Annotated in this window: 81 protein-coding genes, 3 pseudogenes and 2 riboswitches (2 of these 86 running past the window's edge); of the genes and pseudogenes, 40 read left to right on the top strand and 44 right to left on the bottom strand. The window is 64.0% G+C overall.

Going from position 1 to position 115343, the window contains the following annotated elements:
* On the bottom strand, positions 1 to 342 hold the 5' end (the start) of the coding sequence (locus ABD05_RS32525) for an HpcH/HpaI aldolase/citrate lyase family protein (protein WP_047904255.1). 561 nt of this gene lie to the left of the window's left edge; the window shows 342 of its 903 coding nt (coding positions 1–342); the start codon lies at positions 340 to 342; the stop codon falls past the left edge of the window.
* A gap of 232 nt (positions 343 to 574) precedes the next feature.
* On the opposite strand from ABD05_RS32525, the gene ABD05_RS32530 reads away from it, so the two are divergent.
* The 5 genes from ABD05_RS32530 (at position 575) to ABD05_RS38135 (ending at position 6092) form a co-directional block, all read left to right on the top strand.
* Positions 575 to 1339, top strand: coding sequence for an IclR family transcriptional regulator (locus ABD05_RS32530; RefSeq protein ID WP_047904256.1), 765 nt, complete (start codon positions 575 to 577; stop codon positions 1337 to 1339).
* 71 nt (positions 1340 to 1410) lie between these two features.
* Complete coding sequence (locus ABD05_RS32535) at positions 1411 to 2691, top strand: CaiB/BaiF CoA transferase family protein (protein ID WP_047904257.1); 1281 nt, start codon at positions 1411 to 1413, stop codon at positions 2689 to 2691.
* 86 nt (positions 2692 to 2777) lie between these two features.
* Positions 2778 to 3797, top strand: a complete 1020-nt coding sequence (locus ABD05_RS32540; protein WP_047904258.1) for a cyclase family protein — start codon at positions 2778 to 2780, stop codon at positions 3795 to 3797.
* Positions 3798 to 3869: 72 nt separating this feature from the next.
* On the top strand, positions 3870 to 5357 hold the full coding sequence (locus ABD05_RS32545) for an MFS transporter (RefSeq protein ID WP_063847313.1): 1488 nt from the start codon (positions 3870 to 3872) through the stop codon (positions 5355 to 5357).
* 402 nt (positions 5358 to 5759) lie between these two features.
* The gene (locus ABD05_RS38135; protein WP_141685144.1) at positions 5760 to 6092 is read left to right on the top strand and encodes a hypothetical protein; all 333 of its coding nucleotides are present in this window, start codon (positions 5760 to 5762) and stop codon (positions 6090 to 6092) included.
* Between the two features lie 160 nt (positions 6093 to 6252).
* Here ABD05_RS38135 and ABD05_RS32550 read toward each other — a convergent pair whose 3' ends face one another.
* From ABD05_RS32550 to ABD05_RS38455, 5 genes and pseudogenes are all read right to left on the bottom strand, one after another.
* Positions 6253 to 7122, bottom strand: coding sequence for a 4Fe-4S dicluster domain-containing protein (locus ABD05_RS32550; RefSeq protein WP_047904259.1), 870 nt, complete (start codon positions 7120 to 7122; stop codon positions 6253 to 6255).
* A gap of 10 nt (positions 7123 to 7132) precedes the next feature.
* Positions 7133 to 9916, bottom strand: a pseudogene (locus ABD05_RS32555) (molybdopterin-dependent oxidoreductase); the annotation flags it as partial.
* A complete protein-coding gene (gene hflC / locus ABD05_RS32560; protein WP_047904683.1) occupies positions 9868 to 10830 on the bottom strand; it encodes a protease modulator HflC in 963 nt (320 codons plus the stop codon). The pseudogene ABD05_RS32555 and the gene hflC, both read right to left, overlap by 49 nt.
* Before the next feature lie 93 nt (positions 10831 to 10923).
* Entirely contained in the window at positions 10924 to 12837 is a 1914-nt protein-coding gene (gene hflK, locus ABD05_RS32565) for a protease modulator HflK (RefSeq protein ID WP_047904260.1), read from the bottom strand.
* Between the two features lie 761 nt (positions 12838 to 13598).
* A complete protein-coding gene (locus ABD05_RS38455; protein ID WP_158361725.1) occupies positions 13599 to 13754 on the bottom strand; it encodes a hypothetical protein in 156 nt (51 codons plus the stop codon).
* A gap of 50 nt (positions 13755 to 13804) precedes the next feature.
* Between ABD05_RS38455 and ABD05_RS38140 the strand changes: the two genes are divergently transcribed.
* From ABD05_RS38140 to ABD05_RS32610, 10 genes are all read left to right on the top strand, one after another.
* The gene (locus ABD05_RS38140) at positions 13805 to 16702 is read left to right on the top strand and encodes a beta strand repeat-containing protein (RefSeq protein ID WP_148669195.1); all 2898 of its coding nucleotides are present in this window, start codon (positions 13805 to 13807) and stop codon (positions 16700 to 16702) included.
* Between the two features lie 50 nt (positions 16703 to 16752).
* Entirely contained in the window at positions 16753 to 17781 is a 1029-nt protein-coding gene (gene istA / locus ABD05_RS32570) for an IS21 family transposase (RefSeq protein ID WP_047898709.1), read from the top strand.
* Positions 17778 to 18551, top strand: coding sequence for an IS21-like element ISBcen13 family helper ATPase IstB (gene istB, locus ABD05_RS32575; protein ID WP_047898708.1), 774 nt, complete (start codon positions 17778 to 17780; stop codon positions 18549 to 18551). The genes istA and istB overlap by 4 nt, the downstream gene beginning before the upstream one ends.
* Before the next feature lie 85 nt (positions 18552 to 18636).
* Positions 18637 to 24246, top strand: coding sequence for a glycoside hydrolase family 113 (locus tag ABD05_RS32580; protein WP_047904261.1), 5610 nt, complete (start codon positions 18637 to 18639; stop codon positions 24244 to 24246).
* Positions 24247 to 24349: 103 nt separating this feature from the next.
* Complete coding sequence (locus ABD05_RS32585; RefSeq protein ID WP_053060029.1) at positions 24350 to 26518, top strand: type I secretion system permease/ATPase; 2169 nt, start codon at positions 24350 to 24352, stop codon at positions 26516 to 26518.
* Between the two features lie 15 nt (positions 26519 to 26533).
* Complete coding sequence (locus tag ABD05_RS32590) at positions 26534 to 27955, top strand: HlyD family type I secretion periplasmic adaptor subunit (protein ID WP_047904262.1); 1422 nt, start codon at positions 26534 to 26536, stop codon at positions 27953 to 27955.
* Complete coding sequence (locus tag ABD05_RS32595; protein WP_238594197.1) at positions 27945 to 29420, top strand: TolC family protein; 1476 nt, start codon at positions 27945 to 27947, stop codon at positions 29418 to 29420. Before ABD05_RS32590 ends, ABD05_RS32595 begins: the two co-directional genes overlap by 11 nt.
* A 594-nt stretch (positions 29421 to 30014) precedes the next feature.
* Positions 30015 to 30221 carry a DUF2191 domain-containing protein gene (locus ABD05_RS32600; protein ID WP_047904686.1) on the top strand — a complete coding sequence of 69 codons (207 nt, stop codon included), beginning with the start codon at positions 30015 to 30017 and terminating at the stop codon, positions 30219 to 30221.
* A complete protein-coding gene (locus ABD05_RS32605; RefSeq protein WP_047904263.1) occupies positions 30218 to 30601 on the top strand; it encodes a type II toxin-antitoxin system VapC family toxin in 384 nt (127 codons plus the stop codon). Before ABD05_RS32600 ends, ABD05_RS32605 begins: the two co-directional genes overlap by 4 nt.
* 436 nt (positions 30602 to 31037) lie before the next feature.
* Positions 31038 to 31352, top strand: coding sequence for a hypothetical protein (locus ABD05_RS32610; protein ID WP_047904264.1), 315 nt, complete (start codon positions 31038 to 31040; stop codon positions 31350 to 31352).
* A 687-nt stretch (positions 31353 to 32039) separates the two neighbouring features.
* On the opposite strand, the gene ABD05_RS32620 is transcribed toward ABD05_RS32610, so the two are convergent.
* Complete coding sequence (locus ABD05_RS32620; protein WP_047904266.1) at positions 32040 to 32336, bottom strand: H-NS histone family protein; 297 nt, start codon at positions 32334 to 32336, stop codon at positions 32040 to 32042.
* Between the two features lie 320 nt (positions 32337 to 32656).
* Between ABD05_RS32620 and ABD05_RS32625 the strand changes: the two genes are divergently transcribed.
* The 3 genes from ABD05_RS32625 (at position 32657) to ABD05_RS32635 (ending at position 35868) form a co-directional block, all read left to right on the top strand.
* Positions 32657 to 33415 (top strand): hypothetical protein, encoded by a 759-nt coding sequence (locus ABD05_RS32625; RefSeq protein WP_047904267.1) that lies wholly within the window; start codon positions 32657 to 32659, stop codon positions 33413 to 33415.
* 61 nt (positions 33416 to 33476) lie between these two features.
* Positions 33477 to 35072: a DUF7822 domain-containing protein gene (locus ABD05_RS32630; RefSeq protein WP_148669196.1), complete on the top strand. Its 1596-nt coding sequence runs from the start codon at positions 33477 to 33479 to the stop codon at positions 35070 to 35072.
* Between the two features lie 268 nt (positions 35073 to 35340).
* The gene (locus ABD05_RS32635; protein ID WP_141685136.1) at positions 35341 to 35868 is read left to right on the top strand and encodes a hypothetical protein; all 528 of its coding nucleotides are present in this window, start codon (positions 35341 to 35343) and stop codon (positions 35866 to 35868) included.
* Positions 35869 to 35877: 9 nt separating this feature from the next.
* Here the strand turns inward: ABD05_RS32635 and ABD05_RS32640 are convergent, their stop codons facing one another.
* Positions 35878 to 37080 (bottom strand): WG repeat-containing protein, encoded by a 1203-nt coding sequence (locus ABD05_RS32640; protein WP_047904269.1) that lies wholly within the window; start codon positions 37078 to 37080, stop codon positions 35878 to 35880.
* A 637-nt stretch (positions 37081 to 37717) separates the two neighbouring features.
* Between ABD05_RS32640 and ABD05_RS32645 the strand changes: the two genes are divergently transcribed.
* Complete coding sequence (locus ABD05_RS32645) at positions 37718 to 39160, top strand: sensor histidine kinase (protein WP_047904270.1); 1443 nt, start codon at positions 37718 to 37720, stop codon at positions 39158 to 39160.
* Between the two features lie 13 nt (positions 39161 to 39173).
* Here the strand turns inward: ABD05_RS32645 and ABD05_RS32650 are convergent, their stop codons facing one another.
* Positions 39174 to 39647, bottom strand: coding sequence for an acyl-CoA thioesterase (locus ABD05_RS32650; RefSeq protein WP_047904271.1), 474 nt, complete (start codon positions 39645 to 39647; stop codon positions 39174 to 39176).
* A gap of 244 nt (positions 39648 to 39891) precedes the next feature.
* On the opposite strand from ABD05_RS32650, the gene ABD05_RS32655 reads away from it, so the two are divergent.
* A complete protein-coding gene (locus ABD05_RS32655) occupies positions 39892 to 40830 on the top strand; it encodes a response regulator (protein ID WP_047904272.1) in 939 nt (312 codons plus the stop codon).
* Between the two features lie 199 nt (positions 40831 to 41029).
* Here the strand turns inward: ABD05_RS32655 and ABD05_RS32660 are convergent, their stop codons facing one another.
* The 6 genes from ABD05_RS32660 to ABD05_RS38460 form a co-directional block, all read right to left on the bottom strand.
* The gene (locus ABD05_RS32660) at positions 41030 to 41629 is read right to left on the bottom strand and encodes a hypothetical protein (RefSeq protein ID WP_148669197.1); all 600 of its coding nucleotides are present in this window, start codon (positions 41627 to 41629) and stop codon (positions 41030 to 41032) included.
* A 104-nt stretch (positions 41630 to 41733) separates the two neighbouring features.
* The gene (locus tag ABD05_RS32665; RefSeq protein ID WP_148669198.1) at positions 41734 to 43161 is read right to left on the bottom strand and encodes a hypothetical protein; all 1428 of its coding nucleotides are present in this window, start codon (positions 43159 to 43161) and stop codon (positions 41734 to 41736) included.
* Between the two features lie 120 nt (positions 43162 to 43281).
* Entirely contained in the window at positions 43282 to 49587 is a 6306-nt protein-coding gene (locus ABD05_RS32670) for a LamG-like jellyroll fold domain-containing protein (protein ID WP_063847318.1), read from the bottom strand.
* A complete protein-coding gene (locus tag ABD05_RS32675; protein ID WP_047904274.1) occupies positions 49587 to 50654 on the bottom strand; it encodes an SAM-dependent methyltransferase in 1068 nt (355 codons plus the stop codon). Before ABD05_RS32675 ends, ABD05_RS32670 begins: the two co-directional genes overlap by 1 nt.
* Positions 50647 to 53910 (bottom strand): type 2 lanthipeptide synthetase LanM family protein, encoded by a 3264-nt coding sequence (locus ABD05_RS32680; RefSeq protein ID WP_158361727.1) that lies wholly within the window; start codon positions 53908 to 53910, stop codon positions 50647 to 50649. Before ABD05_RS32680 ends, ABD05_RS32675 begins: the two co-directional genes overlap by 8 nt.
* A 13-nt stretch (positions 53911 to 53923) precedes the next feature.
* On the bottom strand, positions 53924 to 54283 hold the full coding sequence (locus ABD05_RS38460) for a hypothetical protein (RefSeq protein WP_047904277.1): 360 nt from the start codon (positions 54281 to 54283) through the stop codon (positions 53924 to 53926).
* Positions 54284 to 55806: 1523 nt separating this feature from the next.
* Between ABD05_RS38460 and ABD05_RS32695 the strand changes: the two genes are divergently transcribed.
* Together ABD05_RS32695 and ABD05_RS32700 are read left to right on the top strand one after the other, a co-directional pair.
* Positions 55807 to 56139, top strand: a complete 333-nt coding sequence (locus ABD05_RS32695; RefSeq protein ID WP_047904278.1) for a hypothetical protein — start codon at positions 55807 to 55809, stop codon at positions 56137 to 56139.
* 47 nt (positions 56140 to 56186) lie between these two features.
* A complete protein-coding gene (locus ABD05_RS32700; RefSeq protein WP_047904279.1) occupies positions 56187 to 57194 on the top strand; it encodes a lipase family protein in 1008 nt (335 codons plus the stop codon).
* Positions 57195 to 57352: 158 nt separating this feature from the next.
* On the opposite strand, the gene ABD05_RS39370 is transcribed toward ABD05_RS32700, so the two are convergent.
* Both ABD05_RS39370 and ABD05_RS38150 read right to left on the bottom strand, forming a co-directional pair.
* Positions 57353 to 57484: a hypothetical protein gene (locus ABD05_RS39370; protein ID WP_261309960.1), complete on the bottom strand. Its 132-nt coding sequence runs from the start codon at positions 57482 to 57484 to the stop codon at positions 57353 to 57355.
* A 69-nt stretch (positions 57485 to 57553) separates the two neighbouring features.
* Positions 57554 to 57694: pseudogene (locus ABD05_RS38150) on the bottom strand (integrase core domain-containing protein); the annotation flags it as partial.
* Between the two features lie 422 nt (positions 57695 to 58116).
* Between ABD05_RS38150 and ABD05_RS32705 the strand changes: the two are divergent.
* From ABD05_RS32705 to ABD05_RS39155, 4 genes are all read left to right on the top strand, one after another.
* Positions 58117 to 59814 carry a M4 family metallopeptidase gene (locus ABD05_RS32705; RefSeq protein ID WP_047904280.1) on the top strand — a complete coding sequence of 566 codons (1698 nt, stop codon included), beginning with the start codon at positions 58117 to 58119 and terminating at the stop codon, positions 59812 to 59814.
* 770 nt (positions 59815 to 60584) lie between these two features.
* On the top strand, positions 60585 to 62075 hold the full coding sequence (gene ansP, locus ABD05_RS32710) for an L-asparagine permease (protein ID WP_047904281.1): 1491 nt from the start codon (positions 60585 to 60587) through the stop codon (positions 62073 to 62075).
* A gap of 254 nt (positions 62076 to 62329) precedes the next feature.
* The gene (locus tag ABD05_RS39150) at positions 62330 to 63130 is read left to right on the top strand and encodes a nitrate- and nitrite sensing domain-containing protein (RefSeq protein ID WP_238594198.1); all 801 of its coding nucleotides are present in this window, start codon (positions 62330 to 62332) and stop codon (positions 63128 to 63130) included.
* A 93-nt stretch (positions 63131 to 63223) separates the two neighbouring features.
* Positions 63224 to 63682, top strand: coding sequence for an ANTAR domain-containing response regulator (locus tag ABD05_RS39155; protein ID WP_238594199.1), 459 nt, complete (start codon positions 63224 to 63226; stop codon positions 63680 to 63682).
* Positions 63683 to 63835: 153 nt separating this feature from the next.
* Here the strand turns inward: ABD05_RS39155 and ABD05_RS32720 are convergent, their stop codons facing one another.
* From ABD05_RS32720 to ABD05_RS32745, 6 genes are all read right to left on the bottom strand, one after another.
* The gene (locus tag ABD05_RS32720) at positions 63836 to 64750 is read right to left on the bottom strand and encodes an ABC transporter ATP-binding protein (protein WP_047904690.1); all 915 of its coding nucleotides are present in this window, start codon (positions 64748 to 64750) and stop codon (positions 63836 to 63838) included.
* Positions 64751 to 64795: 45 nt separating this feature from the next.
* On the bottom strand, positions 64796 to 65770 hold the full coding sequence (locus ABD05_RS32725) for an ABC transporter permease (RefSeq protein WP_047904282.1): 975 nt from the start codon (positions 65768 to 65770) through the stop codon (positions 64796 to 64798).
* Between the two features lie 48 nt (positions 65771 to 65818).
* A complete protein-coding gene (gene atzF / locus ABD05_RS32730) occupies positions 65819 to 67771 on the bottom strand; it encodes an allophanate hydrolase (RefSeq protein ID WP_047904283.1) in 1953 nt (650 codons plus the stop codon).
* Positions 67768 to 71358, bottom strand: coding sequence for an urea carboxylase (gene uca / locus ABD05_RS32735; RefSeq protein ID WP_047904284.1), 3591 nt, complete (start codon positions 71356 to 71358; stop codon positions 67768 to 67770). Before uca ends, atzF begins: the two co-directional genes overlap by 4 nt.
* A 79-nt stretch (positions 71359 to 71437) precedes the next feature.
* A complete protein-coding gene (locus ABD05_RS32740; RefSeq protein ID WP_047904285.1) occupies positions 71438 to 72094 on the bottom strand; it encodes an urea amidolyase associated protein UAAP2 in 657 nt (218 codons plus the stop codon).
* A gap of 11 nt (positions 72095 to 72105) precedes the next feature.
* Positions 72106 to 72861, bottom strand: a complete 756-nt coding sequence (locus ABD05_RS32745; protein ID WP_047904286.1) for an urea amidolyase associated protein UAAP1 — start codon at positions 72859 to 72861, stop codon at positions 72106 to 72108.
* A gap of 59 nt (positions 72862 to 72920) precedes the next feature.
* Positions 72921 to 73056, bottom strand: a riboswitch (guanidine-I (ykkC/yxkD leader).
* 455 nt (positions 73057 to 73511) lie between these two features.
* Positions 73512 to 73634, top strand: a riboswitch (guanidine-I (ykkC/yxkD leader).
* Between the two features lie 136 nt (positions 73635 to 73770).
* Between ABD05_RS32745 and ABD05_RS32750 the strand changes: the two genes are divergently transcribed.
* Both ABD05_RS32750 and ABD05_RS32755 read left to right on the top strand, forming a co-directional pair.
* Positions 73771 to 74802: an ABC transporter substrate-binding protein gene (locus ABD05_RS32750; protein WP_047904287.1), complete on the top strand. Its 1032-nt coding sequence runs from the start codon at positions 73771 to 73773 to the stop codon at positions 74800 to 74802.
* Between the two features lie 463 nt (positions 74803 to 75265).
* The gene (locus ABD05_RS32755) at positions 75266 to 76357 is read left to right on the top strand and encodes a hypothetical protein (RefSeq protein ID WP_141685133.1); all 1092 of its coding nucleotides are present in this window, start codon (positions 75266 to 75268) and stop codon (positions 76355 to 76357) included.
* A gap of 401 nt (positions 76358 to 76758) precedes the next feature.
* Here ABD05_RS32755 and ABD05_RS39590 read toward each other — a convergent pair whose 3' ends face one another.
* Together ABD05_RS39590 and ABD05_RS39165 are read right to left on the bottom strand one after the other, a co-directional pair.
* Positions 76759 to 76896 (bottom strand): SDR family oxidoreductase, encoded by a 138-nt coding sequence (locus tag ABD05_RS39590; RefSeq protein WP_420796376.1) that lies wholly within the window; start codon positions 76894 to 76896, stop codon positions 76759 to 76761.
* Positions 76880 to 77092, bottom strand: a pseudogene (locus tag ABD05_RS39165) (SDR family NAD(P)-dependent oxidoreductase); the annotation flags it as partial. The pseudogene ABD05_RS39165 and the gene ABD05_RS39590, both read right to left, overlap by 17 nt.
* Positions 77093 to 77363: 271 nt before the next feature.
* On the opposite strand from ABD05_RS39165, the gene ABD05_RS32765 reads away from it, so the two are divergent.
* On the top strand, positions 77364 to 77897 hold the full coding sequence (locus ABD05_RS32765; RefSeq protein ID WP_047904290.1) for a P-loop NTPase family protein: 534 nt from the start codon (positions 77364 to 77366) through the stop codon (positions 77895 to 77897).
* Between the two features lie 132 nt (positions 77898 to 78029).
* Positions 78030 to 79400, top strand: coding sequence for an MFS transporter (locus tag ABD05_RS32770; RefSeq protein ID WP_047904291.1), 1371 nt, complete (start codon positions 78030 to 78032; stop codon positions 79398 to 79400).
* Positions 79401 to 79436: 36 nt separating this feature from the next.
* Here the strand turns inward: ABD05_RS32770 and ABD05_RS32775 are convergent, their stop codons facing one another.
* Positions 79437 to 82196 (bottom strand): UPF0182 family membrane protein, encoded by a 2760-nt coding sequence (locus tag ABD05_RS32775; RefSeq protein ID WP_047904292.1) that lies wholly within the window; start codon positions 82194 to 82196, stop codon positions 79437 to 79439.
* A gap of 320 nt (positions 82197 to 82516) precedes the next feature.
* Between ABD05_RS32775 and ABD05_RS32780 the strand changes: the two genes are divergently transcribed.
* Complete coding sequence (locus ABD05_RS32780; RefSeq protein WP_047904691.1) at positions 82517 to 82936, top strand: DUF1810 domain-containing protein; 420 nt, start codon at positions 82517 to 82519, stop codon at positions 82934 to 82936.
* Positions 82937 to 83165: 229 nt separating this feature from the next.
* Here ABD05_RS32780 and ABD05_RS32785 read toward each other — a convergent pair whose 3' ends face one another.
* Positions 83166 to 86759 (bottom strand): YadA family autotransporter adhesin, encoded by a 3594-nt coding sequence (locus ABD05_RS32785; RefSeq protein WP_047904293.1) that lies wholly within the window; start codon positions 86757 to 86759, stop codon positions 83166 to 83168.
* A gap of 1143 nt (positions 86760 to 87902) precedes the next feature.
* Here ABD05_RS32785 and ABD05_RS32790 point away from each other — a divergent pair.
* Entirely contained in the window at positions 87903 to 88709 is an 807-nt protein-coding gene (locus tag ABD05_RS32790) for a response regulator transcription factor (RefSeq protein WP_047904294.1), read from the top strand.
* A gap of 30 nt (positions 88710 to 88739) precedes the next feature.
* On the opposite strand, the gene ABD05_RS32795 is transcribed toward ABD05_RS32790, so the two are convergent.
* Both ABD05_RS32795 and ABD05_RS32800 read right to left on the bottom strand, forming a co-directional pair.
* Positions 88740 to 90932 (bottom strand): TonB-dependent siderophore receptor, encoded by a 2193-nt coding sequence (locus ABD05_RS32795; RefSeq protein WP_047904295.1) that lies wholly within the window; start codon positions 90930 to 90932, stop codon positions 88740 to 88742.
* Positions 90933 to 91385: 453 nt separating this feature from the next.
* Positions 91386 to 92411: an AraC family transcriptional regulator gene (locus ABD05_RS32800; RefSeq protein WP_047904296.1), complete on the bottom strand. Its 1026-nt coding sequence runs from the start codon at positions 92409 to 92411 to the stop codon at positions 91386 to 91388.
* A gap of 353 nt (positions 92412 to 92764) precedes the next feature.
* Between ABD05_RS32800 and ABD05_RS32810 the strand changes: the two genes are divergently transcribed.
* The 6 genes from ABD05_RS32810 (at position 92765) to ABD05_RS32835 (ending at position 99071) form a co-directional block, all read left to right on the top strand.
* Positions 92765 to 94012, top strand: a complete 1248-nt coding sequence (locus ABD05_RS32810) for a dienelactone hydrolase family protein (RefSeq protein WP_047904298.1) — start codon at positions 92765 to 92767, stop codon at positions 94010 to 94012.
* 44 nt (positions 94013 to 94056) lie between these two features.
* Positions 94057 to 94845, top strand: coding sequence for an SDR family oxidoreductase (locus ABD05_RS32815; protein ID WP_047904299.1), 789 nt, complete (start codon positions 94057 to 94059; stop codon positions 94843 to 94845).
* Between the two features lie 61 nt (positions 94846 to 94906).
* Entirely contained in the window at positions 94907 to 96145 is a 1239-nt protein-coding gene (locus ABD05_RS32820) for a styrene monooxygenase/indole monooxygenase family protein (RefSeq protein WP_047904300.1), read from the top strand.
* A 5-nt stretch (positions 96146 to 96150) separates the two neighbouring features.
* Positions 96151 to 96678 (top strand): flavin reductase family protein, encoded by a 528-nt coding sequence (locus ABD05_RS32825; protein ID WP_047904301.1) that lies wholly within the window; start codon positions 96151 to 96153, stop codon positions 96676 to 96678.
* Positions 96679 to 96714: 36 nt separating this feature from the next.
* Positions 96715 to 97671 carry a SphA family protein gene (locus ABD05_RS32830; protein ID WP_047904692.1) on the top strand — a complete coding sequence of 319 codons (957 nt, stop codon included), beginning with the start codon at positions 96715 to 96717 and terminating at the stop codon, positions 97669 to 97671.
* 137 nt (positions 97672 to 97808) lie between these two features.
* Entirely contained in the window at positions 97809 to 99071 is a 1263-nt protein-coding gene (locus ABD05_RS32835; protein WP_082146324.1) for a serine hydrolase domain-containing protein, read from the top strand.
* A 428-nt stretch (positions 99072 to 99499) separates the two neighbouring features.
* Here ABD05_RS32835 and ABD05_RS32840 read toward each other — a convergent pair whose 3' ends face one another.
* The 15 genes from ABD05_RS32840 to ABD05_RS32910 form a co-directional block, all read right to left on the bottom strand.
* Positions 99500 to 100480, bottom strand: a complete 981-nt coding sequence (locus tag ABD05_RS32840; RefSeq protein ID WP_047904302.1) for a type II secretion system F family protein — start codon at positions 100478 to 100480, stop codon at positions 99500 to 99502.
* A gap of 36 nt (positions 100481 to 100516) precedes the next feature.
* On the bottom strand, positions 100517 to 101494 hold the full coding sequence (locus tag ABD05_RS32845) for a type II secretion system F family protein (RefSeq protein WP_047904303.1): 978 nt from the start codon (positions 101492 to 101494) through the stop codon (positions 100517 to 100519).
* A 33-nt stretch (positions 101495 to 101527) separates the two neighbouring features.
* Positions 101528 to 102895 carry a TadA family conjugal transfer-associated ATPase gene (locus tag ABD05_RS32850; protein ID WP_047904304.1) on the bottom strand — a complete coding sequence of 456 codons (1368 nt, stop codon included), beginning with the start codon at positions 102893 to 102895 and terminating at the stop codon, positions 101528 to 101530.
* Between the two features lie 18 nt (positions 102896 to 102913).
* Positions 102914 to 104122: a CpaE/TadZ family protein gene (locus ABD05_RS32855; RefSeq protein WP_047904305.1), complete on the bottom strand. Its 1209-nt coding sequence runs from the start codon at positions 104120 to 104122 to the stop codon at positions 102914 to 102916.
* A gap of 22 nt (positions 104123 to 104144) precedes the next feature.
* A complete protein-coding gene (locus tag ABD05_RS32860; protein WP_047904306.1) occupies positions 104145 to 104588 on the bottom strand; it encodes a TadE/TadG family type IV pilus assembly protein in 444 nt (147 codons plus the stop codon).
* Positions 104585 to 105118 (bottom strand): TadE/TadG family type IV pilus assembly protein, encoded by a 534-nt coding sequence (locus tag ABD05_RS32865; protein WP_047904307.1) that lies wholly within the window; start codon positions 105116 to 105118, stop codon positions 104585 to 104587. Before ABD05_RS32865 ends, ABD05_RS32860 begins: the two co-directional genes overlap by 4 nt.
* Before the next feature lie 12 nt (positions 105119 to 105130).
* Positions 105131 to 106396 (bottom strand): pilus assembly protein TadG-related protein, encoded by a 1266-nt coding sequence (locus tag ABD05_RS32870; RefSeq protein ID WP_047904308.1) that lies wholly within the window; start codon positions 106394 to 106396, stop codon positions 105131 to 105133.
* A 25-nt stretch (positions 106397 to 106421) separates the two neighbouring features.
* Entirely contained in the window at positions 106422 to 106724 is a 303-nt protein-coding gene (locus ABD05_RS32875; protein ID WP_047904309.1) for a hypothetical protein, read from the bottom strand.
* A gap of 20 nt (positions 106725 to 106744) precedes the next feature.
* Complete coding sequence (locus ABD05_RS32880) at positions 106745 to 108685, bottom strand: type II and III secretion system protein family protein (RefSeq protein WP_047904310.1); 1941 nt, start codon at positions 108683 to 108685, stop codon at positions 106745 to 106747.
* 104 nt (positions 108686 to 108789) lie between these two features.
* Positions 108790 to 109629, bottom strand: a complete 840-nt coding sequence (gene cpaB / locus ABD05_RS32885) for a Flp pilus assembly protein CpaB (RefSeq protein ID WP_047904311.1) — start codon at positions 109627 to 109629, stop codon at positions 108790 to 108792.
* 35 nt (positions 109630 to 109664) lie between these two features.
* Positions 109665 to 111065 carry a P-loop NTPase family protein gene (locus ABD05_RS32890; RefSeq protein WP_047904312.1) on the bottom strand — a complete coding sequence of 467 codons (1401 nt, stop codon included), beginning with the start codon at positions 111063 to 111065 and terminating at the stop codon, positions 109665 to 109667.
* A gap of 32 nt (positions 111066 to 111097) precedes the next feature.
* A complete protein-coding gene (locus ABD05_RS32895; RefSeq protein WP_047904313.1) occupies positions 111098 to 111637 on the bottom strand; it encodes an A24 family peptidase in 540 nt (179 codons plus the stop codon).
* Positions 111638 to 111665: 28 nt separating this feature from the next.
* Complete coding sequence (locus tag ABD05_RS32900; RefSeq protein WP_047904314.1) at positions 111666 to 111875, bottom strand: Flp family type IVb pilin; 210 nt, start codon at positions 111873 to 111875, stop codon at positions 111666 to 111668.
* Between the two features lie 82 nt (positions 111876 to 111957).
* Positions 111958 to 112149, bottom strand: coding sequence for a Flp family type IVb pilin (locus ABD05_RS32905; protein ID WP_047904315.1), 192 nt, complete (start codon positions 112147 to 112149; stop codon positions 111958 to 111960).
* Between the two features lie 141 nt (positions 112150 to 112290).
* The gene (locus tag ABD05_RS32910) at positions 112291 to 112482 is read right to left on the bottom strand and encodes a Flp family type IVb pilin (protein ID WP_047904694.1); all 192 of its coding nucleotides are present in this window, start codon (positions 112480 to 112482) and stop codon (positions 112291 to 112293) included.
* Positions 112483 to 113533: 1051 nt separating this feature from the next.
* Here ABD05_RS32910 and ABD05_RS32915 point away from each other — a divergent pair.
* Together ABD05_RS32915 and ABD05_RS32920 are read left to right on the top strand one after the other, a co-directional pair.
* Positions 113534 to 114772 (top strand): glycosyltransferase family 87 protein, encoded by a 1239-nt coding sequence (locus ABD05_RS32915; RefSeq protein WP_047904316.1) that lies wholly within the window; start codon positions 113534 to 113536, stop codon positions 114770 to 114772.
* Positions 114769 to 115343, top strand: the beginning of a protein-coding gene (locus ABD05_RS32920; RefSeq protein WP_047904317.1) for a glycosyltransferase family 87 protein. It continues 805 nt past the right edge of the window; the window shows 575 of its 1380 coding nt (coding positions 1–575); the start codon lies at positions 114769 to 114771; the stop codon falls past the right edge of the window. The genes ABD05_RS32915 and ABD05_RS32920 overlap by 4 nt, the downstream gene beginning before the upstream one ends.

Raw genomic sequence — 115343 nt, forward strand, 5'->3', positions numbered from 1 at the left:
TGCAGCCAGCAGCTCATCGATCGCCTCGACGTGCGAGCCGCCGCGCACTTTCGGCAGCACGACGCCGTCCACGCGGGCACGAACGGCCGCGCGCAGGTCGGGCACCAGCAGGTCGAGCGGGCCGTTGGCGCGCACCAGCACGTCGCGGCCGGGCGTGCGCAGCGCCGGCACGGCGTCGGCCAGCCCGTCGCGGGCGGCGTCCTTGCACGCGGGCGGGACGCTGTCCTCGAGATCGAGGATCAGCGCGTCGGCGTCGCTCGCGGCGGCCGATGCGACGAAACGAGGGACGTGGGCGGGGACGTACAGCAGTGAGCGCCAGACGGGTTGAGGCGGAAAATCCATCGTCGATCTCTAAAAATGAAAGTCACTTTCATTTTTGTGATGGATGATGGCATTCGTCAAGATTATCGTTAACGCCTAGTTTCAAAGGAGATTGCGTGACGATGAGCGAACGAAACCGTGCGGATTCATGTTGATGTCATCGATGATCTGCGTATAATGAAAGTGACTTTCATTTTTATGGTGCCGGTCGCCGCAACGCGGCACGACTCTGCCGGCATCGCACGAGGTGGACATGAACAAGGTGGAGACAAGCAATCCGGCAGAGGGCGGCGTGGCCGCGGTCAACCGCGCGCTGACCGCGCTGCTGGCGTTCGGCAACGCGCCCGGCGGGCTGATGCTCGCGCAGGTCAGCGAGGAGACGGGGCTCAACATGAGCACGCTGTTGCGGATGTTCGAGTCGCTCGAGCAGTTCCGCTTCATCAAGCGCCTGCCGGACGGGCGCTACGTGCTGGGGCCCGCCGTGTTCCAGCTCGGGATGATGTATCGCGAGTCGTTCCAGCTGCGCGAGTACGTGATGCCGATCCTGTCGACGCTGTCGGCGGAAACCGGCGAGACGGCCGCGTTCTACGTGCGCGAAGGCGACCAGCGCGTGTGCCTGTTCCGCATCCAGGCGCAGCGCTCGGTGCGCACGCATCTGCGCGAGGGCGACCGCTTCCCGCTCGACGTCGGCGCGGCCGGTCGCGTGCTGCTCGCGTGCAGCGGCACGCGCGGTGGCGACTACGACAAGACGGCCGAGCAGGGTTATGCGGTATCGATCGCCGAGCGCGACCCGGAAAGCGCGGCGATCGCGTGCCCGGCGTTCGGCGTCGGCCGCGTGCTGAGCGGCGCGATCTCGCTCGGCGTGCCGCGCTATCGCTTCAACAAGAAGGTGCTGGCCGATTACCTGCCGCGCGTGCAGGCGGCCGCCGCCGAGCTGACGCATGCGCTGGGCGGCGATCTGCCCGCCGCGGGCGCGGCGTTCCGCGCGGCCGACCAGCTCGGCGCGCTGCTCGAGTAGCGCCCGCGCGCGGCTGAGCGCGCACTTCGAAGTCCGTATCGAACGACGCACACACCAACCAGGAGACAAGCATGTTCGTTCCCGACCCGCAGGCCGCTCACGCGGCCGGCGCGCGCCGTCGCGCGTCCACCGGCCCGATCCATCCGAAACCGTTCGATGCCGACGCGCAGGGGCCGCTCGCGGGCGTGCGCGTCGTCGACCTGTCGCGCCTGATGGCGGGCAACATGCTGAGCGTGCAGCTCGCCGATTTCGGCGCGGACGTCGTGAAGGTCGAGAGCGAGCGCGGCGATACGCTGCGCGCGGTCGGCGCGGGCGGGATCAGCACGAACTGGAAGGTGTACGGGCGCAACAAGCGCAGCGTGTGCGTCGACCTGCGCGCGCCCGAGGGGATCGACATCGTCCGCCGGCTGGTGCGCGACGCGGACGTGTTCGTCGAGAGCTTCAAGCCCGGCGTCGCCGAGAAGATGGGGCTCGGCCCGGACGACCTGCTCGCGATCCGGCCGGAACTGGTGATCGCGCGGATCTCCGGCTGGGGGCAGACGGGGCCGTACCGCCACAAGCCGGGCTTCGGCACGCTCGCGGAAGGGTACGCGGGGTTCGCGGCGATCAACGGCTTCCCCGATCGCGAGCCGGTGCTGCCGCCGATGTTCCTCGGCGACATGACGGCCGGGCTGTCCGGCGCGCTCGCCGTGCTGGTCGCGCTGCATGCGCGCGACGCGCACGGCGCGGCGGGGCAGGTGATCGACGTGTCGCTGTTCGAGCCACTGCTGTCGATCCTCGGGCCGGCCGCCGCGAACTACGTGATGACCGGCGAGATCAAGGCGCGCACCGGCAGCCGCTCGTCGAACACCGCGCCGCGCAACGCGTATCGCACCCGCGACGGCAAGTGGCTGTGCCTGTCGAGCTCGACGCAGGCGATGGCCGAGCGGCTGTTCCGCGCGATCGGCCGCGCGGAGCTGATCGACGATCCGCGCTACGCGACCAACGTGCAGCGCGTGCAGCACGCGGAGGCGCTCGATGCGATCGTCGGCGAATTCATCGCCGCACGCGATCTCGACGCCAATCTCGCGTTCTTCGAGGAAGCGGGCGTGACGGTCGGGCCGATCCAGGACATTGCGCAGATCGTTCAGGACCGCTACGTGATCGAGCGCGAGGCGCTCGTCGAGCTGCCGGACGACGACGTCGGCAGCCTGCCGATGCACAACATCACGCCGCGCCTGTCGGCCACGCCCGGCACGTTCCGCCGGCCGGCGCCCGCGCTCGGCGAGAACAATCGCGAGATCCTGCTGCCGCTGCTCGGCGAACCCGAATACGAGCGGCTCGCCGGGCTGGGCGTGATCCGCACGCGCTAGCCGCGCAACCTCGGGCGCGACACGGCCGCGAAGGACGGCCGTGCGCGCCTGCCGCCACACCCTGGATATGGCATGGAGGAGACACCATGAAGCCACGCTGGACCCATCGGCCGCCCGGCTCGAACTGGGGGGATTTCGGCCCGGACGATCAGAAAGGGCGCTTGAACTGGCTGACGGCCGACGCGGTGCTGCGCGGCGTCGCGGAGGTGCGCGAAGGCCGCGTGTTTTCGCTGAGCCTGCCACTCGACGTGCCGCGCGGCGGCGGGCTGAACGCGCGGCGCCGGCCGCCGGCGATCATGCCGGCGCTGCTCGGCGACAAGCCGTACTTCGGCTATCGCGCGGACGAACAGGTTGCCAACGCAACCGACGTGGTCTGCGACGATGCGTTCTGCATGCACTCGCAATTCTCGACGCAGTGGGATGCGCTGTCGCACGTCGGCTCGCTGTTCGATCCGGCGGGCGACGGCGAGCGAGCCCGCGTGTTCTACAACGGCTACCGGATGGACGAGCACATCCACGTACCCGAAGCGGGCGCGCCGCGCGGCGGCGCACGCGCGCTCGGCATCGAGGTGATGGCGCAAACCGGCGTGCAGGGGCGCGGCGTGCTGGTCGACCTGCGCCGCCACTTCGGCGACGAGCGGCGCAAGATCGGCTACGCGGAATGGATGGCGGTGCTGCGCGCGGACGACGTGGTCGTCGAGCGCGGCGATATCGTGTGCGTGCATACGGGTTTCGCCGATCGCCTGCTCGACGCCGACGCGCGTGGCGAGTCCGGCGCGCCGGACCTGTGCTGCGTGCTCGACGGCAACGACCCGCGCCTGCTCGAATGGATCGACGCATCGGGGCTCGCGGCGCTCGCGGCCGACAACCACGCGGTCGAGGAGCGCCCGCGCGATGCGTCGGCGCGCGAGCGACCCGGCGCGCTGATGCCGCTGCACGAGCTGTGCCTGTTCAAGCTCGGCATTCATCTCGGCGAGCTGTGGCACCTGACACCGCTTGCCGAATGGCTGCACGCACACCGGCGCAACCGCTTCCTGCTGACCGCGCCGCCGCTGCACCTGCGCGGGCTCGTCGGGTCGCCGGTCAATCCGGTCGCTACCGTCTGAACGCCGGCGCCGCGCCGGCGCCTTGTCCGCCGCTTCGCGCCGGCCGCGCGGGCGGATCATCGAGGAGTCGCCATGTCCCATTCCCATGCGGCGTCGATCGCTGCGCGCATCGACCGCCTGCCCGCGACGGCCAGCATCTGGACGCTCGTGCTGTTCCTGAGCGTCGGCGGGTTTTTCGAGGTCTACGACCTGTTCCAGATGACCTACCTGCCGCCGGGGCTGATCCGCGACGGCATCTTTCACGCGGGCTCGCACGGCGTGCTCGGCATGTCGGACCAGGGCGCGCTCGGCGCGGCGACGTTCGCCGGGCTGTTCGTCGGCGAGATGTTCATGTCGCGCCTCGCGGACCGCTTCGGGCGGCGCGCGCTGTTCACCGGCGCGCTGCTGCTCTATACAGCGGCGAGCCTTGCGATGTGCGTGCAGACGCATGCGCTCGGCATTCTCGTGTGCCGCTTCATCGCGGGCTGCGGCATCGGCGCGGAGCTGATCACGATCGGCGCGTTCCTGACCGAGCTGGTGCCGAAGGCGGTGCGCGGCCGCGCGTTCGCGTTGTGCTTCGCGGTCGGCTATCTCGCGATGCCCGTGCTCGCGCTGGTGTCGTGGTTATGGGTGCCGCGCGATCCGCTCGGGATGTCCGGGTGGCGCTGGGTCGTGCTGCTCGGCGGCAGCGGCGCGGTTGTCGTCTGGTGGCTGCAGTCGCGGTTGCCGGAGTCGCCGCGCTGGCTCGCCCGCACCGGCCGCGAGGCCGAGGCCGAAGCCGTGCTGCAGCGGCTCGAGCAGGCGGTCGAGCGGGAATCCGGCCGGCCGCTGCCCGCGATCCCGGCGCCTGCCGCAGTTGCCCCAGCCGCGCGGCGCGCGCCGTCGATGTGGGATGCGCGGCATCGCGGCCGCACGGCGATGCTGATCGTATTCAATGCATTCCTGAGCATCGGCTTCTTCGGTTTCAGCCAGTGGCTGCCGACGTTGCTCGCCGCGCAGGGCGCGACGGTCACGAAGAGCCTCTGGTATGCGTTCGTGATCGCGTTCGCGTATCCGGTGTCGCCGTTCGTCGCCGGCCTGCTCGCCGACCGGATCGAGCGCAAGTGGCTGATCGTCGCGTCGGCGTTCGGCGTCGCGCTGTTCGGCACCGCGTTCGCGATGTCGGCGCAGGCGCCGTTCGTGATCGCGTTCGGCCTGCTCGTCACGCTGTCCAATACGGTGCTCGCGAGCAACGGCACCGCGTATCAGTCGGAAGTGTTTCCGACCGAGATCCGCGGGCGTGCGCTCGGCTTCGTGCATTCGATCGGCCGCCTGACGGGAATCGCGAGCAGTTTCATCGTCGCGTTGCTGCTCGAACGCGCCGGGGTGTCCGCGGTGTTCGTGCTGATCGGCGGCAGCATGCTGATCGTGATGGTGTCGATCGGTGTGTTCGGGCCGTACACCAACAACCGGGCGCTGGACGAGATCACCGGCCGCAGCGAGGAAGGGGCCGAAAACACGGCGGCGGCGCGCGGGCTCGCCGCATTGCCGACTCGGCGTGTCGATGGACGGCGTAAAGGCGCAAGGGATGGGGCGGCGTAATGGCGCCAGCAGCAACAGGGTAAAAGGCGGATTCGAACGGCTTCAGGACTGCGGTCTCTTGCCGGGTTTCGCGACCGGATTTTCGCGCGAATCGGGCATGGGTTTTGGGGGGCGTTGGTTCTCGGCTGCGAACACCAGCCGGTAGGCACCGTGGTGTAGTCGATCGAGTGTTACGGCGGCGTGACAACGCTTCCCAGTTTAAGAACTCATCGAAAGCCAATGCCATTGATTTCTTTTAATTGGTGAAATTTTGAGAAGCAATTCGCAAGCAAAAAAATCTGTATCGGTCAACCTGGGTAACAATCTGTAAGGTGGGTGGCAGGTGATCGCCGTCGTCAGAATACTTAGTCAACCTGATTGAGTGATCAGGAATCTAAAGAGTCATCCGGCGAGAGGTGCCACATGTTTATTGGCAAGAAAGCATCGATGTTGGTGTTCGCGAGTGTCGTGACCGTTGCGTTGACTCAAGCGTCGGCTCAAGCTCAGGGCATTGTCGGGTCGGCACTCGGCGGGGCGGCGGATATCACTGGTGCGGCATTGGGAGGAGCAGCCAATGTCACCGGTGCAGCGCTTGGCGGTGCGGCAAACGTTACAGGAACCGCACTCGGTGGCGCTGCGAATGTGACCGGTGCCGCACTCGGTGCTCCCAGGTATGGCTACGATGACGACGAAGCCCCGCCTCCGCGACCGCAACGTCGTCACAAGCGCCGACACTATCAGACCGACAACTATTGACGGTGCAAGAGCGCGATCGAGGACAACTAAGCAGGCACCCGAGATTGCGGAGTCCGTGACGATGTGGGCCGTCCCGTTGCGGTCGGCGAAGTTCCGATGAAACGAGAAGGCTGTGCCGCGGAGAAGGGGGCGAGTACCGCAGCGTCCAGCCGTGCCCGGATCATGAATACTCGATCGCCACGGCGCTTGTCGACCGACTGAGCCTGATCTCGCCCAGGTAGGCGCTGTCGCCCAGTTCGCACTCGCGCCAAGCGTTGCCGAGGGCATGTCGGATTTTGACTCTGTAGGGGCCGCTGCCCTTGGCCAGGCCGTCGAACCGGAAATCGCCGAAGCCGTCCGAGACGGTTTCGGCTACCTGCTGATTGCCGACGTACAACGTGACGGCAGCATCCGTGACACACTCGACCACGTCTCCTGCCTGGGCACTGACACTCCCACCGATGAAGCATGTTTCCCAGCGCTCAAGTCCGCTGTACCACACGCGGGGCTTCGTGCTCAGGTTGGGTCGCAATACCTTGAGTCCCTCGCGTCGGGCCTTCTCGGCCATCGCCGTGTCATCGAGCTTGACCGTCTCGAAGACATCGGTGGGGCACGACTGCTGACAACGCGGGCGGGACCAACCCTGGTCGAGCAAATGAGCATCGAAGATCCAGATCTGGGGCAGTTGCAGCTCTTCGTTCCAGACGATCGCCTTGTAGGGGCACGCCTTCACGATGTCCTTTCGGCCTCGCGCCTTGTCCGGATCGATGATGACGATGCCGTCGGCGCGCTTGCGAATGGCGCTGCCGCCCACACGCATGCAGGGCGCGTCGTCGCAGTGGTTGCACATGACCGGCAGATAAGTGGTCTCGACCATATGCGAAGCGCCCTGTACACGACGCAGGATGCGGACGGGGCTCTCGGCGTTGGCCGCGGCGGGTGCAGCATAACCGGGGAAGTCGTTGCCGACGTGCTCGTCCCGCGCGGCGATCACGCAGTTCTGGCAGTTCTCGCAACGCCCGACTCTGATAATCAGGTTCCACTTGCTCATTTGAAATTCCTCAAGCTGCGCGACCGAGCATGAACGCCTCGGCACCGCGCCATTTCTCGACCTGCACCAGGCAGGAATTCGGGCTCATGCTGCTGGTGCCGGAGGTCTGTGGCCGGTCGGGGGTAAGCATGTTCATGCAACCGCCAATCTCGACTTGCTCGCCGTCGATTTCGATCAGCTGAAATTCAGCGCTCGCCTCGTAGGATTTCACCACTCCAGCGTTCACCAGGGGCGAGACATCGGCCGCGCAAATCACGGCGCCGCGGTCGTTGTGCACTTTGACGAGATCGCGATGGGTAATGCGTCGAATGGCGGCGTCAGCCGGATTGAGCCTCAGCAGCCAGAACCGGTGCCCCGCGATCAGGGCGCGATGATCGTCGATGCCGTTCACTGCGGAATTCTTGCCGTCACAATGGGTATGAAAGCTGTAGCGGCTGTGGGTGGCGATCAACTGCAGCGGGTAGCGCCGAGCCAGGTCCGAGCGCAGACCTTCCCAGGAGGGGATATATCGGTTGAGCGGTGGCCGCTCGGGATTGTCCGCAGTGTGCCGCTTCAGCAACTCGGGCACGAACTCCAGCTTGCCGCTCGGCGTCTGCAGGCCCCTGCCGAACTTTTCCGAGAACTGTGACGGCAGCGGATGAGGTTCCGGCAGGTCCTTCCTCCTGTCTTCCGCATACCAACGCATGTCCACGGGATGGCGAAGCTCCGGCTTTTCGGGCGGCACGACGAAATAGCCCTTGCGGCAGAATTCGCGCCACGAAATGTGATCGGGCAGGTCCGACGAGTCGAAGACGCGCTTGACCCAGTCAAGATCGCCACAGCCTTCGGTGAAAACGCCGCCCAGGCCCAACCGGGTCAGGATGGCGGTGAAAATGTCGTAGTCGGAGCGGGACTCGCCCAAGGGTTCGATGCACTTGTGCTGCAGCGTCAGCATGCGATGGTTGACCGTGCCATACCCATGGTGGGCGTAGCCGCCCGAATTCGCCCATTCTCCAATGTCCCAACGCTCCAGCGAAGTGCACGCAGGCAGGATGATGTCGGCGAACTGGGCTTCGCCTTCCATCCAGATTGACTGATTGACGACGAACTCGATGCTCGAGTGCCGGTAGGCCTCCGTCCAGCGTCCGGAATTCGTCACGGTACTGAACGCGGATCCGCCGTAGCGATAGATCATGCGGATCGGCGAATAGCCGGGCATCGGGTAGGTGAACGGCGCAAACTGGGCCTCCTGGGACATGCCGTCCCAGAGATAACCGGTGGCGTGACCGTTGAGAATCGCGTCGGGCATCTGCTGTCGCGGCACCATCTGCTTGACGGGATTCATGGTCAGGATATGCGGCATGCGCTGGTAGTTGTCCACCGCATTGGCGGTCCACGCCAGGTCGCCTGAAATACCGCCGTCCGCGTAGCCAGGGAAGTAGAACTGGAGATCGTGCGGGACGCCGATTTCGAGGCAGCCGAAATTCACCCCCGGCTTGCCCCAGCCCTGCATGGACATCATCATGATCATGCAGCGCGCCCATTGCGCCCCGGTCGCCCCGCGGCCCGCGCCACCGAATCCCGCGCCGGTCATCCCGACCGCGAGATGAACCTTTTTCTTTCCCCATAGGCGCGCAAGTGCGCGGGCGTCCTTGGCCGGCACGCCGGTCTCGCTCTCCTGCCACTCGGGCGTCTTGGGGGTACCGTCGGTTTCGCCCAGAAGGTAGGCTTTCCAATCGTCGAAACCGGTCGTGCGCGTCGCGACGTAATCCTTGTCGTACAGGCCCTCCACGGTCCAGACGTACATGATGGCGGTAGCCAGGGCGGCATCGGTTTGCGGCCGGATCGGGATCCAGCGGCCGCCCAGCAGCTGTGCGGTCGGATTGCAGTGCGGGTCGATGTGAACGAACTCGATGCCGAGCTCCTTGGCCCACAGGCGGCGTGGCGTTCCCTCGAATCCTGCGTAGGCCCCGTTGGTACTTTCGGGGTCGCAGGACCAGAAGACGATCATTTCGGCCTCCTTGAGACCATCCTCTAGGCCGCCATAGCCGGAGGGTACGCCGACGCGCATCGAGTTGCCGAAATGATGCATGGCGCCCCAGTACCAGCCTTCCCAGCTGTCCGGATTCGCGGCAACCCGGGTGAATCCGATCAGGTTGGCGAAGCGCGTCAGCGCGCTGAGGTAGTAGCCCACGTTGCCCCACTGGTGGTGGGACGACATCGGGAAAGTGATGGAACCGGGGCCGTGAACGCGCTTCTGCCGGTTGATCTCCTTGGCGACAATGTCCAGGGCCTCGTCCCAGCTGATACGCACATAGCCGGACTTGCCGCGGTTCTGGGGATTGCGCTCGCCGTCGGGGTCGAAGTCGACCCGTTTCATCGGGTGAAGGATGCGCTTGTCGGAGTAGACCAGCGACTTGAGCGTCAATGCGTGGGGCGCGACCAATCCACGCCGTGGCGGGCTGAAGCGGCGTCCACGTGCCTCGATCACCCAACTTGACGCATCGGTATCGTCCAGCTCGATGGGGGTCACGCGGACGATGCGTTCATCCTTGACGTAGACGAACAAGGGCCCGCCATTGGTACAGGTGGTGTAGCGTCGGGTGCCGTCGCGCATGGGCGTGCCCATCGGCAGGCCGACGGTGCGCATCATGCTCAGGGTTTGCATGAGCCAAACCAGCAGTTCGTCGTCGCCCTCGGTGACCACCTTGAAGTTCTTGGCGGCGTGGACGATTTCGCCCTGGTCCGGGCTGGGCGAAAGGAACTTCAGGGCCGTGGCGACATCCTTGAAGGCCATGCGCACGTCGGGCCGCGGACCACCGTGTTCAGCGTGTCGAGCGAGCGCAGCATCGTGTACAGGTGCGGGTTGCCCGCATAGCTCTTGCCGTAGATGTCGGCCGCATCCTTGCGCGATTGCGCCTCGATGCCGGCCGCCTTGACGTTCGCATCGGCCAGCGCGATGCGCGCGTCGCGCTCGGCGTCCGAGCGAATCTGCGCGGCTTCGCGATTGCCGTCCGCGGTGCGCTGCGCGGCCACGGTTTCGCGTTCCGCGCTCATCCGGTCGACGGTCGCGGCGAGCGTGACGGCCGGCAATGTGAGCCGTTCGAGCCCGACCTGGGCCACGCGCACGCCATAGGCCGCATAGAGCTGCGCGTCGATCTGCCGGCGCAGCGCGCCCTCGAATTCGCCGATCTTCACCTGGGCCGGATCGGTGTTCACGAGCGACGCGAGATCGTAGCCGGCGGACGTCGTCTGCAGCGCGGAACCGACGAGCGACCGGATCTGGCGCGCCGCTTCGTCCGGCTCGTTGCCGACCGCGCGCATGAACCGCCCGATGTCGCGCGCATCGGCCGGTACGCGCCACGCGACGTAGGCCTCGACGATGATGCGCAGTCCGTCGCGCGTGCCGACGTCCTGCAGGCCGCTCGATGTCGTGTGCAGGCGCAGGTCGACCGGCGTCACCGCATCGATCGGCGCAGGCAGGTGCCAGGCGAGCCCCGGTTCGAGCAGCACGCGCACGGGGCGCCCGAAACGCGTGATCACCGACGCCTCGCCGGCGCGCACCTGCACGAAGCTCGCGACCGCGAGCGCAACGAGCACGCACAGCAGCGCGACGGCGACGCGCAGGCGCAATGCGCCGGGCGGCTGCGGTGCGCCGTGATGCGCGTGGTGGTCGTGGCCATGGCTGTGGTGCGCATGATCATGCGCGTGTGAATGAAACAGACTCACGATGTCGCCCCGCATGCGGCGTCGCCCTCGCTCGGCGCGGCGGCGCCCGCTGCCGCCGTATTGCGCCGCCCGCGCGGAACGCGCCGCGTCATGTCAATGGATGCCGGCCAAATCGCCGGCGGGAGTGTTGCGCAGATCGACGGTTGCCCGCGTACCGTCGGCCAGCCGGTCGTCGATGATCGTCATGCGTGCGTTGCGCACCCCGCGTTGCAGCCGGTCGAGGTAATACTCGAACGGGAACGCGGGGCCGCCGAGCCGGTACGCGACCAGATCGGCGTCGAAATCGATCTGCTGCACGCGCGCCGACGACAGCGTGTCGCCCGCCTGCGCTTCGGCCTGCGCGATCCTGGCGAGCGCCTGCTGCCGTGCGTTGCCGAGCAGGCCGGCCGCGAAGCCGCGGGCCTGCGCGACACTACCCTGTGCGCGGATCTGCGCGGCCTGTACGTCGTGAAACGCGGCCGCCGCGCCGGTCGGCGGGTGCACGCTCTCGATCACGACCGCGATCACGTCGACCCCGCTCTGCAGCCGATCGAGCTGCTGCTGGATCGCGCGCTTCAACTGGTCGGCCATCGCGGCCTGATTGGTTTCGAGCAGCGATTCGAGCGTATGCGACGCAAGGTAGTGGACCAGTTCGCGATTGGCGCTCACGCGTACCGTGTTTTCCGGATCGATAGTGCGATAGAGCGCCGCGCGGGCGTCGGCGTCGGTCGGACCGAGACGGTAGTCGACCCGCACGTCGGCGTTGACGATCTGGAAGTTCTGGCGGTCGCCGTTCGCGCCGGCGATCACCTGGGTGGTTTCCCCGGGATGCGGGGCATCCCACAGACGGTTGAGGCCGTCGGGCGTCGGACCGTCGGCCGGCACCGCGCGCGCGTCGGCGCCGCCTTCGTTCGCGCTGCCCGCTATCGCGACCTGGTGCACGGCGCCGTTGTCGACGATGCGCGCACGCCCGAGCGGCCAAGGCAGCCCGACGTGTAGGCCCGGCTGCCAGACGGCGACCGGCGCGCCGAAACGTTCATAGACGGCGCGCTGTTCCGGGTTCAGCACGACGACGGCCGTGAGCAGCCACGCGGCGGCGACGGTCGCGCCGAGCGCAGCGGGCAGCAGCCGCACGAAGCTGCGCCAGCCCCAGCTCTGCCTCAGATCGATGCCGTAGCGATGCCGCAGCTCGGCGCCGAGCGACGCGAACGGCGACGGGCGCCGGCTCAGCAGGCCGGCAATCGCACTGGTCGGCACGACCGCACCGCGCGGCACCGCAAACCACGACAGCACGCCGCGAATGACCAGTTCGGCCGCCACGGCAGCATTGAGCAGCGCGACGGCATGCACGAGCCACTCGACCGTGCGATGCTGGAACGCGAACCATGCGGCGGCCAGCACGCCCGCCAGCGCGGTGACAAGAGCGACGCGCAGCATCCGCGTGAGCGACGCGGACACGGCCGAGCGGCCTGCGGCCATCGCGTGATGGCGTTCAGTGAAGAGTGTGAGAAAGGCGAGGGCGAGGCATGCGGCGCCGGCCGTGAGCGTGGGCTCCGGCGCAGCTATTGCGCGAACCAGGATGATGGGTGACGGCGGCTGCCATGCGAGCGCCGCAAGTGCGATGGAGATCACGGAAGCGCTAGTGACCGCCCATGGCCGCCAGTCGATCGCGGCGATGATTTCCGGCCACGAATTTTCGTCATGTTCAGATGCAGGCTCCGACTCCGGGGCCGCCTTGCGGCGAACAGCACCGCGCAACCAGCCGGCCAGTAGCGTGGCGATTGCCCTTTCGGGCGGATGGCGGCGTTCGCAGTCGGCTAGCCGTACGCCGATCGCCACAACGAGCACGTTGCACCATGCGCTGGCGAGCAACGTGCACCAGCGCAGGTCCGCCGGCAGGATATCTACGGCGCCCAGCGCGCCAAGCGCTGCGACCAGCAACGCGCTGGCCCCTGCGACCGGCGTGAGCGCGTCGCGGCCAGCCGGACCATCGGGAATGTCGTCGTTGCGTTCCGCCTGTTGCCCCATCGTGGTCCCTTACATACTCGTTACAGGATGCGCAGGCACCCGCGCGGATTTCCGCGAGCGGCAATGTAGCGCGGCGGATGATGAAACTCAAGGTGATCTACGCGAGCGGAGTATTACCACTCACCGAACGAAAATTCGTGATAGAGGCCGTTGAGCCAATTGCGGCACAGCTTTCCGGGGGGGGCATAGATTGCCGATCAATATCGAAGTTTACTGACCAATCTCATTATCGACATAAATCAAAAAGGCACAATGAAAATGAAAGGTCTGATCGCGAGCCCAAATCGAATTTTACTTTTTCCATACACAGTTCCTTCAGAAATATAATTCCCGGCCGCAAACGTTTGTCATTCTTTTCTAGATTGCCGTCCAACCCATTACTGTGCTTCAATCGCGAGCAAGACTAAAGAAGGGTAGGCCAGTGTACGATAACGCCGTACTCTAGGATTGCGCCGGGGCACGCCTCACTCAGCGCGTGGAGCGAAAGCGAGCATATGTCGTCGAGTACTTCTGCGTACTTCGAGATCATAATTCTTCTATTCCGAACGGAGCTAAAGGGGGCGGCCCACTGCTTCATTGAAGTGATCACAATTTTACTGATGGCGATATTTTATATTTGTCGCGTTTTGAAAAATAATGAAAAAATGGATCTGCCGAGTGGTCAGCATATTCTCGATGTTAATTTTGATCACTTTTCTTTGCGCGATTTCAAGAAGAATTGCGTTTCCAAATGATTCGCACGATCGACAAATCGGAGTTATTCAGTTGGCGTTGATACCGCTTGTCGTCTTTTCGGTGGCGTGGCTGGTAATCCGAATTTTTCGAAAAAGACCCGACCTCAACGACGCCAGATTGGTGCGGCAGATAATAGAGAGGCCATGGTTGCGCCTGATGGTTGCCTTTTGCGTATCGGCCATCCTTTGGGGCCTCCTGAATATTTTAGCAACATTAATTAGAGTAATGTGAGATGCCAGATCCAATCACTAGTTCAATTACCATTCTCGTCGCGGGTGACAATGCGCTGAGTGCTGAAAACGCGGGAAACAGTGGCGCAACACTCGTTTCGGCCTCCGGTCAGCTTGTTGCGGCTATTGGCTCGATTACGCCGGCTGGATCCATTGCAACTGCGCCGGGTGCCGCCGCTGTTACGTTGATGAAAATAACGCTCGATCTTCAGTCCGGGGCTGGAGCATCATACGGCGACATAGCATCGGTGATTGGCAACTTGCTATCACTCACCGGCGGCGTTATCGCATTTGTGCCGGGATTGCAGGCTCCTGGTATAGGCCTGACAATTTTGGGCAACGTCGCAAATGGCGTTGGGCTTTACTCTGATAGACAGCAGATAATCGGTGCCTTTCAGAATCTGTGGAACTCAATGCAGAGCGGGCAATCCGTTTCCACCGGCGCACCAGCTTTACAAGAAATTCAGGGCACACTAACTTCACAAAGTTGGTTCGAAAGCGGCGAGCGATCTGCTCTTGGTAACGCCACCGGACAAATTGCGTCGGACGGCACTATTTTAGTTCCACAAACGGATTCAAGTGGAAATATTGTCAATTATGTTCCCGAGCAGCCAATAGCCCCTCCGCAGGATCTAGGCGGAGGACTTACTCGGTATAGCTTTGCTGGCGGCACCACTGTGGACGTTCAGTCACCTACGGACCCGAGCGCCAACTCAGGCGTCATAGCAAACTGGACGATTCCCCAGTTGAACGGAATTGCGACGCAACTAAGTATCGATACGCAAATGGGCGGCAGCGTCCTAAGTGTGACCGATGCCAGTGGCAATGTCGTAGAAAAATTTAATGACGTTGTCACGCAAGTAAATGGAATCGTTTCCCATACCTATTCAACGATGACCTCAGGGGGGCAAACGAACGAGCAAACGCAGGTTACGTCAAATGGTGACTCGACCAATACGCAGTCAACCGTTTTCAACGGCGATGGTACGGTATCGTACACGGAAAATATCCTATATTCAAACGGCATCATTTCGCGCGATGAGATTGACGCAAATATAAATAGTTCATTGTCTGTTTTTGGCGACGGCGTTGTTCTCAATGGACTTGGCGGAAATGATGTTTCGATCCTCGGGAACGCGAATGTTCTAAACTTGAGTAATAGCTCCATCCGCTTCTCGTCTGGCGTTACCGGAGAGGTGGCAGGGACTGGGAATCAAGTCAGCTTAGGAAAAGCTAACGATATCTCGATTTCCGGTTCGAGTAACGCCATCTCGTCTACTGGTGATGCATCGGGAAGTACCATTACGCTCAACGGCACCGGCAACAGCGCCGATACCCTGAATCTCTTCGGAGCGACGGGGATAACTGTATTGCTTGGCGACTCAACGACTGCTGTGAATCTTGTTGCAACGAGCGCTACTGTTACCAGCCGGAGCGGTGGGGGTGTCGTAAACGGCTCGGGTGGGGATCGACTAAACATCTCTGGCGCCGATATAACTGTGAATGGGAATGGTGGGCAGTACGTCTTCTCCGGTACCGGAGATCTAGCCAACATTTCAAATGCAACTGTCGCATTCTCTGCCGATTCTCAGGCCACACTCGTCGGAACGCGAAACAGTTTTTCTCTTGGCCTCGACAGTTCGTTGACATTGGAGGTTACCGGAGCCACCAGCCCTACTACGGTTATTACGACAGATAGCCAAGGCAACGCGACTTTCACTTCCAGTGGCGGGTCGGTGCTGTTTGGTCCAGTGGGACAAGAAATCACACAGGCTTCGAATGGCGCGCTATCTGTTGCTGTTGGAGCAACTGGGATGGTACAAGTCTTTTTGCCCACCGGCGAATCTGCCGGTAGTCCGATCCAATTCTCCGGCATTGAATCGATGACGCTGAATACGGACGGCGGCTATTCAATGGTCGACCAGTCCGGAAATGCCTACACGCTTCAACCTGTGTCGGGATCGTCAAACTACGTGCTCGAAAATGCCACCACCGGCACGATGAACGTAACGCTAGACACAGGCTCCGTCACGGGAATTTCACTAGGGCAAGCCCTTTCTATTCAAACATCGAGCGGGGGCACGTTGGCCCTGCCAGCGGCAGGGGGAGCGGGATCGCTGGCCTTGTCTAATCTGGGAAATGTGTCGCTCGACGCGGGCTCCGCGATCGCGATCAGCGCAAACGCCATTGATGTCAGCGTACCGGGGAGCGGCACGACGAGCGAATACGCGTTCGCGTCGGACGGTACGGTTTCATCGATTTCTACATACGATGACTCGAGCGCCCAACATGTTCCGGCCGTTGTTACGTCATTTAACTCCGATGGCGTAGCGACTCAACAGTTGACCAACAACGCGAGCGGTGGTTCGCAAGTTGTACTTCTAAATGCGGCTGATCCATCAGCTGGCTTCATCTCGCAAACGCAATACTTCGCCGGTGCCAACGGGACTGGTTCCTTGATAAGCCAAGCAACAAATTTCACCAACGGCCTCTCCGAAATTGACGAGTACAATCCCGCGCCCGGTACGGTATTGACACGCACGCAGTATTCAGGTGTCGACGGTTCGGGTGAGGTCCTGAGCCAAACGACGAACTTCCTCGATGGCACATCAACCGTCACGACCTACGCGACGAGTAGCTCGGCCTCGTCCGGCCTCTCAAGTTCGGGAATTACATCACAGACAGTCACGTATTCAGGTTGGGATGGCTCTGGCGATGCCATTAATACGACCTACAACAGCACAACGAACTCAACTATAAGCGGCGCGAACATAGGCTCAGCTCTGGGTTCGAAAATCGGTCAACTGCTTGGCGGCAACAGTGCGATCGAAAGCATTGGTTTGTCCTCGGTACTGGGTTGTTGGGCGCAAAGTAATAATGAGCCACTTCGCGCGAAGTAAATCTAAGCCACCTTTCAGTACAGTCAGCCTTTTGCGCGCAAAGGCTGGCGATGCTCCAGAAGGAACAGTGGATGCAAATCCATGTGCTCAAAGCCCAAGGCGTATCGGAGCGCGAGATCGCGCGGCGCCTGGGCATTTCTCGCAACACGGTGGCGCGGTACCTGTCGGCTGAGGAAGTGCCGCGCTACAAGCCGCGTGAACCGCGGCCAACCAAGCTCGGAGCGTTCGAGGCGTACATCATCGAGCGCATGAGGGCCGCAGCACCGGAGACCATCGCAGCGCCGGCGCTGCTGCGCGAGTTGCGGGCGCGCGGCTACGAGGGCCAACTGCGAAGCCTGCAGGCTTTCATGAACACGCATAAGCCCATGCCGAAGCCCGATCCAGTCGTAAGGTTCGAGACCGAGCCCGGTCGGCAGATGCAGTGCGATTTCGTTGTCTTCCGACGAGGCACCGACCCGCTTTACGCCTTCACCGCCACGCTCGGCTTCAGTCGTTGGCGCTGGGCACGCTTCACCACCGATGAACGCGCCGAGACGCTGGTTGCCTGTCATCATGCGCTGTTCGAAGCCTTGGGTGGCATTCCTCGCGAGATCCTTTACGACAACGCCAAGACCATCGTTGTCGAGCGCGATGCTTATGGCGACGGCCAACATCGCTGGCACGCCGGCCTGCTCGATCTGGCCAAGCGGTACGGCTTCCTGCCCAGATTGTGCCAACCGTACCGCGCGCAGACCAAGGGCAAGGTCGAGCGATTCCACCGCTATCTGCGCGGCAATTTCTATGTGCCGCTGGCAAGCCAGCTTAAACAATCCGGCTTGATGCTCGATGCCGCGACTGCGAACGTCGAGGTGAGTAAATGGCTGCGCGACGTGGCCAACCAGCGCGTGCATCCGGTTACCGGGCAGGCACCCGCGATTCTGTTGGAGCAACGAGAACGGGCTTGCTTGCTCGATATGCCTGGCTACACATTGCCCCGATTGCCGGCTCGCGCCGTCGCTCGGCCGCGCGTTGATCCCGCGATGTCGATCCAGCACCCGTTGTCCGTCTACCAGCAATTACTGACCGAGGTGCGCGCATGAACTTGCAGCAGGAACGCATCGACGGGCACTGCCAAAGCCTGAAGCTCGAGGGACTCATGCACCGATACGTCGCTCTGGCCAGCGACGCGGCGGCCAAGCAATGGAGTTTCCTCGACTTCCTCGAGAACGCGCTCGCGCACGAACGAGAGACGAGGCAAGTTCGTTCGCGGCAAACACTGGTGCGCATGGCCGGGTTTCCCGCCATCAAGACACTGGATGACTACGACTACAGCTTCGCCGTCGGGGCCCCGCGCGAGGCAATCGACGAGCTTGCCACGCTACGCTTCATCGAGCGAGGCGAGAACGCCGTGTTGCTTGGTCCGTCGGGCGTGGGCAAGACGCACCTCGCGATCGCCATCGGATATGCAGCGACGCAGGCCGGCATCAAGACGAAGTTCATCACGGCGGCGGATCTGATGTTACAGCTCGAGGCTGCACGCCGACAGGAGCGATACGACGCCGTTCTTCGGCACAACATTCTCGGCCCGAGGCTGCTCATCGTCGATGAGATCGGCTATCTACCGCTCTCGGGCGATCAGGCCAGTCACTTCTTCCAGATCGTCGCCAAGCGCTACGAGCGTGGCTCGATGATCCTGACCAGCAACCTGCCGTTTGCGCAGTGGGACGAAACCTTCGGCGGCAACACCACCCTCACTGCAGCGATGCTCGACCGCATCCTCCACCATGCCCACATCATCCAGATCAAAGGAGACAGCTACAGACTGAAACAGCAACGCAAAGCCGGGCACGTCCCGACATCGAAGAAGTAACGACTGGCTCAGTTTTACTTTGCGCGATCAGGCGCGAAGTGGCTCAGATTTCAAATGCGTTTGACAGGGTACGCTCGGTAAAGACGTGGGCGCAATCGTCGACTCGTCAGGAGCCGGAGTTGGAGATCTGTCGCAGACGGTCAGCCAACTGGCCGACAGCGCATTGCCGAGTATCGCCACGGCCGGAGCGGGCGCGGTCGGCGCCTACCTGACGGGGGAGCTTGTTAAAGACCTCGGGGTTACGGGCTTGCCCGCACAAGTTATCGACACCGGCGCCGGCTTCGCCGTCGGCACGATCGCGAGCAATCTAACGAGCGAGGCATTGGGCGACACGAGCGTCGCTTGGGATTCCGGTCTTACTATCGCAAACTTTGCCGATGTGTTTGCCGGATTCGCAGGTGCCGAAATTGCCTCGCTGGTCGCATCCTGGGACACGCCGGAAGAGGAGGACCTCGCGGCGGTCGGTGCCACGGTTGGTGGCGCCTTAGGGTCCGTATTGGGGCCCGTCGGTACGTTCATCGGAGGCTTTCTCGGTGACATGTTTGGTGGATTAATCGGGGGACTTTTCGGGGGGCCACCCAATCCCTGGACTGGCGGGACAATCATCGTTGCCACAAACTCGATGAACCCGTTTGCGTATGTTCAGACGCTATCCCACGATAATGGACCAGATGCGTACCTCGCCAGCATAGGAAATGCAATTTCGACGGAACTGAATGGCATCGTGTCGACCGTCGGGGCCACCGTGGCGAACGCTCAGTCACTGAACCGTGCACTGTTCCTCAATGCGCAGGTACCGCAGCGCAACATTCGCGTCATCGAGAAAGGGCAGGCGACAAACTTCAATATTTCCGACGCATCCCACTATGTAGACTACGTCGTATTCGATCAGCTTTCCCAAATTGCGTTCAATGGCGGAGACGTGTTCGTTGAGCGTGCCATCAATGCAACGGTGCAGCAGTGGCAGGCGTTCGGATCGACGATCACGCTCAACACGTTGCTCGGGAATATTCAGGTTGCGAAAGACTATGAAAAATATCTACAAAACGAAGCAACGATTAACGGACTTATCGCAAAAAATCCTACTAGTGATTTTTCCGCTGGATGGATCATCGAACTGCAGCAGGCCGTCGCACTGAATCTCGCAAACGGAGTCACGCAGCCTGGATTTTCGTCGAAATACGGAACTCTCGACTATTATGGTGAAGTATTCAATTATGGGATGGATGCTGGCCGAATTGCAGCGACGATTGAATCCTTCAGAAATGGCGCAAATTCTACGCCGAATACTTCCGAAGCGGGATTGGCCCGTGACTTAGGTTTGCCTGTTCCCGGCAATTGGTACCCTAATCTTGGAACGGAAAACAAAATCAAGATCGACGGTTCCGGAATGTTGCTCGATCTACAAGAGAGCGGGCTGCCTCTGATAGTGAATGGTGATCAATTTCAGCTTAAAATTGCCGGAAATTCAAATAACGTGACCATGAATGGTCAAACAGAATTTCTATCCATTCAAGGTGATGGAAGCTCGATTATCGAGAACGGTGACTTTGATTCGGTCTCCATTTTTGGTAACGGAAATTCCGCAGTCGTCAATGGCAGGCAGGCTACAATTCTGTTGTCTGGCGGTGGTAACTCTCTGACCAATGCCAATGGCAGCGCCAATGTAGCCGACAACAGCAACGTTACTATTAATGGGTTGCAGGAGAGCGTCAGCGTCTGGAACCATTCAACGCTCCTCGTCAACGGTGGACAGATGAATGTATCGGTCAACGGCAGCGGTAGTTCTGTTACGTTGAACGGTGACAATGAGCAAGTGCAACTTATCGGAGATGGCGACTCCCTCATCAACAATGGGCAGGGTGATACCGTCACTGTTACGGGAACCAACGCGTCACTGACTCAAGGTGCAGGTTCTGTGAACGTCGCCGATTGGGTAACTCTCTCGGCGAACGGTGAGTATTTCGGTGTTCAAGCTGGCAACAACGATCGGCTGACCGTAGGCGGTCAGTACATTGGCGTCACACTTTCAGGCCAGGCCGACGTTGTGACGACAAATGGCATGTCGATGAAGATCTCAGGTGACACATTTGATAGTTCGTTGACCAGCAACGGCAACAACAATTCGATTGTCGTCTCAGGAAACGCAAATACAGTTACGGGAAATGGGGGCGGCGGATATGTCACAGCCTCCGGTGACGATAACAACCTGATCAGCAACGGCCAATCATTCACGCTCGAAGCCATCGGTAGCGGCAATTCCTTGACAGAGAACGGCGATCAGGGCTTTATGTCCGCAAACGGCAATGGCAACGTTGTTCATGCCAACGGGCAACAGATCACTGTTGCCATGGCCGGCGGCAACAGCAATGTGACTATCGGCAATGGTAAGGTCTCCTATGCAACCGGTGCAACGGGTGTGCTCAATGGCATCGCCGATGCGATCTCGTTGACGAGCGCGAGCGACCTGACCGTCAATGGCGGATCGATGCATGTGTCACTTAACGGAACGTTGGATAACGTCACCGCCAATGGTGACAGTAACATCATCAATATCCGGGGAGGAAACGACACGCTGACGGCTAATGGAAGCGGCGTGACAATCGGAGCTTCTGGTAACGCCGACGGCATGACGCTCAACGGTAACCGCGACAGCCTTTCGATTTCGGGCGACGGCAGCGCCTTCTGGATCAACGGCCAGCAAAACGTCGCCACGTTTGGCGGAACGAACAACACGGTGCACTCGAGTGGTTTATCGGCAACCGTGCTCGACAGCAGTAGCGCCGAATTCGATGGCGGCGGCAATAGCGTCACGCTGTCCAATAACGACACCGTAACGCTAAACGGGAGCGGATATGTCGTCAACGAAACGGACACGAACAGCGCTGCGACGATCAACGGCGACTATGAGAACGCGACAACTGGTGGCAACGGAAATTCGCTCGTTATCAACGGTAACAGCAGCAACGTCGTGCTGAGTGGCGAGTCGAACGCCGTGACGATTTCTGGTCTCGCCGCTAGCATCGCGGCAAGCGGTGTCGAGCAGACAATCACCGATAACCAAGGCAACATCGCGGTTGCTGCCGGAAGCCAAGTCAACCTCGTCGGCAACGGGAGCATCGCGACTTTGGGCAACGCAGATTCGCTTACGGTCGAGGGGTCAAACAACTGGGTCAATGCCACATCGGACGACAGCGTCACCATGACGGGCACGGGCAACGGCATCGGTGGCCTAGCGGTCGGCATCACGGCGATATTGGCTGGCGACGGGCAATTCGCCGCGCTCGACGGCGATACGATCCGGATCGAAGGAGGCATTCACGCGAACGTTTCGGGGAGCGGCAACGCGATCAGAGCGGACCAGGGTGCCGTCGTAACGGTCGATGGCACGTCGAACGCGCTGCAGATGACTGGCGGGACACTCGTATTGGCCGACCAAACAGCCGAGACTGGAAGCGATCCCGAAACTGGTTCGAGCCGCAGCGGATTTTCGGTAGATGGCTTCGACTATACGTCATATAAAGCGGGCGAATTCTCCTCGGCCGCCGGTCAGACGTCTATGCAGTCATTGGCCGATACAGGCGCCAATTCGGTTTCGCTCGTCGTCACGCAATACGTCAACAACATAACCGATACGGATATCGAGCCCGCTGCGGCCACTGAATCGGACGCGAGCCTTGAACAGGCGATAGCAAACGCAAAGGCAGCGGGGCTCAGTGTGACGTTAAAGCCGCATCTCGACGTTGCCGACGGGACGTGGCGCGCCTACCTGGCACCCTCTAACGTCGCCCATTTCTTCGCAAACTACCAGGCGATGATTGTCCACTATGCCGAGATCGCGCAGGCTACCGGCGCAGGGATGCTCGTCATTGGCACGGAAATGGAATCCTTGAGCGGGAGCGCATACGAGCCATACTGGGACGCATTGATTTCAGCAGTCCGGCAGGTGTACTCCGGCAAGTTGACGTATGCATCAGGATGGAACGAGACGGCCAACGTCAGCTTCTGGAGCAAGCTCGATGTCATCGGCGCTGATGCGTATATCCCAGTCACTAGCCACATCGACCCGACGCTGCAACAGCTTGAAACAGGATGGACGACGGTATCGAGCGATCCCGCTGCGGCATCGGCGATGGAGAATATGTCGCCGCTCGCCTTCTACCAAGGCATCTCCGCAGAATATGACAAATCCGTTCTTTTTACCGAAATTGGCTATCAAAGTGTCAACGACACGAACCAACTCGAGGGTGCATTCGGCACATCGAATTGGGTCGATTTTCAGCAGCAGAGCCGGGCGTTGCAGGCGTTCTTTTCAACATTCAGTCAAAACGGCGGTAACTGGTTCGAAGGCGCGTATCTGTGGAACTGGGATGCAAATCCAGCCGATGTCGGAGCAAACGACTTCACCGTGCAGGGCAAGCCGGCGTTGAACATCGTCGATTTCTGGTACGGTAAGCAAACGGGTTCGGCATTGGGTACGGCCACTCCGAATTCGCTCAATGGCGACTCGGACATGATCAGGGTGGGAAGTGGTGATGCGCTGAATGTGACCGGCAATGACAATCAGATCAGTCTCGGCTCAAACGCAGCCGTCGTCGTCAATGGACAAGGCAATACCGTTGCCGTGACAGGCGGCAACAACGTTATCGAAACCTCCGGGGCAACGATGATCAGCCTGAGTCGCGATGGTACGACTGTGATCACGAGCGGTGACGGCGACACCATTGTGGCGGGTGGGGCGCGTGATGGTCTGGCGATCAATTCGAATGGTTCGACAGTGACGCTTGCGGGGACAGCCGATGCACTGACGCTGTCCGGAAACGGCTCGACGATTAATGTTGTCGGCGCTGCCGATACGCTGTCCGTAGCGGGAACAGGCAACACAGTTAACGTTTCCGGCAATTCTGCCGTTATCCAGACCAATGGGGCAAACTCGATCGAATTGGTAGGTAACGGGAGCTCTGCGGCCGTCGAGGGCGGGAGCGACACTATTGATGTCAGCGGTGTCGGTGACAGCATTTCCGTCGCGAGTTCGGGCGCTACGATAGTCGTTGGCGATGTTGGAAGTACGATTGCACTGGACAGCGGGAACTATCAAATTGCAACGGGAAATGGCAACAATAGCATTACAGCCGGCGATGGATCGAACGTGATCAGCGTGGGGGCAGGGACCAACAGCATTTCGCTTGGAAACGGTAACAATGCGGTCACTCTTGGCGATGGCTCGGATACCGTCACCTTGGGCAGTGGGATAGACGCGATCACGCTCGGAAACGGCAACGACACGTTGACGCTTGGCGGTAACGATGCGTTGGCGGTCGATGTCGCTGCCGGTGATAGCACCAAGGCGGCGGCTGCGCTGATCTTGGACGGAAGTAGTGCCTCGTCACAATCGAACGAACTGATTTTCGGCAGAGCAGACAGCGACCAGGTGTGGTTCTCGCGTTCGAACAATGACTTGCTCGTCAGCGTCATTGGCACATCGTCCCAGATTGACATCGCTGGCTGGTTCGACGGGAATACGACGTCGATACAGTCGTTCGCTGCTGCCGATGGGAAGGTACTCACCGGCAACGACGTTGATGCGCTCGTCTCTGCAATGGCCTCCTTCGGTCCGCCCGCAGCGGGTTCGACCACGCTACCCGATAGCTATCAAAACCAGTTGCATCCAGTGATTGCAGCGAACTGGCACTGACGCGCGGTCGCAAAAATCGCTGACGATAATCCCTAGGTCTTTCACGGCCTGGGGATTTTTTGTTCGATATTGATGCCGAAGTCGTCCGCATTAAATTACTGCAATGAAAGACTCAACTATTGAATGTCCGGGCAGCGATGAATCTAACGCTGAAGGGAAAATTGACGCTCCCTCACAAGACTCAGGACTGACGGCGTTGGTGCGAATCGCACGTTTTCACGGTATTGCAGCAGACGCCGAACAACTACGCCATGCCGCAGCCTTACGGTCGAAGGCGTTCGATTCATCTGACCTGATTCTGGCCGCCAAATCGCTTGGATTGAAGGCTCGTCGGGTCAAGGTTACTCTAGAGCGTTTGTCACGCGTTCCATTTCCGGCACTTGTACTCGACCGGTCCGGGCGACACTTCATCTTAGCGGGATGTGACCGCGAGAGGGCGCTCGTGATGGAGGCCGAGTCTAACGCACCTGAGGTGACAGCACCGGAGGAAGTGCTTACGCGCTCAGGCGGCGATCTGGTGTTTTTTGCGTCACGCGCATCACTAGCAGGTGAGCTCTCTCGGTTCGATTTCTCGTGGTTTATCCCAGCAGTCGTCAAGTACCGGCGCCTGTTGCTGGAAGTGCTAGTAGTGTCCGCTGTATTGCAAATATTTGGCCTCGTCTCTCCATTGATGTTTCAGGTCGTGATGGACAAGGTACTAGTCAATCGCGCATTCAATACCTTGAACGTCGTATGTATTGCATTGGTCGTCAGTTCAGTGTTTGAAGTGCTTCTGACGGGTTTGCGAAACTACGTCTTCTCCCATACGGCTAGCCGAATTGATGTCGAGTTGGGGGCCCGTCTCTTCCGACATCTATTAGCACTCCCGTTGGCCTACTTCGGCGCACGTCGTGTTGGAGACATCGTCGCTCGCGTTCGGGAACTAGAAAATATCCGAAGCTTCTTGACAGGCCAGGCATTGACTGCGGTCATAGATTTATTTTTTTCGATCATCTTTCTGGCAGTCATGTGCATCTATAGCGTTTGGTTGACGCTGATCGTGGTGGTCTCGATGCCGATGTACGCTGCCATTTCGATGGCGCTTAATCCTGCATTGCGAGCAAGACTGAATGAGAAGTTTGCCCGTAGTGCAGACAACCAATCGTTTCTTGTCGAGGCAGTCTCCGGATCGGAGACAGTCAAGTCTATGGCGGTGGAGCCGCAATTCACTCGCCACTGGGATAACCAGCTCGCTGCTTACGTCGCCGCTGGCTTTCGTGTCAGCGCCCTCGGCAATATTGGACAACAACTAATTCAGTTGGTTGGAAAGCTTGTCACGGTGGTGACCCTTTACGTCGGTGCCAAATTGGTAATCGACGGGAAACTTTCGATCGGCCAGCTCATCGCGTTCAACATGATGTCACAGCGTGTCGCGGCCCCCGTGCTTCGCCTCGCGCAGCTATGGCAAGACTTCCAGCAAGTCGGAATTTCGATGGGGCGACTTGGGGACATCCTGAACAATCGCACGGAACTGCCCCAAAGTAGGCAGGCGTTGCCGACGCTGAAAGGGGAAGTAAGCTTTCAGAATGTTCGATTTCGCTATCGAGCAGACGGTCCGACAATACTCAACGATGTATCGCTGGACATTCGTGCCGGCGAAATCATAGGAATTGTCGGCCGTTCGGGATCTGGAAAAAGCACATTGACCAAACTTCTACAGCGCCTTTACATACCGGAACACGGGCGAGTACGGATTGACGGTATCGATTTGGCGTTGGCAGATCCTGCCTGGTTGCGGCGACAAATCGGGGTGGTGCTTCAGGAGAACCTCCTTTTCAATCGCTCGATACGTGCGAACATTGCCGTGACCGATCCCGGCATCCCGCTCGAAGCCGTAATCCATGCGGCAAAGCTCGCGGGTGCACACGAGTTCATTTCGGAGATGCCAGAAGGCTACGACACAGTTGTGGGGGAGCACGGTTCAAACCTGTCGGGTGGTCAGAGGCAGCGTATCGCAATCGCGCGGGCGCTCGTCACCAATCCGCGCATCTTGATTTTCGATGAGGCAACAAGTGCGCTCGATTTCGAGACCGAACGGATCATTCAGAACAACATGCGAGCGATGTGTCAGGGGCGCACCGTGATTGTCATTGCGCACCGACTTTCGTCGGTACGACACGCCGATCATATCGTTGCTATGGACAGAGGTCAGGTAGTGGAGCGTGGCAATCACGATCAACTTCTTGCTCGCGGCGGATACTACGCACACCTCGTTTCGCTACAAGACACCTAATCAGCAATCGATACAATGAATTCTCTGAGAACCCAGGCGCTGGGTGATCTGTTACGCCGTTATGGCGCAGTGTTTCGCGCGGCTTGGTCCGTTCGAAATCAACTCGATACGCAACCTCGCAACTTTCATGAGTTGGCGTTTCTTCCGGCGAACCTGGAGCTGGCTGAAACCCCTTCTCATCCCGCCGCAAAATGGACGATGCGAGTGATTGTCGCTTTGACAATTTCGGTCGTGCTCATAACGCTCTTTGGACAATTGGACATTGTCGCTGTCACGAAGGGAAAACTACTTCCAGGCAATCGTGTCAAGGTTATTCAACCTGCTATCACCGGCGTGGTCCGACGCATTCTTGTGAATGATGGGCAGCGTGTGGCGGCGGGTCAACTGCTGATGGAGTTGGACCCAACGCAGGCCGCTGCGGATTCAGATAAGGCGCGGTCGATGCGCATCGATGCTTCGCTTGCGGTGGCACGTGCGCGTTCGCTTCTGACGGCGCAAAGCACGAATCAAGCACCAGCAGTGGAAGTGGTCGACGGCGCATCACGGGAGCAACAGCAGGGAGCACAGCATTTCGCGGAAGGCCTGTACCGCGAGTATCGAGACAAGCTAAGTAGCGCCCAGGCGGAGCTACTTAAGCGTCAGGCTGAGCTCGAGACGACGCGTCAGGAAATAGGGAAGCTGGTTGCGACGGCGCCACTCACCCGCCAACAGGCTGATCAGTATCGAGCCCTTCTTGCCGATAAATATGTTGCACAGACCGACTATTTGGACAAGGAGCGCAATGCGCTTGAACAGGAGCATGAATTGATGGCGCAACAAAGTCGCGCCCGAGAACTCTCGGAGGGAATTCGAGAGCAAAGAGCCGATATCGCAACAACGATGTCTCAGTTCCGCAGTTCCCAACTGGATGCGCTTGATAAAGCTACTCAGCAATTGGAGCAGAGCCGCAATGATGAAACCAAGGCAGACACTCGTCAGAAGCTCATGAGCCTTGCTGCACCGGTGGCTGGCACCGTTCAGCAACTCCAAGTTCATACCCTCGGTGGCGTCGTAACGGCAGCGCAATCGTTGATGGAGATCGTCCCTGACGAGGCGGTCGAGGTCGAGGCGAATATCGAGAACAGGGATATCGGCTTCGTAAAGATAGGACAGAGCGCAACGGTCAAGATCGAAGCATTTCCATACACTCGCTACGGCTACTTGACTGGTACGGTGATCTCGGTCTCGAACGATGCTGTACAGGACAAGAAGCTCGGTCTGACCTTCGTTGCTCACATTCGCCTGCCGACAAATCGGATTCTGGCGAACGGTCAGTGGATACATTTAACGCCAGGTATGGAGGTCACCACGGAGATCAAGACGGGCAATCGGAGTGTTGCGCATTACTTCCTCGATCCGGTGATGCAGACTGTGCAGGAGAGCATGCGTGAGCGATAGAAATATTCGGGCGATCGCGGATGGCGTACTGCTCATCGCATCGTGTCTGTGTGTGCCGTCATCGAGCGGAGCGTGGGAGTTTGATCCGCTATTAGCCAATCGATCCGTGCCGCAAACGGCCGCTGCTTCCATGCACAGCAACGAGGTGTTGGGAATCTGTGTGTTCGGCGCTGTTTCTAACCCACTTCCTCTTCAGGAGGCTGTGGAGAGGGCTCTGTGCAACAACCCGAAAACCCGTGAAGCGTGGGCGAACGTTAAGATTGCAGCGGCAGGGATGGGTGCTGCGCGCGGATCTTATCTGCCAACGATTTCCGGAAACTGGCAAGGCGTGCGAGACGACAGCAGGACCGATATCATCGGACATCCCGAGTTCAGTTCCAACTACCGCAATAGTGTGCTGCGGACCGAGAGTGTTTCGTTGAACTGGGTGTTGTACGACTTTGGCGGAAGAGGGGCCGCACTGGCGAATGCGAATGCTCTGTTGGCAGCAGCCAAAGCTAGCCACGAAGCCACTCTGGAAACAGTGTTCGCCGGCGTCGCAAAAGACTACTACGCAACCCAGGCAGCACAGGGGGCGTACGTCGCGTCGCAGGAAATTGAGCAGACCGCTCATGACAGTTTCAATGCTGCGCGAGAGCGAGTGAATAGCGGCATTTCACCCATCAGCGATGAACTGCAAGCTCAGACGTCTTGGGCCGAGGCGGTGACCAATCGGACGAAAACACATGGAGACTGGCTGGGCGCCGTTGGTACCCTCGCATCAGATATGGATCTCGATCCTGACACTCCATTAATACTGCCTGACGTGCGGGAAGGCGTAAGGCCGGACTCCGATTTCACGGAGTCGGTCGACCAGCTTATCTTAGAGGCGAAAAGGACACACCCGAGCGTGCGCGCAGCGCAAGCACAGCTTGAGGCGGCAACGCAAAAGGTGAAGCAAACCCGCGCGGAGGGCATGCCAAACTTGAGTTTCGTTGCCAAGTACAGTTGGAACAATCAACCGACCACGCTAGAGGTCGGCGTACCCCAGTTTCCGGCGAACGGACGCGAGTGGTATTTGGGGTTCCAGGTCACGATCCCATTCTTCGAGGGTTTTACGCGAACATACCAAGTCCACGAAGCGGAGGCAAAGTCTGAATTGCAGCGTGACACGCTCAACGAAATTGAGCAGCAAGTCGGACTCGACGTATGGACCAGCTACCACGCATTGAAGACCGCGACCGACAACCTAAATGACACCGCGACGCTGTTGGACGTAGCGCGCCGGTCACATGAGGCAGCGCGACGACGATATCAGGTCGGTGTTGGAAGCATTCTGGAGCTGCTGAGTGCACAATCGTCGCTTGCTGCCGCGAAGCGCCAACGCATTCAGTCTTTAACCGACTGGCGTTCGGCAAGGCTCCAACTCGCAGCGAAACTCGGTAGACTGGGAATTTCCGATGTTGGAAGGGAGGCGGGGCCCTAGCAATACCAGCTTAGCCTTGGCCACCAAGCCTTCGACGGTCGATATCCATGTCTTTGCGGAGATATTGGGGACTCGTCGTACGGGGCATGGTGGCCGCACTATGGCATATCCCAATGCATTGATTAGGAGTGCGTGTTAAATTTGACATAATAACTATTATCAGCAAAATGGGGTCGGTGTAATAATTGACACTCCAGACCAGGGACGCATATCGGTTTCCGGCTGCGCCGAAATAATATGCCTCCGGTCGCAACGGCCTTCCGCGGCCGGAATTTGTGCAGCAGCCCATTGCACAATTACCACGGTGACACGGCAAGCTTGACGATACCCCGCATCCGCCTTGGTATGTGGAAAAGTTGCTCGAGCAAGGATGGTCGCGCAGCGTGTTGACCATAAGGATCGAGACGGCCGCCCATGCGCGCGCCAGCAACGTCGTGACGAATTTTCGCCAGCCGCAATCGCCTTCGTAGTCGGCTCTCGCCTACGAAACTGTCACGGCCCTAGTTCAGGCCGGCAGGTGATCCGTTTATCAACGACTGAGCCGCGACTGGATTGATGCTAAAATTGATGCGAAAAAGCATCAAAGGAGCCATCATGCGTACCACCGTCACCGTCGACGACACTCTCTATGCGCGCGCACTCGAACTCGCCGAACCGGGCATGCTGCCGGCCGACCTGTTCCGGGCGGCACTGGAAACGTTCGTTCGTGTCCAGGCCGGCCAACGCCTGGCCGCCCTGGGCGGTCGCGCGCCCGACATGGCAGATGTCCCTCGCCGCGCCCCTGAGGCAACCGCCCGATGAGTGTCTTGGTCGACACGTCAGTGTGGGTCGAGCATTTCCGGCGGCCACTACCGGCGCTTATCCAGCTTCTGCGCGTCGATAACGTCCTGACGCATCCACTGGTGATACTCGAGCTCACGTGTGGGACGCCGCCCGAACCGCGGGCTCGAACGCTGGGGGATCTCGCGTTATTGCGCCAAACGCGCCTCGCGACGCCAGGCGAAGTAGCGGACTGGATCGAGCGGGAACGGCTGTATGGGCGCGGATGCGGTGCGGTGGATTGCACGCTGCTGGCATCGGTGCTGTTGACCCCGAGCACCCGCCTCTGGACGCGCGATCGCCGGCTCGTGCAACTGGCGGAGCAATTCGGGGTTCACTACGTACCGCCTGACCTGCATTGACCGGAGCAGTTGCCGACTTCTTTGCGCGGTCTCTCGCCGTGCCGAGGCGCGATCCCACTTCGCTCCTCACGATTAGGCCGCCCGCTTCCGGGCGGGCTGTCCATCCGTGCGGCAAGTGCAAGAAGAACCAGATCAGACTGCCCGCCTGATAGGGCGACGCCGGCGGCCAGCAAATGGAGGCAGCGAATAACCGGCCAGAACCGACTGGCATAGTCGGCGCCACTGAATAATCACTCAATGTTGACTCTGCTGCGCTCGATCTCTGACGGATTTCGGATTTGCCGCATACGTAGTGCGGATCTCGACACCGCGGTTACTTCAGAAATCGCCCCTGTTAGCCCGCCTCGCAGCGACCGCGGCCATCGCACAACATGGCCGATTTTCGGTGGATCCTCGCGCAGCGTTAGAATAGCGCCCCTTCTCATGGGAGACGAAAATGTCCTGGTTCGTTTACGAAGTGCCCGAATACCACGAAGACGCTGCGCGCATCGAGCCCTTCAGCGATCTGCGTAGCCGTGTGTTGAAAATCAGTGGCCCGGCCATGGCCGATGAACTGGAAAGCGTTCGCGAGAACGCCGCGGCGACAGCGGACACGCCCGAGCGCCCCCTGCGTACTCCGGAAAACCCGCATGTCTTTCCGATTCCTTACGCCGACTCCATGATCCTGGTCGGGTTCATCTTCGATCTGAAACGCGAATTCCGGCAGCTGGTCGTGTCACCCGTGGAAATGCCCTGGCTGAAAGACGCGTAAAAGGTGGTCGGAACGGAAACCGAGGGAGAGTTGCTCCTGTTCTGGAGCCGGGTCCGAATATCCAGCGCACGCTTTCGGATACACATGCGTCGAGTTGGAACCGCGCGTCGGACTGAATCGAACTGAATTGACGTTTGGTCAGGCCCGGCACGCACTCACGAACGAAACAGGTACAGGCGTCGGGCACCGACTCGGGAGAAAGCGTCGGCGGTAACGCGAAGCCCGACAGTCGCAAGGTGTCTGTCATCCACGGTTCTCTACAACAACGACAACTGAGCCGGTATGCTTGTGCGAACTGCTTGATCGCTTTCCTTTACCGCCAGGCTCTGTCGGTCCGTGGACTGAGTATGCCCGTCGTTCTGTCGATACTTCCGCGCCCAATCGACGCCAAGCACATCGGATGAGAACACAACGCCAGGCGCAATCTGAACAAGCTGGCTCATCGGCAGATGCTCCTAAGCGGACTGAACGTCGAAGTGCGCGGCAGCATAGCGCGCACTGCAGTTCCACACTTCGACGCCGTCACGGGTGAACGTAGCCCATCCATCCTTTACGATCATCTCTGCGCACGGAAATACGTCGCCATGCCCGTTTGCCGCGGCAGCAAAGACTGTCCGCTCACGACACGTCGCCCAGTATTTCCCATCGGGTATCGATGTCGACATCGTGCTCAACCGTCTTTCGGGCTTATTGTTCGATCAAGAACCGATCGCGGTTCTTCGCGCCCGCAATCCATTGGGGAGCCTTGCCACGCCCGCTCCAGGTCGCGCCGGTCTTCGGGTCGCGATACTTCGGCGCGATCGGCGCCCGCGTGTTCGTCGCAACCGCACGGCGCCGCCCGAAAAGCTGCTCAGGTGTGATGCCGAATTCGGCAATCTGTTCACGCATCGTCGTGATGATGCTGTCCAGCTCGGCGAGCCGCGCTTCTTCTGCTTGCTGTGCCAGTGCGTCTGCCTGCGCTTTGAGTTCGCGATAGGTAGCCATGAGTGTGAAGGGATCTCCTCTTGGAAAATGGGTCAGTGGGTGAATAGCGTCCCGGTATAGCGAAAGGCTGTTGACTACGATGCATACACATTATATTCCCGCGAACTTCCAGCTAAATTGAAATGTCGCGGTGTTTGAGCTGGCAAGCTGCCGCTTCCGCGGATATGCGGGAGCCAACCATGCAGCCAGCCGGTTTGGTTTCACAGCGGCGATCCCCGCGATTCGCTTGCCGCCCGTCCCGAGATCGGACAGAATCGCGACGACCGAATCCGATCTGACGCCCTTTCGCGCGACGCGGCGGATCTCAATTGGGCGCGCAAATGCCTCCATTCATCGAAGCAATCTTTGGCTGGACCGCCGTCGTGCTTGGCGCACTCGGTCTGCTCTGCATGATGATCTGGCCGCTTACCCCGGACCGGTGGGTGTTCGACGCCGGTTATGCATGCGTTCCCGACGGCCGAAACCTGATCCTGTCGCCGCGCCGCCTGCGCTTCAGCCACTTCGTCTGGTGGTCGCTCGGCTTCGGCCTCGGCGCCCTGGGGCTGGCCTGCGTGATCTGCGTACCCGCGCTCGCTGGGCCGCTGACCGAAGACGAACCGCGTGCATGGTACGAATGGCTCGGTCTTGGTATCACGGGCGTATTCATCGTCTGCGTGGGCGTGTTGCTGATCTGGATCGGCCGCAAGCTGGTGCGCGCGCGCTGGTTTGCCGGCCCGTTGCACGAAACCCGCTTCTGCTGGCGCGACGGAGAACGCTGGATCGATATCAGCACGACCCGCCTGCTACGCAAACCGATACTGAATACGTACGCGTGCCGCGATCTGGAGCGTCTGCTGGTGGGCGGCCGGCGAAGCGTCGATGGCGCAGTCGTGGGCGGCTCGCTGACGCTGCTCCAGCGCGAACTCGTGCAACTCGTGCTTGTTTTTCGCGACCGCAAGCCGATCGACCTGATGGGCCGGGTCGACGATGGCGCTGGCGCGCGTCACATGGCGGACATGATCAGTACTTGGTGCGGCGTCGACGTACAATGGATCGGCGGCTTGCCGGACGTGACGCCTTTCAACTTCGACCGGATCTGACCTTGCCGGTCGTGGACGACCGAAGTTGCACACATATATAAACGAGAGAGATTCCGGGAAAATGCTTCGTTATGCTTGCCTGTTTGCTCATGACCACCCATCTACACCCAGCAGCGTCTGGGATATCGACAACGGCCAGATGGACGGCTGGGCCGAATGGTTCGAGCAGATTCCACAACTGTTCCTCTATCTGATCGGCGACGCAGCGAATCTGCCGCAAGTCGCACCGTGCGCGATGTTCGGCGATGTCGAGTCGCCCGCCTGCCTGATGGCGCCGATGGCCGAGGTGCGGGAACGCTGGCATGCGCTGGATCGGCACATGCGGCCGCGACTGCCGCAGTTGCCGGACGACGCCCGGGCGCAATGGGCGCACATGCATGCCACCATCGCCACGACGACGCGCGAATGGCTGATCCTCGACTGCAGCCCGTTTTGCGACGCGGCCATCGGCACGCCCGACATGGACGCATTCCTGCAGCAGGTGCGACAGCGCTGCGCCGAATGGGGCGCTGTAGCGGAACCGGGCGCCGGCGACCTGCCGCCCATCCTGTTGCCGTTGCTGAGCGACGCGACAGGGCAATGGGGATGGTGGAATCCGAACGTGATCGAACGCATCTACACGATCGAAGCGCAGCCTCACGAAGAATGGCCGGATGATCTGCGGGCGTGTTACGAGCCGGCAAGGGACTGGCAGCCCTGGGTCGAGGAGGTGCAGGCGTACTATGTGAGGCGACTCGATCGCGCCGCCGGCGAATCGGCTCCAGCCGACTCCGATCGAGTGCGCGCCGCGGCCGGGCTCGTCACGCCATATGGACGCTGGCTCGTGCACCCCGACGACGGAGCGGAATGGATCGACGTCGAGGCAGGCTATATCGTCATCAGGCAACACGGTGACTGGAATGCCGGGATTCCCGGCGGCCTCAAGGACCTGAATGGCCGGTGGATCGTACCGCCATCGGCCGGCTACGTCGATTTGTCTCCCCTCACCCGAACGCTGGCGCTGGGGCGACGTTCGCCGCGGTCCGAAGGAATGGACAGGACGGTCGAGTTGCTTCGTTGGCCCGGTGGCGAGCTGCTGTTCGACGACCTGACCGGCGGGATGCTCCACGATGATGGCAAGGTCCGCATCTTCCATGCCGACGATACGGTGTCCGCTCTCGATGCGGTAACCGGTGAGCCGCTATTCGACGCGCGTTACAAGAACGTGTTCGCGTTCCACCGGAAGCTCCGCCTCGCGGTGGTCGAGTGGTGTCCGCCCGAACAGCCGTCGCCGGGCCATCCGGGCGTCTTGCAGGGTGTGGTGCACGAAAGCGGCCGGCTGGTCATCCCCTGCAAATACGCACACGTCCATCACGCTTACAAGCAGCCACCGAAGCTCCTGCATGGGCGCCAATTGCTGGCGATTACGGCGGATGGGCGCCCCCACTTCTACTCGCCCGACGGTGTCCTGCTGGCGGCGCCGGAGTGCGACATGAAGCCGTGGATCTGGACGCCGATAGTGAAGAACAACCACGTCCTGGCGTTCGACCACGAAGGCATGGACGCGCGAGCGATCTGGGTCGCGTTGAGCGACTACAGTTTCACCGAGACCGGCGAAACCCGTACCGATTGCGTGAACATGCTCACGGAGGGCCTGAAAGACTGGCTGCCGAAGTAAAGGCGTTCGCGCGGTGCCGTTCGGTGTGCCATGCCGGCCGATCTGGGCGCGCGTTGGCGCAGGACAGGCCCGTCCATTTGTCGCCGTCGTGCCGTGGTACGAGGAGGCGCAAAAAAATTGCAACACGCAATGGACATCCAATACCACACGTTACTGAGCGCCATGGTCAGCCCGAAGGGCACGCGATCGATTTCAGCATTCCATCGCAACGTGATCCGCGATCCAAGTCGCGCAAATTATGAATCGGACGGATAGAACAAAGAACGACATGCACATCCGCTTTGCAAGCTTGTCGATCCTGGCAAGCGTCATCCTGACGTCCATGCCTGTCATGGGCCAAGGGGCAGCCTCCGGCAGCACGGTCGACAATGCAGGACGCTGGCACGAATCCGGGACCGTGCTTGAATACGGCGATCCCGACACGGACGGGAATGTGCTCTATGTCGTATGCGACGCCGGGCGGATCGGTGTCTCCGTCATGGTCGACGGCAGCGAATGGCAAGACGGTCAGCACGCGACGATCAGACTCTCGTCGAACGCCGGAAAGCTACTGGTCGGCACAACCGCGCAGCTATCCGACCTGGACATGTATGCGAACGGCGAGGTCCGCGATCTCGCAAGGTTCTACCGACTGTTCGACGGAACCGGGGATCTCCACATTGTCGCGCGCGATCGCGATATTGCGCTTCCGTTGCGCGGAGCAAAGGCGAAAATCGACCGCCTCAAGGCGGCCTGTTCGCCCCCGCCTGCGCACCGGCGCCGGCCACCCGCACAACCGGCGAACAGGCACGATTGATTCGTTGCGTCAGGTGCCGACCGGCTGGCCGTCTTCGTCGAACACGGTTACCGTTTCGGTACCCGCCTGCTTGACTTCATAGCGAAACACCTTGCTGTCCTCGTCGTGTTCGACCTCGTACGCCACGATATCGTCGTCAGGGAATGTGCCGAGCCGCACGAAGCGACGGGTAAAGATGTCCGGCACGTCCTTGCCGGGACGGGTCGCAACGATCCGGCCGATCGAGTCGTCGATCGATTCGTATTCGGCCGGCAGACGCCATTGCCCTGAAGCATCGAGCACGCCCCATCGCTCGTGTTCGCAGGCGGCCCAGCATCGGCTGCCGGAGTGCAGCAGCACGGTCAAGGCCGTATAACGGCACGGGATGACCTGTACGCCGTTGCGATCCACCACCCCGAACTTTCCGTCGTACAGCACCCGCGCATGTTCCCCGCGCCAGAACGCCCATACGCGCTCGTACTGCACCGGCGTAATCGCTTTCCCCTGGCTATCGATATGTCCGTATCGGTCGCCTTGCCGCACGATTGCAACTTCCATCCATGCATCGAAGCAGATCTCGTCGTAGCGCGGTGGCACCAGCGTCTCGCCCGTGATGGCCATCACGCCCATCTTCTCGTCTTGCTCGAACACTTCAACCTGCTCGTAGTAAATCGAGGTCAACGGTTCCCACCCGTAGTCGTAGTGGTCCTGGTTGATCAGCTCGCGAAAACTGGTGACGCCCTCTTCCGCCAGACCCTCGCACTGGTCGAGTATGGCGAGATCGTCGGCCTCGATCGCGTGCTCGATTCTCGCGTTGTCGCGCTCGATGCGTGCTAGCAACGCCTGGGCCAGTTCGACGTGCGGCTCCGCCGACAGGTTGAACACATCCCATCCGTTCAGATGAAAGTACCGGTGGATCGCGCGATTTTCGAGGAATGCGAATATCTTGCGCTTGGCTTCCCGGAACGCGTCGAGATCGTCGATCAGGCGGTCGGCATGACGCTCCAGGAACGCATACAACCTGGCCATCCGCGCTTTACCGCCTTCCGCTTCGGCATAAACTCCGTCGTCATTGCCGGTATCGTTGCAACGATTGCGTGCCAGGAATGGCGCTACCGCCAGCAGCGGACTCAACACCGTCGGGAAGTCGTAGTTCCACTCCACCATGTTCAGACACGGCGTGTCGGCCGGACCGATGTCCTGCAGATTGAACATGTACATGCGATGCGCCATCGAAGTTCCTTGTCATGAGTGACGCGTTGGAAAATCAGCGTCCGGATGCGTATGTTATGTCTGCCGGCGTTACGTTTTCTGGCGTTCAATCGACAGCAAATCAAGCGTCGCTGTCGGATTCCGCGCAACGGAAACGGGCCATCGAGCGATGCAGCGGGCGGAATGGGTTTCACAGTGCAATTTTGCCTCGTGCAACCACGCCAGAAGCAACTGAACTTCTACCTTTCCGGGATTCCCTTGATTTCGATGCACTTCACCGCGGTAACCTGATTAAGCGTGATGCGGGCTTCCGATCCGCGCCTACAATAATATCCAGTGAAATCGATTACTCTCTGTCGGATTATTATTCACGCCGCATTGGGTTGACCTGAGGCGGAATTTTGTAGCCAGTCGGGCAGTGAGTCTCGCGTCGATTGAGCGGCCAGGTTGTATTCTATGGCCAGTTCCTGATCATGATGGCATTCGACTATCCTATTCGGGACCCGTCGCGCGCGTGATCAACAATCGTGATGCGGGGAGACCCCGTATAAAAACCCGCCGCGCCCGCTCGCCTACCGCTGCGTGCTACTCTCGTCAATGGCACCGGCCAAGACAGTCCAGTGGTGCGCGACCAGTGAACATTGTGGATTCACGCATCATGTACTCGATCTTGCCCGCGTTTGTATCTGCGTTGTTTCTCGGGTTTGGCCTCTACGTGCTGGCCACCAAGGGTCTCACGCGCGTATCCGTCCCGTTCGTCCTGATGTGCGCGACGACCTTCGTCTGGCAGGGAACGTGGGCCTTCCTGTTCCAGACGACCGAGGCGGACGTTGCCAACTTGTTGGTCAAGGCAGGCTATCTGTTCATCCTCTTTCTGCCGACGACCTTCTATCATTTCGTGACGGAGATCGTGTCGCGTCGGGACGAGCGGCCGATCATGTTCGCCTCCTACGGACTCTGCGTCCTGCTGGCTGTGCTGCTGGTCACGAGCAATGTGGTCGTCGACGGATTCCGCCTGCATTTCTTTGGCCCGTATCCCAAGGCGGGCCCACTGCATCCGTTGCACGTCGTGCAGACGGTATTCCTGGTCGGCCGCAGCGGCTGGCTCCTGATCGACGCAAGACGACAGGAGCGAGCTCGAGACGTCCGGCAACTGCTCGCGCAATGTCTCGTCAGCCTGGGCCTCTATTCGCTCGCTGCCACCGACTATGCGGTGAACTACGGAGTCGAGTTCTATCCGGTCGGGGTGCTGTTTATCGCGATCAGTCTCGGGATTCTCGCGACGTCGATCGTCCGCTATGGCCTGATGGGCCCCTATCTCCTGGCCGCGACGGTCGCGCACGAAGTGGCTACGCCGCTGGCGGCGATCGGCCTGCACGCGGACGAGCTGCGCAACGTCCTGCCGGTGCTGCTGCGCGGGTATCGGCTGGCGGTGGAGCACCGCTTGTGCGCCGACGATTTGTATCCTGGACAGCTGGAGCGGCTGCCGACGCTCGCGTCGTCGATCAGGCGCCAGGTCGACACCACGAGTACCGTGGTCGAAATGTCCCTGGCGTCCTTTACGCTGGACCGACTGGATCGCCACGGTTTCGCGGCCTATCCGATACGGGCCTGTGTCGACGCCGCGGTGGATCGCTTTCCCTTCCGTCCGGGTGAGCGAGACCGCGTATCGGTCGACGCGATCGATCCGGACCTTCGGTTTTCCGGATCCGACTCGCTCGTGATCTTCGTCATTTTCAATCTGCTGAAAAATGCCCTGTACGCGATCCACGCAAACGGCCGTGGGCAGATCGAGATCGACGCCCATCGCAGCAACGGTTACTGCGTGGTGCGTTTCAGCGATACGGGCCCGGGCATCGCCCCCGATGTGCTCCCTCGAATCTTCGACGCCTTCTTCTCAACCAAATCGCACGGTCGCGGCGCCGGCATGGGCTTGAGCTTCTGTCGCCGCGTATGCGAAGCGCTCGGCGGCACCATCGCGTGTGAATCCGTCCTCGGCGTCCGGACCACGTTCACGATTCGGCTGCCGGAGCCCGGGGCGCCGGCGGACCAGGCATTGCGCGATCCGCCGGCGCCCACCCGACGCTATCGCATCGGGTAAGGCGGTCTCACATTCAGTTCGCGGCGGACGGCAGGATCAGTTCATACGCCTTGACCCGCTCGATGATGCCCGCCGGAAACCGGCGGATCCGCTTGTCGGAACCGGCAAACACGATCTGCTGATACCCCAGCGACACCTGTCGTCCGTCAACGTAGAAGCGAAACAGCAGATAGGCCGAACACTGCCGAACCTCGAACGTATTGAGATAGCAATCGACCCGCTGGAACGGAAACGTCTCGTGGACGTATTCCTGATGCGCGCGCTTCGTCACGAACGACCCGCCGGCCGCCAACAGGTTGTTGTGGATGCATTCGTGAAACCAGCGTTCACGGCACACGCCCTGCCATTCGAAATAGCGTGCGAAATAAGTGTTCATGAAGGCATTGGAATCCTTGAGGTAAATGTCGATCACGTGGTGGAAGGTTTTCTCGGACAGATGTGCCGTTTCGTGGGAAAGGACGTGAAGAATCGCGTCTCGCGTCAACATGGATAACTCCTTGAATCGCTACTGGCGGTAGCGGCGCATTCCTTCAACGAGAAGGAATGGCCCGATTCTCCCTGTGCAAATCCGCTGTGCGGCGCGGTCAAAATGTGCCGAATTCGCAAATGACGAGCAGTTGATATGCGTCCCACTTTCGCCGGATAATTGGCGCGGTCGTGCAACGCGACCGTCATTCGCGGTAACGCGTCTCCGGTACCGCACCTTCTTTTGCTGATTTATCGAGACTCGTATGCAACTCTTCGTTAGGCAGCCGGTGCTCTATCCCGTGTCCGTGGTGTTTGTCGACGACAATCCGGATTTCCTGCAGGCGCTGCGGGGCGCATTTCCGGACGAACACCTGAACCGCTTTTTTACGCAACCCCAGGAGGCGCTCGACTTCGTGTCGTCGCGTGACGCGGAGATGCCACCAACGGCCGCGGACTATTTCGGTGCGGAGAAAAAAGGCGGAAATGCGATCGGCCAGGATGTGCTCGCCGATCCCGCCCGATTCGAGGCAGTGGGCGCGGTGGTCGTCGACTATTCAATGCCGGAGGTCGACGGCATCCAGTTTCTGTCCTCCATCCGCAACGCGAACTGCATGAAAATCCTGCTCACCGGCATCGCCGATGAGCGCGTGGCGGTGGATGCGTTCAACGCGGGACTGATCGATTGCTATCTGAAGAAAACCGACGTCGAGATGGCGCGCAAGCTGGCAACCGTGCTGGACAACGCGAAACGCAAGCACTGCGCGGCCCGCGGGCACATCAGCCTGCATGAGGCGGGGGCGACCTACCGGGATCCGCGGATCGTCAAACTGATCGATGAGGTGGCCGCGCGGGAAGGCATCGTCGAATACTACTGGCGCCCCAATCAGGACGCGGTGCTGATGTTCGACGCCGCCGGCGCGCCAAGTGTATTTCTCGCCTGGAGCGAAGAGGACTGGTCGTTCCACTGCGACATCGTGGCCGACGCGGGCGGACCGGCCGAATTGTGCCGCGGCATGGAAGCGCGACGCATCATGCCGCTGTTCTGGCCATCTCAGGCCTATCGGCCGGGCCTCGCGGACGTTCACTGCGCGGCCCCGCTACCCGTTCCGGGATGGCACGGCACGTTTTACAGCTGGACCCGTCTGGATGATTCGGCCACCGAGCGCGAGCTGCCCTCCTTGGCAAAATGGCGTCACGCGTAAGAGATAACCTGGTCATCTCCAAACGGAACGTGTAAGCGAGGCGGTGCTGTCGTCGGCTCGTTGGCAACTCAAACTGGAACGATCCCTGTCAAGCTTGGCTCCAACGGTGGCTGGTTTTCATGCCTTGCGTCGGCAGGTCGCTCTAATCCGGCGCATCCGGTCCTGCCAGGCGCACCGTAAGCGACTCTACAGGGGAGATTTAATTCTTTTCATCCCCCCAGCGGGTCCGGCGCTCGTCGTGGGGATCCGTTCCAGGGCACGCCTCATGCGGCACCCGCGCTTTCTTCGCGACAACGCATCCGCACAGCCCGCATACGCTGCGGGACGCGTCGAACGCGGTGGCCAGTTTATAGATGAGCCGATCGTCGGGCCGCGTCAGATGCTCGCATCCGACGCATGCGTTCAGGCGCCGCTCATACGTGGCATCGTCGACGGGCGTAAAACCCGATACCGCCCAACGCAGCAGCGACTTCGATGCTTCCGCAACGAGTCGCGCCGACGACAAGCCGTCCATCCGGGCCGGTGCACCGTCCGATGCCGGTGCGTCCTCCGCCTGGAACCGGAAGCGCGAGTGACGCCGGTCGACCTGCGGTGCCGCCGCCAGAAGATGTTCGAGCATCGCAGGATGACCGCGCGCCGCCAGCAGGCGGCGCGCATAGTCCGGTTGCAGAACACAGGCGAGCGCCGCGCGCTCGGTGACAGGATGTTCCAGATGCAGGAACTCGCCCATCTGCTGACGAAACTGCTCGACGGACGTCGCCTTCGACATGTCGCCGAGTAAATTCCATTCCTCTCGCATCGTTCGCTCGCCTCCCCAATCCCCTCTACTACTATCGAGGACAACGCCGGGACGATGGCGCCGCCGGAAATCCCGGCGCGCGCCACATCGCCCGACGTCGCACGTCATGCGGCCAGATTGCAGTCAGCACATGCCGGTTTGGTCGGGCCTTGCATTGCGGCCTCCCAGGTATCGATACGGCACTGGTTGCTGGGGTACACCCGTCCTGCCTTGTCGAGACGCACCGCGCGCGAATCGAACCGCGCGCCGTCCGGCGCCAGTCGGCCCATGTATTCGTACAGAGTCTTGACCTGGTCGATGGCCTTCTGCGTCGATTCGAAATACTGCTCGCCGAACCAGAGCTTCCGCATGACCACGGCCGCGCCATAGAAGTCCGCCTCTCCCTCGCATGTCACGCCGCTTTCACTACCGTCCGGCTTGCCGTACAGATGCCCGACTTCATGCGCCAGCGCCAACGCCACGCCGTCGTAATCGAAGCCGTCGATACGCGACAGGCCGCCGGGCAGATAGACGTACTTCTTTCCGTCCGTCACCCAGGAGTGCGAATTGACCTCATCGCTGTACCAGTCGAAGAGGAACGTGACGTCGGGGTACAGCGGCCGATAGACGCGATCGAGCAGCCATTCGCACATTTCGAGCGCGTACGGATCGTTATAGGGGCGCTTGGGGGCGACAAGGCGCAAGAAGTCGGCTTGCCACCAGGGCAGGAAATCGGCCGCGTGACTCGGCACGTCCACACGAGACAGATGATGCGGCGTGAACACGCCGCCGTTGATGCCGACAGGCCCGTTCAGCGGCGCCACATGATCGCCATGTTCCTGCCGCCACGCCTCCGAGCCGACGACGGCCGCTTCGCGACGGATCTCGAACGGTACAGCCGCATCGCCGATCGGGTAGTTGACGAAGGTCTCGATGGCAAAATCGCCGCTCACGACGCCGTTCGTCAGGATCAGGTGCCCATTCAAGTCCTGGTCCGGCGGCGCCATCGTCGTCGCGATTTCCCAGAACGATCCGTTGTACTCGCCCCAGTCGAGCCTGTCGATCGCCACAGGATTGCCCTGGCTGTCGAGCAGACGATCGTCGGGCGTCAGATTGGCCGCCGCACACAACTGCTTGCTGCCGTACAGCAGGAACGGATGGCTCTGCGTGCAGATGAGATCGTGCTTGTTGCCGTCGCGCGTGGTGTACTGGATCCGGATCGTGTTCAACGTCTTTGACTTGGGCGCGAACGAAACCTGACTCACGAGATACTCCGTGAACCGGAGATCGCGCCCCGCCGCCCGGATCCAGGTCTTGCCCTGCTCCACCCGTTCGATGTTGACGGAATTACCGTCCGCCAGCGTCACCTGCGTTCCGTCGCCGATGCAACTGCAGATGCAGTAGCATGTTCCGTTTGGCCGCTGATACATGATCTCCTTGCCCGCGGATTTACCGAGGTCATGGCATGTGACGTCGATACTGCTCTTTTGACCACCACAGAAGTCGTTGCCGCAATACCCTACCGCCTGTGGCGAAGCTGAGGCCTGTGTCATCTTGATCTCCTGGTTTGCGCCGGTCATCGACTGCCACGAAAACGCGCATGGTCTCCGTGGTCGCTCGTCTTCCGCCGTGGCGGAAGACGGCAAGCACGCCTCGCCTGCGTCCACCGCTCGTCACGCGGAAGACGAAGGCAAGCCGTAATACGCCCGCATGTACTTCATGATGTCTTCCTTCACGCCGGCGCGGTGCTTCGCGAGAATGCGTCCCCATACCGGTTGCGTCTCCAGCGAGGCGATCAGCGCATCGGCCTCCTCGCTCACTTTCGCCATCGGATTCGGGTCCGCGCCTTCCGGCAGTTCCGCGATCAGCCAATAGTTGTTGGTGATGCTTTCCGCGTCGGGCCGCCGCGCGTCGACGGGAATCGATTCGCCGGCGTCCTTGATCTGCGGCGGCACACGGCTCACGTACGTGACCCGATGCAACACGCGCCAGACTTCGTTGACGTTCGACAACGCCTGGCGCAACGCGAGCGCGTCGGGATCGAACGAGCCTGCGTATTCCCCTTGCCGGTAGAGCCAGTCCTCATCCACGACGCTCTTGAATTCGTCGAAGTTCTTCTTGGTCGGGGCGAGGTAAAAGCTCATGAAGCGGTAGCCGCGCACCTTGCCGGGCGAAGGCAATTCCGAATAGTCCGGCATGCCGGTGTCCGGATCGTCCCGCATCAGGCCGATATAGCGTTCGCCGTTCACGTTGACCGACAGGCTGAACGCTTCGCTCTCGGCGAGCGATTTCGCGGCCTGCGTGATGATGTGTCCGCCGAACAGCGCGTCGAGCTCGAACGCCACCCCGACGCTGATCTTCATTTCCGTGTAGAAGCCGCCCTTGCCGTGAAAGCTGTAGGCGCCGCCGCTTTGCTCCTGGCGAACCGCCGTGAACTGCTCCTCTTCCGCATAAAACCCACCGTCAGCCGTCCACACGTAGGTATTGACCATGTTCCGGCGCGCCATCTTCTTTTTCCAGTCGTCCGTGCTGATCGCCTCGCGCTGCCGTTCTCCCATCAGGATATTGGCCAGGTCGTTCGACGTGTCGCCGATGTCGCCCGGCTGGAAATTGACGACGTTCTGCCGCCGCCCGATGCTGCCGGCATCGAAGTTGTCGAAATAGGTACGCAATTGCTGATGCTCGCGATCGATCAGTTGCTTGAGCGCATAGGCTTCGAGCGGCTTGAAGTAGCTACCGAACTGGCCTGGTTGCAGCGCCTTGTAGGACGCTTCGCGTTCGAAGCCGATCCAGCCGTCGAGCGTGCCGTTCTTCACGTAGGTCGGTCGCAGCCGGAACATGATGATGTTCATGTCTTCCGGAATGTCTGGATTGCGGCGCAGTTGATACGATACGAGCGCGCCCGTGCCGCGGATGCGCAACGCGTACATGTCGGCGGTCGCCGAGCGCACGAGCGCGTAGCCCATGTTGCTCGGAAACCAGATCTGCCCGTAACCGTTGTCGATCTTGTAGGCGTTGCCTTTCCAGCCGCCCCGCAATTCGACGTTCTTGCGCGCCGTGATCCGCGTCTCGTTGCTGACCAGCGCATCCGCGACCGTGCCGACGCTCTGCATGAAATTCGCCTGTACGCCGATATTCGAAATGAAGCCGAACAACAGCTTCGTGACGCCGATACCGGCCTGGATCCGCTCCTCGAAGTTCACGCCGAAACGCGTGTTCAGCTGCATGTCGAAGCCCGTATCGCGGTTCGCGGTGTATTGCAATGTCCGCGCCGCGACCTCGTCGACCGCGATGGAGCTGCTGCCCGTGTAGATGTTCGGCGTACCGGGATACACCTTGAGGTTCTCCGCCGGGACCGGTGGTGCGCCCTCGATATAGCCGATCAGCGTTGGCGCCATCTGCGCCTGACCGATGTACTGCACATCGAGATCGCCGACCTTGAAGTTGCCGAACAGCGCCAGCGCCCCATCCGCCGCGACATAGACGTACGCGCGCTGATAGACGGCTACCGAGCTGCCGTACGCGTCGGCTTCGAGCGCACCGTACTGGCGCGCGCCGGGCGCCCCCTTCCCGGACGCGTTGTAGGGCGTAACGAGGCCGCCCAGCGTATTTCGGATAGCCGGCAACTCGATGCCCACCGGCGCCAGTGCGCCCTGCCATTTCGGCGTGCCGTCGCCGATCCACACACCGTCGGCGCCCCAACCCGTGACGTCCGGCACCGTCGAGCCCGATCCTTCGCTGAGCGGCCAGTACGCGGCCAGGTCGGGTTCCCCCGCGACAAGTTGCGTGTACATGTTCTCGCGGATTTGCTGTGCAGTGCGCTGACGCCGCCACACGCGCAGCTCGATCAGCTCGCCCGTGAACTGCCGCGCAAAGGCCGACCGGTAAAACTGCGCGCCGATCGTCGCCTGCGCGTCGCCGTACCCGACCTTGTCGAGCGTATAGGCGTCCGACGTTTGCCGCGCGCCGTCGATGTAGATCGTCCAGCCGGCCCTGAACGTCGTGTGAATCCACATCTTGTCGACCGCTTCGTTGCTCAGCTCGAGGGTGGCGTCGTGTATCACCGCGTTGTTGTCGCTCTTCGCGTCGTAGGCAATGCGCCCGGAGCCGGAATCGAAGCGCCAGTTGCTGATCAGGCCTTGCGCGTTCGCTTCGAGGTTGCGGTCCGCAAAGAACTCGATCTGCCAGTTCATCCGCCCGGCCTTCCACAGCCGGATGTCGCCCACGGCACCTTGCAGATAGTCGCTGTAGTTGCCGGAGCCGAGCATCAGCGCCGCCTGCGTCGGCACGATCGGATCGGTCACGTGCTCGAACCCTTGCAATCTGCCGTCGATGAAAACCTTGTGCGCGAACTGGCCTTTGTCGACACGCACGAAATTGCCGCCCACCAGCTCGCCGTTGCTCGTGCCTGCCAGGTCCATCACGGTGGTGCCGAACAGGTCCGCAAACGGCCAGTAGCCGGCCAGGCCGCGATCGCTGGCGCTGGGCGGACGCGAGATCCGCTGCCGAATCTCGTCGGCGGTCAAGCCCCTGTTCCAGATCGAAACCTCGTTGATCATGCCCGTGAACGATTGCTGGGTCGCCATGCCGCCGATCGAATAGGCCGCGTCGATTCCCGTTGCGACGAGCGCGGGCTGTACGAACGTGCCTTCGGCATGCGGTGTCGCGGCGAGCTCGCCGATCGATTGACCGTCGATGTACAGCTCGATGCCGAGCGTCGCGGAGTAGCGGCCGGCAATGTGGATCCAGTCGTCCGACCGTAGCGTCGCACTCGCCGTGGTCGTCTGCTCCACGCCGCCGACGAACGCCGTGAACGTCGGCACGCCGTTGTCGAGATAGAGCAGGAACGGCACCGGTTGCTTCGGATCGACGCTCTGAATGAGGATCTGGAGGCCCGCCTTGTACGGCCCGACGCTCTTGATCCACATCATCGTCGTGACCGCGTCGGTCGGAGCGTTCGTCATTTGCGGCAGCTTCACGTAGCTGCCGTTGTTGAACATGATCGCCGTCTGCTTCTCGAATTCGACCGTGTAGACGCCCGCGACGTGATGCCATTTGCCGATGTCCAGCGCGCGTGTCGAGGTCACCGTGCGCGCGACCTGACGCGTCTGGGTGTCCTGATTGACGCGCAGACCGAGCTTGCCGTCCGCCTCGATATACAACGACCAGCCCTGCCCGATCGCGTCGTTCCAGCGCGAGGCGACCGTCTGGGTCTGCCCGAGACTGTCGAGCCGCACCCACGCTTCGATGGTGAGCGCATCGAGCGTGCTCAACGTGTCGGCATTGCCAGCGTCGAGAAAACGCGAGCCGCCGAGCTGCAACCCGTAGTCGCTCGCGTAGGACGCCGCCACATGGGTCCACTGCCCGGGCGCGATCGCGCTCTGGCTGATCGACGCAACGGCACCTTTCGCACTGATCACGCGCCCGGTCGGGTCGAGCGCCAGCATGTAACGCGTGCCGATCTCGGGGTCCGCGCTGCCGTCGGGCTTGTCGAATACGAGCACCGTGGCGTTTTCCCCGGAACTGAACGCCGCCGGCTTCACCCACGCTTCCAGCGCGGCATCGCCCGGCAGTATCAGCGTGCCTTCGTAGCTGGCGACCTGGTCCGCCGTGAACACCTGGATGAACTGGCCCGGGTCGGTCATATCGATATCGGCGAGCGGCGGATCGTACAGCCACCATCCATCGATGCCGGCGCGCCGGCTGGACGGCGATGCCTTGCCGTCGGTGGCCTGCATCAGCGCCGGCATGCCGTTGTCCGGCCAGACGTCGGTCATCACGCTGAAGAGGTTCGAGCCTGCCCCGGAGGCCGGCTGCGGCCCCTGCTGCGCGCCGGTCGCCTGTACCGCGACCTGTGTGTAGTCATACAACACGACCCCCTGCTGGGCGGCCGTGGGATCGTCGGTCTGCTGCATCGCTTCGCCGTTGATCACTTGCGCGAACGCGTCCAGCCCGCGCGGCACCTTCGGCCAAGTCTCGACGAGCCCTTGGTTGCTGCGCAGCTCGACGGTACACAAGCCGGCGTCCGATGCGTCGATCGTGATCGCGATCAGCCGCGGCGTCGTCGACACGGGGTTCACCCATGCACCGGGCGAGCGCGCGATGAACACCGCGTCGCCCGTCTGATCGTTGTCCGGTTTGTCCGGATCGGCCGCCAGCCACCGCACGCCGAACGACGCGCGCGCCGTCACCGTGCTGAAATGGGCCGCCATCAGGTTGCCGTTGCCGCGTTGCGCGTAATAGAGGTGCAGCATGGAATCGCCGCCGTCGACCAGTTGCGGCGTCGTGTCGGTCGACGCAAAGGCGAGCGTCATGCCGCTGACGGACAGGCCGTTGGCATCCCAGGCGATCGGCGTCATCGAGGCACCGACCGGCGCCGCGCTGCGGCTCCACACCGCGCCGTCCAGCACGCCGTCCGCGGCCGCGCCGGTCGCGGCCGAGTTGGCGACGGCCGTGAAGCGCGACGCGTCGCCCGGTTCGTCGAGGCGCCAGTAACCGGCCAGGTCGGCCCATCCGGGCGTTTGCGCAGTGAGCGACGTGCAAAGCGTCGCGAGAATCGCGTCGCGCCCGCGCGCGACGTTCCAGAGGCGCACTTCGTCGAGAATGCCGTCGACACCGGATGCGCCGCCGATGCGATATCCGCTTGCGGGCGGGTCCACCGGGATCGTGACGCCGTCGGCGGCGAGCGCGTATGGCTGACCGTTCACGAACAGCGTGGCGTTCGTGCCGTCGTACGTCGCTGCCAGATGCACCCAGTATTCGGCTTCGACGGCGGCATCGGCCTGCACGATCACGCTCGTCCGGCCCACGGCGAAAGTCGGCACGCCCTGCGCGAGCCACAGCGCGAACGGCAGCGCCTCGCCGGACGCACTTTGAATGATCAGGCTCGTGTCGGCCGCGACTTCGTGCGGATAAAGCCACGCTTCAAACGTCATCGCCTTTGCCGGGCCGCCGACGATGGACGCAATCGCCACCTCGGTGCCGTATCGTGGCGTAAAGCTCAGGCCGGTGCCGATCGCCGGTGCGGCGGTCAATGCGAGCGATGGATCCACTTGCGCGAGCTTGCCGTCCCTGCCGATGCCGAAATCGATCACCGCGACTTGCTTGTCGTCGCCGACGGCGAGCGCAAGCATCAGGCGCAACGCACGCTTTTGCAGCGACGGGCGGCCGTCTTCGCCGACGAGCCGCTCCTGCCGGTTGTACAGCACGCACGCCGGGCCGCTCGCCTGCTTCAGGGGCTGCCCCGACAACGACAGCGCAAAGCATGCGTCGGGCGGCACTTGACCGGACGACAGGTCGAGCGAATCCTGCAGATCGAACAAGCCGTTCGCCGCGCGCTGGATGGAAAAGCTGTTCAGCGTGTTCGCGCCGCCGTCGTAAGCGAAGATCTGCCAGCGGCTTTGCCCCGGCAGCTCGGTTGGCAGGATCGATACGGCAAACTGCCCGGCGGTCACGCCGGTGACGAACGTCAGCTCGGTGGTCGGCTCCAGGAAGCGGATGCCCTCCATGTCGGCGCTGCCGAAGGTATCGCGCCTGTCGAGCGGGATGTCGTATTTGCGGCTGCGCCGAAACCGCGTTTCCCACGCGTTGACGAGCCGGTCGAGCACTTCGTCGTAGATGAAGCGATCGACGTAAAGCGTCCCGTTCGTCGATTGCCGGAACACGTAGACGTAGGCGTCGTCGGAAATCACCTGGAACGATGCGTCGGCGGCCGGAATCGGCGCGTCCCTGAAATCGAGCACGATGACGCCGTGCCCGACCGGGCGCAGCTGACGCGGAAAGATCAGGCGCTCGAAGTCCTTCCAGACCGTATCGTCGTCGGGATTGCTCGACTGGGACGACAACAGCACGTAACCGATTTCGAACGGTTCGCCGTCCGTGCGTTGTCGTGCGCAGAATCCGAACACGCGCCCGAGATGCATGAGCGTCGTCGCATACTTGAAGCTCGCACGCGCGAGCAAGGTCTCGCGGCTGCGCATCACTGCGCTCCCGTGTTGTGCCGAACGGCAGCCAGTCGATCCGCTGCGGCATCGCCGGGGTCGGCCTCATCCGTGCCCGCCTTGCGTGCGAATGCGATCCTCGCCGTGCTCCGTGCCAGCGCCTGACGTCGCCACGCCTCCGCCAGCGTCAGCGACGACGACACGAGATCGTCATCGAGCCGCGCCTCGATCTGCTGCAGGTCGCCATTCGACGCGATCGGCGCAAGTTGCAGCGGCAAGCCGTCCGTGCCGGTTTCGAGAAACGCGATGGAGCGCGCCCACACGTGCATGCGCGACTGGAACGTCGCATCGCGCTCGCCGCGTTCCGACGCGGGGACGAACAGCGTGTGCAGCGGCGTCATCACGGGCACCGTTCGATGCAGGTCGGCCAGCTCGAACCAGAATTCGTGCGTCACGTCGCCCGGATGCATCGGAAACCTGACCAGCACCATCGCCTGATGCGCCCCGAACGACAACGACAACGTCTCGGCCAGCGCGTCGAAGCGGTCGGCACGGGATTGCGGCCAACCCACGTGCCACAACGTGTCGAAGTAACCGGGCTGGATGACGACGGTATCGAGCCCGGCGCTCAGCCTGATGCGCCGGGCCACGAGTTCCTGGGCGAGCACGGTCTGCAATCCGCTGGACGGATCGATGCCGAACGCGATGCAAAGATGTTCCAGGCTGGAGATGCCGGCGACGATCCGCGTGCGCAGTCCGGCGCCGTGGGCGGCCTCCAGCACGAAGCGCGTCACGAGGTCCGTCACCATCGCACTGCCCGGCTCGATCAGGACCACGGCGCCCGACTCGCGCGCCGCGCCCACCACCCGGGACGCCATCGCACGGTACATGTCGGGCCGATACTGGCCGACCTGATAGTGACCGGTATCGATGTCGACGACGTCCGCGTCGCCGGCGAGATCGGCCAGCCAGCGGGCTACGCCCTCATGACATCCGGCGTGAAACACGACCTTCGCGTGGCGAATCGCACGGCACGCCTCGACGCTCGGATGCATCGAGAAATCGAGCCCGCCGCCAACGATCGTCACTTCCGCTTCGCTATGCATCTGATGTCTCCTCTTCCCGATCCCGATGGGCGGACGCAATCGGGCGAGGCCCGATCCCCCACAGCAGTGCACATGGAAACTCGTTCGGATACGCGAGGCGCAGCAATTCGTAGCCGATGCCCGCGAGCCCCTGGAAAAACCCCAGGTTCTCGTTGTCGCTGCCGAACGGCCAGCTGAAGCCTTCCACCGTGCGATCCAGACGAGCGGCGGCGCGCCGGCGCGCCAACGCGACGAGCGCCGGCCTCCCGAGCGTGACGCCGGCTTCCAGCAGCAGATCGAGCCGTCCGAAATTGCCGCAGCACAGGCAGTCGAGCGCGCTCATCGGTTCCGCGACCGTGCGGGCGATCGCCCGCTCCACGTCTTCGAGCACGGCGCGTGCAGACGCGCCGTGCCGAACCATCCCGAGACGCGCCAGCCCGATCCCGGATGCGCCGTGGCACCATCGGCAGATCGCATGATCGGGCTGCGCTCGTTCGTCGGCCGCGAAGCGCAGGTCCGGCCAGTTGCCGGTTGCTTCGTCGAAGAGCGCGTGCTCGTATGCGACCCATTCCGCGGCGGCGCTCGAGCACTCGCGTCGCGCCGACGCGGCCGCGAGGCGCTCGAGCGCATAAGCGAACCCCGCCGCGCCATGAGACATGCCCGCGAGCGCACGCGCATGGCCGGCGGCGCCGCTCGCCTGAGCCGGCCGGCAGTGTGCGAGCAGATGCGCACCGCAGGCGATCGCGCGGTCCAGTCCGATCGGCCTGCCGGCCTCATGCAAGGCCAGCATGCCGAGCATGGCGCCCGCCGCCCCGCCGATGACGTCGTATGCGGTATCCGCGCCGATCCACGCGTCGCCGATGCATTGCGCGATCTCCTCGGCCCAGTCGAGCAGCACGTCGGATTCGGCGAGCTGCGCGCCCAGCACCAGAGGGTAGATGCAGGACGCCAGGCCTTCGGCTCCGCCGAGGATCCGGTCCCGGTCGGAAAAGCCGGCATGCCGTTCGCGGACGAAACGGTCGCGCAGCGTCGCAAATGCGTCGAGGCCGACCTGCCTGAAATCGTCGCGTCCGGTCGCCCGAGCAAGGGCCAGCAGGAAAACGGCGATGCCCGTCGTCCCGTCATAGAAGTTCTCGCCCAGCACCTGGATGCGCGGCTCGGCATCGATGGCGGTCGTGGGCAGGCCGATCCACGCCGCACCGCCGCCGCCGACGACGGCCAGCGACTGCAGATGCTCGCCGATCCGGGTAGCACGCTGCACCATCTCGTCCGGACGCCAGGCTCGATCGCCGTCCTGCGGCCACGCGTCGTCGGCGAACGCGGTCGCGACGCCGTCGCGCGAGAACGCGAAGCGCATGAGCCGCCGCTGCTGCTCGAGGTGCGCGTCGTCGAATGCATCGAGCCGTGCCGCCGCGTGCGCGATCGGCGACAGCACATCGCTTTCCGGGTAGGAGAATTCGACCTCCTCGCTGCCGGCCTCATGCAATGTCGTCCCGTCGCTTCTCATCCGGAACAGCGGCGTATCGAGGCGCAGCATGGCCGCCTGCTCGCAACGCACCCACGTCATGGTGTTCGCGTCGAGCGGATGATGGAATCGCATCAGGAACTCGAACTCGAGACTGGCGCTCAACCCGTCCGCCAGCCGAGTCGGCTGCGCCGCACGCCGGCTCAACATCTCGTAGAAGCGCGTGTCGCGGAGCACGACCCGCACGCTGGTGTCGCGAAAGACGGCGAGCGCGTCGCGGACCGTCTCGCGATGGGCCAGAACGAAGCGACCCATGGCCACGAGCCCCGCATCGATGTCGCCGAGATGGCCGGAAGGATCGACGACGGATTCCGCGAGCCTCGGCAGATGCCGCACGGCTGCGATCACGAGCGGCTTGCGGCCAAGCGTCATCGCATCGGTATTCGCATGCAGCCAGCCGGTCACCGTGACCTCCTCGGGTGCCGACCAGCTCAGCCCGCCGCCGATCCATCTCGTGCTGCGAAACGTATTCCAGTACGGGAGGTAGCCCGATTCGAACACCGATGCGCTCACGCGTCGCGCCGCGGCTGAGATGGCCGGATGCACGGATGGGTCGTCGCCATCGAGCCTGCCGGCGGGGCGCAGCAGCGTTTCGAGGTCCACCGGTATCGGATGGCTCCCGCATGCAATGACGTTCTCCTGATGGAAATCACAACTGCCAAGGATCTGGAACAGCGCGAGCAGCGCACCTGCACGCGCGTAGAACGCGCGTACTTCGTCGAGCGATGCACACGGCCGGGCGTCGACGAACGACGTCCAGCCGTAGCCGTCCCGGCACAGTACGTCCGGCGTCCGCAGCTCACCCGGCGCGCCGGCTGCCTGGATGCGTTGCAGGAATGTCGCCCAGGCACCATCGATGCCCAGGTCCCGAGGCTTGTAAACCAGCTGCTGCCCGCCGTCGAACCGCACGATCGCGACGCCGCGCCCGTCCCGGTGCCGATCCGACATGCCGAAATCCAGTCCGGCGACCGCACCGGGCGCGCGACCGGCGAAGAGCCGCGTGACAATCGCCTGCCGATCACGCTCGAGACGCTGCGCGAGTTCCGTCACATGCTGTTCCCACTGCAGGATGGAGATCGCGAAAAAGCGGGCAAGGACCGGCTTTCGGTCGAGCAAGCGGACGAAATGCCCGCTGCGCAGCCACGCCAGGAAATCGGCGTAAATCCGGTTCGACGCGTCCGCCGCAGGCTGGCCGTGCGATTGCCGGACAGACCGGAATGCGTCGAACCAGACGTAAAGGCTGTCGGCGAACAGGGCGGACAGGTGCGTCGTCAGCCCCGCGCTCACGTCGTCTCGAACCGGCGCGGCCCAGAGCGAGCCATCCAGGTGGCGGGCGATGCGATCCCATACGGCGCTGCCCAACGGACGAAAGAGATCGCCAAACGGGACATTGCCGTCGTCGCGGCCGCCCGTTGCCGCGTCGCCCGCACAAACGAGCGCAATCCACGCCGGCAAGCGAGCCGCCCAGTCAGGCAGCGCAGCGTGACCGGCCTGCCGCGCAGGGCCGAGGCGCAGCACCGCCTGGCGCTCGCTCAGCCCGAGCCGTTCGAGATAGGTGTCGAAGTGGTGCGCGTGATCCTTCGCGGCCAACCGTCGCCAGGACGCGAAAGCGGCAGCCTCCTTGTCGCCCCCGACGCCACCGGCGTCGGGGGTGCAGGTGAGTCGCTCGCCGAGCCACGCGCTGCGAGCGACCCAATCGCGCAACGTCGATTCCGCGAGTGGAGGAAGAAGCGTGACGGCTTGCGCGTCCATTGCGACCTCTCCGTCAGCCCCGACACCCGCCGCAGGTTTTCTGGCACCGTTCGGTGGCGGTCTTCGTCGTACAGCCGGATTGCGTTTTCGGGCAGCCGGTCTGGGTTTTCGGGCAGCCGGTCTGGGTCTTCGGGCAGCCGGTTTGCGTTTTCGGCGGCGCGTCGGAAGCAGCGGCGCCGATTGCTTGCAGGTCGTCGGTCTCCAGATCGTCGTCCGACGCCAGCGACGGGTCATTCACGGCCGGTGCGTTGTCCGTCGCTTCGACGAGCATGGCTTCAAGCATTTCCGGATCGATCGCATACATGCCCGCCTGGGCGCCGTTCGGCCGCTCACCGCGCAATGACGGATTGCTGCTTGACGAATGGTCATTCATATCAGGTCTCCTCGAAACAATATCCAACAGGCTGACGACGTTCACGCCCATATCGGCGATACGGACACTTATTTCCCTGAGGTTTCAATTTCTTGAACAATGAAATCGATCGATATCGTTAAGTTATTCTTTATTCCCGGAAACCCTTCATGAGAGGACGAGCCGATCCGTACTGCATGAAAATTGTTTCAATGCAATATTTTATGAAACGCTCCGGACACGCCCTTCAAATCGAAGGGCGTGCCCTCGCCCACGCATTCGCGTGCGACGACCGTGCGGATCGCTTGATGTGTGTCTGGTGATTCCCCGAAATGCGCATCCCCGGCTTCTGCCAAAATTGGCGCAGGCGAATTTTATTTCGCTTTCTGCCTCTCCACCGAGTGCTGGCCACGAATAACGTCTGTATTACCTTAGTACAAAAAATCGGGAACGGGCCTGTTAATTTTTACAATTTATCCGGCTCATTCAGTGGATTATTTTTTGCGTCCGGCGGAGCGCGCTCGGGCAGGACACCTCTCGCGGCCGCGATCGGCGTACCGGGCAGTCTGCGCGGCCGCGCACGCGTTCAGGGCAGCTTGATGCTCGCCAGCCCGCGCGTCGCGTAGCGCACGCAGATCAGCCGGTTCGACATCGTGCGCTCGCGGTCGCACACAGCGCCTGGGTTTCCTGCCGGAGCATTTCGACGCACGGCTCGGTATCGGTGAGGGTCGTTCGGTGGCGACGACGCTGGCATCCAGCGCTCGGCCGTACGGCATCAATTTACTTGGGGGGCGGATCGCAAGTCCTTGTCGCAGTGGGATCGGCTTGCCCCGGCAAACCGTGTCGAAATCGAGCCCCTCGTTTCTTCGGCCCACCTACGGGAGCCGGCTGTCAGACTTCGCGACCGAAACCGCCGCTTCGTGACGAGCCTCGTCATGCCCTGCTTCAACTTGCGTGAGACGCACTGACAACCCGGATTTCCGCGTACGTTCCCCCCCAAGCAACACGGAGCCATTCTCCCGGATGTGCGGCCCACCGGACGGGCTACCCGCAAGTTCCGCCGGCCGGGACCGGGCCCGCCGAACCGCACAAATCAAGGTATTGGAATGCGGATTTGCTCAATATTTGAACCGTGCCAGGTCGCATAAAAATCATATCCGCGCCTTTTCTCGGGTAATGCATTCTCTGAAACCGCAGAGCATCGATCGGACTCGTTTCCGATAAATGGGGAATTTGGGGTGAAAAGCACAAATTGCGACCTGCCTTCATGAATTTTTCTTCCTGAGAAAATAGCGCCGCGGATCGCTCGATTCCTGGCGATGGCGCGAGTGATCGAATTGGCGCCCCTGTCAAAGAATACAGGTGACGATTAACGCTCAATGGACTACTGTCAGGATCACCAACGAATGCCAGAAGGAAACAGGAAGGGAAATGCCGGTATGCGCGCTACCTGAACCGCACTGCCAGACGAGACGGTTCGCGCCGCGCGCTTCTCTCGGTTCTGTAGCGTTCGCAACGTTCCGAGCCAGGTCGTCAAGAATCAGATGGACGGTGTGTCATTCGTGATGCCGGTTCATAGATTTTTCGCCGGCGGCGTCGAAACCGAGACCCTATATCTGCCCCTTGCCTCCATACGGCAAGCGGACAAGGAAACTGAAATGGTCGTTCAATCGCCGCGCGACGCCGGACGGCTGCCACATGGAGTTCTACACGCCGAAGGGCGATCCGCTGGTGCCGACGCACGCGTCGCATCGGGCAGGCTTGTCGTGAGCCTCGGCCGGAACATGTATGCCCTCAACGACGAGTTGATCCACGGCGCAGACAGGAGGCAGGCGCCGTCGATCAGCCACTGGATGCCGCCGGCACCGCTGGCGTAATTGCAGCACGGGAGTCGAATGTTCAATCCATCTGGAGAAGATCAATCATGTCGAACACCGGTACCGAGCAAGCGCAGATCAATCTCACGTTAGCCTACGTCGTCAACAATTCAGCTACCGACTTTTTTACGGGAAAGGCAATTAAAGATCCGACCGTGGAGCAGGTCAGTCAGGCCATCAGCAATGGCCTGAACCTTTCCAAGATGACCAAGAACAACCAGTTCAGTATCGCTTGGGGCCCCGCCGTACTTCGGGACCCCGATTCGGATCAATATGCGGCCCACATCACCGTGGTGCTGCAATCGGTAGCCACAGGCGAATATTCGGTGGTGACCAGCGGCACCGATTTCGCTTCCCCGGTCGACCTTCTGGAGGACAATCTGTACAAAACCCTCGTGTCGTTCCGGAAGTACGTACCGTCGTGCTCGGACCTGGCGGGCATATCGGCCGGAACGGATATAGGACTGTCGTCCGTTATCCTGACCACTGACTCGAACGGCGCGACGCTCGTCGATTTTCTCAAGACGGTGCGACCCTCGAGCACGATCAACGTGATCGGGCACAGCCTGGGTGGGGCCCTGGCATCCGCCCTTGTCCTGTATCTGAAGAATGCGCGCGACTTGCAGGCGTCGAACCTGAAATTCACCTGCGAAACCTTTGCCGCACCGACGGCGGGCAATGATATCTTTGCCAGTTACTTTGACGAACAAATGGGAGCCAACGCGACACGGGTATGGAACACGTGCGACATCGTGCCGATGGCGTGGAATGCAAAAACTATCCAGAGCGTGAAAACGATCTATAGTTCCTCTCCGCCCTCCGACGCCATCAAGCTGCTTATCGATGCGATAAGTATCAATTCGCTACCGCTTAATTACAACCAATGGGGAAATGACGGCTCCCAGCAAAAGACACTTGACGGACAGCCTGATAATACGATTACGGATTTCTTTCTGCAGGCCGGGTATCAGCATATCCCCCAATATATGTTGCTTCTGGGGCTGAATCTGACCGATATCCCTTTGCCCCCGCCGCCTCCCACTCAGGGACAGTGAGCGCGGTTCCCGAGCTACGCGGCTATCCTCCACGCCCTGGGGAATGGCGCGTGGCCGGGTGTTATTGATTTCACCTCATCACTGACGGATGACGCGACGCATGATGTGGCTGGTGCGCAATCCATTGGAATAGACCAGAGTAAAGTTTCTCTCATCGGTCACTCAAAGTGCTGGAACGGTTGCAATGGCGGCGGCGCAAAGCATGCCGCAAGTGTTTCCGGCAGCGCCATCAACTCGGTCGCGAGATCCTCGCCCAGGATCTCGCGCAACACCGCCATGGTGTTTGTCATGTCGAGTCAGTCCTCCATCGCGAAACACCAGCCTTGATCGGGTGACCTGCCCGATTCCTTCGGGGCATTTCAGTCTTTGGGAACGGCCTCGGTTGATCCAGGCGAACAGCACTGCGGCCTGAACTCGTCGGACGTCAGGCATCACAGACTCGAATGCGGCCGGATGGCATCGTAGTGGCGTCGCCACTGCTCGATCACAACCTTCGCTTCCATAAGTGCTAAACGCGGCACCATGAATCAATTGCATTACCCCGCAAACGCCATCAACAATCAAGGCAACTATTTAATAAAGTAAATTACGGCTGACGTTGTTGCTCCGCTTCAAATCGCCGGTTCCGTTCGAGCGGTGTCCCTCCGCCTCACCCCTAGTTTCTCGACGCTCACCAAGTGTTCCCTTCCGCGCGAAGTTGCCGATACCGCCAACGCGGCCGACTAGATCATTTCACGTTTCTCACCAAATCCTGACTTGATTAACATCGGCATGATTAAAAATTAATTTATTAGAAAATATCTTGTAATTATAAAAACGACCTTCTAGCATGCCCCTGCGGTTCGCGACATGTCTCACATCAACGTTTTTACTTGATGCATTCCTCGAAAATCACGCATTTATCCATAATCTGGGGGATTACATGAAGAAACTGTCTCGTCTGCTGTCCATCACCGCGATTACCCTCGCGAGTCTCAGCGCATTTGCCCAAGCCGGCGACCAGCCGGCCGCGGTCGACAAGGCGCTGCAACTGATCCAGCAGAACCCGTCCGCTTTCAGCCTGGCTACCGGCAGCGCCGCACGCACGTTGAAGTTCGCGGCGCCGCAGGCGAGCGCGCCGACGGACGGCGACCAGTTCCAGGTACGCGACGTGATCGTCGATCCCGACGGCACCGAGCACGTGCGCTTCGACCGCTTCTACGCGGGTCTGCCCGTGATCGGCGGCGACGTCGTCGTCCATTCGAACCAGGGGCAACTGAAGCAAGCGAGCCTGACCCAGCCCGCGCCGATCGATCTCGCCGGCAAGATCGGCAAGGTCGGCGACCGCTTCGTGGTACGCAACGCGCCCGACGTGGGCGCGGCCAGGGTCAAGCGCATCGCGGCCGCGCGTTTCGCATCGGACGTGCGCCGCGTCGATGACGCGGAACTCGTCGTGTTCGCGCGCGACGTCACGCCGACGCTGGCCTACGCAGTGCGCGTATACGGCAAGGGGACCGACGCGCACGGCGATGCCGTGCTGTACTACGTCGACGCGCGCACGGGCACCGTGCTCGACGCGCAGGACCTGATCAAGACCGCCGCCGCGACCGGCACCGGCCGCTCGCTGTACTACGGCAACCTGACGCTGACCACCGACCAGACCGGCACGAACGCTTACCGGATGCTCGATCCGACCCGCGGCAGCGGCTCCGTCTACGACGGCCGCGGGCTGATCGCGGAGGACGTCGAGCAAGCGACCGACCTGCCGATCTTCACGAGCAGCACGAACGTGTGGGGCAACAGCTCGACCACCGACCGGCAGACCGTCGCCGCCGACATCGACTACGGCCTCGCGTTGACTTGGGACTACTACAAGACTGCGCACAACCGTAACGGCATCTTCAACGACGGGCGCGGCGTGAGGAGTTTCGCGCACGTGGTGTTCGACACCGGCAGCGGCACGACCGGCGCGAACGCGGCATGGATGCCGTCGCACATCATGGTGTACGGCGACGGCCAGTCGGGTACGAGCCTGCCGAAGCCCGTCGTGTCGGTCGACGTGGCCGGGCACGAGATGAGCCACGGCGTGACCGAGGCCACCGCCAACCTGAACTATTCGGGCGACGCGGGCGGCCTGAACGAGTCGACGTCCGACATCTTCGGCACGCTCGTGAAGTTCTACGCGAACAACGCGAACGATCCCGGCAACTACGTGATCGGCGCGCGCGTGGTGAGCGGCGGCCTGCGCAAGATGTACAAGCAGGATCTCGATGGCCGGTCGTTCAGCTGCTATCCGTCCGGCGGCTTCTCGTGGTCGAATCCGCGCCACGATCCGCACTTCACGTCGGGCGTCGGCAACCGCTTCTTCTACCTGCTGTCGGAAGGCCCGGCGGTGCCGTCGACCGACACCGGCCTGTCGAGGACGCAGCTGGTCTGCAACGGCGACACGACCTTCAGCGGCCTCGGTCGCGACAAGGCCGGCAAGATCTGGTACCGGACGCTGACCGTGTACCTGAACGCCAACTCGAGCTACACGAGCGCGCGGCGCGCATCGATCCAGGCGGCGAACGACCTGTATGGCGCGAACTCGGCCGAGAGCGCAACGGTCGCGCGCGCGTGGAGTGCGGTCGGGGTGAATTGATCGCGCTTGTGTGGGCGTGTTGAACACCGGAAGGTCGCGTGGCGGTACTTCGGTTCGGGGAAAAGCGAGCCGATCGAGGTCACGCGACGCTCGGGCGTGACAAAGGCAGGTGTCGATCGGCCGCCTGCGATGGCAGGCGGCTGATCGGCGGACAATTCATCCGTGCAGCGGGACTGCGGGTTCGCGAAAGCGACGCCGGCGGGATGTCGACGCGCCGGACCCGAACCCAAGCTCATCGGCTCCCCTCGCCCATCCCCTGACGTTTCAATGCGATTTCCAGCCGCGCGATCCACGCCGCGTCGTCGACGCCTGGCTCTCAGGATGTTTTCAATCCGCCCGGTTCGACGCGACACTGCGCGGCAGCCGCAGGATCTCCTGACCGCGCTGCGACAGCGCGCCGTACCATGCCGCCGTGCCGGATCTTGTTCGGCCGCTCGACATCGACGTTGCGGTTGACGAGATTCGGCGCGGAAGCCGAAAAGGTGCGTCGTCGAAGGCAACGCCCCAAAAACGGGAAGTCATATAACAAAAAGCTTTCCACGACACCCGTATGCACGGATTCGAACAGGTTCAGTCCAAATTTGCATGCTGTTTGTGAGCGGAATTAAGGCTGAATACTTTCGTGTCTGACCGTGCCCCTCGCCGTTGCCGGCGAGCCGCGACCAGGATGCCCGGCGTGTCTCTACGCGTCGTGGTCGCAGGTGCCGGTGGGTCCTGATCGTCACGCGATCAGGATGAATGCGATCACGCAAATGCGAGAGGGTGCAGCCATGGCATCGATTCCTGAACCGTCGCCGACCGGCGAAACCAACAAACGCAGCTGGCTCGAATCCCACGAGGCCGGCTATCACAAGACGCTCGGCAATCGACAGGTACAGATGATCGCGATCGGCGGTGCGATCGGCACGGGGCTTTTCCTCGGGGCCGGCGCGCGCCTTCAGGCTGCGGGGCCGGCGCTCGCTATCGTCTACCTGGTGTGCGGCGTGTTTTCGTTCCTGATCCTGCGTGCGCTCGGCGAGCTGGTGATGCACCGGCCGAGCAGCGGCAGTTTCGTGTCGTACGCGCGCGAATTCCTCGGCGAGAAAGCGTCTTTCGTGGCGGGCTGGATGTATTTCCTGAACTGGGCCATGACCGGCATCGTCGACATTACCGCGGTCGCGCTCTACATGCATTACTGGACGCCGTTCGCCGGTGTGCCGCAATGGATCTTCGCGTTGATTGCGCTCTGCATCGTCGCCACGATGAATCTGATCGGCGTGAAGTGGTTCGCCGAAATGGAGTTCTGGTTTGCGTTGATCAAGGTCGCCGCGATCGTGCTGTTTCTCGGCATCGGCTCCGTGATCCTGGGCACGGGCGGGCACGTCGCGGGCCACGACACGGGCATGCACCTGATCACCGACAACGGCGGTTTTTTCCCGCACGGACTGATGCCGGCACTCGTGCTGGTTCAGGGCGTGGTGTTCGCGTTCGCGGGCGTCGAACTGGTCGGCACGGCCGCCGGCGAATGCAAGGATGCACGCAAGGTGCTGCCGCGCGCGATCAACAGCGTGATCTGGCGCATTGCGATCTTCTACGTCGCGTCGGTCGTGCTGCTCGTCTGCCTGCTGCCGTGGAGCGCGTACAAGGCAGGGCAAAGCCCGTTCGTCACGTTCTTCGGCGCGCTCGGCGTTCCCGGTATCGGCTCGGTGATGAACCTGGTGGTATTGACGGCGGCGCTGTCGAGTCTCAACTCGGGGCTGTATTCGACCGGGCGCGTGCTGCGTTCGCTGTCGATGGGTGGCTCGGCCCCCGCGTTCCTCGGGCGGATGAGCACGCAATCCGTGCCGTACGCGGGCATTCTCGTGACGGTCGCGATCTACGTGATCGGCGTGCTGCTCAACTATCTCGTGCCGTCGAGCGTGTTCGAGATCGTGCTGAACATCGCGTCGCTCGGCATCATCAGCACGTGGGGGTTCATCATCGTCTGCCAGATGAAATTCCGGGCGGCCGTCAAACGCGGCGAAGTGGACGACGTGTCGTTCAGGATGCCCGGCGCGCCGGTGACATCGTGGCTCACGCTGCTGTTCCTGCTCGGCGTGCTGGTCCTGATGGCATTCGACTACCCGAACGGCACGTGGACGATCGCGTCGATTCCGCTGGTCGCACTGTTGCTCGTCGCCGGCTGGAAGTGGCTAAGCGGCCGCGCGCGCCGCGCGTTGCTCAAGCCGACGATTCCGTCGGTCACGCTCACGCAGAACGTCCTCGAAAAAGGCGACAACTAGGCGACGCCCGACAGCGGATGGCGACCGACCCGAGGACGAGGGCCGCCCTGCGCGGTTCCGGGAAATCACATGACACCGTTTGACGAAATGCTGGCGGGCGGGCAGGTTCGGCCGCCCTGCTCGCCAGACCAGGATTTCCGCTCGGCAGAGCGCCGCATCGACGAGCCGGCCGGCTCTCCAGGCGTTGCCCGCGACAACGACATTTATTGTCCGCACTACACTGCAATTAGCCCCTGCCGCCGTTCAACGTCACCATGTCCGCCACCGCCCTGCAATTCGCGCTGCTCGCCAAGCAGCAGGAAATCGCGTCGCTGCGCCGTGTGGCCGAACAGATCGAGCTGATCGACCTGCTCGGCCGCCTGATCCACGCGCTGCAGCGCGAGCGCGGCGCGACCAGCATCTATCTGGCGTCGCTCGGCCGGCGTTTCATCGCGGAACGCGCGGCGGCACGCGACGAATCCGCACCGCTCGTCGCGCAACTGCGCGAACGCCTGGACCTGGAACTGGCGCCCGCGCACGGCTCGACGTCGCGCCTGCTGTCGCTGATCGCATGGGTGCTGCTCGACCTGGAATCGCTGGATGTGCTGCGGGAACGGATCGACCGAATCGCGCTATCCGCGCCGGATTCGGTCCAGGCGTTCAGCACCGTGATCGGCGGCCTGGTCGAGCTGATTTTCCAGCTCGCCGACAGCGCGGCGGATCCGGCGGTGTCGCGCATGCTGATCGCGCTCGTCCATGTCGTCGAAGGCAAGGAGGAAGCGGGGCAGGAACGCGCCGTCGGCGCGCACATGTTCGCGGCGGGCGCGTTTTCGGCGGACCAGCAGCAGCGCCTGCTGTATCTGGTCGCGGCGCAGGAGCGCAGTCTCGAAGTCTTTGCGAATTTCGCGAGTGCCGGGCAAAACGCATGGCGGGAAACGCGCATGACGGGGCCGCACATGGCGGCGCTCGAGAAGCTGCGACGCATATTGTGCACGGCGCACGCGGGCGACACGCTCGATGCCGGCCTGAGCGAGGCATGGTTCGACGCCGCGAGCGAGCGCATCGACGATCTCTGACACCTTCAGATTGCGCTGACGCTGCAGGTGCAGGAAACGTGCGACGCCCGGATCGACGACGCACATCGGACGCTGCGCGACTCCGAGCGCCTGATGGCGCAGTTGCGGAACAATCCGCCGCCGCATATCCAGGCGCTCGCCCATTTCTTCGCCGGCGATCCGCTGTCGGCGCGCGCGGCGGTTCACGAACTGCCGGAGCGTCTCTCCGGCGCCGATCCGTCGACGCTCGCCAGCCTCAAATCCCTGTTGGAATCGCAATCGGCGCGACTGGCCGGCGCGGAGGTCGAACTCGACGCGGCACGTCGCGCACTCTACGAACGCAAGCTCGTGCAGCGCGCGAAAAACACGCTGATGACGCGCTTCAACCTGCGGGAGGACGAGGCGTACCGGATGCTGCAGAAAGCGTCGATGGACGGCAATCGGCCGCTTGCCGATATCGCGGAAGACGCGCTGACGTCGCCCGAGCGATTCGTCGACGAGCACGCGCAGCCTGCCGCGCGACGACGTACGCAACGACGCACGCCGACGCCGCGTGGCGACGGCACGACCTGACCGGGACGCGCCGCGCACCGCGATAGCGCGTGCGGCGTGTGCAGGAAGCGCGAACTGCACCGCCCGTGTGCGACATGCCGCGATCGGCTCGCGGCCGCCGCCCCCCGGCATGTCGCGCCCCGCCGCCTTCGTCGCGCAGCGGGGCGGCGCACGTCACTCGACGTTGTCCGTCACGTCCGTCATTCGGATCATGTGCGGGCGCACCGCGTCTTCATCCGGCGCTTCGCCCGCCGGCTCCGGATGGATCAGCGCTTCGAGCCGCGCCTTCGTCGCGATGAATTCCGGCGTGTTGAACTGCGAGTAACTGCGCGGGCGCGGCACCGGCACCTCGATCAGTTCCTGCACTGCGCCCGGGTTGGCCTTCAGCACGAGAATCCGGTCCGCGAGCAGGATCGCCTCGTCGAGATCGTGCGTGATGAACAGGACCGTCACGTCGATGTTGCGCCAGATGTCGAGCAGGTGCGCCTGCATCTTCGCGCGGGTCTGTGCATCGAGCGCGCCGAACGGTTCGTCCATCAGCAGGATGCGCGGCCGGTTCGCGAGCGCGCGCGCGATCGCGACGCGCTGCTTCATCCCGCCCGACAACTGGTGCGGATACACGTCCGCGAAGCGCGTGAGCCCGACGAGGTCGAGCCACTGCAGCGCTTCGCGCTCCGCCTCGCCGCTGCTGCTGCCGTTGCGCCTCAGGCCGAACATCACGTTCTTCTTCACGGTCAGCCACGGAAACAGCGTGTAGCCCTGGAACACCATCCCGCGATCGGCGCCGGGGCCCTGCACGGGCTTGCCGTCGAGCAGCACGTCGCCGCTCGTCTGCGACTCGAGCCCGGCCAGGATGCGGATCAGCGTCGACTTGCCGCAACCGGACGGCCCGATCACGCAGACGAACTCGCGCCGGTGGGTGCGGAAGCTGATGTCGTCGAGCGCGACCACTTCGCCCTGCGGCGACCGGAAGCGTTTGCCGAGATGGCGCACGTCGAGGATCACGTCACGTTCCTTCAGGCGTGCGAAGCGTTCGCGGACGGCGTCGGACTGGAGCAGGTAGTCGGGAAGGCTATGCGGATTCTGCATGATCGTCTCTTCCGAAAGGATGCGGTAGGTCATCGTGTTCAGCCGTCACGCCTTCAGCGTGCGGTCCCATGGAAACAGCCGGCGGCCGAGCAGCGCGAGCACGATGTCGGTGCCGAGGCCGATGATCCCGATCATCAGGATTGCGGCATACACGTTGTCGAAATGCTGGTAGCGCGCCTGCTGGCTGATGTACCACGTGATGCCCGAGCTGGTGCCGACCAGTTCGGCGACGATCAGGTAGGTCCACGCCCAGCCGAGCAGGATCCGCTGGTCGCGATACAGGTCGGGCAGGATGCCCGGCACGACGACGTGCGCGATCAGCCCCGGCTTCTTCGTGCCGAGCGTCAGCGCCGCCTCGAACAGCCCGTACTCGAGCTTGCGCGTGGTGTTCGCGACGATCAGCACCTGCTGGAAGAACGTGCCGATCACGATGATCGCGATCTTCGGCGCGTCGTAGATGCCGAGGATCGCCACCATCAGCGCGCCGAACGCCGGCGCGGGCAGATAGCGGAAGAACTCGAAGAACGGCTCCTGCAGCCGCGCGAGCGCGCTGAAGGTGCCGCACACGATGCCGATCGGCACGCCGATCGCCGACGAAATCACGAAGCCCCAGAAGATGATGCGGATGCTGTGCCACAGGCTTTCGTGCAGCCACACGCCGTCGCGCGATGCCGGCGGCGTCGTGAACGCCGTGTAGAACGCGCGCAGCACCTGATGCGGCGCGGGCAGGTACACGGGGTTCGCGCGCAGGCCTTCGGGCACGGCCGCATGCGTCGCACGCGCATGCGCGAGCTCGTCGTCGAACACATCGCGGTCGACCTGCATGCCGGGCTGGAAATAATCGACGCTGCCGGGGTTCGTGATGTGCACCTGCGGATGCCAGACGAACGGCACGTAGCTGAGCACGCACCAGACGGCGAGCGGCAGCAGGAAGGATGCGACGCCGAGCGTCCACTTGCCGCGGGTCGACAGCTCGCGGCGCACCGCGAGCCAGTCGGTCGTATTGCGGGTCACTGACATGGTGAATCTCCGTATCGTGTTGCTTGCCGGTCGCGGGCGACCGGGCATTCAGCGCGGCGCGCCGTTCGCGCGGTAAGCACGCCAGCCGCCGAAGCGCGTGATGTCGACGGCGCCGTCGAGCGCGGCGGGTTCGCATAAAAAGCCCTGCACCTGCGCGCCTTCCGCGAGCGTCAGCGTGCCGATGCCGAGCGGCGCGCCGATGCCGGCGACGAAGCTGCCGTACGCAGCGACCGGCATCTCCCAGATCTCGACAGCAATCGCCGCGCCGTCTTCCGGCACGCGCACGAGGCCGGGCTTCGCGACGCCGCCCGACACGGCCGCGCTCAATGCGTAGAGGCGGTAGGCGGGCGCGGTGGTCGTCGCGGCGACGAAGCGCGCGCCGCGCTGCGTGAGTTGCCCGTTCAGCGGCTCGCCGCGCAGGTGCGCGCCGACGACGGCCACGCGCACGACACCCGCCGGCGCGGCGAGCGGGAGCGTGATCGCACCGGAACGCTTGTCGCGCGCGGCGGCATGACGTTCGTTCGCGCCTACGTTTGCATGATCGTCGGCATCGATATCGGCATTGACGTTACAAGCGCCCTCGCCCGCCACGGCGTCGCCCGCCTGCACATCGGCCCACGCGCCGGCCAGATCGAGCAGCATCGCATCGTCGTGCGCGCGGCCGACGAACGTGATGCCGAACGGCAAACCCGCGTGCGGGCCGGTTTCGCAGGCGCCGGCCGGCACCGCGATCGCGGACAGGTCGAGCAGGTTGACGAAGTTCGTGTAATAACCGAAGCGCGCGTTGACGCCGATCGGATCGGCTTCCAGTTCGTCGACGGTCGAAGTCGTCGCCGACGTCGGCATCACGATCGCATCGATGCCGTCCCATGCGCGGGCGGCGTCGACACGCAATGCGGCGAGCCGGTCGAACGCCGCGAACGCGTTGGCGGCACTGAAACGCGCCGCGCCGCCGACGATCTCGCGAATCACCGGATGCAGCGCGTCGGGCCGTTCCGCGAAGAACCCGCCGATCGCGGCCAGCCGCTCGGCGACCCACGGCCCTTCGTACAGCAGCCGCGCGGTCGCGAGGAACGCGCCGAAATCGATCTCGACGACTTGCGCGCCGGTCGCACGCAGGCGTTCGACGGCCGCTTGCCACGCGGCCCGATACGATGCGTCGCCGAAGAACTCGAGCTGATCGGCGCGCGGCATGCCGAAGCGCATGCTGGCGAGCGGCCGGGCGTGCCGCGCATGACAGCCGTCCTCGTCGAGCAGCGGCTGCCATGCGCGTCCGTACGGATCGCCGACCGTCACGCCGTGCGCAACGGCGAATACCGCGCGCGCGTCGCCCGGCGAATGCGCGAACACCGACACGCAGTCGAGCGACCGGCACGCCGGCACGACGCCGAGCGTACTCAGCACGCCCTTGGTCGGCTTGAGCCCGACGAGCCCGTGGAACGCGGCCGGCACCCGGCCCGACCCGGCCGTGTCGGTGCCGAGCGCGAACGCGGCGACGCCGAGCGCGACGGCCACGGCCGATCCCGAACTCGATCCGCCCGACGCATAACGCGGATCGAGCGCATTGCGGCACGCGCCGTGCGGCGAGCGCTGCCCGGACAGCCCGGTCGCGAACTGGTCGAGATTGGTCTTGCCGATCGGGATCGCACCGGCAGCGATCAATCGCTGGACGACCGGCGCGCTGCGCGACGGCACATACGCGTAAGCGGGACACGCCGCCGTCGTCGGAATGCCGGCCAGGTCGATGTTGTCCTTGATCGCGAACGGCACGCCATACAGCGGCAGCGTGGCGATGTCGCGTCCGGCCAGCGCATCCGCGTAACGTGTCATTTCGTCGTGCGTCAGCGGCCGGATCCACGCATGATGCGGATCGCCCGCGTCGAAGTGCGCGGCGATCGCATCGACGAGCGCATGCGGCGTCAGGCTGCCGGCCTCGTACCGCGCGCGCAGCGCGGCGATCGAGCGCAGATCGGGGAGCGGATGACGATCGAAGGGCTTCATGCGACCTCCTCGGCCGCGCCGGCCTTCATCACCATCAGCCGCTGGCCGGCGACGACCGCCGCGCCCGGCGCGCAATCGACCGTCTCGATCACGCCGTCTTCCATCGCCACCACGGACACCTCCATCTTCATCGATTCGAGAATCGCGACGACCTGCCCTTCGGTCACGCGCGCGCCGGCTTCGACCAGCACCTTCCAGACGCTGCCCGACACGTCGGCGGTAATGGCGCGTTGCGCGTCGTCGAGCGTGTCGTCGGCCAGCGCCGCGCCGATGTCGCCCTGCCCGGCCTCGCCGATGTACTCCGCATGACCGGTCGCCCGCCAGCGCTCGCGCTCGTCATCGAACGCGGCCTGCTGCGACGCCTTGAACGCGGCAATCGATTCGGCTTCGTCGCGCAGGAAGCGGTTGTACGCGCCGAGATCGAACACGGATTCCTCGATCTTCAGCTCGGCGCGGCCCGCGATGAAATCCGCGCGCAGTTCGGTCAGCTCGACCTCGCTGACCTCGTGGAAACGGATCTCGTCGAAGAACCGCAGCAGCCACGGCTGGCCGGGCTCGAACGCGCGCGTCGTCCGGTGACGGTTCCACATCTGCACCGTGCGGCCGACGAACTGATAGCCGCCGGGCCCTTCCATCCCGTACACGCACAGGTACGCGCCGCCGATGCCGACCGCGTTCTCCGGCGTCCACGTGCGCGCCGGGTTGTACTTGGTCGTCACGAGCCGGTGCCGCGGATCGATCGGCGTCGCCACAGGCGCGCCGAGATAAACGTCGCCGAGCCCCATCACCAGATAGCGTGCGTCGAACACGATGCGCTTCACGTCGTCGATGCCTTTCAGTCCATTGATCCGGCGGATGAACTCGATATTGCTCGGGCACCACGGCGCATCCGGCCGCACCGACTGCATGTAGCGCTCGATCGCGACGCGTGTCGACGGGTCGTCCCACGACAGCGGCAGATGCACGATCCGGTTCGGCACGCGCATGTCGGCGACGTCGGGCAATTCGCGCTCGGCCGCCTGCAGATGCGCGAGCAGCGCATCGAGCGGCAGCGCCCGTGCATCGAAATGCACCTGCAACGAGCGGATCCCGGGCGTGAGGTCGAGCATGCCGGGCAGCCGGTTCGCATCGAGCCAGCACATCAGCGCGTGCACGCGAAAGCGCAGGTTCAGGTCGAGCGCGAGCGGGCCGTACTCGATCAGCACGTTGCGATCGCCCGAACGCCGGTAGACGACGCCGATGCCGTTGCCGGCCGCCGGATCGCGGTACAGCACGCAGTCGTCCGGCGCAGCCGCGTTCGACAAGAAAGCCGATGCCGGCGATGCGCGCTCGGGAACCGCGGCCACGCGCGCGAACTGCACGGTGTCGCCCGGCCGCAACTGCCCGAGCTTCCACAGCTCGTCGCGCACGACCGTCACCGGGCACACGAAGCCGCCGAGGCTCGGCCCGTCGGGCCCGAGTATCACCGGCATGTCCCCGGTGAAATCGACCGCGCCGATCGCGTACGCGTTGTCGTGGATGTTCGACGGATGCAGTCCCGCTTCGCCGCCGTCCGCGCGCGCCCATTGCGGCTTCGGGCCGATCAGCCGCACGCCCGTGCGGCTCGAGTTGTAATGGACCGTCCAGCGCGTGTCGTACAGCATCGCGATGTCGTCCGCCGTGAAGAAATCCGGCGCGCCGTGCGGGCCGTCGAGCACGCCGAGCGTCCATGCATGCGTGAGCGCCGGCCGGTCGGCTTCGGCGAGCGTCGCGCCCGCATCGCCGCGCCCCGCGTCCGCATGAAGGTGCAGCACGTCGCCCTTGCGCAGCGCGCGGCCCGCGTGGCCGCCGAACTGGCCGAGCGTGAAGGTCGCCTTGCTGCCCAGGTAGTCGGGCACCTGCAGCCCGCCCTTCACCGCGAGACACGCGCGCACGCCCGCGCCCGTCACGCCGCCCAGCTTCAGCACCGCGCCGGGCGCCGCGCGCAGCACCTGCCAGAACGGTGCGGGTGCGCCGTCGAGCGTAGCCGCGAGCGGCGCGCCGCCGAGCACGAACAGCGTGTCGGTATTGAAGCGCAGCGTCGCGCCGACCATCGTGAACTCGAGGCCGGCCGCGTCGCGCGGATTGCCGAGCAGCGCATTCGCGAGATCGAACGCGCGGTCGTCCATCGGCCCGGACGGCGGCACGCCGACGGCCCAGTAGCCGACGCGGCCCGGCGTTTGCTGCACGGTCGTCTGCACGCCGCCGTCGAGCACGTCGATCGTGTGCGGCGCGAACGCGAAACGCGACAGGAACGCGGTGGTCTGCGCGCCGCGCGCGAACGTGTCGGAACCGGCGATCGCGCGCAGGTAGTCGAGATTGGTCTCGATCCCGTACAGCTCGGTCGCGGCCAGCGCGTCGCGCAACGCCGCGAGCGCATCGCGGCGCGTGTCGCCGCGCACGATCAGCTTGGCGAGCAGCGGATCGTAATACGCGCTGACCTCGGTGCCCGAGTCGATCCACGTGTCGACACGCACCGCGTCGGGAAACGCGACATGCGTCAGCACACCCGCGCTCGGCTGGAACTGCTTGTGCGGGTCTTCCGCATAGAGCCGCACCTGGATGCTCGCGCCGCGCGGCGCGACGGCGAGCGTATCGAGCGGCGGCAGGTCGCCTTCGGCCTGCAGGATCATCCATTCGACGAGATCGATGCCCGTCACGGCTTCCGTCACGCAATGCTCGACCTGCAGCCGCGTATTCACCTCGAGAAAATAGAAGCGGCGGTCGCGCGCATCGAACACGAACTCGACGGTGCCGGCCGACGCATAGGCGACCGCGCGCGCGAGCCGCACCGCGCTCGCGTGCAGCGCGGCGCGCTCGCCGTCGGCGAGATCCGGCGCGGGCGTTTCCTCGATCACCTTCTGGTTGCGCCGCTGCACCGAGCAGTCGCGCTCGCCGAGCGCGATCACGCCGCCGCGCCCGTCGCCGAAGATCTGCACCTCGATGTGCCGCGCGTGCTCGACGAACTTCTCCAGGTAGACGCCCGCATGCGCGAAGTTCGCGCTGCCGAGCCGCACGACGGATTCGAACGCCGCGGCGAGCTGCGCGGCGTCGCGGCACAGCGACATGCCGATCCCGCCGCCGCCCGCCGTGCTCTTCAGCATCACCGGATAGCCGATCGCGTCGGCTTGCGCGAGCGCCGTCGTGACATCGGCGAGCAGCCCGGTGCCCGGCAGCAGCGCGACGTCGTGCGCGTGCGCCAGTTCGCGCGCGGTGTGCTTGAGGCCGAATGCGCGCATCTGCGCGCCGCGCGGCCCGATGAAGCGCAGGCCGGCGGCCTCGCATGCGTCGGCGAAGTCGGCGTTCTCCGACAGGAAACCGTAGCCGGGATGCACGGCCTGCGCACCGGTCGCGTGCGCCGCAGCGAGGATCGCGGCGACGTTCAGGTAGCTGTCGGCCGCCGGCGCGGCGCCGACGCAAACGGCTTCGTCGGCGAGCGTCACGTGGCGCGCATCGCGATCGGCTTCCGAGTAGATCGCGACCGACGCGATGCCGAGCCGCTTCAGCGTGCGAATCACGCGGCACGCGATTTCGCCGCGGTTCGCGACGAGGACTTTTGCGAATCTCATGTTGCCTCCCGCCGGGCCGCCCCGAGGCAGGCAACCGCCCCCTCGGGGGGCAGCGAAAAATAGAGAGCGTGCGGGTCGTTCATCGCGCCTCCCAGATCGTGAGCCGCACCGGCGTCGGGTTGTAACCGTTGCACGGATTGTTGAGCTGCGGGCAGTTCGAGATCAGCACCGTGACGTCCATCTCCGCGCGCATCTCGACATACTTGCCGGGCGCGGAAATGCCGTCCTCGAACGTCAGCCCGCCGAGCGGCGTAACCGGCACGTTCATGAAGAAATTGACGTTGCCGACGAGGTCGCGCTTGGTCAGCCGCGCGCCGGTGCCGCATGAGCAGTGCGCGATCGCATTGAGGAAACTGTCGCGGCAGTTGTGCATGTGGCGCTTGTCGAGCGCGTAGCGCACCGTGTTGCTCTCGGCCGCGCACGCGCCGCCGAGCGTGTCGTGGCGGCCGCAGGTATCGGCGACGATCGTCACCATCGGATTGCCGAGGCTGGACAGCAGCACGCTGCCCGCGCTCAGGTACAGGTTGCGCTGCTCGCGGATCGTGTCCTGCGCGCTGTAGCGCTCGTCGGGTGCGTCGGTGCGATAGAACAGCGTGTCGACGGCCTGGTTGCCTTCGAGGTCGAGGATGCGCAGCACCTGCCCGCGCTTCACGTCGTGCAGCCACGGCTCGCCGGCGTTCAGCGTGGTGTCGTAGATCGCGTGCCGCGGGTCGAGGCGGCTTTCGATGATCGGCATGTCGGGTCTCCTCACGCGAACAGTCGGTCGGTATTGATGAAGCCGCGCGTGTTCTCCGCGCATGCGGTGCGGCACAGGTCGGCTTCCGGCGCGGCTGCATCGGCCGGGTACGCGCGGTATGCGATCAGCTTCACGGGCTTCGGCGCATAGGCCGGCTGAGGATCGAGCGGATGCGGCGCGGTCGAGAACGCGGCGAGCGTGTTCATCTCGAAGCGCAGGTCGAACGCACTGCCGGCCGGCGAATGGCCCGGGACGAAGTCGAACGAACCGTCGTCGCGCGGCGCGAGCTTGCTGAAGAAATTGACGTTCGCGACGAGGTCGCGCGCGGACAGCCCGTATTTCGCGAGTTCGAGCACGAGACTGTCGCGGCCGTTGCGGATCATCGCGTTGCGCTCGGCCTGATACGACGACTCGCCGTACTTGCGCGCGAACAACCGCGCGTCGCCGATGCCGCCGAGCGGATCGTGCCAGCCGAGCGTATCGGCCGTGATCGATGCGATCACGCGGCCCATGTCCGTATACAGCGCGTGGCCGCGCGTCAGGTGCGCGGTGTGCTGCGCCTTCAGCGTGTCGGCCATGTTGTAGCGTTCGAGCGGATCTTCGTGGCGATGAAACACGGCGGACAGGTTCGCGCAGCCGTCGACGTCGACGATGCGCAGCGCGAGACCGCGGCGCAGGATGCCGGACCAATGGGTTCCGGCGGGAATGACCGTTTCCCACACGACGTGCGGCAACGGGGCAAGCGAGGCTTGGGGGCTCGGCGACATGGCGGCTCCTCGGATCGGGTTGGACAAAAGGCGTGAGAGGGCGACCGAACGACATCGCGACCTCCCGGGCTTTTGTCCCTCCGTGGAGCCTCGCCGGATCCTCGCAACAAGGCAGGCGGCAAGACCGGATTGCTCTCGGACCAGGCATCGCACGGCGTGTGACGCCGCGCGACCGGAACCCTAGCGATCCTGAAGATGATGCAAATTGCTTCGCACCTCTCGGACGGGAATTAAGCGAGTTGCGTGCCAGCGCCTTCCGCGGCCGCGCCGAACCCCGTCCGGCGAGGCCGCGGCGACCGGGCTGCGCACGATGCGCGACCCTCGGCTGCCCTCGGGTTGGGCAGCCCGCGCACCAGGCGAACGCGGCCGGCACCAGCGCGGGGCAGCGATGCGTGCGCGTACCGCGTGCGATCGCAATGGCACGGCCATTGCTGAATACGCCCACCGTCACTCTGTCGAACGACCGCTCATGAACAAACTCGACCTGCTTCGGCGCGCGCTGGCCGCGCTCTTCTCCGCCCGTTTCATCGAACTTCAGCGCGCCGCGCGCCGTCGCTGAACGGCGCGTTTCCGGCGCACGTCGGCGGCCGGATCGCACCGCTGGCATGCTTCTCGCTCGTTCCGATCCCGAGAGGTGCGGCGGTGTCGCATCTTAGGGATGCTAGGGTTCCGGTTCGTCGAACGTCTGGTCCGAGAGCAGCCCGGTGCCGGTGCGTATGGTCGTCCGACCATGCGCGCATGGCGCTACACGGCGGGACAAAAGCCCGGGAGATTGGCGATGGCGACGGCCGTCGCGCCTCTCCGTGGCCGGTCGTTCGTCCCGCATCCGCAGGAACCGGTCACGCGGCCGGATCGCGCCTTGGCGCGACCCGTGCCGACGATCCCGATCCCGGTCTCCTGGAGAAAACGATGACCCGCCTCGCCTCGCCGTTCCGCCGCCTGCTGTCCTCCCGGCACCTCCGTTCCGTCCGCCATGCGTTTGCCGCCGTCGCCGTCACGACGTCGCTGTTCGCCGCGCCCGCCGCGCATGCGGCTCCACCGCTGAAAATCGGCTACAGCGACTGGCCCGGCTGGGTCGCGTTCCAGGTCGCGCTCGACAAGGGCTGGTTCAAGGAAGCCGGCGTCGACGTCGATTTCGAATGGTTCGATTATTCGGCGTCGCTCGACGCGTTCTCCGCGGGCAAGCTCGACGCGGTCGCGGTGACCAACGGCGATGCGCTCGTCACGGGCGCGTCCGGCGCGAAGAACGTGATGATCCTGCTCACCGATTATTCCGCCGGCAACGACATGATCATCGCGAAGCCGCCGCTGCGGACCGTCGAAGGCCTGAAGGGCAGGAAGGTCGGTGTCGAGCTCGGGCTCGTCGATCACCTGCTGCTCGAAACCGCGCTGCAGAAGCACGGGCTGAAGGATAGCGACGTCACGCTCGTCAACGCGAAGACCAACGAACTGCCGCAGGTGCTCGGCGCATCGTCCGACATCGCGGCGGTCGCGGCGTGGCAACCGAACGCCGGCGAGGCGCTGAAACGTGCACCGGGTGCGCGCGCGATCTTCACGTCGGCGGATGCGCCGGGGCTGATCTACGACGCGATCACGGTCACGCCGACCAGCCTCGCCGCGCGCCGGGCCGACTGGGCGAAGGTCGTCAAGGTCTGGTATCGCTGCGTCGCGTACATCAACGATCCGAAGACGCAGGCCGACGCGGTGAAGATCATGTCCGCCCGCGTGGGCCTCACGCCGGCGCAATATCTGCCGCTGCTGAAGGGCACGCACCTGCTCGATGCGACGGCCGCGAAGCAGGCGTTCCGCAAGGGCGACGGGCTCGATTCGATCTACGGATCGACCCGCAACGCGAATGCGTTCAACGTGCGTAATGCGGTCTACAAGCAGACGCAGGACATCGACGCGTATATCGATCCGCGGTTGGTGACGTCGCCCTGAGGGTGGCCGGCCGTCGAGCGCAGCCGGCACGCGCAACGCATCGAGTGGCGCCGCGTCGGTGTCGGCGCCCGGCGCCCGGCGCGTGCGCCGCTGTAGCGGGGCCTCGACGAGGCTCGCTTTCATGCGTGCGAGCGCCGCGTCTTGCAGTCGCACGGCAGGTACGCGGCGAATTCGATGAGCATTGACTGTTGCAGGCCGGCGAGGATCCCGGGCCGTAATCCTCGGCCTGACGCAATCTGTGCGCACATGCAGACTCTGCCCGCGTGACACCCCGTGTAATCAGGTGTAATCGATTCCGGAAAAAAGCGCTCCTATATTGGTGACACTCATTCGCAAGCCTCAAGTTTTCAGGTTTTTCGAATAGAGGAGATCAAACGCCAGTCATCTTTCATTTGGCGTCGAAATTGATGCAGGGAAATTCGACAATCCCGCACATTCCGTTCGAATGAATCAGGAGAAAATCATGCCGGACATCTTCATCTGGAAACCCGATGAAAACCAGACTTATAACTTCCCGGAGCCGTATGAATCGATCGCTCCCTCCTTTGACAAGGAAGCTGGCAAATCCTTCTCGATGATCCCCCCCGCCGGAACGTTGACGCTGCTTTCCAGGCAGTCGTCGGTGTGGGGCGGAACTTTCGACGACGGGATCCCGCCTGTCGAAATCGATCTCCGTAGCGGTGCGCTCGTGATGCGCGGGTTGTCCGGCGATTCGAAGGGTGTCGATTTCACGATGGGGCCGTATCCGCACAAACTCATCGGTCATCCGTTCGTCAACTTGAGGATTCTCGATGCTTCGTTCGAGGTCAGTCGTTTCGATACGGTGAATGCCGGCGGTCTTGTCCCGCCGTTGCTCGGCATGTCGATCGACCTCCTCCTCGATCTGGAGATGGCTGGCGCCAGCCGTTATCAGGTCGACTGCCGACTGTACGCCAGCACCAAGAGGTTGCATCTCAAGGATCGTTCCGCGTTGAAGGTCCGGGCCGAAGAGATCGTGCTGACGTTCAGCGAATATTACGTTTCGCCGACGCTCCTGCCCCACCTCCCGGGCGGCAATTATTCGCTGGACATGGAATCGACGGGCGGCACGATGGAAATCGCCGAATCGCGGCTCGCCTTCGGAAAGAGTGCAAATAGCTCGATGAAGAGCAAGAAAATCACGTTGCGCAAAAGGGTGGGAGTCGCGGCCCAGGAGGATGCAAATGTGAAGTTCGTCACCGACTCGGTTGATTTTTATGACGGTGCATCGGCGGCAACATTTTCCATCGCTCATGATGCCAATGTGGAATTCGAAACGTATTCCGGCGGAAAACCTTTCGATTTCCTGAGCGATAAAAAATACCCCGAGGCGCTGTTCAATTTTCAATCCACCCCGCATTCGAAGAGCAAGGGCAAATTCACGCTCTACGGCGCCGGAAGCGCGTTCGAGAAATCGGCCATGCTGAGCAAGCGGGTTGTCGCCGTCGACGGTGTACCGCAATCGACCGACAAGCTCCTCAACTTCGATTACGTCCCCGTCGGCAACACGCAGAACATGGTGGTGTCGCTCAAGTGAGCAGAAGCAATCCGTCTTCGGCTGGCGAGTAACGGGTTCCGGCAACGGCCCGGCTTGCCAGCCGTGACGCAAGCGATTCTGCGGACGCCAGGCGCGATACAGCGTCTGGCGTCGTGGCGCGCCGCGGACCGAACCGGAATCCGTCGACGGCAGATCGAGCGGATGGCCGCTCCGCCAGTCGGCTCGGAGCCGACACACCTCCGCGTCCGCGCAACGGCTTTCCCCCCTACGCCGACGAGCGATTCAGACTCGCATCAGCGGCCGTAGAAAACGACCGGCTCGGGTTCCACGCCCCGCTTCATCGCGCCGGTCACCGCGACGGTGATGCGACGGACCGATGCGTTCACGTCGAAGTTGCCGAATTCGTTTCCGGGCTGTTTGAAGGGGCCCAAGCGCCGACATCAGGTGCGATTGATCGACACCCCTCCATCAACCAGCAGCGCCCCGCCGGTCATGAATGACGAGGCGCTGGAAGGCAGGTAGAGAACCGACTGCGCAAGTTCGTCCGGCGTAGCAATACGTCCGCGCATAAGTCTCATCCCTGACGTCGCCCGCGACGCAGACCGCCGTTCCTTTATGTGCGGCGATTTCCCTCACAAGGCTTTCCAACTCGGCCTTGCGACGGGCGGCAACAACTACCGCTGCGCCCTCGCGAGCGAACAGCAACGCGGTCGCGCGTCCGATTCCGGAACTGGCGCCGGTGATGATGGCAACCTTGTTTGCAAGCACGTTCATTGTCTTTCTCATGTTCGGATTGATCAGTTGTCAGTCTGGTCGCATCCGGCCGTGCAAGCATGCCGTTTCTTGCTATCAAATTCGGGCGGGGTTTTCGATGGTCAACGGCCCGCCAGGACAATAAAAATCGTCTCGAGCGATTCTGAACCGGCCTCGCATAGCGGAATCCGTCAGGCGATTCTCGAATCGCCTGAAACCGATCGGTGACGATCCGCCGCTTCAACACATGAGGCACAATACGCGGCTTCGAAATTCCACCGCGGTCAAACACATGCGCTTCGTCGTCGTCGGAACCAGCGGATCGGGGAAATCCACCTTCTCCAGTGCACTGGCGGCCGCTGCTGGTTGCTCATACATCGAACTCGATCAACTCTACTGGGGCCCCGACTGGAAAGCCGTGCCGCCGGAACAGTTCGAAAACGCCGTGCTGGCCGCGACGGCCGGCGACCGATGGGTCGCCGACGGGAACTACAGCGCGGTGCGCGACGTGCTCTGGTCGCGAGCCACGCACGTCGTCTGGCTGAACTTCGGGCGATGGACGGTGTTCTCCCGGGTACTCTGGCGCACGGTAAGCCGCGGGCTCATGCGCACCGAGCTTTTTCACGGCAACCGGGAGTCGCTGCGGATGGCGTTTTTCTCGAAAGACTCGGTGCTGCTGTGGTCAATTACCACGTTCGACAAGAACCGCGTCAAGTTCGCCAACCTGCGCGACGATCCGAAATACGCGCATCTGCAATGGACGGAGATTACCGAGCCATCGCGCACCCGCGCGTTCATCGACATGCATGCCCGTGCTGGTCGTTGAGCATGCGATATATCAGGACTTCTGACTGAAAGTCCGGGACGCCGGGCAAACCATACGCCGCGTGCACTTGCCGGAACCCATCGCGCGGCGTATGGTTAATTTCTCTATCGCCCTTTTCCGGGAGATATCAAAATGGCTGCCATGCAATCCGCGGCCACGCCCCTCTCCGACGAGGAAGCCCGGCGCCAGTTGCGCCGCGCCGTCATAGCCAGCACGATTGGCACCACGATCGAATGGTATGACTTTTTCCTCTACAGCACGGTCACCGGCCTGGTCTTCGCAAAGCTGTATTTCCCTCAGTCCCACCCTCTCGTCGGCACGCTGCAGGCGTTCCTGATCTATGCCGTCGGCTTTGTCGCGCGGCCGGTCGGCGCGGCGATCTTCGGCCATTACGGCGACCGCATCGGACGCAAGGCCACGCTGATCGTGACCCTGTTGCTGATGGGGCTCGCCACGTTCGCCGTGGCCTTCGTTCCGACCTACGCAACGATCGGCATCTGGGGCGCCGTGTTCCTCACGGTGCTGCGCTTCATCCAGGGCGTCGGCGTCGGCGGCGAATGGGGCGGCTCGGTCCTGATGTCGATGGAGTGGGCGCGCACCAATGCGCATCGCGGCTTCGTCGCGTCGTGGCCGCAATTCGGCGTGCCGGCGGGATTGTTCCTCGCCAACCTCGCCGTGCTCGCCATGAGCTGGTTTTCCGGCAGCAGTTTCCTCGCGTGGGGCTGGCGCGTGCCGTTTGTCCTCAGCATCCTGCTGGTCGCGATCGGGCTCTATATCCGCCTGAACATTCTCGAGACGCCGATCTTCGCGAAGCTGCTGGCCGAGCGCCGGATCGAGAAGACGCCGATGCTCGAAGTGCTGCGCAAGCAGCCGCGGGATATCGTGCTGTCGGCGTTTGCGCGGATGGCCGAACAGGCGCCGTTCTATATCTTCACGGCATTCGTGTTCACTTACGGGATCACGGCGCTGGGCGTCACGCGTGAACTGCTGCTGACGGCGGTGCTGGTTGCATCCGTGGTCGAGTTCTTCACCATTCCGCTGTTCGGGCACGTGTCGGATCTGATCGGGCGGCGGCGGATGTACATGATCGGTGCGGCTGTCGTCGGTGTGTTCGGATTCCTCTACTTTGCGATGGTCGATAGCCGGAATCCGGCATGGATCTTCGCGGCCATCGTGCTGTCGCTGGTCCCGCATTCGATGATGTACGGGCCGCAGGCTGCATTGATTGCCGAGTCGTTTACCGGGCGGTTGCGGTACAGCGGCGCGTCGATGGGGTATCAGCTCGCTTCGGTCATTGCAGGCGGCCCGGCGCCGCTGATCGCGACGGCGCTGTTTGCCTACTACCATTCGGGGTATGCGATCGCGGTGTACGTGCTGATGTGTGCGGTGCTGAGCCTGGTCGCCGCATCGAAGCTCGGGGACTACACGAACAAGGATATTTCGCGGGAATACGACGATGCGCGGGGTCTGGAGGATCATGGGCACGCGCCGCCGGTGACCTGACAGGGTGGCCGGCGATCGAGCCATCGAGGAGGCCACTTATTTCTTGTTATCCGCGCGAACGGCGCCCAGCGCTTCGAGCAACGGCCGGAGCGCATCGAGTTCCGCGCCGAAGCCGGCCCAGTCCCCCGCCTTCAGCCGCTCGATCGCGCGGTCGTAATGGGCCAGCGCCTCGCGGGCGCGCGCATCCGCCGCGCCGCCGGCCGGCGCCGCCGCCGGCCCCGGCCCAGTCTCCTTGAAGAGCGCCGCGAGCGCCTCGCTCAGGTTTTCCTCCATCACGACGCGGTCGCCATAGGCCGCGATCACCCGTTTCAGTTCGGGCAACTGGCCCGACGCCGCGCGCAGATAAAGCGGCGACACGTAGAGAATCGAGTGCTCGATCGGCACGACCACGAGATGGCCGCGGATCACGCGCGAGCCCATCTGGTTCCACAGCGAGATCTGCTGCGAGATTTCCGTGCTCTGCTGGATGCGCGCCTCGATCTGGTACGGCCCGTAGATCAGCTTGTCCTTGGGGAACGCGTAGACGATCAGCTTGCCGTACCCGGGCGGGTCGCAACGCGCGGCCAGCCACGCAATCATGTTCTCGCGCTGGCTCGGCACCATCGGCAGCATCAGCACGAAGCCGGCCTGCGCGTCGCCGGGCAGCCTCATGATCGTGTAGTACGGCGCCATCCGCGTGTTCGCGGTGTCGCCGCCGTCGATATCGCCCAGCGCGCGAGGAAACTGCCAGAGGTCCTCGCGGTTATAGAACACTTCCGGTGCATCCATGTGATAAGCGCGGTAGAGGTTCGCCTGGATCAGGAACAGGTCCTCGGGGTAGCGGATATGCCGTTGCAGATCCTGCGGCATCGCGTCGAGCGGCTTGAACATGCCGGGGAAGATGCGCGCGTACGTCCGCACCAGCGGATCGGAAGGATCGCTGACGTAGAAGTCGACCGTGCCGTTGTACGCGTCGACCACCACCTTGACCGCGTTGCGAATGTAGTTGGCGCCGTCGCCGACACCGGGCGGCGCATACGGAAACCAGCGGCTGGTCGTATAGGCGTCCTGCATCCAGAACAGGCGGCCGTTGCTGGCCACGACATACGGGTCGTGGTCGAGCGCGAGAAACGGTGCAATCGTGCGGATCCGGTCCCGGATGTTGCGGTGAAACAGGATCCTGCTGTCGTTCGTGATGTAGTGCGTCAGCAGGATGTTGGGATCGTCGAACTGCCACGCGAAGAGGCTGCGCCGCGCCGCGCCGCCGATCGCGACACCGTCGCGCCCGCTATAGGACGTGTAGACGTTGCTGTCTCCCTTCGGGTAGTCGAATTCGGGCACGCTGCCCTTCACGATCACATAACCCTGCCCGCCTTCACCGAAGTAGATGCGCGGTTCGTCGATTACCGGTCCGCCATCCGCGACCGGCGGAATGTCGCGCAGATAGAGCGACGGCAAGCCTTCCGTGGATTTCTCCGTGACCGGCGACATCACGACGCCGTTTCCGTGAGTGAACAGCAGATGCAGGTTCACCCAGGTTCGGGCGTTCTCCGGCAGCATCGTCTGCTCCAGTTCGCGCGCCGACAGCATGACCTGCCGGTAGCCGGAGTCGAGCCGGTAGCGATCGATATCGACGGAGAAGAACTTGTAGTAAGTCCTGATCTCCTGCAACTGTGCATAGGTATCCATCAGCGGCTGCACATCCCACAGGCGGATGTTGTCGACGGTCGCGCGATTGGCCTGCAGCGCCGCGAGATTCAGGCCCCGCTCGGCCGCAAACGGTTTGACCTCGATCTGCGCGAGACCGTAAGCCTGCCTCGTCAACGCGATGTTGTGCCGGATATAGGGCGTCTCGAGCTGCAGCTCGCTCGGCTTGACGTAGAAGCGCTGGAACAGCGCGGGATAGACGATGCCGAGCGCAAACGACGTGCCGAACACCAGCAGCAGCGCAGCGGCCGGCAGCCGATAACCGGGCCGGCGCATGTTGACCAGCATCGCAACGGCCGACGCGGTGGCGAGGCCGACGAGCAGCCACAGCACCGGCAGCATCACGTGGATATCCGTATAGCCGGCGCCGACCACGACGCCGTTGTTGTCGTAGAGCAGCAGAAAGCGCTCGAGCCACCACGACCACGCCTTCAGCACGAAGAAGAGCGCCAGTAGCGCGGAACCGTGAACGGCGGCAGCCGACGAGAGCCCCTTCGGCCGCCGCAGCGTGATGTCGCCGCGCAGCCAGTAGACGATGCCTGCGGCGATCGCGCAGCACACGACCACTTGCAGCAGCAGGTTCTTCAGCACGATCCAGGCGGGTAGCGCGAACAGATAGAAACCGATGTCCTTTCCGAAGATCGGATCGTGCGCGCCGAACGGCACCTGATGCAGATAGCGCAGTGCAACGTCCCAGCTCGACATCGCACCGGCGGCGATCGCAAGCCCGAGGAAGGCGGCACCGGCGGCAATGACCACGCGCCATGGAATGCGCGACGCGACGTCTCTTGCCAGCGCCAGAAGGACTTCCTCCTCGCGCGTCGACGCAGTGTCCTCGACCGGCCAGACATCGACGGGCCCTGCATGGCGATGCGCGAGTAACCCCGACGCGCCGATCGCGCCCGCCGCCACGGCGAACACCGTGACGAACAGCAGCACCCGCGTGGACAGGATCGTCCAGAAAACGGCGGCATAACCGATCGACGAGAACCACAGCCAGTCGACCAGGACCCCGGTGATGCGCCCGATGACGATCAGGCAGGCGATGACGACCGCAGCCGCGATCCCATAGCGTTTCAGGCGAGAGACGGACGTTGCTTGCGAGCGCATCGAGGCTCCTTTGCCGGGCCGTCATGCGTGGCCGGCTGCGACCCGATCGGGGTGTGCCGCCGATCCGTCGGTCAGGATCGCGGCCGGCCGCATGTCTGAATGCTACGCCCGTTGCCGGTACGTCGCCATCCGGCGGCAGGCGCGACGTCGCCGGGGACGAGCGATCGCAGCGCAGTGCAGCAAATTCGTTCGATCCCGCTCGCGGGACGCGATGCGAAGCCGGGTGGGCACACGGTCAACGGGGCGTTTGCACGCCATCCTGGTCACGCTCACAATGAGTGCTCGGGCGGCTTGCCGCGCCGGAACGGACGGAGGGCGAAATGGACGATCCCCATGATCTTCAGCGCTTTGTCGACGCGCAGAATTCGGTGTATGCGCAGGTATGCGACGAGCTGAAGAACGGACACAAGCGAAGCCACTGGATGTGGTTCGTGTTTCCGCAGATCGAAGGGCTTGGCGACAGCGCGATGGCGCAACGGTACGCGATCTCGACATTGGCCGAAGCCGTCGCGTATCTTCAGCATCCGCTGCTCGGCGAAAGGCTGCGGGAATGCACACGGCTGGTCAATCAGGTCGAAGGCAGTTCGATCCAGACGATTTTCGGGTATCCGGATTACCTGAAATTCCGCTCGTCGGTCACATTGTTCGCGCATGCGACTGCCGACAACACGGTGTTCATTGAGGCGCTCGAGAAATACTTCGGCGGCGAGGGCGATCACAACACGCTCGCGCGAATCTAGGCGGTGCCGGCCCGAATGAACCTCGACGTAGCGACGTGGTCGTTGATCTTCCGCCCATGTATATCCATCGAGGAGATTCGATATTTCCCGATGCGTTGATTTCAGGCAACCCGTCGAACATCGATGGCCCGAGGTCAACACACTGACCTCGGGCCACGAGTCTTCCGCAGGTACCGGGCTTCACGAACCTTGCCCGGCACCCCGGCCGTTCGACGCTGTGCGACCTGTATCAGAACTGATAACCCGCGCCGACCACCGCGCCGAAGTCCGAGCGGGTGTTGCCGGTCACCGACGCCTTGACGACCCAGCGGTTGCTCTCCGTCACGTACGAGTACCCTGCCGCGAAGCCCTGCTGGCCGTGATAGTTCGAGGTCGCCGCCGACACCATCGAGCGGCCCGCGCCCGTCGGTTGCGGCAGGCCGGCCACCGCCATCGCCGACGCGACGCCGCCGTACATGTCCTTCTTCAGGTCGTTGAACGAGTTGTACACCTGCCCGATGCGCTGGTCGGTGTAGTTCTTCGCCTGCGTCGAAGCGGACGTGAGGTTGTCGTTCAGCTGCTGCACGTTCACCGCGTCGGTCGGCGCCGTCCCGGCCGCGACGTTCGTGATCTGGCGCTCGCTGCCCTTCGCGCCGACCGAGAACGAATTGTCGCGATCGGCGACCGAGCCCTGACCGACCGCCACCGCGTTCTTGCCGGTTGCCGTCGCCGTCGACCCGATCGCCCCCGCATCGGCGCGCGCGATCCACGTCGTGTTCGCATCGGTTGCCGCCGCGCGAATCTTGTCGTTGGCCGCCACGTTCTTCAACGCGTTGTTGAACTGGCCGACGTTGACCGCATCGTTGTCGTGCACGCCCGCCGCGACGCCGGTCAGCACGCGGTCGCCCGCCGTGCCCGAGAAGTTCACGCTGGTTCCGCCCGTGTCCTTCCCGACCGTGACCGCGCCGTTCGGATCCTGCTGCTGCACGAGGCCGGCCTTGCCGTTCGCGATATTGGTCACGTTCCCCTGCAGGTTCGAGATGTCGGTCGTGTTCTTCGACACCTGCTGGTTGGTCGCGTAGAGCTGCGAGCCGTTCACCGCGTCCGTGCTGGTTGCGCTGAGCGTGCCGGCCTTCACGTTGGTGATGCGCGTGCCGCCGGCGCCGCCGAGCGTGATCGTGCTCTTCGAGCTGTCGTCGTACTGCACCGCGAGCGCGCCGAGCTGGTTGAGGTTCGACTGCACGTTCTTCAGCTGCTTCACGTTCACCGCGTCGGTGTCGCTGGTGCCCGCGGCAACGTTCTTGAGCACGACCGCCGAGTTCGCGTCCCCGCCGACGAGCGACACCGAATTCAACCGGTTGCCGTTCGTGTCGACGTCGTACTTGACGACGTTCTTCACGGCTTCGCCGGTCTGGTTCGACACCTGCGTGATCTGCTGCTGAAGATCGGACTTCACGCCCGACAACTGGCCGCCGTTCACTGCGTCCGTGCTGCCGGCGGCGACGTTGCCGTCGGCCACGTTCGTCAGCTTCGTCGGGGCGCCGCCGCGCGCCGCGCTGTACGCACCGAGTTTCGGGTCGAACTGCAGCGCGTCCTGCTGCAGCCCGGCGATCGCGGCGGTGTTGCCGGCGATGTTCGTTTCGGCATTGCCGAGGCGCGTTTCGTGATTCTCGAGCGTCGTCGTGTTGCTGCCGACCCGGCCGTCGAGGTTCGTCAGCGCGTCGCCGACATTGTTGAACGAGCCGCCGCCCACCTTATAGGCCGGCGCGCTGATCGAGCCGTCCGGATTCGCCGTTGCGCCGCCGCCCAGCGCGGCCGCGGTGCCGTCGGTCGCGCGGCGCAGTTGCGCGCCGTTCACCGCATCCGTGCTGCCGGACGCCACATTGCCTTCCGCGACATTGGTCACGCGCACCGGGCTCCCGCCGTTGCCCGCGCCGAGCGAAACCTGCCGCTTGCTCGCATCGTCGTACTTCACGGCCAGCGCATCGAGCTGGCTCGTGCCGTTCTGAACTGCCGCGGTCAACTGGTCGACGTTGACTGCATCCGTACCGTTCTTGCCGGCCGCGACGTTGCTGATCCGTTGCGGGCCGTTGCCGCCGTGGCTTGCATCGTAGGCGCCGAGGCTCGGGTTCCACTGGAGCGCATCCTGCTGGAGCGCGGCGATGTTGCCCGTATTCGTCGTCACCTGGTTGCCGAGCGTCGTAATCGACTGGTTGAGCGTGTCGGTCGCCTTGCCGAGCTGGCCCACGTTCACCGCGTCGCCCGCGGCGATGCCGTCCGCGACGTTGTGCAGGCCGACCGGCGCCTGCGCGCCCTTGCCGCCGAGCGTGACGCCGCCATGCGCGTCGTCGTCGTACTGCACCGCGTTCTTCGTCGCGCTGCCGATCTGGCTGGTGATCGACGTGCTCAGGTTGCCGAGCGTCGTGCTGAGGTTGTTCGTCACGCTCGTGCTGAGCGATGCGAGGCCGCCGTTCAGTTGGCCGACGTTGACGGCATCGTGCACGTCCTTGCCGTCCGCGACGTTGTGCAGCGTGGTGCCGTTGGCGCCGGCGAAGGTCACCGAGTCGAACCCGCTCGCGCCGTCGTACTTCACGTTGCGCGTATCGGCCGCCTGCAGGTTGCCGATGTTCGAGGCCGCCGTGCTCAGCGACGTGTTGATGCCGGAGACGCTGTTCTGCAGGTTCGTGATGTTCGAAGCCGCCGTCGAGATCGACGTTTGCAGCGGCGCGACACTGCCCTTCAACTGGCCGACATTCACCGCGTCGGTATCCGCGACACCGGCCGCGACGCCGCCGATCGTGGTGCCGTTGTTGCCGTCGAGCGTGATCGCCGCATGCGAATCGTCGGTGTATTTCACGACGTTCTTCGTCGCCGAGACGATGCTCGTGCTGAGGCTGTTGCCCACGTTGGTCACACGCTGGTCGACGTTCGTGATCGAAGTCGACAGCGAATTGCCGACCGACGTTACCCGCGCGTCGACGTTGCCGATGCCGGTGCTGAGCGCGCTGTTCACGTTCTTCAACTGCTGGACGTTGACGGCGTCCGTATCGGCCGCGCCGGCCGCTACGTTCTTGAGCTGGCGTTCGTTGCCGACCGCGCCGAACGACACCGCACCGCCGACCGGTGCGGCCGTGCCGCCGAATACCGGCGTGCCGCCGTTGTTCGCGCCGACGCTGCCCGAGCCGATCGCCACCTGGTTGTTGTCGTTCGTCTGCGCACCCGCACCGATCGCCACGGATTGCGTGCCGCCGGCGCGCGTCTGCGTCGCCGCGTCGTACGCGGCGCCGTTCGACACACCATCGCTCGACGTCGGGTTGGCGCCGCCGATCGCGATCGAGCGATCGCCGCTGGCCAGCGCCGAGTGGCCGAGCGCGATCGAGCTCGTGCCGTGCGCATCGGCGACGTTGCCGAGCGCCATCGAGAAATCGCCGATTGCGGCCGACTGACGGCCGACCGCGAGCGACGTATTGCCTTGCGCGACCGCCACCGTGCCGATCGCCGTGGCCGAATTCGCCAGCGCCTGCGAGCCGACGCCGATCGCAATCGCGCCGCCGCTGCTGCTGCCGCCCTTGCTGCTTGCGTTGGACTGGTCGCCGATCGCGATACCGCTGGTGCCGGCCTTGGCATTCGTTCCCTGCGTGACGTTCGAGGTGCTCACCGCCACGAAACTCCCGCTCTTCGTTGCCACGCAGAGCGGATTCGTGCCGTCGATGCACTGGCCGTTCAACGCGTTGTCCGGGTTGCCACGGTCGACGAAATTGTCCGCGTGCGCGACTCCCGCGATCAACACGCCTGCACCCGTGAACATGGCGGCGACAAGCGCCGAAATCTGGTTCCTCTTCATGCTGTTCTGCTCCGTTTTGTATCGTAATGTTTGAATACGGACTACTTACTTTTATTGACAGATTCGACTTCGATTGCGATTACGACTTCAGTGCGGAACCCGTTCACGATGCCCGGCCCGGCCGTGTCGAACGCGACACGCACCGACCGCCCAAATCGACAAGGCGTTCGAGAGCCCGGGCACGCCGTCTCTTGACGGCCCGTTCCGTTAATTCGTTACATGCATTAGGAATACGTATTGTTATTTGTGGACGAGTTGCCCCCGACCGAATCCGGAGATTCAACCCGTCGTTATAACTACCCAGAATCTGACGTCGTGCCGACTGCGACCAACCCCGTTTCTTTTATTTCATCTCCGGCAACCGGATTTCCGTTTCCATGCGCAGGACGTTCGTTCAGGCATGCATCAACCGATGCTTCGGATTCGAATCGCGCAACGTCCGTCGCGGTTCGCGGTGCCTTCCGTTGTCCTGCGCTATCCGTCGCTCAAAGTTCGGACGAATTATGAGACACGATCGATTATTATTAAAGGCGGCATTGTTTATAGATTGCAAAATTCAATATATTCAACGAGTTACAAAAAACATGATCGCCTCGCAAACGATTGCGGATAATATCGATTAATAGGAATCTTTTTAGGAGAGTATAAATACTTTGCCGAAGCGGATTTGAATTAAATGGAAGCCAACAAGTCGCGACCGGAGAGTCGGCGTGACTGCGCGATTGCGTGCCGGACACACGTCGAATCCATGTTTTTTGACGAACATCAACGCGGCAACACGGCAGACACAAACCGCGGCACATTCCGCGGCTGCATAAAACGACATGGCGCGAATATCGACAACCCATCTGGCGGGATTCGAAATATGCTCCTACAATTCCGCTCGCATCGATACCGGCAGCCGCGACCATTCACGACGCGACCACGGCAATCGTCCGCGTCTTTACCGGCTCAGCGATCAAAACAACGAACGCCGTGTGATGCGCCAACCGGTTGCCTGCCGCGCAGTCCGGCCCAATCCGAATACCGATGCGAGCGTGCGATGCGTTTGCGCGTCGTCATAGAGCGGCTTCCGACGATTCCCCGAACCGGGCAGGCCACCCGCGGGATCTCAGCCAGTCGCCTTTCCAGAACAGGTGCACGATGTCCCCATCGATCTCCGCATTGAGCGACGCCCATCTCCTGATCGTCGACGATCAGCCCGACCAGCTCCGTTTGCTGATCGACATCCTGCGCGGCACGGGCTGCCGGATCAGCATCGCATCCGACGGGGCGCAGGCGTGCGAGCGCGCGCAGGCGCAGATGCCCGACCTGATCCTGATGGATGTCCGCATGCCGCGCATGGACGGTTTCACCGCGTGCCGGCTGCTGGCTGCCGACCCGCAGACGAGCGCGATTCCGGTCATCTTCCTGACCGTTGCAAGCGAATTGCACGAACGCCTCGAAGGGCTCGAAATCGGCGGCGTCGACTACGTGGTGAAGCCGTTCGAGCCGGCCGAAGTGCTCGCGCGGATTCGCGTGCAGCTGGCACGGACCCTGCGCGAGCGGCCTGTCGATACGGAGAATCCGTTCGCGGCCGGCAAGGACGACGACATCATCGTGCGCGCGGCCATTCGCCACCTGTCGCGGACGCTGAACGATCCGCCGACGGTCGAGCAACTGGCGCGTGCGGTCGGCACGCATGAAAAGCGGCTGTCGCGCGCGTTTCGCGACAATCTCGGCCAGACGGTGTTCGAGTACCTGCGGCAAGAGCGGCTGCGGATCGCGCAGGACCTGCTGGATTCGACGTCGCTCAGCATCGCCAGCATCGCGAAGGAAATCGGCTTTTCCACGCCGGCGAATTTCGCGACCGCGTTCCGCGAACGTTTCGGCATCACGCCGACCGAGTGGCGGCGCCAGCGCCACGCGGGCCGGCGCGCTGCGAACCGCGAACCGCAACGCGGCGCATAGCCCCGCGTTCGGCGTGCACGCGACGACCCGCTACCAGTTGTATTTCGCGCTGGCCAGCACGGTCCGCTCGTTGCCGAACACGCACACGGCGTACGACGAGCAGCCGCTGACGTAGCGGCGGTCGAACAGGTTCGCGACGTTCAACGCGAACCGCCAGTGCCGCATCTCGTAGTGCATCGCCAGGTCGTACAGCGTCGTGCTCGGCACCGTCAGCGAATTGTCGGGCGCGCCGGCCAACGCGCTCTGGTAGCGCACGCCGGCGCCGATCCCGAGGCCCGACAGCGCGCCCGTATGCCAGGTCCAGTCGGCCCACATCGACGCCATCTGCCGCGGCAGCGGCACGGCCACCGGCCAGTGGTTCAGCGACGCGTCGTTCGCCTGCACGTTCTTGACGTCCTGATACACATACGACGCGACGATCGACAGCTCGCGGGTCACCTTGCCGACCGCGCTCAGCTCGATGCCGCGCGAGCGCACCTTGCCGGTCTGCACGGACGTCGTGCCGGTGGGATCGAGACTCACCGGCGTCGGCGTCACGACGTTGGTCTGGTCGATCTGGTAGACAGCCGCGTTCAGCATCAGATTCTTGCCGGGCGGTTGCCAGCGCAGCCCGGCTTCCGTCTGCGTGCCGCGCGTCGGCTTCGGCAGGCCGCCGCCAACCATCCGCACGCCGATCACCGGATCGAACGACGTCGAATAGCTCACGTACGGCGACAACCCCGCATCGCCCTGATAGGTGAACCCGACCCGCCCGGAGAACGCACTGACGTCCTGCTGCGTCTGCTTGCCGGCCGCCCGGTCGTCGAACCGCGCATTTACCCAGTCCTCGCGGCCGCCGAGCGTCAGCGTCCAGCGCTGCCAGCGGATCTGGTCCTGCGCGTACGCACCGAATCCGTTCATCGCCGTGTACTGATCGACGTGGCCGAGCGACGTCGGGCCGGAGAAAATCGCGGCCGTGACGGGCCGATAGACGGGGTGGTACAGGTTGAGCGACGGCGCCAGCGCGAGCCACACGCTGTTGGTGGTCGTCTGCCGGTCGAACTGCGCGCCGAGCAGCAGCGTATGTTCGAGCGGCCCCGTGCCGAAGCGCGCCTGCGCGTGGTTGTCGATGTCGAGCCGGCTGTAGTTGAGCTGGAACAGCCCCGCGAAACGCATCATGTTGGTCGTGCTGCGGGGCACCAGGCCGTTGCCGAACACCGTCGCGTCGTCGAGCGACAGGTGCGACCAGCGCACGTCCTGGTGCAGCGTCCATATCGCATTCACGCGGTGCTCCAGCGCGAAACCGAGCGACCATTGCTTCTTCCGGTAGTCGTTGAACGCCGGGTCGCCCATGTAGATGTCCTGCGACAGGCGACCGTTCGGGTTCGGCAGCACCGTGCCCGACGCCGGCAGGAAGTTCGACGAGATGTCGCCGTGGTCCTGCAGGAACGACGCGGAGAACGTCAGCGACGTGTCGGCGTTCGGCCGCCACCGGAACGACGGCGCGAGCGCAACGCGACGGTCGCCGTTCGGGCCGGTCACCGCATTGCCGTCGCGCGCCACGCCGACGAAGCGATACGCATACCGGCCGTCCGGATCGAGCCGGTCGCCGACGTCGAGCATGAATTGCTTGCGCGCGTCGTTGCCGATCTGCATGCCCGCTTCGCGCACGCGCTCGCCGTCGGCGAGTTTCGTGTGTGCGTCGACGATCGCGCCGGGCTCGCCCGCGCCGTACAGCACCGACGTCGGCCCGCGAAGCACCGCGATCGAGTCGATCGTGTACGGGTCGACACGCCAGTTCGCGATGACGGCCGTATTCGGCGCGGGCACGCCGTCGACGTACAGCGTCGGCGTGAAGCCGCGCAGCGCCGCATACCAGTCGGTCCGGCTGTCGGCGCCGAACGTCGAGAAACCCGGCACGTAGCGCAGCGCCTGGTTCAGGTCGGCCGCGCCGGTCATCTCGATCTGTTGCGCGGTGACGATGTTGATCGTCTGCGGGATCTCGGCCACCGGCGTGTCGGTCTTCGTGCCGGCGGTGGTACGCAGCCCGACGAGCCCCGCGGACGATCCGCCGGCCTTTCCCGTCACGTCGATTGGCGGCAGCACGGCCGTCGCCGTGCCGGCCAGCGGCGCCGCCGCCGAGTTCGACGCCTGCGCGCGCGCGCCGCCCGCTGCGGCCACGCACAACGCTCCCCCGGCAGCGATCGCCCATGCGCGTCGCGCTGCCCCTGTCTCCGTCCACATCGTTTCAATACTCCGTCGTGCTGTCTCGGCCCGTTCGGCCCCGTCGACGAGCGATGTGCCGTCGGCGGCCGTCCTGTGCTGTCTTGATTGTCGTGCTGGTGATGTCGGTCGCGCGCGAGTCGGCATGCACTGGCCAACGGCGCCGTTCGCGAGCGCAGCGATCATACCGGTCGAACGTGGCGCGGTCTTTAAAAAAAATGCGCGGGCGGGCGAATCCCGGGTTCGACGCGTTGGAGGGCAGGTCAGGAAACGCCGACGCGTGACGGATCGTCCGCCGTTCGGCAACGGGCCGACGCAACGGATACCGGCTTCGGTCGTGCAGGCTTCGCTGAAGCCTTGAAGGGAGAAGGTTCGGGCCCGGGCGGCCCCGCTGCATCGCGTTCTGGCGGTCGTGCCGGGAGCGACTCGTCGGCGGGCCGCACGGCGCGTTCGCGCCAGCGCATCACGACGGGTTCAATTCCGCCCCCGCCGCATCCTCAGCGTCGCCGACGGCGACTCCCCGAACGCCCGCTTGTACTCGATCGCGAAGCGCCCGAGGTGCGCGAAGCCCCATTTCAGCGCGACGTCGGTGACCGACGCGAGCCCCGGCGTGTCGTCGGCCAGCAGCTCCTCGCGCACATGTTGCAGCCGCAACTGCCGCACGAAGCCCATCGGCGTGATTCCGTGGCGATTGCGGAAGCCGGCGAACAGCGTGCTCGGGCTGACACCGGCGAGCTCGGCGAGCCGTTCGATCGTCAGCGGCTCGTCGAGATGCGCACGGATGTATTCCTCGACACGCCGCACGTAGAACGGCGCGAGCGCCATCGGCAGGTGCCGCGTGCCGTTGCGCGCGCTGTTCGGCTGGCCGTGCAGCAGCAGGTTGAGCAACGTCGATTCGAGCTGCTCGAACGCGAGCGGGTGACGCAGCGGATGCGTATCCGTCGCGATCGCGCCGGCGAGGATCGGCAGCATCTGGGCCAGACAGGTCCCCTGCGACGACGACAGGCTGAACGCCGGTTCGAATTCGACCGGCGCGCGCCGGTCGTCGCCGAAATGCCGCTGCGCGTGACGCTCCATCACCTCGCGCTCGATGCGCAGGATGACTTGCGGGCATGCATCGCCCCATCGCATCTTGAGCGACAGCGTCGGCGAGATCAGCGACGCGGTGCCCGGCGACGACACGAAGCGCGTCGCGCCGCACTCGATCTCGGCGTCGCCGCGCAGCGGGATCTGCAACAGGAAGAAGTGCTCGAGCGGCCCCGGCTCGATGCTGACGCCGCCGCCGTAATCGAGCAGGTTCAGCGACAGGTTGCCCCAGCGCGCATGATGCATGCAGCTGTGCAGCGCGCGCGACTGGCCGGTCGGCGTGAGCCGGTGCGGCTTGAACACGTCGGCGACGCGTGCGCGCACCTCGTCGACATCGTCCGACTGCAGCATCAGGTTGCCGTGATTGAAACAGGCGGCGTCGGCAAGCCAGCCGGTTTCGGAAATTTGAGTCATCGAAGTTCTCCCGTCATGCTCGATCGCACTCGCGCCGTGCATGCGTTCCCGGTATTGGGGAATCCCGTTGCACGATCCGGATAGCGCCCGGAGTATCCGGACAGTCCGGCCATCGGAACACGCAAGTCCCGCGCAAGCGATGCAAGAATCGGACCGTTCGCGCATCGTAGAAAACTGTGCGGGGCTGCCGTATCCGCACATACCCGCAGTCGGCCGCGCGCCCGCCCACGCGCGGCGGCCGGATCGTCAGGTTTCCGGAATTCGCGGATACCGGCCGAAGAAAGCGGATAGAAGCGCACGTTTCGTCCGCCAATACTGGGCCCGTCACTGAAACGAACAGCATGGAGGGACAGATGAAAGGACGTCACATCGAGATTCCGTCGGCAGACGGCGGAACGTTTCGCGGCTACCTGAGCACGCCGGCCGGCGGCAGCGGGCCGGGCATCGTGCTGTGTCACGAGATCTTCGGCGCGAACGCGACCATGCGGGAAACGGCCGACTACTACGCGGAGGAAGGCTACACGGTGCTGGTGCCCGACCTGTTCTGGCGCCAGTCTCCGGGGATCGAACTCGGCTACGCCGCGGCCGATGCCGAGCGCGCGATGGCGCTGTATCGCGAATTCGACGAGGACAAGGGCGTCGAGGATATCGGCGCCGCGCTGCGCGTGCTCACGCAACGGCCGGAATGCACGCGCGAAGCCGGCGTGCTCGGCTACTGCCTCGGCGGCAAGCTCGCGTATCTCGCCGCGTGCCGGCTGTCGGGCGTGGCCGCCGCGGTCAGCTATTACGGCGTCGGCATCGAGCATGCGCTGGACGAGGCCGCGCACCTGCGCGGGCGGCTCGTGCTGCAGATCGCCGGGCAGGACCGCTTCTGCCCGCCCGACGCGCAGCAGCGTATCGCCGAAGCGCTGTCCGGGCGCGACGGCGTCGAAGTGTATGTCTATCCGGGCGTCGATCACGCGTTCGCGCGCATCGGCGGCGATCATTTCGACAAGGCCGCCGCGATCATGGCGCATCAGCGATCGATCGCCGCGTTCCGCGCCGCGCTCGGCCCGCACTACGACCTCTCCGCGCTGTGGGAGACCCATCTCCAGCACGAATTCGACACGCGCAACGTCGACGCGACGATGGCCACGATGGTCGCCGAACCGTACGTCAACCATATTCCGACGCTGACGGGCGGCGTCGGCCACGACGAGCTCAAGCGCTTCTACACGCATCACTTCGTGCATGCGAATCCGCCCGACACCACGATCACGCCGATCTCGCGCACGGTCGGCGCGAGCCAGATCGTCGACGAGCTGCTGTTCTGCTTCACGCACACCACCGAGATCGACTGGATGCTGCCGGGCGTCGCGCCGACCGGCAAGCGCGTCGAGATCCCGCTCATCGCGATCGTGCAGTTTCGCGGCGACAAGCTCTATCACGAACACATCTACTGGGATCAGGCGAGCGTGCTCGTGCAGGTCGGCCTGCTCGATCCGGCCGGCCTGCCGGTCGCGGGCGTCGAAACGGCCCGCAAGCTGCTCGACGAGACCGTGCCGTCGAACGGCCTGATGCGCCGCTGGCAGGACAGCGAGCCGTCGACGGGCGCGCGTTGACGCGGCCCTTCCCTCACCTGACGATAGATACCGGGAGATACCCCATGACTGCCCTTGCTGGCAAAGTCGCGATCGTCACCGGCGGCGCCACGCTGATCGGCGCCGCGGTCGCGCAGGACCTGGCCCGCGCCGGCGCGTGCGTCGCGATCCTCGATCTCGATACGGAGAACGGCGCGCGCGTCGCCGATTCGCTCGGCGAACGCGCGATGTTCGTCGCGATCGACATCACCGACGACCGCGCGATCGAGCGTGCGGTATCGGCCATCGCCGAGCGGTTCGGCGCGATCGACGTGCTCGTCAACCTTGCATGCAGCTACGTCGACAACGGCATCCACGCGACCCGCAACGACTGGCTCGCCGCGATGGACGTGAACGTCGTGTCGGCGGCGATGCTGGCGAAGGCCGTTCACCCGCACATGGCGCGGCGCGGCGGCGGAGCGATCGTGAACTTCAGTTCGATCTCGGCCCAGTGCGCGCAAACCGGCCGCTGGCTGTATCCGACGTCCAAGGCGGCGATCCGCCAGCTCACGCGCAGCATGGCGATGGATCTCGCGCCCGATCGCATTCGCGTCAACTCGGTGTCGCCGGGATGGACGTGGTCGCGCGTGATGGACGAGATGACGCGCGGCGACCGCGCGAAAACCGATCGCGTCGCCGCGCCGTTTCATCTGCTCGGCCGGGTCGGCGATCCGTCGGAGGTCGCGCAGGTCGTGACGTTCCTGTGCAGCGACGCGGCGAGCTTCGTGACCGGCGCCGACTACGCGGTGGACGGCGGCTATTCCGCGATGGGCCCCGAACAGGCGGTGCCGGCCATTCCGCGCCTGGCGGAATGACCGCCCGCCGCCGCTTCCCGCAACCATTCCGGCCGGATTCCGGCCACCCGAGGACACTCTCATGAGACGCATCGCTATCGTCGGCGCCGGCCAGTCCGGCCTGCAACTCGCCTTCGCCCTGCTCGACCAGGGCTACCACGTCACGCTCGCGACCAACCGCGACGCGGAGCAGATCCGCGCCGGCAAGGTCATGTCGAGCCAGTGCATGTTCCATACCTCGCTGCAGATCGAGCGCGATCTCGGCCTGAACACCTGGGAGGAAGCGTGCCCGTCCGTCGAAGGCATCGGCATCGCGGTGCCGCACCCGGACGGCAACGGCCGCAAGGCGATCGACTGGTCGTCGCGGCTGACCCGCTATGCGCAGTCCGTCGACCAGCGCGTGAAGATGGCCGACTGGCTCGACGGCGTTCGGCGCCGCGGCGCGGACGTACGCATCTGCGACGTCGGCGTGCCCGAACTCGAGGAACTGGCGCGCAGCCACGATCTCGTGCTGCTCGCGGCCGGCAAGGGCGAAATCGTCAACCTGCTCGGCCGCGACGACGCGCGCAGCGCGTTCGACCGCCCGCAACGCGCGCTGGCCCTCACCTACGTGAAAGGGATGACGCCGAGCCAGCCGTATTCGCGCGTGCGCTTCAACCTGCTGCCCGGCATCGGCGAGTACTTCGTGTTCCCCGCGCTGACCACGACGGGCCCATGCGAAATCATGGTGTTCGAAGGCATTCCGGGCGGCCCGCTCGACTGCTGGGCCGACGTGAAGACGCCCGAGCAGCACCTCGACAGGAGCCTGTCGTTCCTGCAGCAGTATCTGCCGTGGGAATTCGAGCGCTGCCGCGACGTCGAGCTCACCGACCCGAACGGCACGCTGTCCGGGCGCTTTGCGCCGACGGTGCGCAAGCCGTTCTTCCGGCTGCCGTCGGGCCGCACGATCTTCGGGATGGCCGATGCGGTGGTGGTCAACGATCCGATCACCGGACAGGGCTCGAACAACGCCGCGAAATGCGCGAAGGCGTATTTCGACGCAATCGTCGCACGCGATGCCGCGCCGTTTGGCGAGGACTGGATGCAGCAGACGTTCGAAGGCTATTGGGCCTACGCGCAGCATGTCGTGCGCTGGACCAACTCGCTGCTCACGCCGCCGCCGCCGCACATTCTCGAACTGCTCGGCGCGGCCGGTCAGCTGCCGTCGCTCGCCGCCGCGCTCGTCGACGGCTTCGACGATCCGCGCCGGTTCTCGCCGTGGTGGTTCGAGCCGTCGGCGTGCGCGGCGCTGATCCGCGAACACAGTACCCGTTCGGAGTAACCGACATGGAAACGACCGTTACCTGCAGCCCGACCATCGACCCGAAGCAGTTGCGTGCCGCGTTCGGGCAGTTCCCGACCGGCGTCACCGTGATCACCACGTGCGCGGCGGACGGACGCAAGGTGGGCCTCACCGCCAACTCGTTCTCGTCGCTGTCGCTGGATCCGCCGCTCGTGCTGTGGAGCCTGCGCAAGGTGGCGCCGAGCCGGCCGGATTTCGTCGCGGCCACCCATTTCGCGATCAATATCCTCGCGCACGACCAGATCGACCTGTCGCGCCGCTTCGCGACGCCCAGCGTCGACAAGTTCGACGGCGTGCTTCACGTGGATTCGGACAGCGGCGGCGTGCCCTGCCTCGACGGCGCGAGCGCGCGTTTCGTGTGCCGCAACGTCGGTCATTACGAAGGCGGCGATCACCTGCTCTTCATCGGCGAGATCGAGCAGTTCGACGCGTTCGGCAAGGCGCCGCTCGTGTTTCATGCCGGCCAGTATCGTGCGATCGCCGATCACCCCGATCTTTCACGCGCCATTTGATTAGTTATACAAATAAATATCCAGGAGGTGGTGAACATGAAATTCGGCTCTCGCCTGCTCGTCGTCGCAGGCCTCGCGATCGCCGGCATGGCCGGTCACGCGCCGGCCCACGCGGCCGACCTGCCGCCGGTCAACCTCGGCATGACCAGTTTCCTCGACGGGATGCCGCCGGCCGGCTCCGGCTGGTACGGCACGCAGTACCTGCAGTACTACACGGCCGGCCGCATCAACGACAATGCCGGCAACAAGGTCGGCCTGCCGAAGCAGGACATCGACCTGTTCGCGGGCTTGAGCCAGCTCGTCTATCAGTCGCCGCTGACGTTCGCCGGCATGCATCCGGGCCTCGACGTGATCCTGCCGTGGATCGCGTCCGCGCGCACCGACGACGGCATCGGCAACGTCGCGCTGAATGCGCGTGCCGGTTTCGGCGATCTGCTGATCGGCCCGTTCATCCAGTTCGACCCGGTGATGGGCGCGCAGGGCCCGCGCTTCGCGCAGCGCGTGGAATTCCAGTTCATCGCGCCGACCGGCGCGTACGATCCGGCGCGCGCGATCAACCCGGGCAGTCATTTCTGGTCGTTCGACCCATACTGGGCGGCGACGCTGTGGCTGACGCCGAAATGGACCGTGTCGTGGCGCCTGCACTATCTGTGGAACGCGACCAACCATCAGCCGGCCACGTCGCTCGGCCCCGACGTGACGTCGACGCAGGCTGGCCAGGCGATCCATGCGAACTTCGCGACCGAGTATGAAGTGCGCCCGGGCCTGCGGCTGGGGCTCAACGGCTACTGGCTGCGCCAGACCACCGACATGAAGGAAAACGGGCAGGACGTGCCCGGCACGCGCGAGGCCGTGCTGGCGATCGGCCCGGGCGCAATGTATAGCTTCTCGCCGCACGATCACCTGCTGTTCAACACGTACTTCGAGGTCCATGCGCGCAACCGGCCGCAGGGGACGCGGATGGTGCTGCGTTATGTGCATCACTTCCAGTGATGCCCGCGACCGGATGAACGGGCCGAATCGCTATCATCAGACGAAAGCAATGCGGGCTGCCGGCATGGACGCGCCTGTCCTATAGTTTTTGGACAAGGCAAGGAAAGAAATCCGTCACGAACACGGAGGGACGCGCGATGGTTACTTCACCACTCTCCCGGTTCGTGTCGAGCGCGGCGAAACGGCTGGTGCACGGCATGGTTGCCTTCGCACCGGCCGCGATCATCGGCATCGCGCTGTCCTCGTGCGGCGGCGACAGTTCGCCGACGTCCGGCGGGCCCGCGTTCGCCAACGCGGCGCGCCCGCAGATCAACGCATTGCTCGCGGACACGATGACGTCCGGCGCGGTCGTCTATGTGCAATCGCCGCAGGGCAACTGGCTCGAATCGTTTGGAACGGCCGTGCGAGGCACGAACACGCCGATACCGACGAACGCGCACTTTCGCGTCGGCAGCGTGACGAAGACGTGGACCGGCACCGTGATCCTGCAACTCGTACAGGAAGGCAGGCTGAGCCTGGACGACACCGTCGGCAAGTACGTCGCCAACGTGCCCAACGGCAATACGATCACGATCGGGCAGTTGCTGACGATGCGCAGCGGCCTCTATAACTACTCGACCAATCTCGCGTTCAACCAGACGCTCGATTCGCAGCCGGACAAGGTGTGGAGCACGGCGGAACTGCTGAATATCGCCGAAGGCCAGCCGGTCTATTTCGCGCCGGGCGCCGATTTTCGCTACTCGAACACGAACACGGTGCTGCTCGGGCTCATCATCGAGCAACTCACCGGCATGCCCGCGGCCGATGCAATGAACGCGCGTCTTTTCGTGCCGCTCGGCCTGGCCCATACGTTCCTGCCGCCGCAGCAGAATACGGCGTTGCCGGCGCCCGCGCCGCAGGGCTATCAATGGGGCACCAATGCGGAGACGACCAACAGCGACGCGCTGTCGCCCGAACGCCAGGCGGCCGCGAAAAACGGCACGCTGCAACCGACGAACGTGACGAACGTCAATACGTCGTGGGCGTGGACGGCCGGCTCCGGCATTTCAACCGTGACGGAACTGGCCGCCTACGTGCAGTGGATGGTCGGCGGCGGCTACCTGAACGCCGACCTGCAGGCGCAACGGCTCGCCAGCTGCACGCCGCTCGATCCGTCCGACCCGAGGTCGGCCAGCTACTGCATGGGCCTGGCCAAATTCGGCACGTTCTACGGGCACACGGGCGAGATACCGGGCTTCAATACCTTCATGGGCTACGACCCGGCAACGAAAACGACGATCGTCGCGTGGGCGACCACGGCTGCCGCGCCCGACGGGCGCGCGCCGGCCAACGTGATCGCGCAGATCGTCATGGGCGAGCTCAGCAAGGCAGCGGAAGTGCCGAGCGAGGGACGGCCATGACGCGGTAAGGCGGACCCGGCCTGCTTCGCCGCCGGCTTGCCGCTGCTTGCTTGTTCATGTTTCCCCCGGCCTTGATCATGCGTGACTGGCCTGTTTTCAGTATTGTCGGGCAGTCAGTCGCTTGAACTGGATTAATTCAGCGGCAGGCGTTCATCGTATTTCCGTCGCTGTTGGCCGCGCCGGCGCAATGCCGGCAACGGCCTTCAGGGATAGCAGTAGGGGGCAGCCGATAAAGGCGGTGGACTACGGCTTGTTCCATGGCCAACCATGGGTCCAGGATGCATTGACGCCGCTATGGTCAACCTGTCTCGCGGCGCCGCCTGGGGAGGGAGCCTCCATGAAGCCTGTTGCCGTGCCGGCCGACGCGTATGTCAGGGCCGGCACGCAAGAACCTTGTCGACGCATGCGAATCGGCGCGCGTCCGCCGCTCACGGCGCGATGCTGACGAACGTCGGCAACAGCACGCGATAGACGTGAATCATCGCCGGCCCGAGCAGCACCATCATCAGCGCCGGAAAGATGCAGAAGATCAGCGGGAACAGCAGCTTCAGCGCGATCTTCGCGGCACGCTCCTCCGCGCGCATCCGCCGCCGCGTGCGCAGCATGTCCGACAGCACGCGCAGCGATTCGCTGATGCTCGTGCCGAAGCGGTCGGCCTGGATCAGCATCGCGCAGAACGACTCGATGTCCTCGACGCCGGTGCGCAGCGCGAGATTGCGCAGCGCCGTCTCCTTCGTGAAGCCGGAACGCATCTCGAGCAGCAGCAGGTCGAGTTCGCTCGCGACCACCACGCTGCTGAACCGCAGCTCCTCGCTCACCTTCATCAGCGCCGCATCGAGCCCGAGCCCCGCTTCGACGCACACCGTCAGCAGGTCGAGCGCGTCCGGAAAATCCTCGAAGATCTTCTGCTGGCGCACCTTGACCCGCTGCGACAGCACGATGTTCGGGATGTAGTAGCCGATCCCGGCGAGCACCACGAGGATGACCGACAACAGCGCGCGCTCGTCGCCGAGCTCGGTCGTGATCAGCGCCAGCAGCGCCACGCACGGCAACGCGAGCGCGAGCATCGTCTTCGCGGTGAAATACAGCGCGGCCGCGCTCGGGCTGCGCCATCCGGCATTCATGAGCCGGATCCGCAGCGGCGAATTCTCCCAGCCGTCCTTCGGCACCGACAGCTTCGAGATCGGGGTGGACAGATCGACCAGCTTCGCGACCCAGCGCGACGCCACGTCGTCGCCGTCGCCCGGGCCCGCAACTGCACCCGTGCCCCCACCGGCCCCGCCGGCCTGCTGGAGCCGGCGCTGGATACTGCGCGGCGCGAACAGCAGCATCGCGACGAGCACGCCGCCGGCCACGAAGATGAACAAGCCGCCCAGCATCACGGCCTGGACCACGCTCAGGTTTTGCATGACAGCCTCGCAACGGTTCGTTATACGATTTGCGCGTCAAACGCGAATCCGGACAATGCGGCGGATCCAGAACAGGCCGAACAGCATCGACACCAGCATCGTGCCGACCATCCTGATCCCCGCCGGATCCTCCCAGAGCACGGACAGGAACTCGCGATTCACCAGCGCCATCACCGCGGCGGTGCCGAACGGCAGCAGCCCGAGAATCCACGCCGACAGCCGCCCTTCCGCCGACAGCACGCGCACCTTGTCGAACAGCTTGAAGCGCTCGCGGATCAGCCCTGCGATGCTGTCGAGCAGCTCGGCCAGGTTGCCGCCGGTCTCGCGCTGGATCAGCACCGCGATCACGAAGTAGCGCAGGTCCTGCACCGGCACGCGCGTCGCGAGGTTCATCAGCGCGTCGTGCAGCGACACGCCGTAGTTGACTTCGTCGAACGTGATCCGGAACTCGCCGCCCATCGGATCGGGAAACTCTTCGCCGACCATCCCGAGCGTGCCCGTGAACGAATGACCGGAACGCAGCGCGCGCGCGATCATGTCGCAGATGTCCGGCAATTGCCGCTCGAGCCTGAGCATCCGGCGCGCACGGCGGCGCATCACGTACATTGTCGGCACGCACGCGGCAAACAGCGCGACCGGCAACGCGGCGAGCTGCGGCAACGTGGCGAAGCTCATCACGAGCCACGCGAATGCCCCGAATACCGCGCTGAGCACGATCAGCTTCGGGAGCGTCCAGTCGAGGCCCGATTGCTGGAGCACGAGATCGAGCGAGTGCACGCGCGGCATGCGCAGCAGCAGCCGGTCGAACGGCTTCGATTCGTCGAGCATCCGTTTCTTCAGGATCGACAGCCGCTCCTGCTGCACGTTGCCGCCGGCCGACATCGCGCGAATGCGCGATTCGATCCGGCGCGCGGCGGTGCCGTGCCGCGCGTTCCACCATTGATAGACGCCTTCGATCGCGAGCACGACCGCGACGAAGGTGAGAATCACAAAACCGTAAAAGATCGTGTTCATGTAGCCTCCCCGGCAGCAAACGGCGCCATGTCGTCAGTTGGACTCGTAGCGCTGGGACGGGTCGTACAGCGAATCCGGCAGGTTGATGCCGAATGCCTGCAGCCGCTCGACGAACTTCGGCCGTACGCCGGTCGCGCAGAAATGGCCGCGCACCGTGCCGTCGCGCTCCACGCCCGTGCGCTTGAACGTGAAGATCTCCTGCATGTTGATGATGTCGCCTTCCATCCCGGTCAGTTCCTGGATGCTGACGATCTTGCGCTTGCCGTCCGTCAGCCGCGCCGCCTGCACGACCACCGAGATCGCCGACGCGATCTGCTGGCGCATCGTCTTCGGCGGCAGCGACAGGCCGGCGACGCTGATCATGTTCTCGAGCCGCGTCAGCGCATCGCGCGGCGTGTTCGCGTGGATCGTCGCGAGCGAACCTTCGTGGCCGGTGTTCATCGCGTTGAGCATGTCGAGCGCTTCGGCGCCGCGCACTTCGCCGAGGATGATCCGGTCCGGCCGCATCCGCAGCGCGTTGCGCACGAGCGTGCGCTGCGTGATCTCGCCCTTGCCCTCGATGTTCGGCGGGCGCGTTTCGAGGCGCAGCACGTGCGGCTGCTGGAGCTGCAGCTCGGCGGCGTCCTCGATCGTCACGATCCGCTCGTTGCGCGGAATGAAGCAGGACAGGATGTTGAGCAGCGTCGTCTTGCCGCTGCCCGTGCCGCCCGACACGAGCACGTTCACCTTGGCGCGCGACAGCGCGTCGAGCAGCTCGGCCATCGGCGGCGTCAGGCTCTGGAAGCGCACCAGGTCGTCCATCTTCAGCGGGTTGACCGCGAAGCGCCGGATCGACATCAGCGGCCCGTCGATCGCCGACGGCGGGATGATCGCGTTCACGCGCGAGCCGTCCGGCAGCCGCGCGTCGACCATCGGGCTCGATTCGTCGATGCGGCGCCCGACGCGCGACACGATCTTCTCGATCACCTTCATCAGGTGCGCATCGTCGTAGAACGTCACGTCGGTCAGCTCGAGCTGGCCGCAGCGCTCGACATAGACCTGCCGGTACGTATTCACCAGGATGTCGGAGATGCTCGGGTCACGCAGCAGCGCTTCGAGCGGGCCGAAGCCGAACATCTCGTCGTACACGTCGATCGCGAGCTGCCGCCGCTCGATGTCGTTCGCGGGCATCCGCTCGTCGTCGAGGATGCGCGAAATCAGCGAGGAGATTTCATGGCGGACCTGCTCCTGCGGCAGCCGCGACAGGCGCTCCAGCTCGACGCGTTCGAGCACGGCCTGGTGAATCTGGCGGCGCAGCTTCTGGTATACGTCGCGTACCGACGAATGCGCCGGGCCGGCCGGTTCGCTGCCCGCCGCAAGCGGCTGGGCCCGGTGCAACGACATCTGTTCGCGCAATGACATGATGGTTCCCCGAGAGATTTACATGGACTTGAGCTTCGGCGTGGCCTTGCGGCCGAACAGCCGGGACATCAACGGTTCGCTGCGCGTCGCGCCGTGTCCCGCGCGCACTTCGCCTTCGACGAGTTGTTTCGCGCAACCCTGCAACGCACGCGCGACCGCGGTGCTGCGCGCCAGCCGCGACACCGGATGCCCCTGGTTGATCGCTTCGAGCACGGTGTCGGCGTCGTCGGGAATCGTGCATGCGGCATGCAGGCCGAGCACCTCCTCGAGCGCGGTGCGGGTCCGGTCGCTCGCGCGCGTGGCGCGGTTCACGATCAGACGGAGCTGGTCGGTCGAGTAGCCGAGCGACACGAGGATCTCCAGCAGCCGGCGGCCGGCGCGCACGTGCGGCATCGCGGGCTGCAGCACGATCTGGATCTGGTCGCTGCGATCCAGCGCGACCATCGACAGCGGATTGATGCCGACGCCGACGTCGAAGATCACGAAGTCGTAGCGCGGCGCGGCGACGCCGAGGATCCATTCGAGCGCGTCCTCGCGCATCTCGGCGGCCTTGACCGGGTCGCCGGCGCCCGCGAGCACGTGGAAGTTCTCGGTCACGTGCGCGACGCTCGCGTCGAGAAACGCGCTGTCGAGCCGCTCGATCTGCGCGCAAAGCTGCGGCAGCGTCGACGGCGGGGTTTCGTCGCTGACGAGGAACGCGGCGTCGGCGAACTGCTGGTTCAGGTCGATCAGCAGCACGCGGCGCTTGAAGCCTTCGGCGATCTCGAACGCGACGTTGCTCGCCACGAAGCTCGTACCGGCGCCGCCCTTGCACGACATGAACGACACGATCCGCGTATCGTCGGTGTCGCTGCGCGTGCTTTGCGCGGCGGCGCGCTCGAGCGCGTTGCCGAGCGCCTGCGGATCGAGCGGCCACTGCAGCACGTCGCGCGCGCCCGCGCGCATCGCGTCCAGCAGCACGTGCGGCGACGCATCCGCCGTCACGAGGATGCAGGTCAGGCCCGCGTGAGCGCGGCAGATCCGCTCGATCGCCGACAGCTCCGACGGGTCGATCGACGTGCCGTCGACCAGCAGGATGTCGAACGCGTCGAGCCCGTCGGTGCGATGCTCGATCTGCGACGGGCGGCCGGTCGCGCGGGTCGCGCGATAGCGTCCGCAGTCGGCCACGAGGCGCGCGATCTGCGTGAGCCGCGCGGTATCGTCGGAAGCTACGAGGATGTTGATCATGTCGTGTGCCTCGTCTGTTCGATTAGTTGCAGGCAGCGCCGCCGGTCGCGGAGGTGAGGCTTTCGCGCGGCAGCGTCGTCGTGAACGACGGCATCTTGACCGTGACGTTCACGAACGGAATCATCGTCTTGACCGTGACGTTCGTGACGCTCACCGTCACGAACGAGCAGGTGTTCACGGTGCAGCTCGCCGGCGTATAGCTGACCGACACGTTCGCGTCCGACAGCAGCGGCAGCAAGGACTTCACGCGCTTCACGACACCGGCCGCGTTCACGTCGCAGACCACCGCCGTGCGCGCGCCGAGCCGCACGGCCTCGCTCGCGGTGTTCCAGTAGAACAGCACGCGACCGAATTCGAAGATGCCGATCAGCAGCATGATCAGCACCGACGCGATGAGCGCGAACTCGACGATCGTCGCGCCGCGTTGGCTGCGCCGGCGCGACAACGGAAAGTGGCGCGCGTTCATGACACTTGCCTCATCACGGTGATGATGTTGCCGAACGTGATCGACGGCAGCCCCGGATACGCGGGGATCGGCTGGTACTTGTAGCCCTTGACCTTCACTTCGACGACGTTGATGCTGCCCGTCGCCGTGCCGCTCGCCGCGTTGTTGTTCGCGTCGTAGGTCGGCAGGCTCGCGAACTGCGCCGGGTCGGACGCATCGCTGCAACCGGTCGTATGCTGAGCGTCGCAGATGGTCACCATCGACGTGGTGAGCCCCGGTACCAGCTCGGTGCCGGCCGAGCCGCAGGTCGTGCTGCCGTACACGACGAGGCACTGCGCCGCCGACACCGGATACGCGCTGTCGGTCGGCAGCCAGATCGACAGGTAGCGCGCCGCGTCGCGCGTCGCCTTGGTCAGCGTCTCGTACTGGTAGATCGCGCGGCCGAACTCGGCCACGCCGGTTGCGAGCAGGATCATCGGCATCAGCACGAGCGCGAACTCGACGGCGGCGGCGCCACGGGTGCGCGAACGGCGAAACAGGGGCCTTTTCATGATCGCCTCTCCCTATTGAACGAGCATCGGCACCTGGACCCCGGACGCACTGCCGTCGCCGGGCAAGCCGTGCGTCGCGCACGGATTGTTGCCGGAGACGGACGAGCCGAGGTATTCGAGGTGGGCTATGACAGGGCCGCTGCCGGGGCTGAACGGCAACGGATCGAGCATCAGCACGCAATCCCATTGCGTGACGTGCACCTTGCCGCTGGCGCCCTTCAGCGTCGAGCAGTCGCCTTCCGGCGCGAGCGCGACACGGCGGTCGCCGCCATAGGTCTGGTAGTTGCTCGCCGTCGCGGTGCCGTTGGTAGAGACACCGCTGCCCGACGGCGGCGCACCGTCGCCCTGGTAGGTCTTGAAGGTCGTGCGGTCGGTCACGAACTGCGTGTACGCATCGCCCTTGATGCCCGCCGTTCCGGGCGGCCCGTAGTTCGGGCCGACATACGCGTAGCCGGTGAAGTCGGGCTGGCCGCTCGAGCCGTTCGCGCCGTTCGTATAGATGCCGAAGCGCGTATTCCAGGCGCGGAACGCCGCCGTCTTCAGGCCGGTGGTGCCGAGGTCGGGCGGGCTCGTGATATTGCAGGTGTTGCCCGACAGCTCGCTCGCGAGGGTCGGTTCGTTCGTCGAGCCGTCGAGCGCCGCCCAGCCGAAGTTGCCGGGCCCGTAGGACGAACCGGACGGCGACGTAAGCCAATCGCCGACGTTGTAGGAAGGCGCGCCCGTCGCGCGGCACACGAACACCGGGATCGCGCACGCTGTCTGCCCGCCGCCGACCGTCGCGATCGCTTTCGCCGACACTTCGGCCGCGTTTGCGAGCTTGGTGCCCGGCAGCACGTTCAGCACCTCGATGAACCAGTGCGCGATGTTGCTCAACGTCGCGGTGCACTGCACGTACTTGATGTTCGCCGGCGTTGTGACCGAGTTCTTCGTCAGGAACGGATTGGACAGCGAGTCGCTGAACGTAACGTTCGAATTCGTCGCCATCTGCACCGACTTGTTCTGGAAGAACACGAAGTTCAGGTGGCCGGCGGCGATGCCGTCCGCCTCGGCGACCGACAGGCTGATGGCCGAAGTCAGGTCGCGCGCAGCCGACAGCGCGCACGCATCGGCGCTGTTCTGCAGTTCGCTGCGCGTGACGTACAGCTTGCCGAGGTCCAGCGCGAGGCCGACGAACCCGATCATCACCGCCAGTGCGAGACCGACGATGATCGCGACGGCGCCGCGCTGGCGATGGAGGCCGCGACGCGTGACTTTCGGATAGCGAGCTGCGCTGGACATGGCGTTCTCCCTGAGCGTGCTGTCGTTACTGGCTGGCCTTGCCGATGCCGATGACGAACGCATTGGCAGGCGGCTGGAGCTGCTTGAACGACTTGTCGTAGTTGTCGAGCGCGGCCGCGGCGGCACTACCGTCGACGCCGGGCGCCGACGCCGATGCCGTGTGTTCGGCGGCATGCGGGTCGATGATCTGGGCCTGCATCACGGTGCGGACCGAGTCGCCGAAGCGGCTGTCCCACACCGGGCTCGACGACATGCAGCCGGCAAGCGCGAACGCGAGCGGTGCGGCGAGCGCCGCGCGGCGCACGAATACGAGGTAGGCGGATTTCATGAGCGTCCCCTTGGATGGCTTCAACGATCGGTGGATTGGGGTTCCGAGCGCGCGACCTGCGCGCGGGCAACCGCGGGCACCCGGTGCTTCGGTTGCGCCGCCGGCGTGGCAGGCGTGGTCGACTCGTCGGGGCCGGCCGCCGCCAGGCGCGCGGCCGCGGCTTCGATACGCGCGATGCGGGCCGCGTTTGCCGCGTCGGGCTGCGGCGCGATTGCCGCTTCCGGTGCGGGCGTCTTCTGCGGCTCGGCCGGCACCGGCGGCTGTGCGTCCGTGCCTTGCGGCGCGCGCGGCGCGGGCAGCGCGGCGGATGCGGCCGGCGCGTCCGGTTGCGGTGCCGGAGCCGGCCCCTGCGCCGGTGCCTGGGCCGGTGCCTGCGGTGCAGCTGCCGCGCCACTGTCGGGTTGTGCGCCCGGCTTGCGGACCCCGCGGCGGCCTTCCATGTTGCCCGTTGCGTACACGTCGACTTCGTTCGGCTTCGAGAAGCTGTCGGTCGGCAGCGGCACGTCCGCGGTCTGCATCTGCAGCGGCTTCACGAGGTGCGGCGTGATCAGGAAGATCAGCTCGGTGCGGTCCTGCTGGAACGACGTGCTGCGGAACAGCGCGCCGAGCACCGGCACTTCGCCGACGCCCGGGATCGCCTTCAGCGCGCCGGTCGCGTTGTCCTTGATCAGCCCGCCGATCGCGAACGATTCGCCGTCGCTCATCTGGACCGTCGTCGACGCACGCCGCGTCGTGATCAGCGGCAGGATCGACGTGCCGCCGATGTTGGACGCGCTCAGCGTGACGCCCGTCTGCGACAGCTCCGACACTTCCGGTGCGACCTTCAGGCTGATCCGGCCGTTCGCCAGCACCGTCGGCGTGAACTTCAGCGCGACGCCGAACTCCTCTTCCTGCAGCGTGATCGACGAGATGCCGTTGCCGCTGCTTTGCGGGATCGGGATGAAGATCTTCCCGCCGGCGAGGAACGTCGCTTCCTGGCCGCTGATCGTCACGAGATTCGGCTCCGCGAGGATCTTGACGAGGTTGTCGGTGTTCTGCGCGTCGGCCGCGATGCTGAACGGCCGGTTATTCGCCTTGCTGAAGGCGACCGCGCTCGACACGCCCGCCAGCAGGCTGCTGACCAGCGCACCGCTCCACGAGCCGAAGCCGCCCTGGATGTTGAGCGCGCTGCCCATCTGGTTGATCAGCGTCTTCGACACCTCGGCGACCTTCACCTCCAGCATCACCTGCTGCGGCGACGTGACGCTCAGCATGTTCAGCACGCCGCCGCCCGGCTTGCCGCCCCCGGCGGGGTCGCCCGCACTGTCGCCGTACGCGTGCGCGATCTGCACGGCCTGCTGCGCGGCCTGCGAGCTCGACACGCTGCCCGCCAGCACGATCGTGCCGGCGGCGGTCGACACATGGATGTCGCGCTCGCCCGGCATCAGCTGCTGCAGCGATGCCTGCAGGCCGCCGGCGTCCGCGCCGACCGCAACGTCGATCACGCGGCAGGCGCCGCTCTTGCCCTGCACGATCATGTTGGTCGTGCCGACCGACAGCCCGAGGATGTACAGCGTCTGCGGCGACACCATCGTCGCCTGCGCGACGGCCGGATTGCCGATCGTCCGATTGCGGACCGGCTCCGGCATCGGCACCAGCAGCGACTTGCCGAGCGGCACGCTGACGCTGGTCGACTCGCGCACGGCGCCGATGCAGTTCGGCCCGCGCAGCGGCCCAGCCGTTGCGGCGGCCGCAGCGACCGGCGCCGGCGCCATGCTGATGGTCATCTGCACGGGCCCCTTGCCGACCGCAGCCGGCGCGCTGGCGCCGCCCTTCGTCAGCACGCCCGCCTCGATGCCTTCCTGGGCCAGTGCGCCGTAGACGGTCAGCCATCCTGAACAGAGGATCGCGGCCATCATCGTGCCCCGTGCGACGCGCGTCCGCAGTGGGCCGCTACCTGTACATTGCGGTTTGATCTTCATTTTCTTTGATCCCCCGAGAGACCGGCGCCGTGCCGGTTGTCGACTTCCAACGCCGCCGTGCCCTGCTGGCGGCCGATCTGTTTATCTGGCTGTGTTGATCTGCTTCAGAAACATTCGACGCTGCCCTTCACGCCCGACAGCACGCCGACGCAGTCGCGCCGCGCTTGCGGCGCAGCGTGCGACGCGACGTGCACCGTCCGCACGCGTGTGGCAACGGGAAGCGGCGGCAGGTCGGGTACGGGCGGCTTGCCGAGCAGCGTCAGCTTGGTCGCGCCGTCCGTGTTCATCGTCTTCTGGTCGACCTGGTTGCGCAGCACCAGCGACAGCGTGCCGACGCTGCGCGCGAGGTCGAGCCGTTCGGCCTGGTCGGGCGTGACTTCCAGCGTGACCGCGTTGACGACCTTCGGTGCGGTGTCGTCGCGGCTGACCTGCTGCGCGACGGCGAGCACGAGAATGTGCTCGAGCACGATCTTCGAGATGCTCTGCCCGTCGGTCTTGCCCTGCTGCTCCTGCGTGTTGACGATCACGTCGACGTAGGTGCCCGGCAGCGCGAAGCCCGCGACGCCGACCACGTCGTTCACGCGCACCGTGATCGCGCGGCTGCCGTCGGCGATCACCGCGGACAGCCCGCCCTTCGTGCCGAGCGGTGCGAGCTTCGACTCGATCACCGGCTCGCCGCGTGCCAGGCTGGTCCGGACGACGCGTCCTTCGAGCGCCTTCGTATCGGTGAATGCGCCGGTCGGCACGCTGCCCGACGGCCAGCTCACCATGTGGATCTGGTTCTGCCCGAGCGGTTCGCCCAGGTTCAGGTCGATGGCCGCCACCGCAACCGGCGTCACCGAACTCGTGGATGTCTGCACCAGCCAGTGGGACGCGAACACGACCGCGGCAAGACCCGCGACCATCGCGACGACCAGCATCATGAGCGCTCGACTGTTTTTCATGGCAATGCTCCTCGACGAATCGTGAAAGAAACGGCTCAACCGGTAATGAACGTACGTCCACCCCGCTCAATGGGCGGCGGATGGCTGCCGTCCCGTTCGGGCGCTGCGCCGAAATAGCTCGCCCAAGCGTCATACAACGCGTCGTGCGTCACCTCGAGCGGATCGCCGCGGTAACGCGCGCCGGCGGCCACGAGGCGCAGCAGGTCCGCCGGAAAGCACGCGAGAAACGCCTTGCCGGTCGGCAGATGCAGCCGGTGCAGCAGGAACTCGAACGCATCGTGCGCCGATACGAGACCGAGCGATGCGCAGGCCGCGTCGTACACGGCGCGGTAGTCGTCGACCGACATCGCACCGACGTGAAGCTTCGAGCCGAGGCGGCGCAGGAACGCTTCGTCGCAGAACTGCTCCGGCGCGAGGTTGCTCGAGAACACCGGCCACACGTCGAACGGCAGCACGAAGCGGTTGCCGGATTCGAGCGTCAGGAAATCGACGCCGCGATCGAGCGGGCGCAGCCAGCGGTTGAGCAGGTCGCGCGGCTCGACGCGCTGGCGGCCGAGATCGTCGATGATGTACATGCCCATGTTCGCCTTCATGTGCGGCGGCGCCTGGTAGAAACCGGCGGCCTCGTCACGGCGCAGGTCGAGCTCGTCGAGCGTCAGTTCGCCGCCCGACATCACGACCGGCCGCTTGCACAGGCGCCAGCGGCGATCGACCGACTGGCCGCCGGATTGCGGCCCCGCGTCGACATGCACGAGCGGGTCGTAGATCTGGATCACTTCACCTGCCGCGCAGATCGCATGCGGCACCGGCACGCGGCCGTGCATCAGCGCGCCGAGCCGCTCGGCGAGGAAGGTCTTGCCGCTGCCGGCCGGGCCGTAGATCAGCAGCGGACGGCCCGCGTTCAGCGCCGCGGCCGCCGCGTCGAGCACCGACGTGTCGATCACGATGCCTTCGAACGCGGCCCACACGTCGCTCTGGACGATGTGCAGCTTGCGCACCGAATGCGTGCTCAAGCATTCCAGATACGCGTCGAGCGTCACCGGCGCGGGCCCGCTGTAGCCGCTGCGCGCGCGTTCCTCGAGCGCGAGCACGCGGCCCGCGTCGGTCAGGCGGAACGTCACGTCGAGATCGGTCGCGCCGCGATGCGTGAGCTCGACGAGATGCTCGCGCACCAGGAACGCGAAGACGTCGTCGAGCACCGCGAGCGGCAGGCAGTGCCGCTCGACCAGGTCGCCGTACGACGGGCGGCCGAGCACCAGCGTCGACTTCAGCACGAGCCCGGCGACGAACGCCATGCTCAGCCCGGTTTCGCTGAGCGAGCGCGGCGCCGCCGGCAACTGCGTGCCCTTCTTCGTATTGGCTTCCCGCGACGGCAACGGATCCGGCAGTTTGGACACCTGCGCGTCGCGTCTCGGTTCGGTGTGGTTCGTGTTCATGTTCGGTTCGTCCTCCTTGCGGGCTCGTCGCGCTATGCGCACGTCGCGAACAGCATGCCCAGCGTGCCGGCTGCGATTGCCACGCCGTACGGCAGCGTGCCGACCGACGCGATGTCCGCGGGGCCGTCGGCTGCCCCTGCGCGCGCCCCTTGCGAACGGCGTGCGAGCAGCGCGCGGACGTTCGCCCACATCTGGCGCATCCGCCCGCGCAACAGCGCGAACGCGATGGCGCCGATCCCGCCGGCCACGAAGGTGGCCAGCACGATGTAAAACGTCATTTCCGCGCCGACCCATGCGCCGATCGCGAGCATCAGCTTCACGTCGCCGGCCGCCATCCCGCGCAACAGGTAGAACGGCAGCAGCAGGCCGAAGCCGGTCGCTGCGCCCGCGAGCCATCCGAGCGCACCTGCCAGGACGCCGTGCAGCATGCACTGGGCGACCAGCGCGCCGGCCAGGCCGACCGCGACGAGGCGGTTCGGAATGCGGCGGGCCGCGATGTCCGTGCTGGCCGCGGCGACCGCGAGCAGCGTCACGCACAACGGAACCGGGTAAGGCGGCGCAACAGGTAACATGGCGAACCTCGCGGATCGAATCGATGGATCAGGAAACCATGGCCAGCGCGGTGGTCACGGCAGCCGACACGGCCGCCGCGATCGCCTCGTACGCATCGGCCAGCGAGCCTTTCAGCGTGACGACGCTGCCCAGCACCGCAACGGCGAACATCGCCGCGAGCAACGCGTACTCGATCGCCGTCACGCCCTGCTCGTCGCCGATCCAGCGGCGACATACGACACGCACCTTGGCTAGCATGATGGTCTCCGGTTCCGGGTTGATCAGATGACCGGGGACGGCTCGAGCACTGCACCGGCCGAGCCGTCCACGGCATGGCCCTTCAAAGACCGGCAACCGCCGAATCCAGATCGGCCGCGATCGTGCTGAACACGGTCTTGAGGTCCTTGCCGACCGTCGTCAGCGCGGCGATGATGCCGATCGCGATCAGTGCGGCGATCAGGCCGTATTCGATGGCCGTCACGCCATCTTCATCACGGACGAAACGGCTGACTTGTTGAATGAACTTGGACATGATGATCTCCTTGCGTAGTTACTTTCAAAGTCCTCGCGTGCCGGCTGGATCGATCGATCTGGCTTCGATACGTCGAGGAAAGGTGTTGATGCCGTGTGGTGCCGACCAACGATTCGGAGGAGCCGTTCGTCGTACCGTCCATCAGATTGCTGCTACCGCCGAGTCCAAAGATGCGGCGATCGTGCTGAACACCGTCTTCAGATCCGTACCGATCGTCGACAACGCGGCGATGATGCCGATTGCGATCAGCGCAGCGATCAGGCCGTATTCGATGGCCGTCACACCGCTCTGGTCCCGCGCGAACCAGGCGATCTTTTCGATGATTCTTTTCATGCGCATTCTCCTTTCGGACTGCTATTGAATTCCCTTCGTCGATCATGACGTCGGGGACGGGCACCACCGGCACTACAAGAAAATCGAAACGCGACGCTCAGCTGCGAGGGCAGGGATGCACACACCTGTCCGTGCGAACGGATTTCAGAAAGAGGGAACGCAAGAGATGCGCGTACGGTTCGACCAGCCGGACAAACCGGGCAGGTAGATCGACCTGAACGGCGTGACTGCCGTTCGGCGCATGGAATCCAGTTGAACGGGAGACAAACTCCCGGCGATGCGGTAATTCGCTTTTAACGCGACCAGCCGGCCGCGATGTGCTGTGGTCTTTCATTTTTTTCCCCATGTGCTGCCATGCCGCTCTTCTTGTTGCCCTGACGCTACCGGGTCTCATCGGTCGATCGACGAAGGTTCTCGCGGTTCATCGACCTGGAGCTGCGTGTTCCCCGACGCGCTCCGGCCTTCCTTTCCGCAGGTGATTCCGAAGCCGGTTCAGTCTGTCTGTTCCTGGAACCGCCCGGTCGTCACGTCGTCGACTGCCGTGCCATCGCTAACGCAAAGAGCAGGCCATCTCAAGCGAAATCGAGGCGTATCAAGGGTTCCGGCGATCCCCGGGGGCGCGTGTCAGGGGCGTGACGGCCGAAATGTTTCAAATTTGATATATGTTTTTCCCGCGAGCGAGGTACGCCGGAACGCTCGCCGACGCGCTGCACCAAGGACCCCAAAAAATTTTCTCGGGACTTTCCCGAACGCGGGCAGCCGGTTGCGTTTCACGGGATCGGCGGGACACCACACCGTTCAAAAGTGCGGAATGTTTCAAGCCAGAAACATAAAACCCGGCCGAGTGGTTTTCTCATACCTGAAAACGCGGCTTTCTCGCCTGTCACCGATTGATCGGAATCCAGACTTTCGGAGCGCGGTTTGCATCACGCGATTTTTTCTTCAACAATGAGTTCACCGGACAACGCCATTCAGAGCGAATCGATCCGGATGCAAGACAACATGAAACGGCTGCGACTGACCAAGCAGCCTTCACCACAGACGGGGAATCATGTACACAGCCAATCGTGGGACGCGCGATCGCGCCAAATGCTGTGCTCAATGGCTGACAGCCGACCGGATCGTTCCGTACAGCTGCATCATGCTGATGCTCTTCGCCGCGCTGCTGGCCGTGTGGGGCATCGTGACGGACGGCTTCACGTCGAGTGCCATCGCCCGTCCGGGCGTCGACTTCTCGGTCTTCTGGACCGCATCGCATCTGGTGTTGCAAGGCCATGCCGCAGCGGCCTACGACCCTTCGTCATTCCTGCAGGCCGAGTTCGCGCACTTCGGTGCGTTTCTGCAGCACCGGCCGCTTCCCTGGCTCTATCCGCCGACGATGTTGCTGTTCATCGCGCCGGTTGCCCTCGTGCCTTTCCTGCCCGCATATTTCCTCTTTTTCGCGGGCAGTCTTTTATGCTACGCGTTCGCCGTCTCGCGCTTGTCGGGATTGCGCGCGCATCTTCCCCACCCGCACGCCGCGGCGCTCGTCGTGGTCGCGTATTCGGCAGTGTGCATGTCCACGCTGTTCGGCCAGAACAGCGTCCTGACCGCCGGCCTCGCCGCGCTCGCGCTGCATCTGCTCGGCAAACGTCCGGTGGTTGCCGGCGTGCTCATCGGGCTGCTCGCGATCAAGCCGCAACTCGCCATCGTGTTCCCGTTCGTGCTGATCGCGGCGCGGGCATGGCGCACGTTCGCGGCCGCGGCGATCAGCGCGACGCTGTTCGCCGCGGCCGGGATTGCACTGGCCGGCCCCGGCGCGCTGCACGGCCTGAGCGCCACGATGTCGACCGTACGCGACCAGCATTTCATGCTCCCGTCGTACTGGCTCGCGTCGCCGACGCCGTTCGCCGCGTTGCGGCTCGCGGGTGCGCCGGTGGCGGCCGCGCTGGCCGCGCAAGCGGCGGTCGCGCTGCTCGCGATCGCCGCGGCCGTCGACGTATGGCGCCGCACGCGCGACATGCGCCTGCGCGGCGCGGTGCTGGCGGTCGCGACGCTGCTGACGACGCCGTATCTGTGGAACTACGAACTGACGTGGCTCGGCATCGCGATCTTCTGCCTGATCGCGCACGGCCTCGACGAAGGCTGGCTGCCCGGCGACCAGGGCATCCTCCTGCTCGCGTGGCTGCTGCCGATCTTCGAGATGTTCAACCGGTTGATGAAGCTGCCGCAGATCGGGCCGGTCGTACTGCTCGCGGTACTGTTCGTCGTCGTGCGTCGCACGGCACTCGCGTCACGGAGCACGCGATGAAAGCGCCTTCGTTCGCCCGCCACGCGCATTCCGCGATCGATCTGCACCCGGAACTCCCGATCGCGGGCCCGCACCGCTATCCGCACTGGCTCAATCGCGAGCGCGTGCGCCTCTATGCCGGTGCCGTGCTGCTGGCCGAGCTGCTGTTCATCGGCATCTACCTGGTCCGCCTGTTCCTGTCGCACAAAACCGCACTGGAGCCGCTGTCGCAGGATTTCTCGCCGATCTGGAGCGCCGCGTGGCTCGCCGCGCACGGGCAAGGCGCCGATGCGTGGCATTTCCCCGCGCTGTTCGCGGTCCAGAAGCTGGCGGTCCCGACGATGACGCTCGCGGACGGCACGCTGCCGTGGCTCTATCCGCCAACGACGCTGCTGCTGGTACTGCCGCTCGGCTGGCTGCCCTACACGCTGGCGCTCGTGCTGTGGCTCGGCGTCACGTATGCGCTGTTCGCCGCAACGATCCGCGCGACCGTGCAGCGCGATGCCGCCTGGCTGTGCGCGCTCGCGTTCCCCGGCGCGTTCGTCACCGTGATCGTCGGCCAGACCAGCCTCTTTACCGCGATGCTCGCCGG

The organism is Burkholderia pyrrocinia, assembly GCF_001028665.1.
Taxonomy (GTDB): Bacteria; Pseudomonadota; Gammaproteobacteria; order Burkholderiales; family Burkholderiaceae; genus Burkholderia; species Burkholderia pyrrocinia.

Bases quoted from the DNA above. Each gene is read 5' to 3' on its own strand.
- ABD05_RS32545 (WP_063847313.1), top strand. From the start codon at position 3,870: ATGTCCCATTCCCATGCGGCGTCGATCGCTGCGCGCATCGACCGCCTG.
- ABD05_RS32915 (WP_047904316.1), top strand. From the start codon at position 113,534: ATGTACACAGCCAATCGTGGGACGCGCGATCGCGCCAAATGCTGTGCT.
- ABD05_RS32870 (WP_047904308.1), bottom strand. From the start codon at position 106,396: ATGTCCAGCGCAGCTCGCTATCCGAAAGTCACGCGTCGCGGCCTCCAT.
- ABD05_RS32810 (WP_047904298.1), top strand. From the start codon at position 92,765: ATGAAAGGACGTCACATCGAGATTCCGTCGGCAGACGGCGGAACGTTT.
- ABD05_RS32745 (WP_047904286.1), bottom strand. From the start codon at position 72,861: ATGTCGCCGAGCCCCCAAGCCTCGCTTGCCCCGTTGCCGCACGTCGTG.
- ABD05_RS32905 (WP_047904315.1), bottom strand. From the start codon at position 112,149: ATGTCCAAGTTCATTCAACAAGTCAGCCGTTTCGTCCGTGATGAAGAT.
- ABD05_RS32650 (WP_047904271.1), bottom strand. From the start codon at position 39,647: ATGTTGACGCGAGACGCGATTCTTCACGTCCTTTCCCACGAAACGGCA.
- ABD05_RS32795 (WP_047904295.1), bottom strand. From the start codon at position 90,932: ATGTGGACGGAGACAGGGGCAGCGCGACGCGCATGGGCGATCGCTGCC.
- ABD05_RS32605 (WP_047904263.1), top strand. From the start codon at position 30,218: ATGAGTGTCTTGGTCGACACGTCAGTGTGGGTCGAGCATTTCCGGCGG.
- ABD05_RS32720 (WP_047904690.1), bottom strand. From the start codon at position 64,750: ATGCAGAATCCGCATAGCCTTCCCGACTACCTGCTCCAGTCCGACGCC.
- ABD05_RS32910 (WP_047904694.1), bottom strand. From the start codon at position 112,482: ATGAAAAGAATCATCGAAAAGATCGCCTGGTTCGCGCGGGACCAGAGC.
- ABD05_RS32635 (WP_141685136.1), top strand. From the start codon at position 35,341: ATGCACATCCGCTTTGCAAGCTTGTCGATCCTGGCAAGCGTCATCCTG.
- ABD05_RS39590 (WP_420796376.1), bottom strand. From the start codon at position 76,896: ATGAGACTTATGCGCGGACGTATTGCTACGCCGGACGAACTTGCGCAG.
- ABD05_RS32835 (WP_082146324.1), top strand. From the start codon at position 97,809: ATGGTTACTTCACCACTCTCCCGGTTCGTGTCGAGCGCGGCGAAACGG.
- ABD05_RS39370 (WP_261309960.1), bottom strand. From the start codon at position 57,484: ATGACAAACACCATGGCGGTGTTGCGCGAGATCCTGGGCGAGGATCTC.
- ABD05_RS32780 (WP_047904691.1), top strand. From the start codon at position 82,517: ATGGACGATCCCCATGATCTTCAGCGCTTTGTCGACGCGCAGAATTCG.
- ABD05_RS32820 (WP_047904300.1), top strand. From the start codon at position 94,907: ATGAGACGCATCGCTATCGTCGGCGCCGGCCAGTCCGGCCTGCAACTC.
- ABD05_RS32655 (WP_047904272.1), top strand. From the start codon at position 39,892: ATGCAACTCTTCGTTAGGCAGCCGGTGCTCTATCCCGTGTCCGTGGTG.
- ABD05_RS32535 (WP_047904257.1), top strand. From the start codon at position 1,411: ATGTTCGTTCCCGACCCGCAGGCCGCTCACGCGGCCGGCGCGCGCCGT.
- ABD05_RS32865 (WP_047904307.1), bottom strand. From the start codon at position 105,118: ATGAAAAGGCCCCTGTTTCGCCGTTCGCGCACCCGTGGCGCCGCCGCC.
- ABD05_RS32750 (WP_047904287.1), top strand. From the start codon at position 73,771: ATGACCCGCCTCGCCTCGCCGTTCCGCCGCCTGCTGTCCTCCCGGCAC.
- ABD05_RS32800 (WP_047904296.1), bottom strand. From the start codon at position 92,411: ATGACTCAAATTTCCGAAACCGGCTGGCTTGCCGACGCCGCCTGTTTC.
- ABD05_RS32680 (WP_158361727.1), bottom strand. From the start codon at position 53,910: ATGGACGCGCAAGCCGTCACGCTTCTTCCTCCACTCGCGGAATCGACG.
- ABD05_RS32540 (WP_047904258.1), top strand. From the start codon at position 2,778: ATGAAGCCACGCTGGACCCATCGGCCGCCCGGCTCGAACTGGGGGGAT.
- ABD05_RS38455 (WP_158361725.1), bottom strand. From the start codon at position 13,754: ATGGCCGATACGCAAAAGGCAACCATCAGGCGCAACCATGGCCTCTCT.
- ABD05_RS39155 (WP_238594199.1), top strand. From the start codon at position 63,224: ATGGCGCAGTTGCGGAACAATCCGCCGCCGCATATCCAGGCGCTCGCC.
- ABD05_RS32640 (WP_047904269.1), bottom strand. From the start codon at position 37,080: ATGGCGCATCGCATGTACATGTTCAATCTGCAGGACATCGGTCCGGCC.
- uca (WP_047904284.1), bottom strand. From the start codon at position 71,358: ATGAGATTCGCAAAAGTCCTCGTCGCGAACCGCGGCGAAATCGCGTGC.
- ABD05_RS32585 (WP_053060029.1), top strand. From the start codon at position 24,350: ATGAAAGACTCAACTATTGAATGTCCGGGCAGCGATGAATCTAACGCT.
- ABD05_RS32895 (WP_047904313.1), bottom strand. From the start codon at position 111,637: ATGTTACCTGTTGCGCCGCCTTACCCGGTTCCGTTGTGCGTGACGCTG.
- atzF (WP_047904283.1), bottom strand. From the start codon at position 67,771: ATGAAGCCCTTCGATCGTCATCCGCTCCCCGATCTGCGCTCGATCGCC.
- istA (WP_047898709.1), top strand. From the start codon at position 16,753: ATGCTCCAGAAGGAACAGTGGATGCAAATCCATGTGCTCAAAGCCCAA.
- ABD05_RS32645 (WP_047904270.1), top strand. From the start codon at position 37,718: ATGTACTCGATCTTGCCCGCGTTTGTATCTGCGTTGTTTCTCGGGTTT.
- ABD05_RS32630 (WP_148669196.1), top strand. From the start codon at position 33,477: ATGCTTCGTTATGCTTGCCTGTTTGCTCATGACCACCCATCTACACCC.
- ABD05_RS32770 (WP_047904291.1), top strand. From the start codon at position 78,030: ATGGCTGCCATGCAATCCGCGGCCACGCCCCTCTCCGACGAGGAAGCC.
- ABD05_RS32660 (WP_148669197.1), bottom strand. From the start codon at position 41,629: ATGCGAGAGGAATGGAATTTACTCGGCGACATGTCGAAGGCGACGTCC.
- ABD05_RS32850 (WP_047904304.1), bottom strand. From the start codon at position 102,895: ATGTCATTGCGCGAACAGATGTCGTTGCACCGGGCCCAGCCGCTTGCG.
- ABD05_RS32765 (WP_047904290.1), top strand. From the start codon at position 77,364: ATGCGCTTCGTCGTCGTCGGAACCAGCGGATCGGGGAAATCCACCTTC.
- ABD05_RS32840 (WP_047904302.1), bottom strand. From the start codon at position 100,480: ATGCAAAACCTGAGCGTGGTCCAGGCCGTGATGCTGGGCGGCTTGTTC.
- ABD05_RS32695 (WP_047904278.1), top strand. From the start codon at position 55,807: ATGGACGGTGTGTCATTCGTGATGCCGGTTCATAGATTTTTCGCCGGC.
- ABD05_RS32830 (WP_047904692.1), top strand. From the start codon at position 96,715: ATGAAATTCGGCTCTCGCCTGCTCGTCGTCGCAGGCCTCGCGATCGCC.
- istB (WP_047898708.1), top strand. From the start codon at position 17,778: ATGAACTTGCAGCAGGAACGCATCGACGGGCACTGCCAAAGCCTGAAG.
- cpaB (WP_047904311.1), bottom strand. From the start codon at position 109,629: ATGAAAAACAGTCGAGCGCTCATGATGCTGGTCGTCGCGATGGTCGCG.
- ABD05_RS32790 (WP_047904294.1), top strand. From the start codon at position 87,903: ATGTCCCCATCGATCTCCGCATTGAGCGACGCCCATCTCCTGATCGTC.
- ABD05_RS32700 (WP_047904279.1), top strand. From the start codon at position 56,187: ATGTCGAACACCGGTACCGAGCAAGCGCAGATCAATCTCACGTTAGCC.
- ABD05_RS32705 (WP_047904280.1), top strand. From the start codon at position 58,117: ATGAAGAAACTGTCTCGTCTGCTGTCCATCACCGCGATTACCCTCGCG.
- ABD05_RS32740 (WP_047904285.1), bottom strand. From the start codon at position 72,094: ATGCCGATCATCGAAAGCCGCCTCGACCCGCGGCACGCGATCTACGAC.
- ABD05_RS38140 (WP_148669195.1), top strand. From the start codon at position 13,805: ATGCCAGATCCAATCACTAGTTCAATTACCATTCTCGTCGCGGGTGAC.
- ABD05_RS32620 (WP_047904266.1), bottom strand. From the start codon at position 32,336: ATGGCTACCTATCGCGAACTCAAAGCGCAGGCAGACGCACTGGCACAG.
- ABD05_RS32725 (WP_047904282.1), bottom strand. From the start codon at position 65,770: ATGTCAGTGACCCGCAATACGACCGACTGGCTCGCGGTGCGCCGCGAG.
- ABD05_RS32670 (WP_063847318.1), bottom strand. From the start codon at position 49,587: ATGCGCAGCCGCGAGACCTTGCTCGCGCGTGCGAGCTTCAAGTATGCG.
- ABD05_RS32855 (WP_047904305.1), bottom strand. From the start codon at position 104,122: ATGATCAACATCCTCGTAGCTTCCGACGATACCGCGCGGCTCACGCAG.
- ABD05_RS32860 (WP_047904306.1), bottom strand. From the start codon at position 104,588: ATGAACGCGCGCCACTTTCCGTTGTCGCGCCGGCGCAGCCAACGCGGC.
- ABD05_RS32900 (WP_047904314.1), bottom strand. From the start codon at position 111,875: ATGCTAGCCAAGGTGCGTGTCGTATGTCGCCGCTGGATCGGCGACGAG.
- ABD05_RS32550 (WP_047904259.1), bottom strand. From the start codon at position 7,122: ATGAGCAAGTGGAACCTGATTATCAGAGTCGGGCGTTGCGAGAACTGC.
- ABD05_RS32785 (WP_047904293.1), bottom strand. From the start codon at position 86,759: ATGAAGAGGAACCAGATTTCGGCGCTTGTCGCCGCCATGTTCACGGGT.
- ABD05_RS32625 (WP_047904267.1), top strand. From the start codon at position 32,657: ATGCCTCCATTCATCGAAGCAATCTTTGGCTGGACCGCCGTCGTGCTT.
- ABD05_RS32825 (WP_047904301.1), top strand. From the start codon at position 96,151: ATGGAAACGACCGTTACCTGCAGCCCGACCATCGACCCGAAGCAGTTG.
- ABD05_RS38135 (WP_141685144.1), top strand. From the start codon at position 5,760: ATGTTTATTGGCAAGAAAGCATCGATGTTGGTGTTCGCGAGTGTCGTG.
- ABD05_RS32890 (WP_047904312.1), bottom strand. From the start codon at position 111,065: ATGAACACGAACCACACCGAACCGAGACGCGACGCGCAGGTGTCCAAA.
- ABD05_RS32610 (WP_047904264.1), top strand. From the start codon at position 31,038: ATGTCCTGGTTCGTTTACGAAGTGCCCGAATACCACGAAGACGCTGCG.
- hflK (WP_047904260.1), bottom strand. From the start codon at position 12,837: ATGGGGCAACAGGCGGAACGCAACGACGACATTCCCGATGGTCCGGCT.
- ABD05_RS32815 (WP_047904299.1), top strand. From the start codon at position 94,057: ATGACTGCCCTTGCTGGCAAAGTCGCGATCGTCACCGGCGGCGCCACG.
- ABD05_RS32665 (WP_148669198.1), bottom strand. From the start codon at position 43,161: ATGACACAGGCCTCAGCTTCGCCACAGGCGGTAGGGTATTGCGGCAAC.
- ABD05_RS32775 (WP_047904292.1), bottom strand. From the start codon at position 82,196: ATGCGCTCGCAAGCAACGTCCGTCTCTCGCCTGAAACGCTATGGGATC.
- ABD05_RS32875 (WP_047904309.1), bottom strand. From the start codon at position 106,724: ATGAAATCCGCCTACCTCGTATTCGTGCGCCGCGCGGCGCTCGCCGCA.
- ABD05_RS32530 (WP_047904256.1), top strand. From the start codon at position 575: ATGAACAAGGTGGAGACAAGCAATCCGGCAGAGGGCGGCGTGGCCGCG.
- ABD05_RS32845 (WP_047904303.1), bottom strand. From the start codon at position 101,494: ATGAACACGATCTTTTACGGTTTTGTGATTCTCACCTTCGTCGCGGTC.
- ABD05_RS32600 (WP_047904686.1), top strand. From the start codon at position 30,015: ATGCGTACCACCGTCACCGTCGACGACACTCTCTATGCGCGCGCACTC.
- ansP (WP_047904281.1), top strand. From the start codon at position 60,585: ATGGCATCGATTCCTGAACCGTCGCCGACCGGCGAAACCAACAAACGC.
- ABD05_RS32590 (WP_047904262.1), top strand. From the start codon at position 26,534: ATGAATTCTCTGAGAACCCAGGCGCTGGGTGATCTGTTACGCCGTTAT.
- ABD05_RS38460 (WP_047904277.1), bottom strand. From the start codon at position 54,283: ATGAATGACCATTCGTCAAGCAGCAATCCGTCATTGCGCGGTGAGCGG.
- ABD05_RS32675 (WP_047904274.1), bottom strand. From the start codon at position 50,654: ATGCATAGCGAAGCGGAAGTGACGATCGTTGGCGGCGGGCTCGATTTC.
- ABD05_RS32880 (WP_047904310.1), bottom strand. From the start codon at position 108,685: ATGAAGATCAAACCGCAATGTACAGGTAGCGGCCCACTGCGGACGCGC.
- ABD05_RS39150 (WP_238594198.1), top strand. From the start codon at position 62,330: ATGTCCGCCACCGCCCTGCAATTCGCGCTGCTCGCCAAGCAGCAGGAA.
- ABD05_RS32755 (WP_141685133.1), top strand. From the start codon at position 75,266: ATGCCGGACATCTTCATCTGGAAACCCGATGAAAACCAGACTTATAAC.